Source organism: Mycobacterium sp. NPDC051804 (genome assembly GCF_044452905.1).
Classification (GTDB): domain Bacteria; phylum Actinomycetota; class Actinomycetes; order Mycobacteriales; family Mycobacteriaceae; genus Mycobacterium.
On sequence record NZ_JBITCD010000005.1, the window covers coordinates 7,661 to 119,877 of the forward strand.

117 protein-coding genes, 2 tRNA genes, 1 other RNA gene and 1 pseudogene (1 of these 121 cut by a window edge) are annotated in these 112,217 nt (G+C 66.0%); 64 read left to right on the forward strand and 57 right to left on the reverse strand.

Annotated features, from left to right (window positions below; translation table 11 throughout):
• Positions 1-296: 296 nt before the first annotated feature.
• The 3 genes from ACIA48_RS19630 to ACIA48_RS19640 all read left to right on the forward strand — a co-directional run bounded on the left by ACIA48_RS19630 (position 297) and on the right by ACIA48_RS19640 (position 3,136).
• Complete coding sequence (locus ACIA48_RS19630; protein WP_396735131.1) at positions 297-1,286, forward strand: hypothetical protein; 990 nt, start codon at positions 297-299, stop codon at positions 1,284-1,286.
• Positions 1,287-1,347: 61 nt separating this feature from the next.
• A complete protein-coding gene (locus ACIA48_RS19635; RefSeq protein ID WP_396735134.1) occupies positions 1,348-1,803 on the forward strand; it encodes a hypothetical protein in 456 nt (151 codons plus the stop codon).
• Between the two features lie 52 nt (positions 1,804-1,855).
• Complete coding sequence (locus ACIA48_RS19640) at positions 1,856-3,136, forward strand: serine hydrolase domain-containing protein (protein ID WP_396735136.1); 1,281 nt, start codon at positions 1,856-1,858, stop codon at positions 3,134-3,136.
• On the opposite strand, the gene ACIA48_RS19645 is transcribed toward ACIA48_RS19640, so the two are convergent.
• Positions 3,133-4,200, reverse strand: a complete 1,068-nt coding sequence (locus ACIA48_RS19645) for a dihydrodipicolinate reductase (RefSeq protein ID WP_396735139.1) — start codon at positions 4,198-4,200, stop codon at positions 3,133-3,135. The genes ACIA48_RS19640 and ACIA48_RS19645 overlap by 4 nt on opposite strands.
• Positions 4,201-4,278: 78 nt before the next feature.
• Between ACIA48_RS19645 and ACIA48_RS19650 the strand changes: the two genes are divergently transcribed.
• Positions 4,279-4,956: a TetR/AcrR family transcriptional regulator C-terminal domain-containing protein gene (locus ACIA48_RS19650; RefSeq protein WP_396735142.1), complete on the forward strand. Its 678-nt coding sequence runs from the start codon at positions 4,279-4,281 to the stop codon at positions 4,954-4,956.
• A gap of 9 nt (positions 4,957-4,965) precedes the next feature.
• Here ACIA48_RS19650 and ACIA48_RS19655 read toward each other — a convergent pair whose 3' ends face one another.
• The 3 genes from ACIA48_RS19655 to ACIA48_RS19665 all read right to left on the reverse strand — a co-directional run bounded on the left by ACIA48_RS19655 (position 4,966) and on the right by ACIA48_RS19665 (position 6,981).
• Positions 4,966-5,991 carry a S1C family serine protease gene (locus ACIA48_RS19655; protein ID WP_396735145.1) on the reverse strand — a complete coding sequence of 342 codons (1,026 nt, stop codon included), beginning with the start codon at positions 5,989-5,991 and terminating at the stop codon, positions 4,966-4,968.
• 29 nt (positions 5,992-6,020) lie between these two features.
• Entirely contained in the window at positions 6,021-6,824 is an 804-nt protein-coding gene (locus tag ACIA48_RS19660; RefSeq protein WP_396735148.1) for a hypothetical protein, read from the reverse strand.
• A gap of 71 nt (positions 6,825-6,895) precedes the next feature.
• Positions 6,896-6,981 (reverse strand) — tRNA-Ser (locus tag ACIA48_RS19665).
• Between the two features lie 70 nt (positions 6,982-7,051).
• On the opposite strand from ACIA48_RS19665, the gene ffs reads away from it, so the two are divergent.
• An RNA gene (gene ffs, locus ACIA48_RS19670) (signal recognition particle sRNA small type) lies at positions 7,052-7,146 on the forward strand.
• A 28-nt stretch (positions 7,147-7,174) separates the two neighbouring features.
• Positions 7,175-8,452: an aminotransferase class I/II-fold pyridoxal phosphate-dependent enzyme gene (locus tag ACIA48_RS19675; RefSeq protein ID WP_396735151.1), complete on the forward strand. Its 1,278-nt coding sequence runs from the start codon at positions 7,175-7,177 to the stop codon at positions 8,450-8,452.
• Between the two features lie 6 nt (positions 8,453-8,458).
• On the opposite strand, the gene ACIA48_RS19680 is transcribed toward ACIA48_RS19675, so the two are convergent.
• Positions 8,459-9,211, reverse strand: coding sequence for an RNA polymerase sigma factor (locus ACIA48_RS19680; RefSeq protein WP_396735153.1), 753 nt, complete (start codon positions 9,209-9,211; stop codon positions 8,459-8,461).
• A gap of 167 nt (positions 9,212-9,378) precedes the next feature.
• On the opposite strand from ACIA48_RS19680, the gene ACIA48_RS19685 reads away from it, so the two are divergent.
• Complete coding sequence (locus tag ACIA48_RS19685) at positions 9,379-11,316, forward strand: DNA polymerase III subunits gamma/tau (RefSeq protein WP_396735156.1); 1,938 nt, start codon at positions 9,379-9,381, stop codon at positions 11,314-11,316.
• A 2-nt stretch (positions 11,317-11,318) separates the two neighbouring features.
• Here the strand turns inward: ACIA48_RS19685 and ACIA48_RS19690 are convergent, their stop codons facing one another.
• Together ACIA48_RS19690 and ACIA48_RS19695 are read right to left on the reverse strand one after the other, a co-directional pair.
• Positions 11,319-12,638, reverse strand: a complete 1,320-nt coding sequence (locus ACIA48_RS19690; RefSeq protein WP_396735159.1) for a class I SAM-dependent methyltransferase — start codon at positions 12,636-12,638, stop codon at positions 11,319-11,321.
• On the reverse strand, positions 12,635-14,014 hold the full coding sequence (locus ACIA48_RS19695) for an FAD-binding oxidoreductase (protein WP_396735162.1): 1,380 nt from the start codon (positions 14,012-14,014) through the stop codon (positions 12,635-12,637). Before ACIA48_RS19695 ends, ACIA48_RS19690 begins: the two co-directional genes overlap by 4 nt.
• A gap of 77 nt (positions 14,015-14,091) precedes the next feature.
• Between ACIA48_RS19695 and ACIA48_RS19700 the strand changes: the two genes are divergently transcribed.
• Positions 14,092-14,532, forward strand: coding sequence for an SRPBCC family protein (locus ACIA48_RS19700; protein WP_396735165.1), 441 nt, complete (start codon positions 14,092-14,094; stop codon positions 14,530-14,532).
• A 24-nt stretch (positions 14,533-14,556) separates the two neighbouring features.
• On the opposite strand, the gene ACIA48_RS19705 is transcribed toward ACIA48_RS19700, so the two are convergent.
• Entirely contained in the window at positions 14,557-15,300 is a 744-nt protein-coding gene (locus ACIA48_RS19705; protein ID WP_396735168.1) for an Rv3717 family N-acetylmuramoyl-L-alanine amidase, read from the reverse strand.
• 88 nt (positions 15,301-15,388) lie between these two features.
• Here ACIA48_RS19705 and ACIA48_RS19710 point away from each other — a divergent pair, with 88 nt between their 5' ends.
• From ACIA48_RS19710 to ACIA48_RS19720, 3 genes are all read left to right on the forward strand, one after another.
• A complete protein-coding gene (locus tag ACIA48_RS19710) occupies positions 15,389-15,727 on the forward strand; it encodes a YbaB/EbfC family nucleoid-associated protein (protein WP_396735171.1) in 339 nt (112 codons plus the stop codon).
• Position 15,728: 1 nt separating this feature from the next.
• The gene (recR, locus tag ACIA48_RS19715; RefSeq protein ID WP_396735174.1) at positions 15,729-16,340 is read left to right on the forward strand and encodes a recombination mediator RecR; all 612 of its coding nucleotides are present in this window, start codon (positions 15,729-15,731) and stop codon (positions 16,338-16,340) included.
• A gap of 126 nt (positions 16,341-16,466) precedes the next feature.
• Positions 16,467-17,354 (forward strand): DUF559 domain-containing protein, encoded by an 888-nt coding sequence (locus ACIA48_RS19720; RefSeq protein ID WP_396735177.1) that lies wholly within the window; start codon positions 16,467-16,469, stop codon positions 17,352-17,354.
• On the opposite strand, the gene ACIA48_RS19725 is transcribed toward ACIA48_RS19720, so the two are convergent.
• Both ACIA48_RS19725 and ACIA48_RS19730 read right to left on the reverse strand, forming a co-directional pair.
• Entirely contained in the window at positions 17,351-18,067 is a 717-nt protein-coding gene (locus tag ACIA48_RS19725; RefSeq protein ID WP_396735180.1) for a type 1 glutamine amidotransferase, read from the reverse strand. The two genes, ACIA48_RS19720 and ACIA48_RS19725, sit on opposite strands and share 4 nt — an antisense overlap.
• The gene (locus ACIA48_RS19730) at positions 18,060-19,295 is read right to left on the reverse strand and encodes a MurT ligase domain-containing protein (RefSeq protein ID WP_396735182.1); all 1,236 of its coding nucleotides are present in this window, start codon (positions 19,293-19,295) and stop codon (positions 18,060-18,062) included. Before ACIA48_RS19730 ends, ACIA48_RS19725 begins: the two co-directional genes overlap by 8 nt.
• A gap of 43 nt (positions 19,296-19,338) precedes the next feature.
• Here ACIA48_RS19730 and ACIA48_RS19735 point away from each other — a divergent pair, with 43 nt between their 5' ends.
• From ACIA48_RS19735 to ACIA48_RS19745, 3 genes are read left to right on the forward strand one after another with little or no spacing between them, the layout of a single operon-like run.
• Positions 19,339-20,358, forward strand: coding sequence for a DEDDh family exonuclease (locus tag ACIA48_RS19735; RefSeq protein ID WP_396736765.1), 1,020 nt, complete (start codon positions 19,339-19,341; stop codon positions 20,356-20,358).
• Positions 20,359-20,403: 45 nt separating this feature from the next.
• A complete protein-coding gene (locus ACIA48_RS19740; RefSeq protein WP_396735185.1) occupies positions 20,404-20,862 on the forward strand; it encodes a hypothetical protein in 459 nt (152 codons plus the stop codon).
• Positions 20,862-21,428, forward strand: coding sequence for a TetR/AcrR family transcriptional regulator (locus ACIA48_RS19745; protein ID WP_396735187.1), 567 nt, complete (start codon positions 20,862-20,864; stop codon positions 21,426-21,428). Before ACIA48_RS19740 ends, ACIA48_RS19745 begins: the two co-directional genes overlap by 1 nt.
• Positions 21,429-21,432: 4 nt before the next feature.
• Here the strand turns inward: ACIA48_RS19745 and leuA are convergent, their stop codons facing one another.
• The 9 genes from leuA to ACIA48_RS19790 all read right to left on the reverse strand — a co-directional run bounded on the left by leuA (position 21,433) and on the right by ACIA48_RS19790 (position 32,230).
• On the reverse strand, positions 21,433-23,250 hold the full coding sequence (gene leuA, locus ACIA48_RS19750; protein ID WP_396735189.1) for a 2-isopropylmalate synthase: 1,818 nt from the start codon (positions 23,248-23,250) through the stop codon (positions 21,433-21,435).
• 159 nt (positions 23,251-23,409) lie between these two features.
• On the reverse strand, positions 23,410-24,789 hold the full coding sequence (gene mgtE / locus ACIA48_RS19755) for a magnesium transporter (protein WP_396735192.1): 1,380 nt from the start codon (positions 24,787-24,789) through the stop codon (positions 23,410-23,412).
• Positions 24,790-24,824: 35 nt separating this feature from the next.
• A complete protein-coding gene (locus ACIA48_RS19760; protein ID WP_396735195.1) occupies positions 24,825-25,472 on the reverse strand; it encodes a helix-turn-helix domain-containing protein in 648 nt (215 codons plus the stop codon).
• Between the two features lie 8 nt (positions 25,473-25,480).
• Positions 25,481-26,665: an NAD(P)/FAD-dependent oxidoreductase gene (locus ACIA48_RS19765; RefSeq protein WP_396735198.1), complete on the reverse strand. Its 1,185-nt coding sequence runs from the start codon at positions 26,663-26,665 to the stop codon at positions 25,481-25,483.
• A 28-nt stretch (positions 26,666-26,693) separates the two neighbouring features.
• Complete coding sequence (locus ACIA48_RS19770) at positions 26,694-28,001, reverse strand: FMN-binding glutamate synthase family protein (protein WP_396735201.1); 1,308 nt, start codon at positions 27,999-28,001, stop codon at positions 26,694-26,696.
• Complete coding sequence (locus ACIA48_RS19775; protein ID WP_396735204.1) at positions 28,001-28,684, reverse strand: protein glxC; 684 nt, start codon at positions 28,682-28,684, stop codon at positions 28,001-28,003. The genes ACIA48_RS19770 and ACIA48_RS19775 overlap by 1 nt, the downstream gene beginning before the upstream one ends.
• Positions 28,672-29,550: a glutamine amidotransferase gene (locus tag ACIA48_RS19780; protein ID WP_396735207.1), complete on the reverse strand. Its 879-nt coding sequence runs from the start codon at positions 29,548-29,550 to the stop codon at positions 28,672-28,674. Before ACIA48_RS19780 ends, ACIA48_RS19775 begins: the two co-directional genes overlap by 13 nt.
• A gap of 17 nt (positions 29,551-29,567) precedes the next feature.
• Positions 29,568-30,881, reverse strand: a complete 1,314-nt coding sequence (gene glnT / locus ACIA48_RS19785; protein WP_396735210.1) for a type III glutamate--ammonia ligase — start codon at positions 30,879-30,881, stop codon at positions 29,568-29,570.
• Between the two features lie 89 nt (positions 30,882-30,970).
• Positions 30,971-32,230, reverse strand: coding sequence for an ammonium transporter (locus ACIA48_RS19790; RefSeq protein ID WP_396735212.1), 1,260 nt, complete (start codon positions 32,228-32,230; stop codon positions 30,971-30,973).
• Positions 32,231-32,359: 129 nt separating this feature from the next.
• Here ACIA48_RS19790 and ACIA48_RS19795 point away from each other — a divergent pair, with 129 nt between their 5' ends.
• From ACIA48_RS19795 to ACIA48_RS19815, 5 genes are all read left to right on the forward strand, one after another.
• A complete protein-coding gene (locus ACIA48_RS19795; protein ID WP_396735215.1) occupies positions 32,360-32,815 on the forward strand; it encodes a hypothetical protein in 456 nt (151 codons plus the stop codon).
• A 125-nt stretch (positions 32,816-32,940) separates the two neighbouring features.
• Complete coding sequence (locus ACIA48_RS19800) at positions 32,941-34,206, forward strand: aspartate kinase (RefSeq protein ID WP_396735218.1); 1,266 nt, start codon at positions 32,941-32,943, stop codon at positions 34,204-34,206.
• Positions 34,207-35,241 carry an aspartate-semialdehyde dehydrogenase gene (locus ACIA48_RS19805; protein ID WP_396735221.1) on the forward strand — a complete coding sequence of 345 codons (1,035 nt, stop codon included), beginning with the start codon at positions 34,207-34,209 and terminating at the stop codon, positions 35,239-35,241.
• 34 nt (positions 35,242-35,275) lie between these two features.
• Positions 35,276-36,394, forward strand: a complete 1,119-nt coding sequence (locus ACIA48_RS19810; RefSeq protein ID WP_396735223.1) for a DUF4185 domain-containing protein — start codon at positions 35,276-35,278, stop codon at positions 36,392-36,394.
• 690 nt (positions 36,395-37,084) lie between these two features.
• Positions 37,085-37,786, forward strand: coding sequence for a GAF and ANTAR domain-containing protein (locus tag ACIA48_RS19815; protein ID WP_396735226.1), 702 nt, complete (start codon positions 37,085-37,087; stop codon positions 37,784-37,786).
• Positions 37,787-37,818: 32 nt separating this feature from the next.
• On the opposite strand, the gene ACIA48_RS19820 is transcribed toward ACIA48_RS19815, so the two are convergent.
• From ACIA48_RS19820 to ACIA48_RS19835, 4 genes and pseudogenes are all read right to left on the reverse strand, one after another.
• The gene (locus ACIA48_RS19820; protein WP_396735229.1) at positions 37,819-38,019 is read right to left on the reverse strand and encodes a three-helix bundle dimerization domain-containing protein; all 201 of its coding nucleotides are present in this window, start codon (positions 38,017-38,019) and stop codon (positions 37,819-37,821) included.
• Between the two features lie 115 nt (positions 38,020-38,134).
• On the reverse strand, positions 38,135-38,836 hold the full coding sequence (locus tag ACIA48_RS19825) for a GAF and ANTAR domain-containing protein (RefSeq protein ID WP_396735231.1): 702 nt from the start codon (positions 38,834-38,836) through the stop codon (positions 38,135-38,137).
• Positions 38,837-38,869: 33 nt separating this feature from the next.
• Positions 38,870-39,966 (reverse strand): annotated as a pseudogene (locus tag ACIA48_RS19830) (M42 family metallopeptidase).
• Between the two features lie 9 nt (positions 39,967-39,975).
• Positions 39,976-40,143, reverse strand: coding sequence for a hypothetical protein (locus ACIA48_RS19835; protein WP_396735233.1), 168 nt, complete (start codon positions 40,141-40,143; stop codon positions 39,976-39,978).
• 90 nt (positions 40,144-40,233) lie between these two features.
• Between ACIA48_RS19835 and ACIA48_RS19840 the strand changes: the two genes are divergently transcribed.
• Positions 40,234-40,716 (forward strand): SRPBCC family protein, encoded by a 483-nt coding sequence (locus ACIA48_RS19840; RefSeq protein ID WP_396735236.1) that lies wholly within the window; start codon positions 40,234-40,236, stop codon positions 40,714-40,716.
• 72 nt (positions 40,717-40,788) lie between these two features.
• Entirely contained in the window at positions 40,789-42,900 is a 2,112-nt protein-coding gene (locus ACIA48_RS19845; RefSeq protein WP_396735238.1) for a catalase, read from the forward strand.
• A gap of 7 nt (positions 42,901-42,907) precedes the next feature.
• On the opposite strand, the gene ACIA48_RS19850 is transcribed toward ACIA48_RS19845, so the two are convergent.
• Positions 42,908-44,425, reverse strand: a complete 1,518-nt coding sequence (locus tag ACIA48_RS19850; protein ID WP_396735241.1) for an FAD-dependent oxidoreductase — start codon at positions 44,423-44,425, stop codon at positions 42,908-42,910.
• A gap of 314 nt (positions 44,426-44,739) precedes the next feature.
• Between ACIA48_RS19850 and ACIA48_RS19855 the strand changes: the two genes are divergently transcribed.
• The 9 genes from ACIA48_RS19855 to egtE all read left to right on the forward strand — a co-directional run bounded on the left by ACIA48_RS19855 (position 44,740) and on the right by egtE (position 53,363).
• Positions 44,740-45,156, forward strand: a complete 417-nt coding sequence (locus ACIA48_RS19855) for a hypothetical protein (protein WP_396735244.1) — start codon at positions 44,740-44,742, stop codon at positions 45,154-45,156.
• 154 nt (positions 45,157-45,310) lie between these two features.
• Complete coding sequence (locus tag ACIA48_RS19860; RefSeq protein ID WP_396735247.1) at positions 45,311-46,762, forward strand: catalase; 1,452 nt, start codon at positions 45,311-45,313, stop codon at positions 46,760-46,762.
• Positions 46,763-46,805: 43 nt separating this feature from the next.
• On the forward strand, positions 46,806-47,234 hold the full coding sequence (locus tag ACIA48_RS19865; protein ID WP_396735250.1) for an organic hydroperoxide resistance protein: 429 nt from the start codon (positions 46,806-46,808) through the stop codon (positions 47,232-47,234).
• A gap of 3 nt (positions 47,235-47,237) precedes the next feature.
• On the forward strand, positions 47,238-47,897 hold the full coding sequence (locus ACIA48_RS19870; protein WP_396735253.1) for a sensor domain-containing protein: 660 nt from the start codon (positions 47,238-47,240) through the stop codon (positions 47,895-47,897).
• A gap of 124 nt (positions 47,898-48,021) precedes the next feature.
• Positions 48,022-49,308 carry an ergothioneine biosynthesis glutamate--cysteine ligase EgtA gene (gene egtA, locus ACIA48_RS19875; protein WP_396735256.1) on the forward strand — a complete coding sequence of 429 codons (1,287 nt, stop codon included), beginning with the start codon at positions 48,022-48,024 and terminating at the stop codon, positions 49,306-49,308.
• Entirely contained in the window at positions 49,305-50,597 is a 1,293-nt protein-coding gene (egtB, locus tag ACIA48_RS19880; protein WP_396735259.1) for an ergothioneine biosynthesis protein EgtB, read from the forward strand. Before egtA ends, egtB begins: the two co-directional genes overlap by 4 nt.
• Positions 50,597-51,286, forward strand: a complete 690-nt coding sequence (gene egtC / locus ACIA48_RS19885) for an ergothioneine biosynthesis protein EgtC (protein ID WP_396736768.1) — start codon at positions 50,597-50,599, stop codon at positions 51,284-51,286. The genes egtB and egtC overlap by 1 nt, the downstream gene beginning before the upstream one ends.
• Complete coding sequence (gene egtD, locus ACIA48_RS19890) at positions 51,286-52,251, forward strand: L-histidine N(alpha)-methyltransferase (RefSeq protein ID WP_396735262.1); 966 nt, start codon at positions 51,286-51,288, stop codon at positions 52,249-52,251. The genes egtC and egtD overlap by 1 nt, the downstream gene beginning before the upstream one ends.
• Positions 52,248-53,363 carry an ergothioneine biosynthesis PLP-dependent enzyme EgtE gene (egtE, locus tag ACIA48_RS19895; protein WP_396735265.1) on the forward strand — a complete coding sequence of 372 codons (1,116 nt, stop codon included), beginning with the start codon at positions 52,248-52,250 and terminating at the stop codon, positions 53,361-53,363. Before egtD ends, egtE begins: the two co-directional genes overlap by 4 nt.
• Here the strand turns inward: egtE and ACIA48_RS19900 are convergent.
• The 4 genes from ACIA48_RS19900 to ACIA48_RS19915 all read right to left on the reverse strand — a co-directional run bounded on the left by ACIA48_RS19900 (position 53,360) and on the right by ACIA48_RS19915 (position 56,811).
• A complete protein-coding gene (locus tag ACIA48_RS19900; protein WP_396735267.1) occupies positions 53,360-54,043 on the reverse strand; it encodes a class I SAM-dependent methyltransferase in 684 nt (227 codons plus the stop codon). The genes egtE and ACIA48_RS19900 overlap by 4 nt on opposite strands.
• A 69-nt stretch (positions 54,044-54,112) precedes the next feature.
• Positions 54,113-54,574: a hypothetical protein gene (locus ACIA48_RS19905; RefSeq protein ID WP_396735270.1), complete on the reverse strand. Its 462-nt coding sequence runs from the start codon at positions 54,572-54,574 to the stop codon at positions 54,113-54,115.
• Entirely contained in the window at positions 54,571-56,046 is a 1,476-nt protein-coding gene (locus ACIA48_RS19910; protein WP_396735273.1) for a glutamate--cysteine ligase, read from the reverse strand. Before ACIA48_RS19910 ends, ACIA48_RS19905 begins: the two co-directional genes overlap by 4 nt.
• Before the next feature lie 9 nt (positions 56,047-56,055).
• Positions 56,056-56,811, reverse strand: a complete 756-nt coding sequence (locus ACIA48_RS19915) for a class I SAM-dependent methyltransferase (RefSeq protein WP_396735276.1) — start codon at positions 56,809-56,811, stop codon at positions 56,056-56,058.
• Positions 56,812-56,820: 9 nt separating this feature from the next.
• Here ACIA48_RS19915 and glpK point away from each other — a divergent pair, with 9 nt between their 5' ends.
• On the forward strand, positions 56,821-58,368 hold the full coding sequence (gene glpK / locus ACIA48_RS19920; RefSeq protein ID WP_396735279.1) for a glycerol kinase GlpK: 1,548 nt from the start codon (positions 56,821-56,823) through the stop codon (positions 58,366-58,368).
• Here the strand turns inward: glpK and ACIA48_RS19925 are convergent.
• The 5 genes from ACIA48_RS19925 to ACIA48_RS19945 form a co-directional block, all read right to left on the reverse strand.
• A complete protein-coding gene (locus ACIA48_RS19925) occupies positions 58,365-59,243 on the reverse strand; it encodes an oxidoreductase (RefSeq protein ID WP_396735282.1) in 879 nt (292 codons plus the stop codon). The two genes, glpK and ACIA48_RS19925, sit on opposite strands and share 4 nt — an antisense overlap.
• Before the next feature lie 46 nt (positions 59,244-59,289).
• Positions 59,290-60,024, reverse strand: a complete 735-nt coding sequence (locus ACIA48_RS19930) for a PadR family transcriptional regulator (RefSeq protein ID WP_396735284.1) — start codon at positions 60,022-60,024, stop codon at positions 59,290-59,292.
• Between the two features lie 89 nt (positions 60,025-60,113).
• Complete coding sequence (locus ACIA48_RS19935) at positions 60,114-60,332, reverse strand: hypothetical protein (protein ID WP_396735287.1); 219 nt, start codon at positions 60,330-60,332, stop codon at positions 60,114-60,116.
• A 36-nt stretch (positions 60,333-60,368) separates the two neighbouring features.
• Positions 60,369-61,334, reverse strand: a complete 966-nt coding sequence (locus ACIA48_RS19940; protein ID WP_396735290.1) for an AraC family transcriptional regulator — start codon at positions 61,332-61,334, stop codon at positions 60,369-60,371.
• Between the two features lie 9 nt (positions 61,335-61,343).
• Positions 61,344-61,982 carry a TetR/AcrR family transcriptional regulator gene (locus ACIA48_RS19945; protein WP_396735292.1) on the reverse strand — a complete coding sequence of 213 codons (639 nt, stop codon included), beginning with the start codon at positions 61,980-61,982 and terminating at the stop codon, positions 61,344-61,346.
• 81 nt (positions 61,983-62,063) lie between these two features.
• On the opposite strand from ACIA48_RS19945, the gene ACIA48_RS19950 reads away from it, so the two are divergent.
• Together ACIA48_RS19950 and ACIA48_RS19955 are read left to right on the forward strand one after the other, a co-directional pair.
• Positions 62,064-62,723 (forward strand): DUF998 domain-containing protein, encoded by a 660-nt coding sequence (locus ACIA48_RS19950; RefSeq protein ID WP_396735295.1) that lies wholly within the window; start codon positions 62,064-62,066, stop codon positions 62,721-62,723.
• A 73-nt stretch (positions 62,724-62,796) separates the two neighbouring features.
• Entirely contained in the window at positions 62,797-63,291 is a 495-nt protein-coding gene (locus ACIA48_RS19955) for a DUF1772 domain-containing protein (RefSeq protein WP_396735298.1), read from the forward strand.
• A gap of 216 nt (positions 63,292-63,507) precedes the next feature.
• On the opposite strand, the gene ACIA48_RS19960 is transcribed toward ACIA48_RS19955, so the two are convergent.
• The gene (locus tag ACIA48_RS19960; protein ID WP_396735301.1) at positions 63,508-64,401 is read right to left on the reverse strand and encodes an RDD family protein; all 894 of its coding nucleotides are present in this window, start codon (positions 64,399-64,401) and stop codon (positions 63,508-63,510) included.
• Positions 64,402-64,428: 27 nt separating this feature from the next.
• On the opposite strand from ACIA48_RS19960, the gene ACIA48_RS19965 reads away from it, so the two are divergent.
• Positions 64,429-65,421, forward strand: coding sequence for a stage II sporulation protein M (locus ACIA48_RS19965; protein WP_396735303.1), 993 nt, complete (start codon positions 64,429-64,431; stop codon positions 65,419-65,421).
• Here the strand turns inward: ACIA48_RS19965 and ACIA48_RS19970 are convergent.
• Genes ACIA48_RS19970 through ACIA48_RS19990 form a run of 5 tightly spaced genes read right to left on the reverse strand, consistent with a single transcriptional unit; the run spans position 65,418 to position 70,743 of the window.
• Positions 65,418-66,740 (reverse strand): DUF58 domain-containing protein, encoded by a 1,323-nt coding sequence (locus ACIA48_RS19970; protein WP_396735306.1) that lies wholly within the window; start codon positions 66,738-66,740, stop codon positions 65,418-65,420. The genes ACIA48_RS19965 and ACIA48_RS19970 overlap by 4 nt on opposite strands.
• Positions 66,740-67,714, reverse strand: coding sequence for an AAA family ATPase (locus tag ACIA48_RS19975; RefSeq protein ID WP_396735309.1), 975 nt, complete (start codon positions 67,712-67,714; stop codon positions 66,740-66,742). Before ACIA48_RS19975 ends, ACIA48_RS19970 begins: the two co-directional genes overlap by 1 nt.
• Positions 67,711-68,850: a DUF4350 domain-containing protein gene (locus ACIA48_RS19980; protein WP_396735312.1), complete on the reverse strand. Its 1,140-nt coding sequence runs from the start codon at positions 68,848-68,850 to the stop codon at positions 67,711-67,713. The genes ACIA48_RS19975 and ACIA48_RS19980 overlap by 4 nt, the downstream gene beginning before the upstream one ends.
• Positions 68,847-69,500: a DUF4129 domain-containing protein gene (locus tag ACIA48_RS19985; RefSeq protein ID WP_396735314.1), complete on the reverse strand. Its 654-nt coding sequence runs from the start codon at positions 69,498-69,500 to the stop codon at positions 68,847-68,849. The genes ACIA48_RS19980 and ACIA48_RS19985 overlap by 4 nt, the downstream gene beginning before the upstream one ends.
• Before the next feature lies 1 nt (position 69,501).
• Positions 69,502-70,743 carry a glycerophosphoryl diester phosphodiesterase membrane domain-containing protein gene (locus ACIA48_RS19990; RefSeq protein ID WP_396735316.1) on the reverse strand — a complete coding sequence of 414 codons (1,242 nt, stop codon included), beginning with the start codon at positions 70,741-70,743 and terminating at the stop codon, positions 69,502-69,504.
• Between the two features lie 85 nt (positions 70,744-70,828).
• Here ACIA48_RS19990 and ACIA48_RS19995 point away from each other — a divergent pair, with 85 nt between their 5' ends.
• Genes ACIA48_RS19995 through ACIA48_RS20010 form a run of 4 tightly spaced genes read left to right on the forward strand, consistent with a single transcriptional unit; the run spans position 70,829 to position 73,178 of the window.
• A complete protein-coding gene (locus ACIA48_RS19995) occupies positions 70,829-71,503 on the forward strand; it encodes an SIMPL domain-containing protein (RefSeq protein WP_396735319.1) in 675 nt (224 codons plus the stop codon).
• Positions 71,504-71,512: 9 nt separating this feature from the next.
• Positions 71,513-71,986 (forward strand): GatB/YqeY domain-containing protein, encoded by a 474-nt coding sequence (locus ACIA48_RS20000; RefSeq protein ID WP_396735322.1) that lies wholly within the window; start codon positions 71,513-71,515, stop codon positions 71,984-71,986.
• Between the two features lie 36 nt (positions 71,987-72,022).
• The gene (locus ACIA48_RS20005; RefSeq protein WP_396735324.1) at positions 72,023-73,009 is read left to right on the forward strand and encodes an LLM class F420-dependent oxidoreductase; all 987 of its coding nucleotides are present in this window, start codon (positions 72,023-72,025) and stop codon (positions 73,007-73,009) included.
• Positions 73,010-73,019: 10 nt separating this feature from the next.
• A complete protein-coding gene (locus ACIA48_RS20010; protein ID WP_170311130.1) occupies positions 73,020-73,178 on the forward strand; it encodes a hypothetical protein in 159 nt (52 codons plus the stop codon).
• A gap of 4 nt (positions 73,179-73,182) precedes the next feature.
• Here the strand turns inward: ACIA48_RS20010 and ACIA48_RS20015 are convergent, their stop codons facing one another.
• Positions 73,183-73,854, reverse strand: coding sequence for a phosphodiesterase (locus ACIA48_RS20015; RefSeq protein ID WP_396735327.1), 672 nt, complete (start codon positions 73,852-73,854; stop codon positions 73,183-73,185).
• 125 nt (positions 73,855-73,979) lie between these two features.
• On the opposite strand from ACIA48_RS20015, the gene ACIA48_RS20020 reads away from it, so the two are divergent.
• Both ACIA48_RS20020 and ACIA48_RS20025 read left to right on the forward strand, forming a co-directional pair.
• Positions 73,980-74,675: a class I SAM-dependent methyltransferase gene (locus ACIA48_RS20020; protein WP_396735330.1), complete on the forward strand. Its 696-nt coding sequence runs from the start codon at positions 73,980-73,982 to the stop codon at positions 74,673-74,675.
• The gene (locus tag ACIA48_RS20025) at positions 74,672-74,887 is read left to right on the forward strand and encodes a CDGSH iron-sulfur domain-containing protein (RefSeq protein ID WP_396735332.1); all 216 of its coding nucleotides are present in this window, start codon (positions 74,672-74,674) and stop codon (positions 74,885-74,887) included. Before ACIA48_RS20020 ends, ACIA48_RS20025 begins: the two co-directional genes overlap by 4 nt.
• Here ACIA48_RS20025 and ACIA48_RS20030 read toward each other — a convergent pair.
• Positions 74,867-75,886 carry an iron-containing redox enzyme family protein gene (locus tag ACIA48_RS20030; protein ID WP_396735335.1) on the reverse strand — a complete coding sequence of 340 codons (1,020 nt, stop codon included), beginning with the start codon at positions 75,884-75,886 and terminating at the stop codon, positions 74,867-74,869. The genes ACIA48_RS20025 and ACIA48_RS20030 overlap by 21 nt on opposite strands.
• 116 nt (positions 75,887-76,002) lie before the next feature.
• On the opposite strand from ACIA48_RS20030, the gene ACIA48_RS20035 reads away from it, so the two are divergent.
• On the forward strand, positions 76,003-76,389 hold the full coding sequence (locus tag ACIA48_RS20035) for a nitroreductase family deazaflavin-dependent oxidoreductase (RefSeq protein ID WP_396735337.1): 387 nt from the start codon (positions 76,003-76,005) through the stop codon (positions 76,387-76,389).
• A gap of 14 nt (positions 76,390-76,403) precedes the next feature.
• Entirely contained in the window at positions 76,404-77,630 is a 1,227-nt protein-coding gene (locus ACIA48_RS20040) for a cytochrome P450 (protein ID WP_396735340.1), read from the forward strand.
• A gap of 28 nt (positions 77,631-77,658) precedes the next feature.
• On the opposite strand, the gene ACIA48_RS20045 is transcribed toward ACIA48_RS20040, so the two are convergent.
• The gene (locus ACIA48_RS20045) at positions 77,659-77,928 is read right to left on the reverse strand and encodes a metal-sensitive transcriptional regulator (protein WP_396735343.1); all 270 of its coding nucleotides are present in this window, start codon (positions 77,926-77,928) and stop codon (positions 77,659-77,661) included.
• A gap of 116 nt (positions 77,929-78,044) precedes the next feature.
• On the reverse strand, positions 78,045-78,632 hold the full coding sequence (locus ACIA48_RS20050; protein WP_396736771.1) for a rhodanese-like domain-containing protein: 588 nt from the start codon (positions 78,630-78,632) through the stop codon (positions 78,045-78,047).
• 174 nt (positions 78,633-78,806) lie between these two features.
• Between ACIA48_RS20050 and ACIA48_RS20055 the strand changes: the two genes are divergently transcribed.
• Positions 78,807-80,186, forward strand: coding sequence for a rhodanese-like domain-containing protein (locus ACIA48_RS20055; RefSeq protein WP_396735346.1), 1,380 nt, complete (start codon positions 78,807-78,809; stop codon positions 80,184-80,186).
• A 1-nt stretch (position 80,187) separates the two neighbouring features.
• A complete protein-coding gene (locus ACIA48_RS20060; protein WP_396735348.1) occupies positions 80,188-80,961 on the forward strand; it encodes a sulfite exporter TauE/SafE family protein in 774 nt (257 codons plus the stop codon).
• Between the two features lie 105 nt (positions 80,962-81,066).
• On the opposite strand, the gene ACIA48_RS20065 is transcribed toward ACIA48_RS20060, so the two are convergent.
• The 4 genes from ACIA48_RS20065 to ponA2 all read right to left on the reverse strand — a co-directional run bounded on the left by ACIA48_RS20065 (position 81,067) and on the right by ponA2 (position 86,041).
• Positions 81,067-81,143: transfer RNA gene (locus ACIA48_RS20065), tRNA-Pro, on the reverse strand.
• A gap of 255 nt (positions 81,144-81,398) precedes the next feature.
• A complete protein-coding gene (locus tag ACIA48_RS20070) occupies positions 81,399-82,514 on the reverse strand; it encodes a PLP-dependent cysteine synthase family protein (protein WP_396735351.1) in 1,116 nt (371 codons plus the stop codon).
• Between the two features lie 5 nt (positions 82,515-82,519).
• Complete coding sequence (locus ACIA48_RS20075; protein WP_396736774.1) at positions 82,520-83,476, reverse strand: metallophosphoesterase; 957 nt, start codon at positions 83,474-83,476, stop codon at positions 82,520-82,522.
• A 90-nt stretch (positions 83,477-83,566) separates the two neighbouring features.
• Positions 83,567-86,041, reverse strand: coding sequence for a transglycosylase/D,D-transpeptidase PonA2 (ponA2, locus tag ACIA48_RS20080; protein ID WP_396735354.1), 2,475 nt, complete (start codon positions 86,039-86,041; stop codon positions 83,567-83,569).
• Between the two features lie 309 nt (positions 86,042-86,350).
• Between ponA2 and ACIA48_RS20085 the strand changes: the two genes are divergently transcribed.
• Entirely contained in the window at positions 86,351-86,707 is a 357-nt protein-coding gene (locus ACIA48_RS20085) for a WhiB family transcriptional regulator (protein ID WP_396735357.1), read from the forward strand.
• A 4-nt stretch (positions 86,708-86,711) separates the two neighbouring features.
• On the opposite strand, the gene ACIA48_RS20090 is transcribed toward ACIA48_RS20085, so the two are convergent.
• Together ACIA48_RS20090 and ACIA48_RS20095 are read right to left on the reverse strand one after the other, a co-directional pair.
• Complete coding sequence (locus ACIA48_RS20090; protein WP_396735360.1) at positions 86,712-87,842, reverse strand: ArsA family ATPase; 1,131 nt, start codon at positions 87,840-87,842, stop codon at positions 86,712-86,714.
• Entirely contained in the window at positions 87,839-88,858 is a 1,020-nt protein-coding gene (locus tag ACIA48_RS20095; protein ID WP_396735363.1) for an ArsA family ATPase, read from the reverse strand. Before ACIA48_RS20095 ends, ACIA48_RS20090 begins: the two co-directional genes overlap by 4 nt.
• A gap of 48 nt (positions 88,859-88,906) precedes the next feature.
• On the opposite strand from ACIA48_RS20095, the gene ACIA48_RS20100 reads away from it, so the two are divergent.
• The 3 genes from ACIA48_RS20100 to ACIA48_RS20110 are packed head-to-tail and all read left to right on the forward strand — an operon-like array spanning position 88,907 to position 90,319.
• The gene (locus ACIA48_RS20100) at positions 88,907-89,068 is read left to right on the forward strand and encodes a DUF4177 domain-containing protein (protein WP_014817956.1); all 162 of its coding nucleotides are present in this window, start codon (positions 88,907-88,909) and stop codon (positions 89,066-89,068) included.
• Positions 89,065-89,520 (forward strand): RidA family protein, encoded by a 456-nt coding sequence (locus ACIA48_RS20105; protein WP_396735367.1) that lies wholly within the window; start codon positions 89,065-89,067, stop codon positions 89,518-89,520. Before ACIA48_RS20100 ends, ACIA48_RS20105 begins: the two co-directional genes overlap by 4 nt.
• Before the next feature lie 22 nt (positions 89,521-89,542).
• Entirely contained in the window at positions 89,543-90,319 is a 777-nt protein-coding gene (locus ACIA48_RS20110) for an MBL fold metallo-hydrolase (protein WP_396735370.1), read from the forward strand.
• On the opposite strand, the gene crp is transcribed toward ACIA48_RS20110, so the two are convergent.
• Together crp and ACIA48_RS20120 are read right to left on the reverse strand one after the other, a co-directional pair.
• A complete protein-coding gene (gene crp, locus ACIA48_RS20115; protein WP_014210546.1) occupies positions 90,316-90,990 on the reverse strand; it encodes a cAMP-activated global transcriptional regulator CRP in 675 nt (224 codons plus the stop codon). The genes ACIA48_RS20110 and crp overlap by 4 nt on opposite strands.
• A 92-nt stretch (positions 90,991-91,082) precedes the next feature.
• A complete protein-coding gene (locus ACIA48_RS20120; protein WP_396735375.1) occupies positions 91,083-91,376 on the reverse strand; it encodes a hypothetical protein in 294 nt (97 codons plus the stop codon).
• A gap of 205 nt (positions 91,377-91,581) precedes the next feature.
• On the opposite strand from ACIA48_RS20120, the gene nth reads away from it, so the two are divergent.
• Genes nth through marP form a run of 4 tightly spaced genes read left to right on the forward strand, consistent with a single transcriptional unit; the run spans position 91,582 to position 94,928 of the window.
• A complete protein-coding gene (gene nth, locus ACIA48_RS20125; RefSeq protein WP_396736776.1) occupies positions 91,582-92,262 on the forward strand; it encodes an endonuclease III in 681 nt (226 codons plus the stop codon).
• Between the two features lie 19 nt (positions 92,263-92,281).
• Positions 92,282-92,929, forward strand: a complete 648-nt coding sequence (locus tag ACIA48_RS20130) for a TlpA family protein disulfide reductase (RefSeq protein ID WP_396735378.1) — start codon at positions 92,282-92,284, stop codon at positions 92,927-92,929.
• Complete coding sequence (locus tag ACIA48_RS20135; protein ID WP_396735380.1) at positions 92,926-93,744, forward strand: NUDIX hydrolase; 819 nt, start codon at positions 92,926-92,928, stop codon at positions 93,742-93,744. Before ACIA48_RS20130 ends, ACIA48_RS20135 begins: the two co-directional genes overlap by 4 nt.
• Positions 93,741-94,928 carry an acid resistance serine protease MarP gene (gene marP, locus ACIA48_RS20140; protein ID WP_396735383.1) on the forward strand — a complete coding sequence of 396 codons (1,188 nt, stop codon included), beginning with the start codon at positions 93,741-93,743 and terminating at the stop codon, positions 94,926-94,928. The genes ACIA48_RS20135 and marP overlap by 4 nt, the downstream gene beginning before the upstream one ends.
• Here marP and ACIA48_RS20145 read toward each other — a convergent pair whose 3' ends face one another.
• Together ACIA48_RS20145 and ACIA48_RS20150 are read right to left on the reverse strand one after the other, a co-directional pair.
• On the reverse strand, positions 94,929-95,879 hold the full coding sequence (locus ACIA48_RS20145; RefSeq protein WP_396735386.1) for an alpha/beta fold hydrolase: 951 nt from the start codon (positions 95,877-95,879) through the stop codon (positions 94,929-94,931).
• Entirely contained in the window at positions 95,879-96,418 is a 540-nt protein-coding gene (locus ACIA48_RS20150) for a phage holin family protein (protein ID WP_396735389.1), read from the reverse strand. Before ACIA48_RS20150 ends, ACIA48_RS20145 begins: the two co-directional genes overlap by 1 nt.
• 180 nt (positions 96,419-96,598) lie before the next feature.
• Here ACIA48_RS20150 and ACIA48_RS20155 point away from each other — a divergent pair, with 180 nt between their 5' ends.
• Complete coding sequence (locus ACIA48_RS20155) at positions 96,599-97,249, forward strand: S1 family peptidase (protein ID WP_396736779.1); 651 nt, start codon at positions 96,599-96,601, stop codon at positions 97,247-97,249.
• On the opposite strand, the gene acs is transcribed toward ACIA48_RS20155, so the two are convergent.
• A complete protein-coding gene (acs, locus tag ACIA48_RS20160) occupies positions 97,250-99,211 on the reverse strand; it encodes an acetate--CoA ligase (protein WP_396735392.1) in 1,962 nt (653 codons plus the stop codon). It lies immediately after the preceding gene.
• Between the two features lie 126 nt (positions 99,212-99,337).
• On the opposite strand from acs, the gene ACIA48_RS20165 reads away from it, so the two are divergent.
• A complete protein-coding gene (locus tag ACIA48_RS20165; RefSeq protein ID WP_396735395.1) occupies positions 99,338-100,120 on the forward strand; it encodes an oxidoreductase in 783 nt (260 codons plus the stop codon).
• Between the two features lie 384 nt (positions 100,121-100,504).
• Here ACIA48_RS20165 and ACIA48_RS20170 read toward each other — a convergent pair whose 3' ends face one another.
• Entirely contained in the window at positions 100,505-101,317 is an 813-nt protein-coding gene (locus ACIA48_RS20170; protein WP_396736781.1) for an HAD-IB family hydrolase, read from the reverse strand.
• Positions 101,318-101,835: 518 nt separating this feature from the next.
• Between ACIA48_RS20170 and ssd the strand changes: the two genes are divergently transcribed.
• The 7 genes from ssd to ACIA48_RS20205 all read left to right on the forward strand — a co-directional run bounded on the left by ssd (position 101,836) and on the right by ACIA48_RS20205 (position 106,337).
• Positions 101,836-102,909: a septum site-determining protein Ssd gene (gene ssd, locus ACIA48_RS20175; protein WP_396735398.1), complete on the forward strand. Its 1,074-nt coding sequence runs from the start codon at positions 101,836-101,838 to the stop codon at positions 102,907-102,909.
• Positions 102,906-104,072: a TadA family conjugal transfer-associated ATPase gene (locus ACIA48_RS20180; protein ID WP_396735401.1), complete on the forward strand. Its 1,167-nt coding sequence runs from the start codon at positions 102,906-102,908 to the stop codon at positions 104,070-104,072. Before ssd ends, ACIA48_RS20180 begins: the two co-directional genes overlap by 4 nt.
• The gene (locus tag ACIA48_RS20185; RefSeq protein ID WP_396735404.1) at positions 104,069-104,860 is read left to right on the forward strand and encodes a type II secretion system F family protein; all 792 of its coding nucleotides are present in this window, start codon (positions 104,069-104,071) and stop codon (positions 104,858-104,860) included. The genes ACIA48_RS20180 and ACIA48_RS20185 overlap by 4 nt, the downstream gene beginning before the upstream one ends.
• On the forward strand, positions 104,857-105,435 hold the full coding sequence (locus ACIA48_RS20190) for a type II secretion system F family protein (protein WP_396735406.1): 579 nt from the start codon (positions 104,857-104,859) through the stop codon (positions 105,433-105,435). Before ACIA48_RS20185 ends, ACIA48_RS20190 begins: the two co-directional genes overlap by 4 nt.
• A gap of 71 nt (positions 105,436-105,506) precedes the next feature.
• Entirely contained in the window at positions 105,507-105,668 is a 162-nt protein-coding gene (locus ACIA48_RS20195) for a DUF4244 domain-containing protein (protein WP_396736784.1), read from the forward strand.
• Positions 105,669-105,676: 8 nt separating this feature from the next.
• Positions 105,677-105,991 carry a TadE family type IV pilus minor pilin gene (locus ACIA48_RS20200; RefSeq protein ID WP_396736786.1) on the forward strand — a complete coding sequence of 105 codons (315 nt, stop codon included), beginning with the start codon at positions 105,677-105,679 and terminating at the stop codon, positions 105,989-105,991.
• Positions 105,957-106,337 carry an Rv3654c family TadE-like protein gene (locus ACIA48_RS20205; RefSeq protein WP_396735408.1) on the forward strand — a complete coding sequence of 127 codons (381 nt, stop codon included), beginning with the start codon at positions 105,957-105,959 and terminating at the stop codon, positions 106,335-106,337. Before ACIA48_RS20200 ends, ACIA48_RS20205 begins: the two co-directional genes overlap by 35 nt.
• On the opposite strand, the gene ACIA48_RS20210 is transcribed toward ACIA48_RS20205, so the two are convergent.
• Together ACIA48_RS20210 and ACIA48_RS20215 are read right to left on the reverse strand one after the other, a co-directional pair.
• On the reverse strand, positions 106,323-107,306 hold the full coding sequence (locus ACIA48_RS20210) for a PAS domain-containing protein (protein ID WP_396735411.1): 984 nt from the start codon (positions 107,304-107,306) through the stop codon (positions 106,323-106,325). The two genes, ACIA48_RS20205 and ACIA48_RS20210, sit on opposite strands and share 15 nt — an antisense overlap.
• A 307-nt stretch (positions 107,307-107,613) precedes the next feature.
• Entirely contained in the window at positions 107,614-109,956 is a 2,343-nt protein-coding gene (locus ACIA48_RS20215) for a DEAD/DEAH box helicase (RefSeq protein WP_396736789.1), read from the reverse strand.
• A gap of 274 nt (positions 109,957-110,230) precedes the next feature.
• Here ACIA48_RS20215 and ACIA48_RS20220 point away from each other — a divergent pair, with 274 nt between their 5' ends.
• From ACIA48_RS20220 to topA, 3 genes are all read left to right on the forward strand, one after another.
• Positions 110,231-110,434 carry a cold-shock protein gene (locus ACIA48_RS20220; RefSeq protein ID WP_006243848.1) on the forward strand — a complete coding sequence of 68 codons (204 nt, stop codon included), beginning with the start codon at positions 110,231-110,233 and terminating at the stop codon, positions 110,432-110,434.
• A 124-nt stretch (positions 110,435-110,558) separates the two neighbouring features.
• A complete protein-coding gene (locus tag ACIA48_RS20225; protein ID WP_396735420.1) occupies positions 110,559-111,149 on the forward strand; it encodes a hypothetical protein in 591 nt (196 codons plus the stop codon).
• A 135-nt stretch (positions 111,150-111,284) separates the two neighbouring features.
• Positions 111,285-112,217, forward strand: the 5' end (the start) of a protein-coding gene (gene topA, locus ACIA48_RS20230; RefSeq protein WP_396735423.1) for a type I DNA topoisomerase. 1,875 nt of this gene lie beyond the right edge of the window; 933 of the gene's 2,808 nt are visible here — the first part of the coding sequence; its start codon is at positions 111,285-111,287; its stop codon lies off the right edge, out of view.

Sequence of the window (112,217 nt, forward strand, 5' to 3'; positions counted from 1 at the left end):
AGCCGGCTGATAGTGACACTCCGGCTGAGAAGCCGGCTGATAGTGACACTCCGGCTGAGAAGCCGGCTGATAGTGACACTCCGGCTGAGAAGCCGGCTGATAGTGACACTCCGGCTGAGAAGCCGGCTGATAGTGACACTCCGGCTGAGAAGCCGGCCGATAGTGACACTCCGGCTGAGAAGCCGGCGGATAGTGACACTCCGGCTGAGAAGCCCGCCGACAGTGACACTCCGGCTGATAAGCCGGCCGAAAGTCCGAATGAGGGGTCGGGCAAGACGGACCCTGAGAGCGGACCCGTGGGGCCCGAAGGAGGACCGACCGAAGACGACCCGGCCTCTAACCCCGCCAATGGGAAGGTCGTACCGGCCGCCGAAGCGGAGGCGGAAGCGAACACGCCTGCCGAGCCGGTTCAGACGCAAGCCTCCCCGCAGGACATCGAAGCCGCGAAGACCGCGCCGCCGGTCGACGTGGACCCCAAGCCTGCTCCGAAGGCCGAGGTCGAAGAGTTGCACGACCTTGTGCTGACCAGCGAAGTGAAGACTGATGGCCCGCTTGGTCCAGAGGCGACCGTCAAGGTCGAGGCCAAGGTTGCGCAGTGGCAGCCCGACTGGGTGCAGTACGACAAGTACTACCGGCCGTTGATCTTCAATCCCTATCCCGACCCGATGAAGGTGGTTTACGACGTCGGCGGCCAGCCGCGGATCGTGATCATCGAACCGTTCGGCCGGGTGGTCACCGAGGTGGCGCAAGCGGGTTCGTACAACTTCTCGGCAATCCGCCTCAACGCGTTCGGAATCCCCATCGATCTCGCCGTCGGCAACTTCTTCGGCGGCGGTTACGTCCCCGGACCGGGGCAGCCGCCCCCGCCACCGCCGCCGCCGGTGCGGACCCTGAACAACGTCCCGGTTCAGGTCCAGTACACCAACGCGACCTATGCACCGATGGTGGTCAAGAGGGTCGTCGACGTGGGTCCCGATCCGACCAACAACAACATGCACAAGGTGCTTCTCGACGGCGTCACGCCGGCCTGGGGCGAGTGGAAGCAGAACGAGCAGGGCGTGCCGCAGTTCCAGGTGCAGGAGACGCAGAGCTTCCCCGGTATGGAGGCTCCTGGCGAAGGACCGCTCCCCGGAAACTACGACCTGAAACTGGTGAGCGACTCGAAGCCCACCGGATTGGGCAGCACTGATTTCATGCTCATCGCGGGGGCTGCCCTGGTAGCGGTCGTGGCGGTCGGCGCGATTCTCATGTCGGTCCTCGGCAAGCGCCGGCGGGCTGGGCTCTGACGCGACGCCGGGGCGCGGCCGAAATGCCGCGCTCCGGCACGCATCAGATTTGAATAGGTACATGCAAGTTTCGTCGACCGTGCGCAAGTGGTCCGCGGGTCTGGCGCTGCTCGCCATAATCGCCAGCGGCGTCGGCATCGCGGCCGTGATGATCTTTGGCAGCATCACGGCGCCGAAACCCTCCGACCGGGTGGCGACGCCGAGGACAACGCTCGCTCCGCCCCAGCCGAAGGTGCCGACTCCCGTCGAGTTCGCCATCAATGTGATCGTCACGGACCAGACCTGTGTGCCAGGCGCCGCGTGCAGCTACAAGTACACGATCGAGCCGAAATACCTTGGGCTGCACCCGCTGCCGGAGACACCGTTCACGGTGTTCTACGAAGTTCTCGGCGGGAGCGCGCCGCAGAAGGGTGAGTTCACGGTTCACAAGGATCAGGCACAGATCCTCAAGGACGTCGTTCTCGAGGGCCCGCCAGGGGCGCAGCTGAAGGCCCACGTCATGAGCGTGACCGGCTGAATTATTGCGGTTCTGCGCCCACGGCGATGGCGACGGTCGCATTGTTAGCGGTATGACAAAGGCGTCATTGTTGCGAGCCGGGGAGGGGTTGCCGCGCGACGTCCAGGGCGCCGCGGATCCGCGCTTCGGAAACGTCGTGCGAATCTTCGCCGGACTGTTCCCCGGCCAACGCTTCGGCGGCGGCGCGTTGGCGGTTTACATCGACGGCAAACCTGTCGTCGACGTGTGGAGGGGATGGTCGGACAGATCCGGCCAGACGGCGTGGACCGCCGATACCGCGGCGATGGTGTTCTCCGCGACCAAAGGCGTCGCGGCGATGGTCATCCACCGGCTCGTCGATCGCGGCCTCCTGTCCTACGACGAGCCCGTGGCGCAGTATTGGCCCGAATTCGGCGCCAGCGGCAAGGAAGACATCACCGTGCGTGATGTGCTGCGGCATCGGTCGGGGTTAGCGCACCTCAAGGGTGTGACCAAGGAGGAGCTGCTCGATCACGTGCTGATGGAAGAGCGGTTGGCCGCCGCGCCGTCGGATCGTCAGCGGGGCTGGCCGGCGTACCACGCGCTGACCTACGGCTGGATTCTGTCTGGTCTGGCCAGGGCCGTCACGGGTATGGGTATGCGAGAGCTCATCCGTGTCGAGGTTGCGCAACCACTCAACACCGACGGCATCCACCTCGGCCGTCCACCGGCCGGCTCGCCAACCAAGGTTGCGCAGATTCTGGCGCCGCAGGGCACGCGTGCCAATCCGGTGTTCAACTTCGTCGCACCGAAGGTGGCCGGACTGCCGCTGTCGGGTGCGCTAGGCGCGATGTACTTTCCTGGAATCAAATCGCTTGTGCAGGGCGATATTCCATTCCTCGACGGAGAGGTGCCCGCGGCCAACGGCGTGGTGACGGCCCGTGGGCTGGCCCGGATGTACGCGGCGGTCGCCAACGGGGGCAGTCTCGATGGCGTCCAACTCCTTTCGCCGGAACTCACGCAGGGGCTCATCGGCAATCCCAAGCCATGGCCTGATCTGAACGTCGGTGTGCCGATGCCGTTTCATCTCGGCTACCACGAATCGCCGATTCCCGGACTGCTCAAGGGTTTCGGCCATATCGGCCTCGGCGGCACCCTTGGTTGGGCCGATCCGGAGACCGGCAGCGCATTCGCGTTCGTCCACGATCGGCTGCTCACACCAATGGTGCTCGACATGGGATCGTTCGCGGGCCTGGCCCGGCCGCTGCGCAACGCCATCACAGCGGCGCGGCATAGCGGTCCCCTTGTGGTGCCGAAATACGGTGCCCGATACCGTGAATCGGCCGCGCCAAAGAAGCTGGCGGGCCGGCGCTAGGCCGTAGGAACTACGCCGCGCGCCTGTGGCAGCGGCAGATCGTTGTAGGTGGCGATGCCCGGCGCCGCCGCAACGACCGCAGGGATGGCGTGAATCGGCGGCATCGCCGTCATGATGTGGCCGAGCACGAAGAAGTCCTCGAGCGTCTTCGCATTCTCAATCATGTCGGGCGGTGGGAGGAAACCGACCTGCATGTTGACTGTCGGCCGTCCGTCGATCGTGATCTTCCACCCGTCGCCGTCGAGCTGCCAGTCCGGGTCGAGCGTCTGCCCCTTCTTCCATCGCACGTTGATGTCGATCACGGTCTTACCGTTGGCAATTCCCTGCCAGCTGGCGTACACACCGGCGACATGGCCTGCCTTGATGGTCCACGACGCCATCGGGAGATCCTCTGTGGTCTGAGCATATTCGGAGACACACTTGACCTCGTCGAGTTCGATGCCGACGGCGTCGGCAACCAGCTGCACGGCCTCGGCGAATACCGCCGTGCCCTTCTCGGCCATCGGCTGCAGTTCGGGATCGTCGATCTTCTTGTCGAATCCGACGGGCCGCTCGGTGTCAGGCGAATCGTAGAGAGTGGTGTCGGCGGATTCGGCGATGGTGATCTTGTCGACACGGTCGCACGCCGTGGTGGCGACAATCGCGAGCAATTCGGCGAAGCCCGGGCTGACGCCCGAACCGAACAGCGTGGATCCGCCGCGTTGGCAAGCGTCTTCGAGTTTGGCTCGGCCGTCACCGAGGTTGTGTCCGGTGATGAAGGACGCGGAAGCAACGACATTCACGCCTGCCTCGAGGATGCGGACGAGCTCGGCGACGTCGATCCACATCGGGTTGTACACCACGACATCGGGCTTCAGCGCCAGCAGCGCGTCCACATCATTGGTGGCCTTGACCCCCAGTGGATCTATGCCGGCCAAATCGCCGGCGTCGCGGCCCACCTTGTCGTTGGACCACGCGTAGAGGCCGACGAGTTCATAGTTCGGGTTCTTGGCAATCGCCTCGACTGAACTTTTTCCGACATTTCCCGTCGTCCATTGGACGACCCGATATGGGGTGTTTGGCACGCGCTCAGCATAGGGGCGCTCGACGCGGCAGGGAAGACTTTTTTACCGACCGGCGAAAAATCGCCTAGGGTGACGGTGATGAGCGGGCGAACAAGGGGGCGTCCACCGCGGATCAGCCGGGACCAGATCGTCGTCGCGGCCCAGAGCGTCGCGGCCGGGGACCTGACCATGCAGGCAGTCGCCGATGCGCTCGGGGTGAGCCGCAAAGCGCTGCACTATTACGTCGGAGATCGTGCGGGCCTGCTGACCTTGATGGTGCTCGACCAGTTCGAGCAGGAACTCGCCCCCGTCGAGCTGCCTACCGACGACGACTGGCGGGTCACGCTGCGGACGTACGCCGTCGCCTTCCGCGACGGACTGATCCGGGTGGGCACGCAGGATTCTGCGACGGACTTCGCGCAGCTGCGCGGTCTCAGCACGGCCGCGGCGTTAGCCTTGGCCGATCGAGTTCTCGATGCGCTGCTGTCGGCCGGCCTGGATCCCGACAGCGCGCGGCACGGCCTCACCGCCGTTTCCAACATCGCGCAATCCGCGGCGCAGACCGTCATCGCACAGACCGGCACCGGCGCCCACCGGCACCGCGCGGAAACGACGGAGGCGCTACTGCGGGAACCGCAGGACACCTACCCGGCGTTACGCCGAGTGCTCGAATCGGCACCGGCCACCGAACACGACGCGCAAACGCAGTTCGACTTCGAACTCGATGTCGTGATCGCCGGGCTGGAACGAATCCTCGACCGCGCTGACACGTTGTGAAGCAACGCTTTACAGCGGTGTGAGTGCGACCTTCCCGGTGCGCTGCTGACCGCTGGCGTCGATCCAAGTGAGATCGATGACGTCGCCGGGGTAATGGCGGTCGAGTACGTACGTCAGGGTGGTGGCCGAATCCAGCGGCGTGCCGTCCAGGGTCGTGAGGACGTCGCCACCCACGAGGCCTGCCTGGTCGGCAGGGCCGCCACGCAGGACATCAGCGACGAGCACACCCGGCGCGTCGGTCGGAGCGGTGCGCACCCCGACACCGAGCAGCACCGGCGGACCGATGTGCACCGAGTCGGAGGCCGCTCCCGAGCGGATCTGGTTGGCGATCGCCATCGCGTCGTTGATCGGGATGGCGAAGCCCTTGCCACCCGGGCCCATCCGGAAGTTCACCGTCGCCGCAGTCGTGATTCCGACGACCTGGCCCGCGCCGTTCACGACAGGACCGCCGGAGTCTCCGGCGATCACCGGCGCCGCGAATTCGATGAGCCCGGTCAGCTCGTCCTTGCTGCCGGTGAGGCTGTCCTCGGCATTGACGACACGGCCGAAGCCGGTGACGGTGCCGACCTCGTGGGTAAGCGGCGCGTTGCTGCCCTGCGCGTTGCCGATGGCGACGACGGGCTCGCCCTCTACCAGGGTGTTGGAGTCCCCTATCGGCGCGACGGGCAGCCCGCCGGCACCGAGCAGCTGCAGCACCGCGACGTCGCGCCGGCGGTCGTACCCAACCAGTTGAGCAGGGTAGGTACGCCCGGCCACCCCGACGTTGACGACGTCGGCGCCGGACACCACGTGAAAATTCGTCAGCACCTGACCACCCGGATCGAGCACGATTCCGGCGCCGTTGCCTATGGCGCTTTGGTAGTGAATCTCGGTGTCGATACGGGCCACGCTGGGCTCAACCTGGCCCGCTGCGGCCATTGGGTCCCCGGGGGCCGCCATGGACGTCGCCGGGTTCACTGGCGCGACCAGCGCCAGGACCGCGACAAAGGCGGTCAACAGCGTCGCGATGGAGCGACGCACAGGGAATATGCGCATCAGCTCATCTTGCCCGAAAGAATGAGTTTTTAATCCTCGACTGCGACGCCGCCACGCATGCGCCTGCGGCGACGACGTGTCGGAGCAGCCTTCTCGGAGGTGCCGTTAGCAGGTGATTTGCCGTTGGTCTTGCCGGTGTCCGGCTCCTCGCCGTCGGCCTCCTCGGCCGTCGACTCCGGTTCCACCCCGGCCGACTCGGGCTCCTCGGCCTCCGCCGTGACCTCGGCCGGTTTGTCCTCGGACTTGTCGTCCTCGGAGTCGGCGGCTTCGGTCTCTTCGCTCTCGTCGGTCTCGTCGGTGTCGGTCTCTTCGGCGTCGGTGACGTCCTCGGAGGCGGTCTCGTCGTCCTTCTTGCGTCGGCCGCGGCGCTGCTTCGGTGTCTTGGGCTTGAGCGGTTTCGGTGGCGGCGGCGGCAATTCGGCGACATCAGCCAGGTAGAACGCGAAGATTCCCAGCAGGGCGATCGCGGCAGCGGCGCCGTAGATCCCGAACAGCCATTGACCCGCGTCGTCGAGCGAGAGCCAGATTTCGCTGATCGCCGCACCGACGATCAGCACGCCGGCCACCACATGCAGCACGATCGACCCCGTGCGCAGCCGCAGGGCCAGCAGCGGCGTGCGGAACTCGGCCCGGCGCGTACGCAGCAGCGTGAACACGACCGGCAGCGCGGCCAGCCCGATCAGCACACCGGTGACGATGCGCATCACGGTGCCGAGGGTGTGCGACGTCGTGCCCATCAGTTCCCACCACCGCGGCAGGACGAAGACGAAATAGAGGGCCGCAGCAACGCACGAGAACGAGGCGTGCCACAAGACCGCGACCCAGCGCCGCATACTCCTCCTTGAGTTGGTTGGCCCGAGGTGCGACCAGGTTATTCGTATGTAGTCGCACCCCGGCCAAAGCGCGGAGGATAGGGGATTTGAACCCCTGAGGGCTATTAACCCAACCCGCGTTCCAGGCGAGCGCCATAGGCCACTAGGCGAATCCTCCGCCGGTCATGGTAGCGGACCACGCTGATGTGCCCGTCCAGTCGCACTGTGCACCGGGTACTAGACTGCCTTTCGGACCCCGCGCGGCGTCTATCCTGTGAACTCCCCCAGGGCCGGAAGGCAGCAAGGGTCAATGGGCTCTGGCGGGTGCGCGGGGTCCCCTTCATTTCCCGGCCTCTGGTGAAAGGCGCCTCGTGTCGTTTCAGTCGCTCGGCCCTGCGGAGATTCGCGCCCAGCACGAGCTGCAGACGCGCAATTACGCCGACCTCAAGGCCAAGGGCCTCAAGCTCGACCTGACCAGGGGTAAGCCCTCGGCGGCGCAGCTCGATCTGTCCAACGGTCTGCTGGACCTGCCCGGCAAGGCCGACTTCAAGGACGGCGACGGCACGGACACGCGCAACTACGGCGGTCTGCACGGGCTGCCCGAACTACGGGCGATCTTCGGCGAGATCCTCGGCATCGCGGTGCCGAACCTGATCGCGGGCAACAACGCCAGCCTGGAGTTCATGCATGACGTCGTGACGTTCACGCTGCTGCACGGCGGCGTCGATTCGCCGCGGCCCTGGAAGGACGAGCCGCAGGTCAAATTCCTCTGCCCGGCTCCCGGCTACGACCGGCACTTCGCGATCACCGAGACCCTCGGCATCGAGATGATCACTGTGCCCATGCACGAGGACGGCCCGGACCTCGACCTGATCGAGGAGCTGGTCGCGGTCGATCCGGCCATCAAGGGCATGTGGTGTGTTCCCGTGTACTCGAACCCGACCGGCGTGACCTTTTCGTGGGAGAAGGTGCGGCGGCTCGTTCAAATGCAGACCGCCGCCAACGATTTCCGGCTCATGTGGGACAACGCCTACGCAGTGCACACACTGACGCACGATTTCGCGCAGAACATCGACGTCCTCGGTCTGGCTGAAGCCGCGGGCAATCCGAACCGGCCGCTTGTGTTCGCCTCGACGTCGAAGATCACCTACGCCGGCGCCGGAGTGAGCTTTTTCGGCGGCTCGCTGGGCAACATTGCCTGGTATCTGCAGTACGCGGGCAAGAAGTCGATCGGGCCGGACAAGGTGAACCAGCTTCGGCATCTGCGGTTCTTCCGGGACGCCGACGGCGTGCGGCTGCAGATGCAGCGCCATCAGGAGTTGTTGGCACCCAAGTTCGCCACCGTGCTGGAGATCCTCGCCGACCGGCTCGGCGAGTCGAAGATCGCGTCGTGGACCGAGCCCAAAGGCGGCTATTTCGTGAGCCTGGACGTGCTGCCGGGTACTGCGCGCCGCACCATCGCGCTGGCCAAGGACGCCGGCATCGCGGTCACCGAGGCCGGGGCCACCTTCCCGTATCGAAAAGACCCGGAGGACAAGAACATCCGGATCGCTCCGTCGTTCCCGCCGCTGCCTGAGTTGCGTGAGGCGATGGACGGCCTGGCGACCTGTGCGCTGTTGTCGGCCACCGAAGCGCTGCTGAAGGACTAGCCGCGTTCAGGTCTTGATGACCCCCGAGCCGAGTGTGGCCACCGAGCTGACGAGGCTGCGACGATAGTCGTCGCACGTCGAGCATGACTCGATATGGCGCGCAACGCGTTTGCGCGTCAACACGGTGAACTGATCGTCCCAGCCGGACAGCGCTTCGGCGAGCTGTGAGCATCCGTGCTGGGCGGCGTGCCGGGCCACCATCAGGGCACCCAGCGAACGCTCGAACGTCTGGCGCAGCCGTTGGAGAAGTTTCTTGGCGCAGTCGTGGCTGACGCCGAGGGCCCGCGCGAGCTCGGGTCCGGCCAGCCCTTGACGGTAAGCCAGTTCCAAGACGGCGCGATCGCGTTCTGACAAACCACGGGCGGCAGCAACGACCAACTGCGCGAGCTCGTTTCGTGCAGTCAGGGTGAACGGGCCGGGGCCGAGCGCCACGGTGTCGGGTACCTCGTCGAAGGCGGGTTCGCGACGTTGTTCGTGCAGGGTGCGCAGCGCGGCGTGACGGGCGATCGAATAGAGCCAGGGCCGCAGCTTCTCGGGCTCGCGCAGCTTGTGGATATCGGAAGCCGCGATGCAGAAGACGTCTTGTACGCAGTCGGCGGCCGTGTGGTGGTCGCGCACCAGGCCCACGCAATAGTTGTGCAGCCGGCCCGCGTACCGGTGGTAAATGGCCTCCAATGCCTCCCGGTCACCGGTCGCTGCCGCCGTGGCGAGCTCTGCGTCGCTGAGGCCTTTCACCGGTGGAGTGGTCGTGGATGCCATGGTCGAAATGGTCGTCTTACTGCGCGTCTGCCGTAATCGCCGAGAGGCCAGGTTCCACTTCTGCCGGGAAAGAGTTTCCTACCCGCGAGGTAAGTCGCCGCCGAGAAATGCGGCTTTGGTTACATGCCGCGCCGCGGCGTCACCGGTCCTCGGTAGCGTGTGCGAGCGTGGCGCTCTACCGCAAGTACAGACCCGCGACATTCGCCGACGTGGTTGGCCAGGAGCACGTCACCGAGCCGCTGTCCACCGCGCTGACGGCGGGCCGCATAAACCACGCCTACCTGTTCTCCGGGCCGCGCGGATGCGGCAAGACGTCGTCGGCGCGGATCCTGGCCCGGTCGCTGAATTGTGAGCAGGGGCCGACTGCCACACCGTGCGGGGTCTGCGCATCCTGCGTGGCGCTTGCGCCGAACGGCGGCGGCAGCGTCGACGTGACCGAACTGGACGCCGCCAGCCACGGCGGTGTGGACGACACCCGCGAACTCCGCGACCGCGCCTTCTACGCGCCTGCGCAGTCGCGGTACCGCATCTTCATCATCGACGAAGCGCACATGGTCACCACGGCGGGCTTCAACGCGCTGCTGAAGATCGTTGAGGAGCCCCCGGAACATCTGATCTTCGTGTTCGCCACCACCGAACCCGAGAAGGTGCTGCCGACCATCCGCTCGCGCACCCACCACTACCCGTTCAGGTTGTTGGCGCCGCGGACCATGCGCTCGCTTCTGGAGCGCATCTGCGCGCAGGAGACCGTGACGGTCGACGACGCGGTGTACCCGCTCGTCATCCGGGCCGGCGCCGGATCGCCCCGTGACACGTTGTCGGTGCTCGACCAGTTGTTGGCCGGCGCGGACGGCAATCAGGTCAGCTATCCGCGAGCCCTCGCGCTGCTCGGTGCCACCGACGTGGCGCTGATCGACGATGCGATCGACGCGCTCGCCGCGGGGGATGCCGCGGCGTTGTTCGGCGCTGTCGAGGGCGTGATCGACGCTGGCCACGACCCACGCCGGTTCGCCACAGATCTGCTAGAGCGGTTCCGCGATCTCATTGTGCTGCAGTCGGTTCCGGACGCAGTGGCCCGCGGCGTGGTCGACGGCCCCGAGGACGTGCTGGAGCGGATGCGGGATCAGGCGACTCGGGTCGGCACCGCCACGCTGACCCGCTACGCCGAGGTCGTGCACGCCGGGCTTGGTGAGATGCGCGGTGCCACCGCGCCTCGGCTGCTGCTCGAGGTGGTGTGCGCGCGGCTGCTGTTGCCGTCGGCCAGCGATACCGAGGCAGCGTTGTTGCAGCGCGTCGAGCGCATCGAGACCCGGCTGGACATGTCGATTCCCGCGGGGGAACTGCCCGGAGGCGCGCCGAAGTACAGCCGCAAGAGCCAGACTGCCGAAGCGCCGGCCGCAGCCGACCCTCCGCCCGAGTCGAAGCCTGCACCGGAGCTGAAGCCGGCGCTCGAACCGACGGTGGTCGTCGAGCCCAAGCCCATGCCGGAGCCCGCTTTGGAGCCCAAGCCCACTCCCGGGCCGCCCGAGCCGCTCGAGCCGCCGGCCGCATCCGAGCCTGCATCCGAACCGAAGCCGGCGTCGCCTCCGCCGGTGCGGCAGCCTGCCGATCCCGTCGTGACGGCGCCGCCACCCGCGGCCGTCACCGGCGAGCCGAACGCGGCGGCGGTGCGCAGCATGTGGACGACGGTGCGCGAGAAGGTCCGTCAGCGCAGCCGCACCACCGAGGTGATGCTGGCAGGCGCGATTGTCCGTGCCGTCGAGGGCGACACTCTGGTCCTCAGCCACGAGTCCGCGCCACTGGCCAAACGATTGACCGAACAGCGCAACTCCGACGTCATCCGCGAGGCGCTCAAGGACGCGTTGGGCGTTGACTGGAAGATCCGGTGCGACGTAGGCGCATCCGGCCCCGCGCCCGCCGCCGAGCCGGAGCGCAAGCCTGCCGCCGTACCGGAACCACCGCCGAGCGACGTCGACGACGACGAGGAGAGCATGCTCGCAGAAGCGGGTAACGACACCTCTGACTCACCTCGGCGCGACCCCGAAGAGGTGGCGCTGGAGCTACTTCAGAACGAACTCGGCGCCCGTCGCATCGACGGCAGCTAGGTCTAGGGCGTCCACCACGGGCGTAACGGCAGGCCGCCGTCGTACCCGCGCTCATCGAGCTTGACGGCCAGAACCTGGTGCAGCTGAACGACATTCGTCTCGAAGCCGACTCGTGAGCCGGCCATGTACAGCCCCCACACCTTCGCGGTGGGAAGCCCGACCTCTTCGACTGCCTCGTCCCAGTGCTCGACGAGGTTGCGGCACCAGTCGCGCAGCGTCAGCGCGTAGTGGTGGCGTAGGTTCTCCTCGTGCACCACTTCGAGGCCGACGTTCTGAGCCTCGGTGATGATGCGACCCGAACCCGTGAGCTCACCGTCGGGGAAGACGTAGCGGTCGATGAAACTGTCTGCCTTAGCGCCCGTTCGGTTGTCGTGACGAGTGATGCAGTGGTTGAGCAGCAACGCGCCCACGCGCATCTTCGAATGCAGGAACTTGAAGTACGCCGGATAGTTGTGCACGCCGATGTGTTCGGTGAGCCCGATCGAGGACACCGCGTCGAAACCGGATTCCCGGACGTCGCGGTAGTCGCTGTGGCGCACCTCGGCCAGGTCGGAGAGCCCTTGTTCGGCGATCGCGTTCTGCGCCCACTCCGCCTGCTCTTTGGACAGCGTGACGCCGATCGTCTTCACGCCGTGGCGCGCGGCGTAGCGGACCATGCCGCCCCAGCCGCAGCCGACGTCGAGTAGGCGGTCGCCGGGCTGTAACCGCAGCTTGTCGAAGACCAGCCGGTACTTGTTCTCCTGTGCCTCTTCCAAACTTGCGTCGACATCCGGGTAGGTCGCGCAGGTATAGGTCATCGACGGGCCGAGTACCCACTCGTAGAACTTGTTCGACACGTCGTAGTGGTGGTGAATGGCCTCGGCATCGCGAATCTTGCTGTGCCGCAAACCTTCCATCATGCGGCGCCAACGTGGCAGCGCCTCCTGGGGAGGCGGGGCGATCGGTTTGAAATGCTCGAGGCCGATGGAGCGGACGACGTTGGCCAGCACTCGGGCGGGTGGACGCTTGAAGTCCATGTTGTCGCGTGAAGCAAGTGCGTTGATCAAGTCATAAGGATCGCCGGGATGTACGCCGAGCGGTTCGAGGTCGCCGGATACGTAGGCGCGGGCCAGTCCTAGCTCGCCGAGAGCAGTGGCCAAGTATGTGGTGCCACGCGGTGTGAGCAGGTTGAGTCCGACAGTCGCGTCCTTGGGGCCGGCCGAACTGCCGTCGTAGGCCGTGATCTTCAGCGGCACCTCGCCGACGGCGAAGATCTCCAGAATCTCAGCCAGCGTGAGTCTTCCGGCCGCTGCTTGTGTCGACTGTTCCTTGAACGTGGTCATCGCCTTTGCACCGCCTTTGCGTACAGGTCGAGGAGTCGTGAGTCGGGGTCGTAGGTCTTCTTGACGGTTTTGTAGGTTTCTCCACCATAGAGTTCGTCAAACTCTTCCGGGCTGTAGTACGCATCGGAATACAGCGATTTGTGACCATCCAGCGCGCTGACCTTGCGTTCGATCAACTTGTTCGTATGTCCCTCGGTCGGGCCGACCGGCACCGACGACCAGAACCCGACGTTGACGTAGGTGCTGTGGGCGCGGATCGGGTACAGCGGCCAGGTGGTCTCGTCGCGGAGCCGCAACGGGCACAACCAGATCGGCTCGATCGGCACGTTGGTCAGGAACCAGTCGACGAACTCCGCCGCACGCCCGATCGGCACCTCGATGTCCTGTACAACCCGTTCCAATGGAGGCCGGCCGTTGCGCTTTTCGATCCGGTCGGCGATGTTGAACCGCTGGTCGTAGCCGATGAGCTTCCAGTAGAAGCTGCTGCGCCGGTAGCGCCGCGGCCAGAAGCGGCGGATATTCGGGTCCTGTGCGCCGAATGCCCTTGAGCACCAGAACCAGTCGGTGTCCCAGCGCCACAGGTAGTCGTGGATCGTCAACCGGTCGTGCTTTTCCCCGTCGGGGTGCTGAATGGAGCGGTAATAGACCTGCTGGCCGGTGTAGTCGCTGACGGGACCCGGTGTGCCGGTCTGGAATCCGAGTACGAGGTAGCTCTCGTCGGCGGAGAACACGACCCCGTCGAGATAGTCGACGGCAGTGCCGTCATATCCGCCGGTTTCGACGATGCGGTCCATCGCGGTGAAGAGGTCCGTCAGCGCGTGGAACCGCAGATGACGGAGCTCTACGAACGGCTTGACCGGCTCCAGCTCAATCTTGATGCGGACCGAATATCCAAGCGTGCCATAGGAATTCGGGAAAGATCGGAACAGGTCGGCATTCTCGGTGGGTGAGGCGGTCACGACGTCGCCGGTGCCGGTGAGGATGTCCATCTCCAGCACCGACTCGTGCGGCAAACCACTGCGAAAAGACGTCGACTCGATGCCGAGGCCGGTGACCGCGCCGCCAAGCGTGATCGTCTTGAGTTGCGGCACCACCAGCGGCGCAAGGCCGTAGGGGAGTGTGGCCGCGACCAGGTCTTCGTAGGTGCACATACCGGCGACGTCGGCGGTGCGGTTCTCGGGGTCGACGGCGATGACCCCGCCCAGACCCGATACGTCCAGACCCTTGGTCGACGTCTTGGCGCGGGCCCGGAACAGGTTCGATGTCGGTTTGGCCAGCCGTACCGTGGCGTTCGGGGGAATCGCCCGGTAGCTGGCGAGAAGCCGCTCTACCCCGGCGGAGTGAGCGGTACGTGCGTCGGTATCCACCACAGACACGGATATACGCTAGTCCGCGGTCGCAGGTGATGCGACCGCACCGATTGTGATCACCGCCTAGCTAGGAGTTTGCACCGATGGGACAGGTCAGCGCGTCCAGCACCGTCGAGATCGCCGCCGCGCCGGAGACCGTGCTGGCAGCCGTCGCCGACTATGCGACTGTGCGCCCGAAGATTCTTTCGCCGCATTACAGCGAGTACCGCGTGCTCGAGGGCGGACAGGGAGCGGGCACGGTCGCGTCGTGGAAGCTTCAGGCCACCAAATCGCGGTCGCGTGACGTGAAGGCCAGCGTCGACGTGGCAGGTCACACGGTGATCGAGAAGGACGCCAACTCGACGATGATCACGAACTGGACCGTCTCGCCCGCAGGCGAGGGCTCGTCGGTGACCGTCAAGACCTCGTGGAAGGGTGCCGGTGGCATCGGCGGCTTCTTCGAGAAGACCTTCGCGCCGCTGGGACTGCGCAAGATCCAGGCCGAGGTGCTGGACAACCTCAAGAAGCAGGTGGAGGGCCGCTAGGCCCGACATTCAAGCTGCGGGCGCCTAGCTCGAGCCCAGGAAGCCTGCGATACCGCGCACCACGGCGTCGGCGTATTTCTGCCTGCCTTCGGGTGTCTTCATCAGCGCGGAGTCCGCGGGGTTCTTCATGTTGCCCAGCTCGACCAGGATCGACGGGAACTGCGCGAGGTTGAGCCCGGCGATGTCGGACCGAGGGTTCAGGCCACCGGTGCCGATGTAGGTGGACGGCACGAGGCCCGAGGCCTGCAGCTGGTCCTTCATGATCGTCGCCAGTCGCACCGACGGCCCGGCCTGGACGTCGTTGAGCGGCGGATTCGAATACAGGACGTGGAAGCCGCGGCCGCTGGCCGGCCCGCCGTCGGCGTGGATGCTGATGACCGCGTCCGGGCGTAGCGAGTTGGCCAGTGCCGCGCGCTCGTCCACACAGGGGCCCGCGCTGGCGTCGTCGCCCCGGGACATCGCCGTCCGCACGCCGAGCGCGCTCAGCGCCTGGCGAATGCGCAGCGTGGTCTCCCAAGTGAAGGCGTGCTCGGCGTAGCCGTCGTCGGTGGAGGTACCGCTGGCCTGGCAGTCCTTGGTGCCACCACGGCCGGTCGGCACCTGGCGGCTGATGGATGAGTCGTTGACGGCGTTGTGGCCGGGGTCGAGGAAGACGATCTTGCCGGCGATGTTGGCCGGCGCTGCTGAAGCCGGGCTGACAAGCGTGGACGCGGCGATGAGGAGACCGGTCGCCACCGCGGTGGCACCGACACGCAGGCGGGGATGCACGGGCGCCACCGTAGCCCCGACCCCGACTACGCTGAAACCCCAACGCGACGACGCAATCAACTCGAGACCAATACGCAAGGGGATCGACATGCAACCCGGTGGTGGTGGCCAGCCCGATATGTCCGCTCTTCTCGCCCAGGCGCAGCAGGTGCAGCAGCAGTTGATGGAGGCGCAGGCCGCGCTGGCCGCGGCGGAAGTCAACGGTCAGGCGGGCGGTGGCCTGGTGCAGGTCACGATGAAGGGCAGCGGCGAGGTGATCGCGGTGCGGATCGACCCCAAGGTCGTCGACCCGCAGGATGTCGAGACTCTGCAGGATCTCATCGTTGGCGCGATCGCGGACGCGTCCAAGCAGGTGACGATCCTCGCTCACGATCGTTTGGGCCCACTCGCCGGCGGGATGGGCGACATGGATCTGCCAGGACTCTGACTTGTTCGAAGGGCCGGTCCAGGATCTGATCGACGAGCTCGGCAAGCTGCCGGGCATCGGGCCGAAGAGCGCGCAGCGGATCGCATTTCACCTGCTGTCCGTCGAGCCGCCGCAGATCGACCGGATGACCGCGGTCTTGAACCGAATTCGCGACGGGGTCACGTTCTGCGCGGTGTGCGGCAACGTGTCCGACGACGAACGGTGTCGAATATGTTCTGATGCCCGCCGCGACGGTTCGGTGGTGTGCGTCGTCGAGGAACCCAAGGATGTGCAGGCCGTCGAGCGCACGCGTGAATTCCGCGGTCGCTATCACGTGCTGGGTGGTGCGCTGGATCCGTTGTCCGGAGTCGGGCCCGACCAACTGCGAATTCGTGAGCTGCTGAACAGGATTGGCGAACGGGTCGATGGCGTGGACATCACCGAGGTGATCATCGCGACCGATCCGAACACCGAAGGCGAGGCCACGGCGACGTATCTCGTGCGGATGCTGCGCGACATCCCGGGTCTCACGGTGACGCGTATCGCGTCCGGGCTCCCGATGGGCGGTGACCTGGAGTTCGCCGATGAGCTGACGTTGGGCCGCGCGCTCGCGGGCCGCCGCGCGATGGCCTAGGCCCTTCCCCCTTTACCTCTCGCACCGGCAGTCACACCAATCCACGTTTCGCAGGCGCTATCTCGCACTTCCTCTGCAAAACGTGGATCGCTGAGACTTGTCGGTAGCGAGGTGCACGATGCCCGCATGGCTGACATCTTCATTGGTAGTGAGGCGATAGCGACGGGCCGGGTAACGCGTTACGAGCTGAACCGCTGGCACACACCGGTATTCCGTGGCGTTTACGCGCCCAAGGGTCTCGAGTTGACCTTGCGTCAACGTGCGGCGGCCGCATGGCTGGCATCAGGCCGGAAAGGTGTGGTTGCAGGGGTTTCCGCGGCCGCATTACTCGGCGCGCCGTACGTCGATCCGGACCAGCCCATCGAACTCGTGGGTGTGAAGATGCGCCCGCAATCGGGGTTGGTACCGCGGGCCGACCGTATTGGTGACAACGAGATCACCAGGGCCGCTGGTCTACCCGTGACGACGCGGGTCCGCACCGCGTTCGATGTGGGACGTCATCTTGAACGCACGGAGGCACTTACTCGTCTCGACGCGCTGATGTGGAATCAGCGGTATTCGATCGACGAGGTGAGCGCGCTCGCGAAACATTACCCACGGGCAACAGGACTTCGACGGCTCGAGGAGTTGCTCCCGCTGGTCGACGGCGGCGCTGCCTCCCCGACGGAATCTCGAATCAGGTTGTGGCTGCACGACGCCGGCTTCGCACGACCCGAGACGCAGATACCGGTCCTCGTCGGCTTTCGGCCGGTCGCGTGGCTCGACCTGGGCTGGCCCGAATACCAGGTCGCGGTCGAATATGACGGCGACCACCATCGCAAGAACCGCCGTCAGTATGTGAAGGACATTGCGCGGCTGCGCATGCTCGAGGAACTCGGCTGGATCGTCATACGCGTGATCGCCGAGGACAAAGCGCAAGATGTGATCGAACGCGTCGAGGCCGCACTGGTCAGCCGCGGCTGCCTTGTCGAGATCAGCGATCTGCAGCGCTTCACGCGCAGCCTCGCCGCCTAGACGCGGCGGGGTGCGGCCAGGCGTTCCTTGCGCAGCTGCGCGACCTCGCCGATTTCCAAGGGGGGCAGTTCGCCGACCACACGCGAGAGTAGATGGTCCGCCAGCTGCGGATTGCGCGCCAGACACGGCCCGTGCAGATACGTCGCAACGACGCTGCCCTGCACCGCACCGTCGATGCCGTCGCCCGCACGGTTGCCCGCCCCGCTGATGACCTTCGCCAACGGCTGCGCCGCGGGACCCAGAACCGTTCCGCCGCGGTGATTCTCGAAACCCGTCAATCGCTCCGTCAGCTCCGGCAGCAACGGCTGCGACACCACCTCACCGATCGTGCGGGTGTCCTGTGGCGACGTCGTGACGTCGAGCATCCCCACCCCGTCGACCCGCTCGCCCGACGACGTCTCATACCAATGGCCGAGCACCTGGATCGCCGCGCAGATCGCCAGCACCGGCGCACCGCGCTCCGCGGCCTGCTGAAGACCCGGGTACCGCTGCAGATGCCGGGTGGCTAACCGCTGCGCGTAATCCTCCGCTCCGCCAAGGGTGTACAGGTCCAGCTCGGCGGGCACCGGGTCTGCGAGAGTGATCTCGACGATCTCCGCGTCGAAGCCGCGCAAGCGCAGGCGTTGACGCAACACCACCGAATTGCCGCCGTCGCCATACGTTCCCATCACATCGGGCAGCACCAATCCGATCCGCACCGTCGACTCACGCACGGCCGGCCCTCCCGAACGTCCGGTTCAGCGCCAGGAACGCGGTGTAGTTCGCGACCACCTCGACGTGCCCCGGTGGGCACGACGTGATCGCCTCAACGGCGTTGTGCACCAACGTGTGTTCGACGCCCGCATAACCCAGTCGCACCGCCAGATCGGTCCCGCGCTCACCCGCGGCCACCACCGGATGATCGACGAAATGCTCGAAATTGACGTCCCACAGCCACGACAGGTCCTCCCCGTCGGGCACCTGACCGTTGACGGAGATCACCACCGAACCGGCGTCGGTGTCGACCATCGACAGCGCCTCCTGCCAGCCCGCCGGGTTCTTCGCCAGCAGCATGCGCACCGAATGCTGACCCAGCTGCACCGTGCTGTACCGGCCGGCGACCTCGTCGACACCCGACACCGCCGCGACGGCGGCCGCGGGATCCGCGCCCAGCGTCACCGCGGCGGCGACGGCCTGAGTGGCGTTGCCGCGGTTGATGTTTCCCGGCAGCGCCAGCTGCATCGGCAGCGACATCCCGTCGGGCCCGTAGATGTGCGTGTCGTCGTAGGACCACTGCGGCGACGGACGCTTGAAATCGGTTCCCGTCGAATACCAGTGGGCGCCATCGCGCACGATGATCTCACCCGAGCGCGGGCAGCTCACCGAATCGTTCGCCCACCCGCCGCCGGCGGCCACCCACACCACATTGGGGCTGTCGTAGGCGGCCGACGTCATCAACACGTCGTCGCAATTCGCGACGACCACCGTCGACGGATGGCGCGCCAGCCCGGCCCGCAGCGTGCGTTCGATGTGATTGATCTCACCGACGCGATCGAGCTGATCGCGCGACAGATTCAGCAGCACGATGACGGCGGGATCCAGCGCGTCGGCCACATGCGGCACGTGCATCTCGTCGACCTCGAGAGCGGCCAGGGACGCCTCCCGCGTTCCCGCGAGCGCGGCGACCAACCCGGCGTCCATGTTCGCGCCCTCGGCGTTGGTCGCGACGGGCCCCAGGGTTCCCAGCGCCGCCGCGGTCATTCGTGTGGTCGTGGACTTACCGTTGGTGCCGGTCACGATCGCTGTGCGACGGCCTTCGCCGAGCTGGCCCAGGATCGACTTGTCCAGCGTCATCGCGACCAGGCCGCCGATCATCGCGCCCGCACCGCGTCCAGTGACACGCGACGCCCAGCGCGCGCCGGCTCCCGCCGTGAGCGCTGCCCGTCCGCGAATCGTGACCATCCCCGGCAGTCTAAGAGCCGACACGCTGGTGAGTGATCCGGTGATGTCGGCCGTCCGTGCCATCCTCGAATTTGTGAGTCAATGCTGGGGCCGCCCCGCGGTCGACGATGGCGCAGGCTGGGCCGTCGTCGACGTAGAGACCTCGGGTTTCCACCCCGGGCATGCGCGGGTCATCAGCATTGCGGCGCTGGCGCTCGGCGACGACGGCAACGTCGAGCAGAGCCTCTACACACTGCTCAATCCGGGAGTCGATCCCGGGCCGACGCACGTTCACGGATTGACCGCCGAAATGCTCGAAGGTCAGCCGCGCTTCGGCGACATCGTCGGCGATCTGATCGACCTGCTGCGCGGCCGCACCCTGGTGGCGCACAACGTGGGCTTCGACTACTCGTTCCTGGCCGCCGAAGCCGAGCTGGTCGACGCGCAACTGCCCATCGACACCGCGATGTGCACGGTTGAATTGACCCGCAGGCTCGAGCTCGGGACCGAAAACCTGCGGCTGGAAACCCTTGCGGCACATTGGGGTATCACGCAGTTGAAGCCCCACGACGCTCTCGACGACGCGATGGTGTTGGCGCAGATTCTGAAACCGGTGCTGGTGCGCGCCCGGGAACGCAAGGTGTGGTTGCCCGTCCGTCCGCTGTCGCGGCGCGAGTGGCCCAACGGCCAGGTGACGCATGAAGAGTTGCGGCCGCTGAAGATGTTGGCCGCACGACTGCCATGCCCGTACGTCAACCCCGGTCGATTCGTGCAGGGCAGGCCGCTGGTGCAGGGCATGCGGGTCGCGTTGGCGGCCGAAGTCGAGCGCACGCACGAAGAACTCGTCGAGCGGATCGTGCACGTCGGGCTGTCGTACACCGACACCGTCGACTCCGAGACGTCGCTCATCATCTGCAATGAGGCGCAACCCGAACAGGGCAAGGGCTATCAGGCTCGTGAGCTGGGTGTTCCGTTCATGGCGGACGCCGATTTCATGAGTGAGCTCGACGCCGTGGTCGGCGGCAGCACCATCGAGGAATTCACCGACACCACGCTGGCCGGCGACCAGTTCGCGCTCTTCTAAAGCACACTCTTGCTACCACTATGTCTGTAGTGATACCGTCGAACCATGACAACCACTACAGACGTAGTACTTCGCGAACGGTCCTTCATGGACATCTACCGTCGGCACGGCTATTTCTTCCGCGAGGCCGCGATGCTGACAATTTCGCTGGGCGTGATCCTGCACGTACTGCGGGTGATCCTCGGCGACGATCTGACGATGCAGTACGTCATGACCCCGACGACAGACAAGATCCTGTTGATCCCGATGACCTACGCGGGCATCACGGGCATCCTGCTGCTCGCCAAGCGTCGCGTCGTGTTCGCGAACAAGAGGCACCGCGCACTGTTCACCGGCTCGGTGGTCTACATCGCGGGCAGCGTGCCACTGCACATCTATTGCAGCTACATCATCTGGGACACGACGCTGATGACGTGGTTCCCCATGTGGTTCAGCTGGTTCCTGCTGATCGTCGTCTACCCGGCGTTCCTCACGCTGTTCGCCAAACTGCAATATAGGAACTGATGCCGCCGAATCCCGAACGCCGAAACCAAATCCTCGACGCCGCCATCGACATCCTTTGTGATGACGGCGTCGGGGGTCTCACGCATCGTGCGGTCGACGGCCGTGCCGCGGTTCCGGCCGGCACCACCTCGAACTACTTCCGGACGCGGCAGGCGCTGCTGGAAGCGACCGCTGCCAGAACGGTCGACCTGCATTGGCAACGGGTCGAGCTACTGCAGTCGGGCGTCGGCGCGCTGACTCGGGATGCCTTGAAGCAGCTGATGATTCGGATGCTCGAACCCGACGATCAGTCCAGGCGATGGACACTGGCCCGCTTCGAGCTCTTCATGGAGAGCACCCGGCGCGAGGAACTACGGCCGCTCATGAATGAACTCCAGGCAGCCGCGGTGAAGTCGGCGACGCTCATTTTCGAGGCCGCCGGCTTCACCCCGGCGCCGGAGAGGATGGACGAAATCAGCAGGTTGCTCAACGGCTTTGTGTTCAGCAACCTCACCGTGGTGCCCGCACCGGGCACGCAAGATGCCGCCGGTCTTGTGGACCGACTGCTGAGCGCCTTCCTCGACTAGGGGTTCAGCGAGCCGCGCGGTTGACCGCTGACACCACGGCCCGCAGCGACGCGGTGGTGATCGACGTCGCGATGCCGACACCCCACACCGTCCTACCGCCGATCGACGTCTCGACGTACGCCGCGGCCTGGGCTTCCTCGCCCGCCGACAGGGCGTGTTCGGAGTAATCCAGCACCGATACGTCGATGCCGATGGCGCCGAGCGCGTCGACGAATGCCGCGAGCGGACCGTTGCCGGCACCGACGATCTCGCGTTCAACGCCGTCGACCTTGACGACCGCCTCGATGGTGTCGGTACCACCGTCGACCTCGGACGCGGTCACCTTCTGCCGGATGCGCTCCAACGGCCGCACTGGCGCCAGGTACTCCTCGGCGAAGACGTCCCACATCTCCTTGGGCGACACCTCGCCGCCCTCGCCGTCGGTGATCTTCTGGATCGCTTGGGAGAACTCGATCTGCAGCCGCCGGGGGAGGGCCAGACCGTGGTCGGCCTTCATGATGTAGGCGACACCGCCCTTGCCGGATTGCGAATTCACCCGGATGACAGCCTCATACGTGCGGCCGACGTCACGCGGATCGATCGGCAGATAGGGCACCTGCCACAGGAGGTCGTCGACATCGGCGTCCTGCTCGTCGGCGGACACCTTCATGGCGTCCAGACCCTTGTTGATCGCATCCTGATGGCTGCCGGAGAACGCGGTGTATACGAGATCGCCGCCGTACGGGTGGCGTTCGGGCACCGGTAGCTGGTTGCAGTACTCGACCGTGCGCCGAATTTCGTCGATGTTGGAGAAATCGATCTGCGGGTCGACGCCGCGGCTGAACAGGTTCAACCCCAGCGTGACGAGGCAGACGTTGCCGGTGCGCTCACCGTTGCCGAACAGGCAGCCCTCGATCCTGTCGGCACCGGCCTGGTAGCCCAATTCGGCTGCCGCGACAGCGGTTCCGCGATCGTTGTGCGGGTGCAGGCTCAGGATGATGGAGTCGCGCGGAGACAGGTGCCGGTGCATCCACTCGATCGAGTCGGCGTAGACGTTCGGGGTGGCCATCTCGACGGTCGCGGGCAGGTTCACGATCAGCGGCACGTCTGGGGTGGGCTTGATGATGTCGGCGACGGAGTTGCAGACGTCGACGGCGTACTCCAATTCGGTGCCGGTGTAGGACTCCGGGCTGTACTCGTAGCGCCACAGGGTGTCCGGATACTTCTTGGCCTCCTCGACGCACAGCCGTGCGCCATCGGTCGCGATGGCCTTGACCGCTTCCCGGTCGGCGCGGAACACCACGCGCCGCTGCAGGATCGATGTCGAGTTGTAGAAGTGCACGATCGCCCGAGGCGCGCCCGCACACGCCTCGAAGGTCCGCGTGATCAGCTCGGGCCGGCACTGCGTGAGCACCTGGATGGTGACGTCGTCCGGGATGGCGCCCTGGGTGATGATCTCGCGGACGAAGTCGAAGTCGGTCTGGCTGGCCGACGGGAAGCCGACCTCGATCTCCTTGTAGCCCATCCGCACGAGCAGGTCGAACATGCGGCGCTTGCGCTGGGGGCTCATCGGGTCGATCAGGGCCTGGTTGCCGTCGCGCAGGTCGACGGCACACCACATCGGTGCCCGGTCGACGATCTTGTCCGGCCAGGTGCGGTCGGCGAGCGCGACAGACTCGACCTCTTCGGCGAAGGGGCGGTAGCGGCCGACCGGCATGGACGAGCCGCGCTGGGTGTTCCAGGCGGGCTGGCCGGGGTTCGGTGCGCCTGCCGGCGTGGTCAGGGTACGTACCGACGCAAAAGCGTCAGGGGAATCTGGTGCGGGTTTTGAGAAAGTGGTCACGATAGTTGCTCCGGGTTGTCAATGGACTCACGACCGGCGCATCGCGAACACCCGCGACGGGAAGCCGGTCTGATCAGACCCCGTCGCGGCTGCCGAGAAGGAGCACCCGCTGCACGCTGGTCACCTTACTCCACCATTCACCTGCGCCAAAACTCCCAATCACAGACCGGCCAGCTGCGGAAGCGTCGCGTGGGCGATCAGGAAGTAGATCATCAGGCCGGTGCCGTCGACGATCGTCGCGATCATCGGCGCTGACACCACCGCGGGATCGATCCGCAGCTTCTTCAGCACGAGCGGAAGGATCGATGCGACGAACGCCGACCACAGCACGATGGCGGCAACGGTCAGGGCCACGGTCAGGGTGATCTGCGGCCCGACGCCCAATGTCCAGGCCCTGATCATCGCGGCGATCGCCATCGCGAGCGCGATCATCATGCCCGTCGACATCTCCTTCGCGACGACGGCGGGCAGGTCGCGGAACCGGACCTGCCCGGTGCCCATCGCGCGCACCAGGGTGGTGGTGATCTGGGTGCCGGTGTTACCGCCGGTGCCGATCAACAGCGGGATGAAGAACGCGAGGGCGACGACCGCCTCCATCTCGTCTTCGAAGGCGCGCAACACCGTACCCGTGTACGCCTCGGCGACGAACAGCACGAGCAGCCACACGATCCGCTTGCGCCACAGCAGCCACGGCGACGCGCGCAGGTAGGGCACCTCCAATGGTGTTGAGCCGCCCTGCTTTTCGGCGTCCTCGGTGGTCTCCTCCTTGATGATGTCCAACGCCTGGTCCTCGGTGAGGATGCCGAGCAGCCGGTTGTCACCGTCGACGACGGGAAGCTCCTCCAGGCGCCGGTTCACGCATAACTGCGCGGCCTGCTCGGCCTCGGTCAGTGGTTCGACGCTGACGACGTCCCCGTCGATCAGGTCGGCGATCGCGCGATCGGCCTGCGCCATCACCAGGCTGCGGAACGGGACGGCGCCAAGCAGTTGCTCGTCGGCATCCGTGACGTAGACACAGTTCCCGGTGTGCGCGTCCTTTTGCTGTGCGGAGATCCGGTGGCGGATGTGTGCGATCGCTTCCTCGGTCGTCACCGTCGGGCCCAATGACAGGGTGTCCGTCGACATGTTCGCGGCGACCGAATCCGGGGGCCACACGAGCATCTCGCGCAGGTGCCTGGCCTCGTCGAGAGGCATCGCCGACAGCAGTGAGTCCCTCGCGTCGTGCTGGAAGCGGCGCAGAATGCGCACCGCCTCGTTGGCGTCCAGAGCGGTCAGCAGTTCGGCGGCTCGCGGCACCGGCAGGGACTTGACGACTTTCGCGGCCAGCTGGGTATCCACTGACTCGAGTAGTTCGGGGCCGACTTCCGCGTCGAGGCCCTCACCGAGACGGCGGCGGTCCGCGGACGACAGCCGGGATAGCTCGTAGGTGCGTTCCGCGGGATCGTCGACAAGCTCCAGCCACAACGCGAGTGCCTTCGGTGTCTGCATGTCGATGGCCTGGCTCAGGCTGATCGCAGCTTGACTCGTATCGCCGGTCATGGCGGGGAAGCTACACGCCGAAACCGACCGGAACGCTACAACTGGGAGTCAGGGAACGCGATGACGGACAGGAAGCGGATCGGCAGTTCGACCAAGTCCACCGGCCCGTGCGCGCCTTCGCCGTCGAACTGCAGTGAGTCCCCGGGATTCAGCCGGTACACCGAGCGGCTGTGGCTGTAGTCCATGACCCCCTCGAGAACGAAGATGAACTCCGTGCCCGGGTGCTGAAACAGGGGATAGGTCTGACTCTTGGCCGACAGTGTGACGTGCAGGCACTCGAGGCGTTTGTGTTCGCCGCGCAGCGAGCCGAGCAGCCGGTACTCGTGGCCTTCTTTGGTGCCGTTGCGGACGATGCGTGCTCCGGTGCCCGCGGTGACGAATGACGCCGGACGCTCGACGTCCGCACCGCGGAACAGGCTGGTGACCGGTACGTCGAAACCATGGGCCAGCAGCGCCAGGGTGCTCAGGCTGCACGATGTCTGAGCATTCTCGATCTTCGACATCATCGCCTTCGAAATGCCTATCCGAGTGGCCATTTCGGCAACTGTGAGACCGTGCTGCAGCCGGAGCTGACGGACGTTGCGCCCGATGGCAGCCTCCAGTTCGAGCTCTTCGACCGGCGCATGCGGGTCGCGGTCACGCGCGGTGCCGGATCTGTTGCGCAGTAGCGGGACGTCAGACATGGCTCGTGTCAACGCATCTGGCCGGCACCGGAATACGGATATGGGCTATTGAGGAGATCGCCTTCGGCGAACCGGGACAGCCGAAAGTCGCTTTCGGGGATGCGGCGGTCGCAGCTGCGGCCTTCGACGACGAGGTCGGCGATCAACCTCCCGACCGCAGGAGCGATCTTGAACCCGTGGCCGCTGAATCCGGCTGCGACGATGAGCCCTTCCACACCGGTCCTGCTGATGACCGGGTTCCAGTCCGGGGTGACGTCGTAGCAGCCGGCGTAGCTGCCGGTGATCGCCGCGTCGGTGAAGCCCGGGAATCTGGCGCCAACCCGTTCGACGGTGTCCTGGACGAAGCCCTCGGTGGCGCGGTTGAGGTAATCGTCGGGGTTGGCATCTTCGACGTCGGACAGATCGCTGTTGCCGAAGAGCAACTCCCCGCCGAGCTCCGGCCGGATGTATTGCAATGAAACCAGATCGGAGAACACTGGCACGTTGCCGATGTCGATGCCCGGCGCGATCGTCACGAGCTGTTCGCGGACCACGCGGATGGGTACGTCGATGCCGTACGGCGCCAAGAACGGTGACGTCCAGACTCCGGTCGACACCACGACGGTCTCGGCGGCGATCACCGATCCGTCGGCCAATCTGACACCTGCGGCCTTATCGCCGTCGATTAGGAGCCCGATCACGTTGGCGCCTTGACAAATCCGCACACCTGCGGCTCGCGCGGACACCGCGAAGGCCTGGGCTGTCTGGTAGGCGTCGCCGTAGCCGCCGCGGGCCTCCCACGCGAATGCCCCAAAAGGCGTCAGGTCCGCATGCGGCCACAGCCGGGCGACCTCGGAGGCGTCGATCTCTTCGGTCTGCACGCCCACCGCACGCTGTGCGGCAAGGCTGTTGCGCAGCGAGCCGGTATCTCCCTCGCCGACGCCGACGACGTAGCCGGTCTGCCGGAACCCGATGTCGGTGCCGAAGAAGTCCTGAGATTTCTCGAACACCTCCAAGCCGACCGTGGCCATCGCCGCCAGTGAGCTGACCCCGTAGTGGCAGCGCACGATGCCGCTGGACTTGCCGGTCATGCCGGAGCCGACGGTATTGCGCTCGGCTACCACGACATTCGTCACACCGCGCTGCGACAGTGCCCAGGCTGCAGCGGCACCTTCGATGCCGCCGCCGACGATCACCACATCCGCTGTCGTCATCTGTGCTGTCTCTTCTTCGCGCAAGCGCTCATCGGTGTCCCGGAATCCAGTCGGTCCCCGCGAGCGGTACCCGCGCCATTGCCGCGGCCTCGATCGTGACCGCCACCAGATCCTCGGGTTCGAGATGGCACACGTGGGACTTACCGCAGGCCCGTGCGATCGTCTGCGCCTCCATCGTCAACACTCGGAGGTAGTTGGCCAGCCGTCGGCCGCCTTCGACCGGGTCGAAACGCGATGCCAGCTCGGGATCCTGCGTACTGATGCCCGCCGGGTCGGTGCCGTCCTGGAAGTCGTCGAAGAAACCCGCGGCGCTGCCGAGCTTCTCGTAGTCGGCGGAGTAGCGAGGATGGTTGTCGCCCAGCGCGATCAACGCGGCGGTACCGATCGCCACCGCATCGGCCCCCAGCGCCAAAGCCTTGGCCACGTCGGCTCCGGTGCGGATGCCACCGGACACGATCAGCTGCACCCCCTTGCGATGCACCCGCAGCTCCTGCAGCGCCTGCACCGCCTGCGGCACGGCCGCCAGCGTCGGCATCCCGACGTGCTCGATGAACACTTCTTGAGTCGCCGCCGTACCGCCCTGCATACCGTCGACGACCACGACGTCGGCTCCCGCGTGCGCCGCCAGTTTGACGTCGTAATAGGTGCGGGTGGCGCCGACCTTGACGTAGATGGGCTTCTCCCAGTCGGTGATCTCCCGCAGCTCGTTGATTTTGATCGTCAGGTCGTCGGGTCCCGTCCAGTCGGGATGCCGGCATGCCGAGCGCTGATCGATGCCCTCGGGCAGGGTGCGCATCGCCGCCACGCGTGGCGAGATCTTCTGTCCGAGCAGCATTCCGCCACCGCCCGGCTTGGCGCCTTGACCGAGGACGACCTCGATCGCATCGGCCTTCCGTAGGTCGTCGGGGTTCATGCCGTACCGCGACGGAAGATATTGGTAGACGAGGTGTTTGCTCTGGGTTCGCTCCTCGGGCGTCATGCCGCCGTCGCCGGTCGTCGTGGACGTACCGACCGCGCTGGCGCCGCGACCGAGCGCCTCCTTGGCCGGACCGGACAGCGCACCGAAGGACATGCCCGCGATGGTGATGGGGATATCGAGGTGCAACGGATGCTTGGCCGAGCGGTCGCCGAGCACAACGTCGGTGTCGCACCGTTCTCGGTAGCCCTCCAGCGGGTAGCGGGACATCGACGCTCCGAGGAACAGCAAGTCGTCGAAATGGGGCAGCCGGCGTTTGGCGCCCCAGCCGCGGATGTCGTAAATACCGGTCTCTGCGGCGCGGTGGATCTCGGCGATGACCGATCGGTCGAACGTCGCGGACTCGCGTAGGTAGCTCATCAGTAGGCCGTCGCGTTGTCGACGTGGAAGTGGTAGAGCGAGCGCGCCGAACCGTAGCGGGTATAGGCGGTGGTGTCATCGTCGAAACCTGCTGCTGACAATAGCGATTCAAGCTCAGTGTGGTGTTCGGGCCGCATCTCCTTGGCGACGCAGTCGGCACCCAGCGATGCGACATCGCCGCGGACGTAGATGCGCGCCTCGTAGATCGAGTCACCGAGCGCCTCGCCGGCGTCGCCGCGCACCACGAGCCTGCCCGCTTGCGCCATGAAGGCGCTCATGTGTCCGACGTCGCCACCGACCACGATGTCCACGCCCTTCATCGAGATGCCGCACCTAGCAGCCGCTTTACCTTCGATCACGAGCAGTCCGCCGTGGGCGGTGGCGCCTGCCGACTGGGATGCACTGCCCTTGACCCAGACGGTGCCGCTCATCATGTTCTCTGCGACACCGGTGCCCGCATTGCCGTTGATCGTGACGTGGGCGAGCTGGTTCATACCGGCGGCGTAATAACCGACATGGCCGTCGATCGTCACCCGGACATCGGCATTCAGACCGACCGCCACGTTGTGTGCGCCGCCGGGATGTGCGATGACGAACTCGCCCGTCAGGTCCGGTGCGTGCAGTGCGGCATTCACCTCGCGCAGGCCGATGGTGGCCAGGTCGTACGCGACTAGCGTCTCCACGCGTAGATCACCTCCGGTTCGGGTTCCCAGATCTTGGCCTGCTCCACACCGGGAAGTCCTGCCAAAGCGCGGTATTCGCTGCCCATCGCGACCCAGTCGTCGGTCTCGGCGATGACGGCGGGCTTGCATGCGATGGCGTCGCGGACGACGGCGAACGAATCTCTGTTGGACACCAGCAACGTATAGAAGCCGTCGAACACCGCGCACAGCTCCTTCAAAGCTGCCTCCACGTCACGGCCATTGGCCAGCTGCTCGGCGATGAAACGGGCGCCCACCTCCGTATCGTTCTCACTGTCGAACGTCACACCCGCCGCGCGTAATTCACGGCGGATGGTTGCGTGGTTGGCGAATGACCCGTTGTGCACCATGCACTGCTCGGGGCCCACCGCGTACGGGTGGCAGCCCGCGGGCGTCACCGCCGACTCGGTGGCCATACGGGTGTGTCCCACACCCTGCCAGCCTTGCGCTTTCGACAGTCCCCAGCGTTCGGTCAGCACCCGAGGGTGGCCGACTCCCTTGAGCACCGCGAGGTCGGCCCCGAAGCCGGCGACGAGCGCGTCGGGATAGGCCGACTCCGCGGCGGCCAGGATATCGTCCGACGAGGCCTGTGCCGTAAGGAGATACGTTTCGTCCAGCTGTGTCACCGTCACGTCGAGTGTGGCCGCCACCTCTTCCGGCGAGGCGTCGACCTCGAGTAGCGATACGCACCCGTGCCCTGGTGGAGACCAGGTCGGATCTCCGTACACTGCCACGCCCGCGGAGTCGCTTCCGCGATCGCCCATCTCGCACAACATGCCGGTCACCAGTTCGCCGAGTTGGGGATGCAGGTCGGGATTGCGTAGGTGCAGGCCCACAATGCCGCACATTCAGATGTCCCCTTTCCCTAGAAGGCGGTCAGGTAATGGTCGATCTCCCACGGCGTCACAGCGCTGTGGTAGGCGAAGAACTCGTCGCGCTTGAGGCTCGCGAAGTAGGAGGACACGCCTTCGCCCGCAGCGTCGAGCACCCCGGCGATCACCGGGTCGCCCTCGAGTTCGTCGACGGCGTGCAGCAGCGTCGGCGGCAGCGCCGAACGACCTTGGGAGCCAACGTCACCGGGGTCCGCACTGCGTTTGATGCCGTCGATGCCCGCACCGAGGGCCGCGGCGATCGCCAGGTACGGGTTCGCCGATCCGTCGCCTCCGCGCAGCTCGACGCGCTGGTCGTCGGGCACCCGGATGTAGTGCGTGCGATCGTTACCGCCGTAGCTCGGCGTGTTGGGTGACCACGAGGCACCGGAGGCGGTGGAGGTCGCCCGGGTCCGCTTGTAGGAGTTGACCGTTGGCGCGACCACGGCCTGCAGGGCGCAGGCGTGTTCGAGGATGCCGCCGATGAACGCGTAGGCGGTCTCCGACAACCCCAGCCCCCGCTCGTCGGGCACACCCGCACCGGCGGGGAACACCGGGGTCCCGGCCGTGGTGAGCGAAAGATGCAGGTGCAGGCCACTTCCCGTGCGATCGGCGAAGGGTTTGGGCATGAAGGTGGCCACCATGTCGCGCTCGGCCGCGATCATCGACAACAGGTAGCGCAGTGTGACGACGCGGTCGGCGGTGGTCAGCGCGTCGGCGAACTGGAAGTTCTGCTCGAATTGGCCGTTGCCGTCCTCGTGGTCGTTGGCGTAGTTGGACCAGCCGAGTCCGTTCATCGCCGTCGAGATCGCGGTGAGGTGGTCGTACATCCGGGTGACGCCGCGCGCGTCGTAGCAGGGCTGGGCGGCGACGTCGGCGGCATCCGCGGTCGACAATGTGCCGTCAGCGCCGCGACGCAACAGGAAGTATTCGACCTCCGCGCCGACCCACGGCTCGAAGCCGGCGTCGGACGCCTGCTGAATCAGGGCCTTGAGAATGACGCGCGGCGCATAGGGCCATGGTTCGCCGTTGACGTGCGGGTCGCAGTGCACGATCGCCAGTCCGTCCTTGAGGAACGGGATCGGCGTGAACGAGGCAGGGTCTGGAATGGCCATCAGGTCAGGGTCTTTGGGCTCCTGGCCGATGGCGCCGACCGCATATCCCGCGAATCCGACACCCTCGGTCGCGAGCAGGTCGACGGCCTCGACCGGCACCAGCTTGGCGCATGGCTTGCCGCGCAGGTCGATGAACAGCGCGAGGATGAACTTCGTCCCGGATGCCTCTGCCAGAGAGGCCAGATCGTTGGACATTGTGCGGAAACCTTGTCTCTTGTAAGGAAACACGACACCTATGAGTCGACCGGCGCGGCCGGAAACCGCCCGCGCCGGTCGGCTTTGGGTCAGGCGGGTTGCAGTTCGTACGACGATTCGCGATGGAACGTCGCGTCGATGCCCTTTTCCTCTTCGTCGGGCGAGATGCGGATGCCCATCGTCATCTTGATGGCCATCGCGATGATGCCGGCGACGACGAACGAGTAGATCATCACCGCGCCGGCCGCGACGGCCTGTCGCCACAACTGGTCGAATCCGCCTCCGTAGAACAGACCGTTGACGCCGTTGGGCATCGACTCGCTGGCCAGGAAGCCGATCAGCAGGGTGCCGACGACGCCACCGACGAGGTGGACACCCACAACGTCGAGGGAGTCGTCATAGCCGAAGCGCTCCTTGAGGCCCACCGCGTACACGCAGACCGCCCCCGCGATGGCGCCCAGGATGATCGCGCCGACAGGGGTGACCGCACCGCACGCCGGGGTGATCGCGACAAGGCCGGTGATCGCGCCCGAGGCGGCACCGACGCCCGTGACATGGCCGTCCTTGATCTTCTCGACGGCGATCCAGGCGAGGGTCGCGGCGCAAGTGGCCACGAAGGTGGTCACCATGACGATCGAGGCCGAGTTGCCCGCGGCCAGCGCCGAGCCGCCGTTGAACGCGTACCACCCCGCCCACAGCAGGCCGGCACCGAGCAGCGTCAGCGGCACATTGTGCGGCTTGCGCAGCTGTCCCCAGCCCGCGGACTTGCCGAGCACGATGGCGACGGCCAGCGCGGCGGCGCCGGCGTTGATGTGCACCGCGGTGCCGCCCGCGAAGTCGACGGCGGCGAGCTTGTTGGCGATCCAGCCGCCGACGGAGTTCTCGGTCACCACACCGTCGAACGCGAACACCCAGTGCGCGACCGGGAAGTACACCAGCACCGCCCACACGGCGGCGAAGACCATCCATGCGCCGAACTTCATCCGGTCGGCCACGGCGCCGGAGATCAAGGCGACGGTGATCGCCGCGAACAGCGCCTGGAACAAAGCGAACAGGGTTATCGGAAGCCCGGCGATCGTCGTGTTCGACTCGAGCAGGTCCTTCATGCCGGCGAATTCGGTGATGCTGCCGAGGAATCCGCCATAGGAGGTGCCGAAAGTCAGAGAGAAGCCGAACAGCACCCACAGCACGCCGACGATCGCGCACGCGCCGAACGTCATCATCATCATGTTGGTCGAGCTCTTGACGGACACCATGCCGCCGTAGAAGAGAGCGAGCCCGGGGATCATCAGCGTGAGGCCGATGATGCAACACAGCATGAACGCCGTGGTCCCTGTATCTACATCCATTTATGTCTCCTGAAGTGATGCGGCCCACCCCGGGGCCGTTCACTGCCAGTAACCGGTGTTTCTGTTACGTGGATCCGCTCGCGATGTTGCCTGCGCGTTAATACTCGGCGGGTCGCTAGAGTTCCAGTGATGAAACTCGATCGACGGTGGTGGCTCGCCATCGCGGTAGTGGTCGCCGTCGCCGTCGTGGTGCTGCTGTCCAACACCTTCTTCAAGGGGCCCTCCGAGGAATGCAAGCCGGTGCAGGAGATGCTCGACTTCAACAACGCGCAGGGTGAGTTGATCGCGTCAAAGGCCAGCGACACCGATCCGGCGGTGCCCACCGTGGCTGAAGATGCCGCGTACCAGCAGTGGGCAGACGGGATGACTCAGCGTGCCCAGCAGGTGACCGAACCCAACCTGGGGGGCACGGCCATCCAGGTCGCGGACGCGGCCAACCAGTTCGTCGCCAAGCTGCCCCGGATGCGAGCCGAGTCCGAAAACCGCGCTCCCGGGGCGCCCCCGCCGCCGGTCTATCTCGAGATGACCCTGCTGAATCAGCGCATCATCGAGGGGCTCGATCAGCTGGCGGACGCCTGCAGCTAGCCGCTTCATGCCGCCTGCACCGGGTGCGGCGACCGGCGGAGTAAATGAGATGCGTCAAACCTTTATCCTTGGTGGGACTGTGCTGCCTGAAAAGCGCGGTCCCAACCACCTGAAAGGCATGCCCAGTGGCGCTCGTCGTACAGAAGTACGGCGGATCCTCGGTGTCCGACGCCGAGCGGATCCGCCGCGTCGCCGAGCGCATCGTCGAAACCAAGAAAGCAGGCCACGACGTCGTCGTCGTGGTTTCGGCGATGGGTGACACCACCGACGACTTGCTTGACCTGGCCCGTCAGGTGTCGCCGGCACCGCCGGCCCGTGAGATGGACATGCTGCTGACCTCCGGTGAGCGGATATCCAATGCACTGGTCGCGATGGCCATCGACTCGCTCGGGGCGCAGGCGCGATCGTTCACCGGATCGCAGGCCGGCGTCATCACCACCGGCACCCACGGCAACGCCAAGATCATTGACGTCACCCCAGGCCGTCTCCAGGAAGCCCTCGACCAGGGCCTGATCGTTCTGGTTGCCGGGTTCCAGGGCGTCAGCCAGGACAGCAAGGACGTCACCACGCTCGGCCGCGGCGGATCCGACACCACCGCCGTCGCGCTGGCCGCGGCGCTGAACGCCGACGTGTGCGAGATCTACACCGACGTCGACGGCATCTTCACCGCCGACCCGCGCATCGTGCCCAACGCCCGCCACCTCGACACCGTGACTTTCGAGGAAATGCTCGAGATGGCCGCGGCCGGGGCCAAGGTGCTGATGCTGCGATGCGTGGAATACGCGCGTCGCTACGACGTTCCGATTCACGTCCGCTCGTCGTACACGGACAAACCAGGCACTCTCGTCAAAGGATCGATGGAGGACATCCCGATGGAAGACGCCATCCTGACCGGAGTCGCGCATGACCGCAGCGAGGCCAAGGTCACCGTCGTGGCCCTGCCCGACGTACCCGGCTACGCCGCCAAGGTGTTCCGCGCGGTTGCCGACGCCGACGTGAACATCGACATGGTGCTGCAGAACATCTCCAAGGTCGAGGACGGTAAGACCGACATCACGTTCACGTGCTCGCGCGAGAGCGGGCCCGGCGCTGTGGAGAAGCTCACCGCCCTCCAGGACGAGATCGGATTCGCGAGAGTCCTCTATGACGACCACATCGGCAAGGTGTCGCTCGTCGGAGCTGGTATGCGCAGCCATCCCGGTGTCACCGCGACGTTCTGTGAGACGCTCGCCGAGGTCGGGGTGAACATCGACCTCATCTCCACCTCCGAGATCCGAATCTCGGTGCTGGTCAAGGACACTGACCTGGATAAGGCCGTCGTTGCCTTGCACGAGGCATTCGGCCTCGGCGGCGACGAGGAAGCCGTGGTGTACGCGGGAACGGGACGCTAAATGGTCAACGTAGGAGTAGTCGGCGCGACCGGGCAGGTCGGTCAGGTCATGCGCACGCTGCTGGAAGAGCGCGACTTTCCCGCCACCAGCGTGCGGTTCTTCGCATCGTCGCGTTCCCAGGGTAAGAAGCTGCCGTTCCGCGGCCAGGAGATCGAGGTCGAGGACGCCGAGACCGCCGATCCCGCCGGACTGGACATCGCGTTGTTCTCGGCGGGCGCGACGATGTCGCGAGTGCAGGCTCCGCGGTTCGCCGAGGCGGGCGCCGTCGTCATAGACAACTCTTCGGCCTGGCGCAAGGACCCGGACGTCCCGCTGGTGGTCAGTGAGGTCAACTTCGCCAGGGACGCGGGTCAGCGACCCAAAGGCATCATCGCCAATCCGAACTGCACGACGATGGCCGCGATGCCGGTGCTGAAGGTGCTGCATGACGAGGCTGGTCTGGTGCGCATGATCGCGTCGACCTATCAGGCGGTCTCGGGGAGCGGAATCGCCGGCGTGGACGAATTGCACGCGCAGGCAAGCGCCGTCGTCGCGAGCAGCCGGGAGTTGGTGGCCGACGGTGGTGCACTCGAATTCCCGGCGCCTGCGAAGTACGTCGCGCCGATCGCGTTCAACGTGGTGCCGCTCGCCGGCTCCTACGTCGAGGACGGCTCCGGTGAGACCGACGAGGATCAGAAGCTGCGCAACGAGAGTCGCAAGATCCTCGGCATTCCAGACCTGCTGGTGAGCGGTACGTGTGTGCGGGTGCCGGTGTACACGGGCCATTCGCTGTCGATCAACGCCGAGTTCTCCAAGCCGCTTTCGGTGGCGCGGGCGACCGAGCTGCTGGGCAATGCGCCCGGTGTGAGGCTGGTGGACGTGCCGACGCCGCTGGCCGCCGCGGGCGTCGACGAGACGCTGGTTGGCCGTATCCGCCAGGATCCCGGCGTGCCGGAGGGTCGTGGTCTTGCGCTGTTCCTGTCGGGTGACAACCTGCGAAAAGGTGCGGCGCTGAACACTATTCAGATCGCCGAGTTGCTGGCCGCCGAGCTCTAGTTTCTTGCGCCGAAACGGACGTTTGGGCGAGAAAATGCGAGTGAATTGCGCCTTTTCGTTGATCTCGGCGCTGGCCATCATGCTGTTGGCGCCTCCGGCCCACGCTGATCCGCCGTCACCCATCCCCGATCCGATCTTGCATCCGCTCGCTCCCGGCCAGGTACTCCGTATCGGGCCGACAGCCGGGACAGGCACGCCGACAAGGGATTACGGTGTTGGCGCTACTGACCTCTGCGAGTTCATGGAGTTTCCCAGTGGCATCCTGCAGGTCTGCGGCGACAGCTTCGCGGGCCAGGCCGTCGGCTTCGGCGGGTGGTACTCACCGATCGCGCTGCATGTCGATTCCGATTCGATCGATGACCCCGACGGCGTGCGCTACGACGGGGTGACCGGCATCGACAAGCCGCTGTTGGCCGATCCCACCGAGCCGGGAACCTCGCAACTGCCTGCCGGGGTGGTGCAGGTCAATCGCGAGAACTACATGATGGTAACCACGGTCCGCAACCTCGACCCCTTGACGTCGCGTCTGGTGAAAGCCGAGGCCGCACAAGGCAACTGGCCGACGGTGCCGGATTCGGTACGTGACGCCACCTTTGCGGACTCGCGACAGTCGCAGATCAGCGGCTATTACGACCCGATCCCGCGGCCGGACTCCGAGAGCGGCTGGGTGTACATCGTGGCCAACAACTTCGATCGCACCGGGCCGCTGGTGTTGTATCGCGCCCTGCCCGAGACCTTCACCGATCGCTCCAGCTGGCAGGGTTGGTCGCAGGAGTTGGGGTGGGGGAATACGCCGACTCCGTTGTGGCCGGACATGATTGGGGAGATGAGCGTCCGGCAGATCGACGGCAAGACGGTGCTGTCGTATTTCAACGCGACTACCGGCAACATGGAAGTGCGGGTCGCGCACGACCCGACGGGTTTAGGGACGGCGCCGGTGACGACGGTCGTCGTCGCCACGGAGTGGCCGGATCCCGTGGAACACCTCGGGCCGCCGGAGAACAATCGGCTGGCGCAGCCGTACGGCGGCTACATCTCGCCGGGGTCCACGCTGGACGAACTGCGGGTCTTCATCAGCCAGTGGAACACCATGGCCCGCGGCGGAACGCCGTATCGCGTCATCCAGTTCGCGGTGAACCCCTTCAAGCCCTGATCAGCAGGCGTTTTTGGCCGGCTTCTGCGCACTGGCTGCGCTGTTCTTCGTTGGGCATCCTGCGTTAGAGATCTGCTGTCGCGGGTTGCAATCCAATAAATGAAGGATTGGCGCGGCAGTGTTGCGTTTTGAGCTCGGAGCGAGGGGTCAACCGTGCAGTGGAGTCAGCGGGGCCAAGCAATCGGGCGTCGTATAGCGGAATTGCGGCGACGGCGCAGCGAGCTTGCGGCTCATCAAACACCCTCTCCGGAATCAGTGGAGACTGCTCGTCGCCGCGCAGATGAAGCCTCTGTTTGGGCGCAAAGGCGCATGACGCGGCGGCTGAGCAACACGAAAAGACAGCCAAAGCGCACGAGCATGCCGCGAACATGCACCAGAAGGCGGCCATCGAGGAGTGGGGGATTCGGCGCAGCATCAGGACCTGGCTGATGCGCATCGGGAAGCGGCGAGCCGGGACCACCTGCGGGCGATAGACGATGAAGAGCAAGCCGGCAGTCAGGGGCGATCATTCTTCGAATGACCGGGCGCGAAATGAGTTCGTTGAACTCTTCACGATCCCGCGAACTTGGTTCCACGCGAGTAATGTCACCTGCGGGACGGCAAATGGCCGTGCGTCGCGAACTCGTATCGAGGTCCCAAACAGGGGCCGCCCCCGCCCGCCTCGCTACTCAAGAGTGATAGGTGCGGACCGTGGTCGATACTCGATTTGCAGATCTGCTTCAGAAGACGATGATGGATCTCGCTGAAAGATTTGCTCACCCAAAAGATTTGGATGCCACGCTCAGCGGCGTCACCGGTGCGGCGGTGCGCCATATTCATGGTGTGGACAGCGCAGACATTCTGATCTTCGCTCCACCCGAGAGGTACGAGTCGATTGCCGCGACTTCTGCTCTGCCGGCACGGCTCGACGCCTTTCAGGTGAAATTTCAGGAGGGTCCCTGTCTAGATGCCGCTATCGGAGAACCTTTGGTGCGTTGCGATGACCTCAGCAGTGATCCCCGGTGGCCCCGATTCGGCGAGTCCGCCGTCGCGGCGGGAGTTCATAGCGTCCTCTCATTTCAGCTGTACACCTATGGGACGCGGCGTGCCTCCTTGAACCTCTTAGGTTCCGATCGCAACGCGTTCACTATGGAAGCTGAGGCTTTCGCCGGAATGATTGCCACCCACGCAGCCACCGCATTGATAGCCCACAACAAAGAGCTCCAATTCCAGTCCGCACTGGCCAGTCGAGACATCATCGGACAGGCCAAAGGCATGATCATGGAACGTTTCGGGATAGATGCCATCCAGGCTTTTGAGCTCCTGGTGCGACTGTCTCAGAACTCCAACACGCGCGTGGCGGACCTCGCAGCAGAGATCGTGACGCACGGCCCCGATCACCGCTCCCACTGAGCCCGCCCTCCGGAGAGGTAAACGGGCCAGGCTCAGACGCCGAGCTTCGTGAGTTCGCGCGTCGCGCTGCGCTCAACGAACAGCGGAACGAAGTCCCGGATCGGGCGCCCGTCGAACCTGGCGTACTGCTCGTGCACGACCTTGGTGACGCGCTCGGGCTCGACTTGCGCGTGGGCGTGGACCAAGCGCTGGGCCAGTTGGTCGATGATCTGCTGTTCGCTCAATTCGATCACCCCCATAGGGTGACTTATGTATGAACATACGGTCAACCGAGCGTTAACCCTGAAGCCCGTCTGAGCTGGCCCGATCACACGGCAGTGTGGTCAAGCTCAAAGATCACGGTGCGCCCTAGTCAGGCTTGGGCAGGCCCTGCTCATGCTCGTCGACCAGCCACCGCGCCACGTCCGCGAGCTTCATGTTGGTTTCCTGGGAGGCGCGGGTGAGCATGGCGAACGCCTGGACTCCGGTGAGGTTGTCGCGGCCCATGAGTAAGCCCTTGGCCTGGCCGATGACGTCGCGGCTGGCCAGACCAGTCCGGAATTGGGTTTCGGCCGCCGTGCCGGCCATCGCAACGGCGGCGTGTTGCGCCAGGATGAGACCGGTATCAATCGAGTCGTCACTGAAAGCGCCGCGCTCAGTGCCGTAGAGGTTGAGCGCGCCGAAGTTGTCGTGCTCCACGAACAACTGGAACGACAGTAGACTTCGAACGCCCAATGCTGTTGCTTGACGACAGAATTCGGGCCAACGAGTCTCGGCCTCCATGTCGTCGACGCGGACCGTGTAGTGGTCTCGCAGGACGGTGATGCAGGGCCCGTCGCCCAACTCCGACTGCAGATCGTCGAGCTTGCCGACGACGGGATCGGTCGGCACTTTGGCGACCACGCGCTTGCCCTCGATGTGTGAGATGCCCGCCGATCGGGCGCCAGGGACTATCGCCGCCGCTGCGTTGACGATGATCTTCAGGGTGTCTTTGCTGCCCGTCTGGGCTTGCATCTCGACGGCGAGATCTCCCAGCGTCTGCGCCAAGACGTGGCTGGTTTCTCGGTGCATAAGTCAGGTGTACCCGCGCCTGCGGCTAGCCATTCAGCGAACCTGATCCCAACTCGCGTTACCCCTCGGGTGCGTGACGAACTCGACGAGGACGTCAATCATCGCCGGGATGGCGTTCCGCGCGATGACTTCGTACCCGTGGGTGCTCAACGTGGGCAAACACAGCAACGCGGCCTGCGGTGAGATCCCGGTTGCTTTCGCATGCGAAGCGTCGGACTCGAAGGCCCCGAGCACTGCCGGCTGCGGCGAGAGTCCAAGCCCGGCAGCGATATTAACCAGCTCGTCGGCGATGCCCTTGTCGTAAACGCACTCGGCGTCGCTGTATCCGATGATCGGCCCACCGCTGACGGTCGTGCCATATTCCGCCTCGGTCGGGCCGACTTCGAGTGCCAGAGTGATCGTGCTGGGCAGCGAGTTGCTTGCGTAGGATCCGCCCACGCCACCGATCTCCTCGCTGGACGTGAGAACGAGATAGGTGTCGCCGGCTGGCCGGCGGCCGCTGGTCCGAAGCACCCGTGCGGTCTGCAACAGCGCGGTCGCCGGGGCGCGGTCGTCCATGAAATACGAGCCGAGATAGTCGCCGGCATCCACCGCGTTCGCCTGCTGCTCTCGATGCACACGCGAGTACCGGGCTTGACGCCTGCAGCTGACAGCTCCTCCGAGGTTCGGCCGGTGAAGACGTACACATGGGACCAGTCCAGCGCTTTATCGCCCTGGTCAGGTTTGGTCTCCCAGATTCGCTGGCTTTCCTTCGTGGTGTGTTCTGAGCCCAATACCAGTACACCACAGAGGGTTTCGTGGTCTCCGAGGATCGCGACGGGACCGAGGCCGAAGTTCGCCGGGTACATCGTGCCCAGCGGGGTCATGTGTAAGGTGCCGTCTGACTCGATACGTTTGACGAGCATCGACAGCTCGTCCATGTGAGCCATGACCCGTAGTCCAGCGGCACCATCGCTTCCGCGAATGAGGCCGACCACATTGCCGGCGTCGTCGATCCACGATTCGTCGACGCTGGGAGCCAACTCGCGGAGGCAGACGTCGCGCACGGCGTCCTCCTGGCCGGACGGCCCGTATGCCCACAGCAATTCCTGCAGCAGGTCGCGATCAAGCACAACGGTGTGTTCGGCCACGACCCGCCCCTAGCTGGACTTCTTCTTGCCGCCCTTGCCGCCCGAGTTCTTGCCGCCCTTCTTCGACGCTCCCGGTGTGTTCGAGATCGCCGCGGCGCGTGACTTGCTCATGCCCTTCTTACGCAGGCCTTCGTACTGCTTGTCGTTCTTGACGCTCGACCCGTGGTCCTTCGTCATCGGCGTACTCCTTTCCAAGCGAGCAGACGGGTACCCGAATTCGACGGCTAAACACCGTTTGGCCGCAGGACAGCCGGGTAGCACCGTTGCGTGGCCAAACACCCCGACGGAATCGACAGCAGGTTGACGGTAAGGCGCGACACCACCGCCAGCGTGGAGGACGTGTGGGCCGTCATCGCCGACGGCTGGACGTACTCCCAATGGGTGGTGGGCAACAGCAGGATGCGGGCCGTCGATCCGGACTGGCCCAAGGCGGGCAGCACCATCCAGCACTCCATCGGTATCTGGCCGCTCGTGCGCGACGACGAGACGGTGGTCGAGGAGTGCCGGCCGTACGAACAACTAGTGCTGCTGGCCAAGGTCAGACCGATAGGCAAGGCCAGAATCACGTTGCGGCTCTTCGACATCGAAAGTGGTGGCTGCCGTATCGAGATGGCCGAAGTGCCCGTCGGCGCGCCGATGGGTTGGGTGCCCGACCGGCTGGCGCTGGCTGCGGCCATCCCCCGTAACCGGGAATGCACGTGGCGGCTTGCGGCCCTGGCCGAACGCAGACAACCCGAGGACGTCGATTAGGCGTAGCGCGGCGGGATCCGGGTAAGCGTGCGCAGCAGCCCGATGTGAAGACGAAACCGCCAGGAGTACCTCATGCCCCCTCGCCGCAACCGCGATCAGACCGCACCGAAACCGACCAGCCCGACCGGCAACACCAACGGAGAAGCGGCGGACTTCGATGCTCGCGCCCAGTCCGGGAAGTACCTGACTACAGCGCAGGGTCTGCGACTGCCCGACACCGACCACTCGCTCAAGGCTGGCGACCGGGGCCCGTCACTTTTGGAGGACTTTCACCTTCGCGAGAAGATCACGCACTTCGACCATGAGCGAATTCCTGAGCGGGTGGTGCACGCGCGGGGCGCGGCGGCGCACGGCGTGTTTGAGGCGTATGGCAACGCTGCGAAGCTCACGAAAGCGAACTTCCTTGGCCGAAAAGGCAAGAAAACCGAAGTGTTCTGCCGGTTTTCGACAGTCCTTGGCTCACGCGGCTCCGCCGACACGGTCCGCGACACCCGAGGCTTCGCAGTCAAGTTCTACACCGATGAAGGCAATTTCGACCTTGTCGGCAACAACATCCCGGTGTTCTTCATCCAGGACGGCATCAAGTTTCCCGACATCATTCACGCCGGGAAGCCCCATCCCGACAGGGAGATTCCACAGGCGCAGTCGGCACACGACACGTTCTGGGACTTCGTCTCACTGCACACCGAGGCGACCCACCATGTGTTCTGGAACATGAGCGATCGCGGCATCCCCAGGTCCTACCGGACCATGGAAGGCTTTGGCGTGCATACGTTCCGGTTGGCCAACCGCAAGGGCGAGACCAGCCTTGTCAAGTTCCACTGGAAGCCGATCGCCGGGGTTCACTCGCTGGTGTGGGAAGAAGCGCAGATCGCCGCAGGGTGTGATCCCGACTTCCACAGGCGTGACATGGCCGACGGCATCGAAGCCGGCGCCTACCTCGAATACGAACTCGGCGTCCAGGTCATGCCCGACGACGGCACGGACACCTTCGAGGGCATCGACCTGCTCGACCCGACCAAGATCGTGCCCGAGGAATTGGTGCCGGTGCAGCTCATCGGAAAGTTGACCCTGAACCGCAATCCGACGAACTACTTCGCTGAGACCGAACAGGTCGCGTTCCACACCGGCAACCTGGTTCCCGGTATCGAACCAACCAACGATCCGCTCATGCAGTCACGGCTGTTCTCCTATCTGGATACGCAACTGACCCGTCTCGGCGGTCCGAACTTCACGCAGTTGCCGATCAACCGACCGCACTGTCCGGTGAACGACATGCTGCGTGACGGCATGCACCAGACGGCGATTCACACCGGCCAGGCCCCGTACCGACCGAACAGTATCGACGACGGAGAGCCATTGGTCGCCGATGCCGATGAGGGCGGTTACGTCCAGACCCCGCGGCAGGTCGCGGGTCCGACGGTACGGGCCCAGCCGGCGTCGTTCGACGATCACTTCACGCAGGCCGCGATGTTCTACCGCAGCCTGTCCTACGTGGAACAGGTCCACATCATCGAGGCTTTCACCTTCGAACTCGGGAAGTGCTACGAGCAGGCGATCAAGGAACGACAACTCGAGGTGTTGGCCAACGTCGACGCCGACCTGTGCAAGCAGGTTGCGATCGGCCTCGGCCTGCCTGCGCCGAAGGGCAAGCCGCCGGCGGATGTCGCGGAATCGGCTGCGCTGTCACAGGTTATCGACACCCCGGGTCCGATCGACGGCCGCAAGATCGGCATCATCGCCGGTGCAGATTCCGACCTGGCCGGCGTCAACAAACTCGTGCAGTCGATCCTGGGCCTCGGGGCGACTCCGTTGGTGACGGCGCCGATCGGTGGGGTGCTGAAGTCCGGGCGCCGCAGCGTCATCGTCGAGCGGACGCTGCTGACCGCGCGGTCCATCGAATATGACGCGTTGGTTGTTGCGGACGGGACCACGCCGACTCGCGACATCAAATTGATCGTATTGCTGCAAGAGGCTTTTCGTCATTGCAAGCCCATAGCGGCGTGGGGCGACGGCGCAGCGGCTTTGACCGCCGCGGGAATCGACCTCGATGCTGCTGGTGTTTTGATTGCCGATGGTGTCGACAAGTCGTTCACCACCGCGCTCGCCAACGCCGTTGGACTGCACCGTGTTTGGGATCGCGCGATCGATGTGATGGCGTCTGAGGTAGCGCCGGCGCGCTAACCGCAGCTTACGGAGTGAGCGACTTCGTGGCGGGACCCTCCAGCAGGGTCCCGTCTGGGGCGAACCGGGAACCGTGCAGCGGGCACTCCCAGGTGCAGTCCGCGTCGTTCCAACTCACGATGCCGCCGAGGTGCGGACACACCGGGGAGACGACGTGCGACTCGCCGTCCACCACACTCTGGGCACGCAGATGCCAGGGCGGACCGGTCACCACGCCCTCGCCCTCGCTCGGCGTGGCTCCCGAAGCGACGATCGGCGTCACCCATCCCTTGGCGAGGTTGAAACCCACTTCGAGGTTCGACATCAGGGCGGTAGCGATCCCGGCCGCTTCGTGCGGACTCCAACTCGCGAACGCGCGACGCCAGTCCATGCGGCCGCCAAGTATCTGGGACGACAGCGCCAACGCCGCCGCGACGCCGTTGGACATACCCCATTTGTCGAAACCTGTAGCGACGAAAACCTTGTCGAACTTGGGCAACAGCGGACCGACGTAGGGGAGTTCGTCGATCGGGTGGTAGTCCTGAGCCGACCAGAAGTGTGTACGGACGGCACCGGGATAGTGCAGCGCCGCCCATTTCGTGAGTTCTTCGATACCGGCGGTGGCGGAATCGGAGCGGCCGACCGTGTGCCCGGCGCCGCCGACGATGAGCTTCTCGCCCCCGCCGACGGGCGCGTAGCGCACCGACCGGGTGGGGGAGTCCACAGAAATGAACATGGGCCGGGTGATGTCACCAGGCACATCGAACGCCAGACAATAGGACCGTTGCGGCTTCACCCGCGCGAAGAATCCGCCGCGGTCGAGGATCGGGATGCCGGTTGCCAGCACACAGTGCTGCGCCTTGATCGATACCTGTTGTTGTTGCGAATGTTCGGCGGATGCCGGTAACCGCAGCGTGATTGTCAGTGGGCCGGTGCCGGATATCGACGAGACTCGGGCGCCCTCCAGTAGGTGGCCGCCGTGGGCTTTGAGTTCGGACACCAGGGTTTTCAGGAACGGCATGGGATCGATCTGCGCCTGATCCCGCAGGCGAACGCCGCCGACGAAAGGGAAGGGCACGTCAGCCTGATCGACCCATTCGGCGCCATCGAGTTCGGCTTCCCGGGTCGCTGCGAAAACGGATTTGGCGTCCTTTACACCGTCGGCTTTCTGGGCGAAGGCATAGTCATCCTCACGTTGGACATCGAGTCCATGTTCTTCGCAGTACCGCAGCAACCAGTCGCGTCCCTCGGTGTTTCCGGTGACGTAGTCACGCAGCACTTCCCGGCCATGCTTCGAGGCGATTCTGGACAGCTTGCTGCCCTGCAGCAGGCTGACCTTTCCGGTGGTGTTCCCCGTCGCCCCAGCCCCCACGTATTGCGCTTCGACGACGATGACCCGTTTACCTGCCCTGGCCAGCAGCACAGCTGTCGTCAAGCCGGTGATTCCGGCGCCGACGACCACTACGTCCGACGAGTCCGCGATGCTCTCGACATCGCGCAGCGCGCCGGCGGTTTCGGGCTGTTCGGCAAGCCATAGCGAGGTCATGAGGCCAGATCTACCCGGCGCAGGGTCCACCAAACGTCGGGGGCTCTCGCCCGATTGATGTCCTGGCGCAAATAAAGCAGTGGCTCAGTCCGCCACCCAACCGCCCCCCAGGGTCGGGGCCCTCTCCCCCAAGGACCGGTGTGACGGACTGAGCCACTGATGATCGTGGTCTATCACGTCGAGCAAACCCAGTGTGTCACCGCTGCGGGAGGAATCGGGTGTTTTCTCGCATTTCGTCCCTGCCATCTCGATGCACAGCTGATTCATAGGCGATACAAAACGGGCACATCATTACGGCCTGCAAGATCGTTGCCATGAGCGAAACACCGACGTCCTCTGAACCCGCAACCGACCCCGTCGCCAGCCCGTCACCCGCACCGCCCGTTGTGCGCGAGGAGCCGCGCCGCCCCAGGGCGACCCTCGCCGCCGCCTGGGTCGGCATCGTCGCGGGGGTGGTGTTCATCGTCGCGGTGATCTTCTTCTCTGGCTTCATTCTGGGAGCGCACAGCGGAGGCCACCGCGGCCATGGCGGTCCCCGAGGTGACCAGGGCGCCGCGGTCTTCCACCGCGGACCGCCCCCGATGTTCCCGATGGGACCCCGCGGGGAATTCGGCCCCGGCCCAGCATTCGGTCCCGGTCCAGGATTCGGTCCCGGTGGGCCACGTTTCGAGTCGCCCCAGCCCGGCGAGCCCAGCCAGCCAGGCTCAACGACCACGCCGTCGCGCCCCTAGTCCCAGCGACCCACGTTTTGCAGGGAAAGTGCGAGAGCCGGCCTGCAAAACGTGGGTCGCTGAGAATGCTCAGCATGTTTTGAGTCGATCCATTCTGGGTCACTCTCTCCGCAGTGAGGCACAGCCCACAGCCTCGACTAGGAGATGACATCTGATGACCGACAAGTACACGACCACGGACTCCGGCGCCCCAGCCCCAAGCGTCGAACACTCACTGACCGTCGGCCCAGACGGTCCGATCCTGCTGCAGGACCACTACCTGATCGAGCAGATGGCGAACTTCAACCGGGAGCGCATCCCGGAGCGTCAACCGCACGCCAAGGGCGGCGGTGCGTTCGGCCAGTTCGAGGTCACCCAAGACGTCAGCCAGTGGACCAAGGCGGCGTTCCTGCAACCCGGCACCAAGACCGAGATAGTGGCCAGGTTCTCCACCGTCGCCGGTGAGCGGGGCAGCCCGGACACCTGGCGTGACCCGCGCGGTTTCGCGCTGAAGTTCTACACGTCCGACGGCAACTTCGACATGGTCGGTAACAACACCCCGGTGTTCTTCGTCCGCGACCCGATGAAGTTCCAGAACTTCATTCGCTCCCAGAAGCGGATGGCCGCCAACAACCTCCGTGACCACCACATGCAGTGGGACTTCTGGACACTCTCACCGGAGTCCGCGCACCAGGTCACCTGGTTGATGGGCGACCGCGGCATTCCCAAGACGTGGCGGAACATGAACGGCTACTCGAGTCACACCTACAGCTGGGTGAACGCCAACGACGAGCTGTTCTGGGTGAAATACCACTTCAAGACCGACCAGGGTATCGACTTCCTCACCCAGGAGGATGCCGACAAGATGGCCGGCGAGGACGGCGACTACCACCAGCGCGACCTGTTCAATTCCATTGAGGACGGCAACTTCCCGAGTTGGACTTTGTTCGTTCAGGTCATGCCGTTCGAGGAGGCCAAGACGTACCGGTTCAACCCGTTCGACCTCACGAAGGTGTGGCCGCACGGCGACTACCCACTGCACGAAGTCGGGAAGATGACCCTGAACCGTAATGTCGAGGACTACCACGCGCAGATCGAGCAGGCCGCCTTCGAGCCGAACAACGTCGTGCCGGGCACCGGCCTGAGCCCGGACAAGATGCTGCTCGCCCGCGGGTTCTCCTACTCCGATGCGCACCGCGCGCGACTCGGCGTGAACTACAAGCAGATCCCGGTCAACGAGCCCCACACCGAGGTGCGCGCGTATTCCAAGGACGGTGCGATGCGCATCCGCAACGCGACCGATCCGGTGTACACACCGAACTCGATGGGCGGTCCCGAGGTCGACCCGAAGCGCGCGGCCGAGGTGCACTGGGCGTCCGACGGGGACATGGTGCGCACGGCGTACGCGCTGCGCGCCGAGGACGACGACTGGGGGCAGGCGGGCACGATGGTCCGCGAGGTCCTCGACGACGCGCAGCGGGATCGATTGGCGCACAACATCATCGGGCATGTTCTCGACGGTGTGCGCGAGCCGGTGCTGTCGCGGGTGTTCCAGTACTGGACGAACGTCGACCCCGACCTAGGCAAGAAGATCGAGGAAGGTGTGCGCGCCAAACAGGACGGCTAGCGCAGCTGTTGCTCTCTGAACCCGGGCTGGCATGATCAGAACCATGAGCATCGAAGTTCTTTTCACGTCAGAATCCACCGCAACCGGAGGCGGCCGCGAGGGCCATGTGAAGTCCTCGACCGGCCGCATCGACCTGAACACCAACCATCCCAAGGAGATGGGTGGCAGCGGCGAGGGCACCAACCCCGAGGAGCTGTTCTCGGCCGGGTATGCCGCCTGCTTCCTCGGTGCGCTTCGTGCGGTCGCCGGCAAGGAGAAGATTCAGGTCGACGACGCCAGCGCGATCACCGCGCAGGTCGGTTTCGGTAAGGACCCCGACGGCGGGTTCGCAATCAACGCCCACCTGATCGGCTACCTGCCCGGCTTCGAGCAGGCCGCCGCGGAGGAGCTGATGGAGAAGGCGCACCAGTTCTGCCCGTACTCCAAGGCCACTCGCGGCAACATCGACGTCAAGCTGTCGGCGAAGGTCTAGTTCATGATGCCCCGGCGGCTCGCCGTCCTCGCCGGTGTCGGTGTCGCAGCCGGCCTGTCGTTGACGGCGCCGCCCGGGGATGCTTCGGCACGACCGTCCGATCCGGGCGTCGTGAATTACGCGGTGATGCCCAAGGGTTCGGTGGGCAACATCATCGGCGCACCGATGCGGTTCGAGTGGACGTTCACCGCGCCGTTCCAGTCGTTCTACGTCGACAACGCCGCGTGCAACAACTGGGCTGACGTCGGCCTACCCGACGTCTACGCCGATCCGGACCTGGCGTCGTTCAACGGTGCGGTGGCGCAGACCGGCCCCGACGACCAGACGCATTTCGTCAAACAGGCGATCGGCGTCTTCGCCACCAATGACGCCGCCGACCGGGCATTCCGCCGTCTCGTCGACCGCACCCTGGGATGTAACGGCCAGACCACCGCAATGCATCTGGACAACATGTCCACCCAGGTGTGGACCTATACCGGCGGGCCGGCCACCGCCACCGACGCGGACTGGGTCAAGCAGGAGGCGGGCACCGACCGCCGCTGCTTCAACACGACCCGCAAGCGCGAGAACGTTCTGCTACAGGCGAAAGTCTGTCAGTCCGGTAACGGTGGGCCGGCAGTGAATGTGCTGGCCGGTGCCATGCAGAACACGTTGGGACAGTAACCGGGCGACAATCCGGGTACACCCAGCATCGAAGTCACACGAAAAATAGCGGGACTTTGTCGGTGGGGTCTGGAAGATGTAGTGAAGGACGCGATCGTTCCCTACCCGGAAGGGGCCGGAAGATATGACCTTCGCCTTGACGTCTGGCGTGGACGACGCGCATCCGATCGAACCCCAGAATGAAGAGCTGACCAGCGCAAACGATGCGCACCGCTATATCGGCGACCATTGCCTGGACGACGGCCCCGTCGGCCAGGTCGGTTTGGAGGTCGAGGCGCACTGCTTCGACCTGACCGACCCGATGCGCCGGCCGCGCTGGGATGAACTCACCGAAATCATCAGCGGTATCCCCGTGCTGCCCGGCGGTAGCGCGGTGACGGTCGAACCCGGTGGTGCCGTCGAGTTGTCGGGACCGCCGATGGACGGGCCGCTGCCCGCCATCACCGCGATGCAAGCCGACCGCGCCGCGCTGCGGGCGACGTTCGCGCAGGCGGGTCTGGGGTTGGTGCTGCTCGGCGCCGATCCGCTGCGCCCGGCCAAGCGTGTCAATCCCGGCGCCCGCTACCAGGCGATGGAGACATTCTTCAAGGCCAGCGACACCGGTGCGGCCGGTGCGGCCATGATGACGTCGACGGCGTCCATTCAGGTGAACCTCGATGCGGGGCCACACGAAGGCTGGGCCGACCGCGTGCGGCTCGCGCATGCACTCGGGCCGACCATGGTCGCGATCGCCGCCAATTCACCATTGCTGGGCGGCAAGTTCGCGGGCTGGCGATCGGCACGCCAACACGTCTGGAGCCAATTGGACTCGGCGCGGTGCGGGCCCGTCCTCGGCGCCAGCGGTGACGACCCGGCCAGTGATTGGGCCCGGTACGCGCTGAAGGCGCCGGTGATGCTGGTGAACACCGCTGAGGTGATTCCGCTGACAACCTGGGTGCCGTTCGCGGACTGGGCCGACGGCAGGGTGTTGCTCGGCGACCGCAGACCCACTCATGCCGACTTGGATTACCACCTGACCACCTTGTTTCCGCCGGTGCGGCCGCGACGGTGGCTGGAGATCCGCTACCTCGACAGCGTTCCCGACGACGTGTGGCCCGCCGTGGCGTTCACGCTCGTGACGTTGCTCGACGACCCGGCGGCCGCCGACATCGCCGCGGAGGCCACCGAGTCTGTCGCGACGGCGTGGGACCGCGCCGCGCAGATCGGCCTGGGTGACCGCAGGCTGGCCGAGGCTGCGCTGAAATGCGTGCAGACGGCCGCCGAACGTGCACCGGTCGAACTCGAGGAATCGATGCAGCGGCTGGTGCGTTCGGTGGAACAGGGACGGTCCCCGGCCGACGATTTCTCCGACCGGGTCGTCGAGCACGGGATCGCACCGGCGGTCACCCAACTGGCGCAAGGGGAGTCGTGACGGTACGGGAGGAACTCGCCCGCGAACTCGCCACGGCTCGCGACCGGACACTTCGGCTGGTCGACTTCGACGACGCCGAACTTCACCGGCAGTACAACCCGCTGATGAGCCCGCTGGTGTGGGACCTCGCCCACATCGGTTGGCAAGAAGAGCTGTGGCTGCTGCGCGGAAACAACACCGACCGCCCCGGACTGCTCGATCCGCAGGTGGAGCGATGCTATGACGCGTTCCTCAACTCTCGCGCCAGTCGTGTCGACCTCCCGCTGTTGTCGCCCGCCGAGGCCAGGTCCTACTGCTCGACCGTGCGCAACAAGGCGCTGGACAGCCTCGACGCACTGCCCGAGGATTCTCCGGCCGAGTTCAGCTTCGGCCTGGTGATCAGCCACGAGAACCAGCACGACGAGACGATGCTGCAGGCGCTGAACCTGCGTACCGGGGCTGCCCTGCTGGACCGCGGAACGCCATTGCCGTCGGGGCGCGCCGGAGTCGCGGGAACGTCGGTGCTCGTGCCAGCCGGCGAGTTCGTCCTCGGTGTCGACGCGGTCACCGAACCGCACTCACTGGACAACGAGCGTGGTGCGCATGTGGTCGACCTGCCCGCCTTCCGCATCGGGAGAGTGCCCGTCACCAATGGTGAGTGGCGGGGCTTCATCGACGACGGTGGCTACGACCAGCAGCGGTGGTGGTCCGAACGCGGCTGGGCGCACCGACAGGAGGCCGAACTACGGGCCCCGCAGTTCTGGAACCCGGACGGCACCCGCACCCGCTTCGGTCATGTCGAGGACGTCCCGGCCGACGAACCCGTCCAGCATGTGACGTTCTTCGAAGCTGAGGCGTACGCGGCATGGGCAGGGGCGCGACTGCCCACCGAGCAGGAGTGGGAGAAGGCCTGCGCGTGGGATCCCGACGCGAACGCGCGCCGACGCTATCCGTGGGGATCGTCAGCGCCGACTAAACATCTGGCCAACCTCGGCGGCGACGCACTGCGGCCCGCACCGGTGGGCGCCTATCCGGCAGGGGCATCGGCGTACGGCGTCGAACAGATGCTCGGCGACGTATGGGAATGGACCTCGTCACCGCTGCGGCCGTGGCCCGGCTTCACGCCGATGCTCTACGAGCAGTACTCCGCCCCCTTCTTCGAGGGTTCTGGGGCTGGCGACTACAAGGTGCTGCGTGGCGGCGCGTGGGCGGTCGCGCCGAGCATCGTGCGTCCGAGCTTCCGCAACTGGGACCATCCAATCCGCAGACAGATCTTCTCCGGGGTGCGCCTGGCATGGGATGTCGGCTGATGTGCCGACACGTCGGCTGGCTCGGCGCACCGGTGTACGTCGCGTCACTGGTGGTGGAACCTGCGAACGGCTTACTGGTGCAGTCGTATTCGCCGCGTAGGCAGAAGCACGGTCTTATGAATGCCGACGGGTGGGGTGTCGGATTCTTCGACGAGGACACACCGCGACGCTGGCGCAGTGCGGCACCGCTGTGGGGCGACGCTTCGTTCGCATCGGTGGCGCCGGCGCTGCGCAGCGGGTGCATCGTCGCGGCTGTGCGATCGGCGAGTGTCGGAATGCCGATCGAGCCGTCGGCGTCCGCACCGTTCACCGACGGTGACTGGCTGCTGTCGCACAACGGGCTCGTCGACCGGGCAGTCCTGCCGTTGTCCGCGAAAGCCGAATCGACATGCGACAGCGCGCTACTGGCTGCCCTGATCTTCGAGCGGGGGCTGGACGCGTTGGGCGAGACCATCGTGGAGGTCGCTGCCAAAGACCCCAATGCGCGGCTGAACATACTGGCGGGCAACGGTTCCCGGCTGATCGCCACCACGTGGGGTGACACCCTGTCGGCGCTGCGACGCGACGATGGCATTGTGCTGGCCAGCGAACCCTATGACGACAACCCCGACTGGCAGGAGATTCCCGACCGTCACCTGGTCTCAGTCGCCGACTCGGGCATCGAGCTGATCCCCCTGAAAGGATCGTGATGACGTTCGCACTCTCGAACTACCTGTCCGCCGACTCGGCGGGCGAAGCTCTGCGCCGTGACGTGCGCGACGGGCTGACACAAATCCCGAAATCGTTGCCGCCCAAGTGGTTCTACGATTCGGTCGGCAGCAATCTGTTCGACCAGATCACCCGGCTGCCCGAGTACTATCCGACCCGCACCGAGGCGCAGATCCTGCGCGAGCGATCGGCGGAGATCGCGGCGGCGTCAGGCGCGGACACGCTCGTCGAGCTCGGCAGCGGTACGTCGGAGAAGACCCGCATGCTATTGGACGCGCTGCGCGACAACGGATCGCTGCGTCGGTTCATCCCGTTCGACGTCGATGCCTCAGTGCTCAACGCCGCCGGATCCGCCATCGAGAAGGAATATCCGGGCATCGAGATCGACGCCGTATGCGGTGACTTCGAGGAACACCTTGGCAAGATCCCGCACGTTGGCCGTCGGCTGTTCGTCTTTCTGGGCTCCACCATTGGAAACCTGACGCCCGGGCCGCGGGCCGGCTTCCTCGCCGCGTTGGCGGAGACGCTGCAGCCCGGCGACAGCCTGCTGCTGGGCACCGACCTGGTCAAGGACGCCGATCGGCTGGTGCGGGCGTACGACGACAGCGCAGGCGTCACCGCACAGTTCAATCGCAACGTGCTCGCCGTGGTGAACCGTGAACTGGACGCCGATTTCGATCTCGACGCGTTCGAACATGTGGCGAAATGGAACACCGACGAGGAGCGCATCGAGATGTGGTTGCGCGCCAACGATGCGCAGCGGGTGCAGGTGAAGGCGCTCGACCTCGCAATCGATTTCGCCGACGGCGAGGAGATGCTCACCGAGGTGTCGTGCAAGTTCCGCCCCGACGGCGTCGCCGCCGAACTGGCTGCTTCCGGTCTGCGCCGCACGCATTGGTGGACCGACGCCGCCGGGGACTTCGGGCTGTCACTGGCAACCCGATGAGTCTCGCGGAGAAGTTTCGCACGGCCAGGCCGCCCGTTGCGGGCGTGCATCTGGACAGTGCGGCGTGCTCGCGCCAGAGCGTCGCCGTCATCGACGCCGCGGCACAGCATGCCCGCCACGAGGCCGAGGTCGGCGGATACGTCGCCGCCGCGGCCGCCGCCCCGGTGCTCGACGCGGGCCGCGCCGCCCTTGGCGCACTGACCGGTCTGGACGGCGCGGACATCGCCTACACCACCGGCGCCAACAACGCGCTCGACATCCTGCTGTCGAGCTGGACGGGGGACCGCACTCTTGCGTGCCTACCCGGTGAGTACGGACCGAACCTCGCGATCATGGCCGCCAACGGTTTTGACGTTTGCCCGCTGCCCGCGGACGGTGACGGCCGGCTCGACGTCGACGCCGCAGCGCGCAAGCTGAAGACCGACCGGCCCGCGCTGGTGCACCTGACCGCACTGGCCAGCCACCGCGGCACCGCTCAGCCGATGGCCGCGCTGGCGGACGTCTGCCGGGACCTGGACCTTCCGTTGGTGATCGACGCAGCGCAGGCGCTGGGCCATCTCGACTGTGCGGTAACGCCTTCTGCGATCTACAGCTCGTCGCGCAAGTGGGTGGCGGGCCCACGCGGCGTCGGGTTCTTGGGGGTGCACCCCGACCTGGCGCAGCGACTTCAGCCCCGGCTACCCCCGCCGGAGTGGGGGATGTCGCTCAGCGTGCTGCAGCGCATCGAACATGGCGAAGCGAATGTGGCTGCGCGAGTTGGCTATTCGGTGGCTCTGGGAGAGTATCTATCGGCCGGTCCGCAGCAGGTCGGTGCGCGGTTGGCCGAGGTGGGCGCGATGACCCGCGAGGCGCTCGCAGACGTCAAGGGCTGGCGGGTGGTCGAGGCGGTCGACGAACCGACGGCGATCACGACGCTGGAGCCCCTCGACGGCGCCGACCCCCAGCAGGTGCGGGCGCAGCTGATCGCCGAGCATGGAATCGTCACCACCTACGCCGAAACGCTTCGGGCCCCTTTCGAAATGGCGTCGGCCGTGCTGCGGGCGTCACCGCATGTCGACGTGTCCGCCGATGAACTCGAGCAGTTCGTGAAGGCGCTGGACGCCGCGAGTTAGTCCTTGTGCGCGGTCAGCAGGAACGCGGGCATCTTGTCCCTGCCCTTCTCGTCCTTCTCGAATTCGGGCAGGGTGAACGGCGCCTCTGCGGGCATGGCCGACGTCATGTTCGCGTGAATGAACGCTGGGCGGATCTCGTCGACGGTCCAGTACCGGGAGACGGCCTCGCGTAGCTCGTCCTCGCTGACGGTGTTCGGTCCGAATTCCACTCCAGGCGGGAACGCGCCGTTGGCGAACACCAGGATGTAGAACACCGCTCCCTGTGCTGCGGCCCGGTGTGCCGATTGGAGGTACCCAGCTCGGCCCTCGACCGGCAGCGAATGAAACAGCGTGCTGTCGACGATGGTGTTGAACCGTCCGTCGTAGCCAGTGAACGACGTGATGTCGTCCTGGACGAACGACGCCGTGCTCAGACCGCGCTCCTCGGCGGCCTTGGTGGCGGCCGCGACCGCTGTCGGGGTGAGGTCGATCCCGACGACCGTCTGCCCCTCCGCGGCCAGCGCGAGCGACAACTCGGCCACTCCGCAGCCGGCGTCGAGTACCTCGCTGCGGATCTTGCCGGCCTTGATCAACTCGGCGAGCTCGGGCTGCGGTTCGCCGATGTTCCACGGCGGCGGCCCCTGGAACGGCCCGCTGTCCTGGTAGGCGTCGTCCCATTCCATTACCTCTTCTGATGCCATGGCATCCAAAGTAACAGCGCGATGCTGTGCATCCGCTGACAGCGCCGCCGCGCATCGAAATCGCTTGTTTCAAAAAGATTTTCGCACCGAAAGCGTCGCACTGTAGTCCGTCAGCTCGGGTGAATCGTCGGGCGTCGTGGGATACGGTTCCAGCGTCTTCAGCTCGACCATGTAACCGCCGACGTCATTGGTCAGCTTGCCCTGGCCTGGCGCGGGGTTGGTGTTGAACTCCAGCGACGTCGGTACGCCCTGGCCCAGCTCAGCGTCGACAGCTATACGCGCCTGGCCGGTCCAGAAGCACTCGACCTCGGTCGGGCAGCGGGAATCCTCCAGCACGTCGGCGAACCGCAGGCGCAGATCAGCGCCACGGATTGCGACCTGCTGCCCGCCGTGCAGCACGAACTCTTGATCGAGGACCGCCTCGATCGGATCCGCCTGTGCGGCGTGGCTTTGGCAGCCCGCAAGGAGGAGCACCAGCGTCGCGATCCAGGTTTTGGAGCCGCTCCGGCGGCGACATGGTGCCGAGGTCATGGTCCATCCCAGGTATGCACGGGCTCGTTGTTGTGCATCCGTTCGCAGTAGAGGCGCAGCATCTCGGCCAGCGCGTTCGGCCGTGACATCCCGCCCTCCTGCAGCGCGTGCACCGTCGCGACCTGCCAGACGGATCCGTTGACGCCGGTCTTCGCGCGGCCCTCGATCACGCCGAGGTAGCGGTCGCGGACGTCGCTGGACACCTCCCAGCGTTGCAGTCCCTCGTCGGCCATCGGCAGCAGCTGCCGCAGTACCAGCTCGTCGGGCGTCACCTCACCGAGGCCGGGCCAGTACAATCGCGCGTTCATGCCGTTCTGCGCGGATTCGGTGAAATTATGTTGTGCCGCAGCGAAACTCATCTTCGTCCAGATCGGCCTGTCATCCTCGGCCATGGTTCGCAGCACGCCGTAGTAGAACGCCGCGTTGGCCATCATGTCGACCACCGTCGGCCCCGCGGGCAACACCCGGTTCTCCACCCGAAGGTGAGGTCGTCCGTCGACCACGTCGTACACCGGGCGGTTCCACCGGTAGATCGTGCCGTTGTGCAGCCGCAGTTCGGCAAGCTTGGGCGTGCGGCCCTCGGCCAGCTCGCGAGTGGGGTCTTCGTCGGACAGCTCGGGCAGCAGCGACGGGAAGTAGCGGACGTTCTCCTCGAACAGGTCGAAGATCGAGGTGATCCATCGTTCGCCGAACCACACCCGCGGCCGAACCCCCTGCGTCTTGAGCTCGTCGGGTCGGGTGTCGGTCGCCTGGGCGAAGAGTTCGATGCGCGTCTCGGCCCACAGCTGGTGTCCGTAGAAGAACGGCGAGTTGGCGCCCAGCGCCAGCTGCGGACCGGCCAGCACCTGCGCCGCATTCCAGTTGTGTGCGAAGTCGGCGGGGGAGACCTGCAGATGCAGTTGCATGCTGGTGCAGGCGGACTCCGGCGCGATCGATTCGGTTTGCAGACTGAGCCGTTCGGGCCCGTTGATGTCGATCAGGATGTCCTCGCCGCGGGCGGTGAAGATCGAATCGTTGAGCGCCTGGTAGCGGACCGACTCACTCATCCACCGCCCGGTGAGGTGTTCGGGCATCAGGGTCGGCAGGACGCCGACCATCACGATGTGCGCGTCATGCTCGTTGGCCTTGGCTTCAGCGGCGTTGAGGCTGGCCCGCACCTCGGCCTCGAGTTCGAGCGCCGCGCGGCCCGGTAGCCGGCGCGGCGGAACGTTGAACTCGATGTTGTAGGCGCCCAGTTCGGTCTGGTACGCGGGATCGGCGATCGCCTGCAGCACTTCGTGATTCGTCATGGCGGGCTGGTAGGCGGAGTCGACGAGGTTGCACTCGATCTCCATACCCGTCAGCGGCCGCTCGAATTCGAAACTGGACTCCTTCAGCATGGTTTCGAAGACGTCGAGGCACTGCTGCACCTTGCGCCGGTACTCGCGGCGGTGCGCGAGTGAGTACTCGGTGTCCTGCACTTCTTCGCCCACGATTCGAGCCTATCGGCGGGTGGCCACCACAACCTGCGGATTCATCAGGCCGCCGCGCAGTTCCACGTCGATCGCGGCGTATTCGGCCAGCGCCCGCAGCGCCGACGGACTGTAGGTGCGCAGCGAGCTGATGACACCGTCGTGCACGAACGGGACGAACGGTGCCAGCGGCAGCATCGTCGCGAGCCGCAGGAGATGCAGCGGTGCCGGAGGTCGCGGTAGATCGATGATCACCAGCTTGTCGGCCACGCGGGTGCCCTCAGCGAACACCCGCGCGGCCGCCGACGGCGGCAGGTGATGGAACGACAACGCGAACACCGCGAGATCGAAATATCCGTCGGGCGCGTCGATGGCGGCGGCATCCATCTCGCGGACCGTCGCGCGCGGGTCATCGCCGAGGTCACCGGCTGCCATCTTCGCCACCGAGGCGGGCTCGACGTCGCTGACGGTGAGCTCGGCGGTGGGATGCCAGTCCAACAGTTTCCGAGACAGTCCGCCGTGGCCTGCACCGAGTTCGAGGATCTTGGGATCCGCGACGTCCGCGACCTCCTCGAGCGCGATACGCGCGAAGTTCTCGGTGTTGCCGAAGCGTTCGCCGGTCCATTCCAGCGCGCGGATCACGCTGCGCTTGACGCCCTCGTCCACGTCGTCGCGGTCGAGGTACTCCAGCCGGTCGGTCTCCAGCAGTCGGTCCAGGCACGACGCGTTCGGCCCGCCGCGGGGCATGCGCTCAATGTCGACGATCGGGCTGGCCACGTAGACCATGATGGTCGATTGGAGCCGCCGTTACGAGGGGAGCAGGAGTTGGCTGAATTCGTCGCCGCCATCGACCAGGGCACCACCAGCACTCGGTGCATGATCTTCGATCACGACGGCGCCGAGGTGGGGCGTCACCAACTTGAGCACGAACAGATCCTGCCCAAGGCCGGCTGGGTCGAACACAATCCCGTGGAGATCACCGAACGCACCGCGGCGGTCATCCAGTCGGCGCTGAACAAGACCAACCTGTCGGCCGCCGATCTTGTGGCGCTGGGCATCACCAACCAGCGTGAGACGTCGCTGGTGTGGAACCGCAAGACTGGACGGCCGTACTACAACGCGATCGTGTGGCAGGACACCCGCACCGACCGCATCGCCTCGGCGCTGGACCGCGACGGTCGCGGCGACGTGATCCGGCGCAAGGCCGGGCTGCCGCCCGCCACGTACTTCTCCGGCGGCAAGCTGCAATGGATCCTGGAGAACGTCGACGGAGTTCGCCGCGACGCCGAGAACGGCGATGCGATCTTCGGAACCGCCGACTCGTGGGTGCTGTGGAACCTCACCGGCGGGACTCGCGGCGGGGTGCACGCCATCGACGTCACCAACGCCAGCCGCACGATGCTGATGAACCTCGAGACGCTCGACTGGGACGACGAACTGTTGTCCTTCTTCGACATTCCGCGCCAGATGCTGCCCGAGATCAAGCCGTCGTCGTACCCGGATGCCTACGGGGTGACGCTGGACAGTGGGCCGGTCGGCGGTGAGGTGCCGATCACCGGCATCCTAGGCGACCAGCAGGCCGCCATGGTCGGACAGGTCTGCCTCGATGCGGGTGAAGCCAAAAACACCTACGGCACAGGCAATTTCCTGTTGCTCAACACTGGCGAGAAGATCGTCCGCTCCGAGAACGGGCTACTCACCACGGTGTGCTATCAGTTTGGTGACTCGAAACCCGTTTACGCACTCGAGGGTTCGATCGCCGTCACCGGTTCCGCGGTGCAATGGCTGCGCGACCAGCTGGGCATCATCAGCGGCGCGTCGGAGAGCGAGTCGCTGGCCCGTCAGGTGGAGGACAACGGCGGTGTCTACTTCGTGCCCGCCTTCTCGGGGCTCTTTGCGCCGTACTGGCGTTCGGATGCCCGCGGCGCGATCGTCGGGCTGTCGCGGTACAACACCAACGCGCATCTGGCGCGCGCGACGCTCGAGGCGATCTGCTACCAGAGCCGCGACGTTGTCGACGCGATGGAGGCCGACTCCGGCGTGCACATGGAGGTGCTCAAGGTCGACGGTGGCATCACCGCCAACGACTTGTGCATGCAGATCCAGGCCGACGTTCTCGGCGTCGAGGTGGTCAAGCCCGTCATCGCCGAGACGACCGCGCTGGGCGCCGCCTACGCGGCCGGTCTCGCCGTCGGATTTTGGGAGAACCCCGACGACCTGCGGGCCAACTGGCAGGAAGGCAGCCGCTGGTCCCCCGTGTGGAGCGACGAACAGCGCGCCGACGGATACGCCGGCTGGCGAAAAGCCGTGCAGCGCACGCTCGATTGGGTCGAGATCGACTAGGCGGCGGCGTCGAGTTGCTTCTTGGTCTCGTCGTCGAGCGTGATGTCGCGGACCGCGGTGTTTTCCTCGAGATGCGCCACCGACGAGGTGCCCGGAATCAGCAGCACGTTCGGAGCGACCGAAAGAGTCCACGCGAGCGCGATCTGCGCGGGTGTGCGGCCGAGTTTCGCGGCCTCACTCTTGACGGCACGATGACCGAGCACCGGGTTGTCTGCGGTGAACGCAGAACCGAGCGGGAAGAACGGCACGAACGAAATGCCGTGCTCGACACATGCTTCGAGCACGGGCTGCGAGGTGCGGTCGACGAGGTTGTAGGCATTCTGGACGGTCACGATCTCGGTGCGGTCCAACGCGATTCGCAGATGCTCGGGCACGATGCTGCTCAAGCCGATACCGCCGATGAGCCCCTCGTCGCGGGCTTTGATCATCGTGGTGAGCTGTCGATCGAACAGTTCTCTGTTGACCTGCGCCGGCGAGTTGGGGTCCGTCGCCTCGTCGTGAACGCGCAGGTTGACCGCGGCAAGCCGGTCGGTACCCAGCGTCTTTAGGTTCTCCTCGATGGCGGCGCGCAGTTCGTCGGGTTCCTGCGCGGGCAGCCACGCCCCGGTGTCATCGCGCTTGGCGCCGACCTTGCTCACCAAGGCCAGATCGGCGGGGTAGGGGTGCAGCGCCTCGCGGATCAGCTGATTGGAAACATCGGGCCCGTAGAACTGCGACGTGTCGATGTGGTTGATGCCCAACTCAATGACGCGCCGCAGGACGGCGATCGCCTCGTCGTGGTCGCGCGGCGGGCCGAAGACTCCTGGCCCGGGTAGCTGCATGGCGCCGTAGCCGACGCGCCCGACATTGAAAGAGCCCAGCGGGAAGGTTTGCATATTTAATGCGTACACGCTTCCCGCCGGGCTTATTCCGGCTGGGCGACTATTCGGCTTCGCCCAAGATGCCGTAGATCTCCCGGCGCGCGTTGTTGACGATGTCGACGATGCGCTGCTGCTGCTCCGCCGATGCGGCGTGCGCGGACTGCGCGACGGCGCCCATCAGCTGGCCGACAGCGGCACGCAGGTTGACGGCACCAGGGTCGGCACCTTGGGTGATCTCGTCCCACGGAGCCGTCTCGATCTTCTCGGCGGCAGCTCGGCCTTCGTCGGTGAGCTCGAACAGCTTCTTGCTGCCCTCGGTCTCCGATGCGACAAGGAGGCCCTCGTCGACCAGCAGTTGCAGCGTCGGGTACACCGAGCCGGGGCTGGGCTTCCACAGCTGCTGACTGCGTTCGTTGATCTCCTGGATCATCTCGTAGCCGTGCATCGGACGATCGGTGAGCAGCTTGAGGATCGCGGCACGCACGTCACCGCGCCTGCCGCGTCCACCGCCACGCGGTCCGCCACGCCGACCGCCACGACCGGGGCCGAAGCCGAAGCCCGGACCGAAACCGCCGGGGCCGAAGCCGCCGAAGCCCGGACCGAAACCCGCGTCACCGCGGTGTTCACGGACGTGTTCGCGGAATTCGCGACGGGCCTGCCGACGCTGTTCGTGCAGCGTACGGCGATTTTCGGGGGTCAATCCGGGCCCGAATCCAGGGCCGAAGCCGAAGCCGAATCCAGGTCGGAAACTCGGGCCCTCGGAGGGGCCTTGGGGAGGTGTAAATGGGGTGTTCATGTTCATGTCCTTAGTTCGAGAGGAAGCACGGTGCGCGCTTCCGATACGTTGACGATATATCGAAAACTATCGCGATGCAACGTCTGACGTCAGAAGGCCACGCTCAACTCGACGGACAGGTAATCGGCGATCACGCGCGCCCTGGGCCAGTTGCCCGTGCGCACCGCCCTCTCTAGCTCGTTGACCAGTGGACTGTCGGCACCGAGTTCGGCGAGCCAGCCTGAGACCGTCGTCGCGATCGCATGGGCGGGCACTTCGACCGTCTGCCCGCCGCGCAGGCGTTGGGTGACGCGATAGAGGCGCTGCATACCCGTGATTCGGAGGCAACGGGTCGACGGATGGTCTTATAGCGCTGAGGAGTCCAGTGCGTCTGCGGGCGACGATGCGTTGGCGCGGTGGGTGTTCGGGCTGACGCCGTAAGCCCTCTTGAACGCGCTGCTCAACGCGAACGGCGTGCTGTATCCAACCTGGCGGGCGACCGCCCCGATCGTCACCTGACTCGACCGCAACAGATCGGCCGCCAGCGCCAGCCGCCAGCTCGTCAGGAATGCGATCGGCGGCTCACCCACCTGATCGGTGAACCTGCGTGCGAACACTGCCCGCGAACAACCAACGGCCGCAGCCAAATTCGCCACGGTCCACGGGTGTGCCGGATTGTTGTAGATCAGCTTCAGCGCCGGGCCCACCATCGGATCCTGCTCGGCGCTCCACCATGTTGGCGCGTTGCCGTCGCGGCCGAACCAGACCCGCAGCACCGCGATAAGGAGGACGTCGAGCATCCGGTCCAGATAGGCCGCCTGGCCGGCGCCGTCTCGGCCCGCCTCGCGAGACAGCAGTTCCACCAGGGGGGAATCCCATTCGTCGGCGCGCACGACCAGCACCGTGGGCAGCACGTCGAGCAGCCGGGCGCCCACCTCACTGCGTCCCTCATAGGCGCAGATGACCGACCGCGCTGCGCCCGAGCGACTGTTACCCCACGTGCGCACGCCGAGCGACATCTCGAACTTGAGCGTCTCGCCCGATAGCGTCGTACAGCGGTTGCCCGGATGGATCACCGCCATCGGTTCGGTGGCCGGATCGTCGGCGAAGACGTAGTGCTCGGTGCCGCGGACCAGCGCGACGTCCCCGGAATGCAGCCAGGTCGTTCCGCTGCTCGGGCCGACGATGACCGCGCGTCCGTGCGTTTGGCAGATCAACGTGAGCGGCGCATCGTCACGAATGCTCAGCGACCACGGCGGATCCATCATCATCCGCAGCACGAACGCGCCGCGCGCCCGCACACCGTCGAGCAGGCCGACCACCGCGTCCACGGTGCGAGCCTAGCGCCCTGGAATGGCTTGGTAGCCGGCGAGAAACAGCGCAACCCCGGCGCGGACGTGACAGTCGACGTCCAACGCCGCGAGCACCTGCGGCCCCCCGCAGAACAGCGCCTGATCAATACACCGTCCAACGACAAGGAAGGCGAAATGCTCTGCGGCAACGGCAGGTTCGGGCACCGACAGGAGACCCCGGCCATCTAGGCGTCGCATGCAATCGGCGAACGCCCCCAGTGCCCGGGTCGGGGCCCGCTCGTAGTAGAGCTGCGCCAGGGCGGGTACCCGATTGGCTTCACCGACGACGAGCCTGCGCAGTTGCACCACCGGTTCCGCCAGCACCGCCCGCAGGTACTCGCCCCCCAGCGCGGTGAGATCGGCTTCGAGATCGTCGGTGTCGGCCAGTTTCGCGATCCTGTCGAGAAACGGCGTCACCGTGCTGTCCAGCGCCTCGTTGACGATCGCCAGGAGCAGTTCCTGCTTGTCGCCGAAGTGCTTGTAGACGGTCTGCTTCGACACCTCGGCCGACGCGGCGATCTGGTCGACGCTGGTGCCCTGATAGCCATGGCTCAGGAATAGGTCGCGACCCGCCGACAGGATGGTCGCGCGCTTGAGCGCCGAACGCCCCAGCACCGCTTCGGTCATATCGTCTCCTTTCAGTACTGGACAGTCTAGTTCCACAGTGGTAGTACTGGACAGTCTAGTTTGATCTACCTAAGAGGGGTCATGAACACCACCGATTGCCCGCCCCTGTCGGTGCGGATCACGAAATCGCTCCTCGGTTACGGCGTCATCGCGGGTCCGATCTATGTCCTCCTCGCCACGGCGCAGATCTTCACCAGAGACGGATACGACCCCACCAGGCATGCGGTGAGCCAGCTGTCCAACGGCGACCTGGGCTGGATTCAGGTCGCCAACTTCCTGATTACCGGTGCCATGACGATCGCCGGCGCCGTCGGCGTTCGACGCGCACTCGGACCGGGCAAGTCGTCGGCGTGGGCGGCTGCACTGCTCGGGGCGTACGGGGTCGGTGTGTTCTGCGCGGGCATCTTTCGGGCCGATCCGTCGGACGGCTTTCCTCCCGGCACCCCACCGGGGATGGGCGAGGTCAGCTGGCACGGCCTGACTCACTTCGCGGTCGCCGCCCTCGGGTTCTTGTGCCTGGTGGCGGCCTGCATGGTGATGGGCGCATGGTTCGCACGGACGAATGAAGCTGGCTGGGCGTGGTACTCCCGGATCACCGGAATCGTGTTCGCGCTCAGCTTCATCGCGCTGTCGTCCGGATCTGGCGGAGCGACCACCGTTTTTTCGTTCACCGCCGCAGTCGTCGCGGTGTGGGCATGGGTGTCCGCCGTGTCTGCGAAGCTCTACGGGTCCGTCGAATAAGCGCAGACGCGCGCGTATGCAGCCGGGACGCCTGACGATGGTCCACCGGGTTGCGTCCTTGTTGACTGCAGACATGACCATGAGCCCCTTCGTCGTTCTGACCTCACTGGCCGCATTGGCCGCCGCCGCTGCCTGCGGAATGATGTACGTATTCTCGACGTTCGTGATGCGCGGCCTCGACCGCACCGGACCGGTCGAGGCGATCACCGCGATGCGCGGAATCAACGTTGTCGCGAACTCGAGTCCGGCGTTCCTGCTCGCGTATTTCGGCGCGACGATCCTGGCGCTGAGCGCCGGAGTCATGGCCGCGATGCGCATCGGCGAAGCGGGCAGCGGGTGGATTCTCGCGGGAGCGGTGCTCGGAATCCTCGCGGCGATCATCACGATGGTTTTCAACGTGCCGCTCAACAACCACCTCGAAACTCTGGACCCGGCCGGACTTTCCGTCGCGGATGCGGCACGGGAGTGGCAGGCGTACCTGTCGACGTGGACCGCGTGGAACCACGTCCGCGCGGCCACCAGCATCGTCGCGGCGGCACTGATGCTCGTCGGTTTGCAATACCGCTGACGCGGACTACCGTTCGATCACCGAGACCGAATTGTCCGTGAAGTTGACGACCCAGGCGGTGTGGGTCGACGGGTCGGCCGCGACGGTTTGCGGCTCGTTGCCCACAGCGACCGTGTGCGTCAGTTTCCTTGTCGAGATCGATCACCGACACGGAATCGTCATCGGCGTTGGGGACAATCCGATTGACAGAACTCTTGGCACGGATCTCCCTGGACGCTAGCTCGGTGGCGCGAACCCGCCGGGGCCGCCGGAGGACGGAGGTTGAATCTGCTGCGGCGGTGGAACGTGTTGTGGTGGAGCAGGATACTCGACGATGGGGGCCTGGCCCGACGGCTGTTGCGGTGGCTGTTGGCCAGGCGTGGGCCGCAGCCGGATCAGTTCCCGGCGGTGCCGTTCGGCCAGCACGGCGGCGAGCACGTACTGCGGTGGTGCGCCGGGCGGCGGTGGCGGCGATATCTGGGCGACGACATCGCCGACGATCCGGTAGGCCATCTGATCACGCATCGGCAAATTCAATTGCGATGCGCGGGAAAGGAACTGGCGCGCCAACTCGGCCTGCTCGGGACGCAGCCCGGACAACTGAAGCGTGGACGCCCACCATGCGAGCTGGGGCGGCATCGGCGGCGGGGGTGACAGTTTCGGCGCGCGTTCACTGATCACCACGGTGCCGGCGAAGATGTCACCGATCCGCTTGCCCTTCGAGGACGCCAGGCTGCAGATCACGGCGGGCCCGCCGGTGAGCATCCAGATTTCGATCACGCCGGCCAGCGCACGAAACGACGCCTGCCGAAACCGTTCCGGGCTGCCGTCGTCGGACACCACCCGAAGTCCCATCGCGAGCTTGCCCAGCGAGCGGCCGCGGGTGGTCGTCTCGAAGATGGCCGGATAGCCCACGATCGTCAGGACCGTGAAGAGGATCAGCACCGCAGCGGAGAGGGCCGGATCGAATTGGGTGAGCGTGGTGGCCCACAACACGACGCCGGTGATGTAGAGGATGAACACCACGGTGACGTCGATGATCGCCGACAGTGCGCGGACCGGTAGCTGGGCGATCTGAACATCCAGGACCACCGCGTCACCGGTCACCACGGGTTCGTGCTGGCTGACCATTTCAGCAAAGCTACTACGATTCCTGGGGTGGATGTCGACGCGTTCGTGGTGGCGCATCGTCCGACGTGGGAGCGGCTGGAGCAGCTGCTGAAGCGACGGCGCAAGCTGACAGGCGCTGAAGTCGACGAACTGGTCGATCTTTACCAGCGGGTGTCCACCCACCTGTCGATCGTGCGCAGCTCGTCCACCGACTCGGTGCTCATCGGGCGGTTGTCGGGACTGATCGCCCGCGCACGTTCGGTGGTGACGGGAGCGCACGCACCGCTGTGGAGCGAATTCGCCAGGTTCTGGACCGTGTCATTCCCTGTGGTCGCATACCGCGCATGGCGGTGGTGGCTCGCAACGGCCATCGCATTCTTCTTCGTCACCGCGCTGATCGCGCTGTGGGTCTCGGGCAACCAAGAGGTGCAGAGCGCCCTCAAGACCCCAAGCGAGATCGACCAATTGGTGAACAACGATTTCGCCGCCTATTACAGCGAGCACCCCGCCGCATCGTTCGGGTTTCAAGTGTGGTTGAACAACTCGTGGGTTGCGGCTCAGTGCATCGGGTTCGCCATCCTGCTCGGCATCCCGATCCCGTACGTCCTCTTTCAGAACGCCCTCAACGTCGGTGTCATCGCCGGGTTCATGTTCGATGCGGACAAGGGTGACGTCTTCCTCGGCCTGCTGACCCCGCACGGGCTCATCGAACTGACCGCGGTGTTCCTCGCCGCGGCGGTGGGCATGCGACTCGGGTGGTCAGTCGTGTCGCCGGGCCATCGGCCGCGGACGCAGGTGCTGGCGGAGCAGGGCCGGGCGGTGGTTGCGGTCGCCGGAGGGTTGATCGTCGTATTGCTGGTGGCCGGGCTGATTGAGTCGGTGGTGACGCCGTCGCCGCTGCCGACGTTTGTGCGGATCGCCATCGGCGTGGCAGCCGAGGTCATATTCCTCGGTTACGTGATCTATTTCGGCCGCAAGGCTGCCGCCGCGGGGGAGAGCGGCGATATCTCCGACGCACCCGATGTGGTGCCGACCCGCTAGAGCCTGCCGCTGGCCTTCATCGCCAGATAGTGGTCTGCGAGTGCGGGCGCCAGTTCATCGGGCGGTGCGTCCACAACATCGACGCCGGCCGCCCGCAGTCGCGACGCCATCGACCGCCGGTCATTGCGCGCACGTTCGGCGGCCGCAGCGTCGTAAACCTCGGCGGCGTCCGAGCGGCCGGCCGCCATCGCGTCGACCCGCGGATCGGAGACAGCGGCCAGCAGTACCTGATGTTTGGCAGACAACTGGGGCAGGACCGCCATCAGACCCTCGTCGAGCGCGGAGGCGTTCAGGTCGGTGAGTAGGACCACCAACGCACGACGCCGAACGCGTCGCTGAATCGCAGCCACCATCGCCCTGGCATCGGACTCGATCAATGCGGGTTCCAGCGGCGCCATCGCGCCGACCAGTTGCGCGAGTAGTTCAGTTCGCGAAGCGTTGAATACGCCAGCCCGGGTGACCCGGTCGTGAGCGAGGAAGTCGACGTGATCGCCCGCGCGGGCGGCGAGCGCGGCCAGCAGCAACGCGGCGTCCATAGACCAGTCCAGCCGTGGCCAGCCGCTGGGGTCGTTGGCGGTGGGATCGACGCCGACACGGCCAGCCGACGTGCGTCCGGTATCCAGCACGATGACCACCCGTCGATCTCGCTCGGGTCGCCACGTCCGCACCACGACGTCGGCTCGCCGGGCGGTCGCACGCCAGTCGATCGACCGAACGTCGTCGCCGATGACGTACTCACGCAACGAATCGAACTCGGTGCCCTGGCCGCGGATGAGGACCGCTGTGTTTCCTTCCAATTCGCGAAGCCTGGCGAGCCGCGAGGGTAGGTGCTTGCGCGACAAGAACGGCGGAAGGATTCGGATCTGCCAGGGCACCTGATGTGAGTTCTGCCTGCCGGCAAGGCCCAGCGGTCCGATCGACCGGGCCGTCACCAACGCCGACCGTTGGTCGCCCCTGCGGACGGGTCGCAACGTCGTGACGAGTCGAACCCGTTGTCCTGGTGCGATATCCACCGCGTGCATACGGGGTTCGGCCCGCGCGCTCGGCGACCACGCATCGCGAACCTGGCCGCGCAGGCGTCGCCGGCACGGGTTCTCCACCTCCAGCACCGCGTCGACGGGCTGCCCCAGCCTCGCTGCGGTGTCACCGGACCGCGTGAACACCAGCCCACGGGTGCTGGCGGCCAGCACGACGTCGACTGCGATGACCGCCGCGAGCACGCCGGCAAGACCCGCGAACGCCGTTGCAGGCCAGGGTGATAGCGCTACCGGCAGCACACATACGAGTGCCACCAAGCCGGCTCGGCCGGTCAGGACCACTAGCGTGGCACCGGCACGGCCGCGAGGATTCCGTCCAGCACACCGTCGGGATTGGCGCCTTCGAGCTCGGCCTCCGGGCGCAGCTGGATACGGTGCCGCAGCGTCGGCCGCGCCATCGCCTTGACGTCGTCGGGGGTGACGTAGTTGCGACCGGACAACCATGCCCAGGACCGGGCCGTGCCCAGAAGTGCGGTTGCGCCACGCGGCGAAACCCCAAGCTGCAGAGACGGAGAATGCCTTGTGGCACCGGCGATATCGACGATGTAGCCGAGCACCTCGTCGGCCACAAGCACCTGCTGCAAAGCGGCGCGCCCGGCGGCCAGTTCGGCGGGACCCGCGACGGGCCGCACGAGCGACAGGTCGCGCGGGTCGAAGCCGCGCGCATGCCGGTCGAGGACGGTGATCTCCTGGTCCCGGGGCGGCAGGGGAACGTTGAGTTTCAACAGGAAACGGTCGAGCTGTGCTTCCGGCAACTGGTAGGTGCCCTCGTACTCGATCGGGTTCTGCGTCGCGGCGACGATGAACGGGTCGGGCAGCGGACGCGGTTCACCGTCGACGCTGACCTGTCGCTCCTCCATGGCCTCCAGTAGCGCGGCCTGAGTCTTCGGCGGCGTCCGGTTGATCTCGTCGGCCAACAAGAGATTGGTGAATACCGGGCCGGACCGGAACTCGAATTCCGCTGTGCGGGCATCGTATACGAGCGAACCCGTGACATCGCCGGGCATGAGATCGGGGGTGAACTGCACCCGCTTGAACTCGAGTTGTAGTGCGGCCGCCAGCGTGCGGACCAGCAGGGTCTTGGCGACGCCGGGCACTCCCTCCAGCAGTACGTGTCCGCGGCACAGCAGCGCGATCACGAGCCCGCTGACCACTGCCTCCTGTCCTACGACCGCTTTCGCGATCTCATTGCGCAAAGCCAGCAGCGCATTTCGCGCCGCATCGCCGGGGTTCTGACCTGTAGGTGGCTGCGTCACGATTGTGCGACCTGCCTTTCGATGTTGTCGAGTTCACGGGCGAGGTGGACCAAGTCGTCGTCGGATTGCGGTGGTGGACCGAACAGTGTGTGCGCCAACGTCTGTGCGTGCTGTCCGGACCGTTGTGCCACCGCCTGCACGACCGCGGGCGGCTCGGCGCTGGTGGACAGGCCGAGGCGCGGCAGCATCCGTTGCAACGTGGCGGTGCGCAGGGCCGTCGCGGCACGGTCGCGAGCGCGCCGCGAGCGGTACAACCTGCCGCGACCCTCGACCGTCTCCGATGCGCGCACGACGACGGGAATCCGCTCTGCGACAAGCGGACCGAGGCGCCTGCCCTGCCACACCGCCACGAGCGCGATCGCGAGGCACAGCTGGATGACGATCCATCGCACCGCGGGCGGAATGAGGTCCGAGATTTCCGCGCCCGCATCGGATTCACCTTGGCGCTCCTGCGGTGCGTACCAGATCACCCGCGGTGCCGTGCCGGCAAGGTTCATCGCGAGCGCGGCGTTCCCGTCGGTCAGCAGTCCACCGTTCATCATGAAGTCGCCGCTGCCGACGACCGTGACCTCGCGTCCGTCGTCGGTGTAGCGGACCAGGGCGCCGTCGTAGCAACGGGTGATCGGAAAGTCCTCCGCCGCCGCGTATTCGTCGCTCACACCCAGGAAAACCGCACCGGCTCGGGTCGCCTCCCGTAGGTCGCAACCAGGGTCGGAACCGCCGAACGGAAGCGACCCGGCAAGGGTTATGTGGGGAGCCAACGCCTCGCGGGTGCGTGACGACGGCGCCACCAGGAGCCGGTCACCGGGCAGGGTGCTCAGCCGTCGCAGCACGTCGTCGTCGAGGTGCTGCAGTGTCTGCAGCACGACGATGAGTGTGTCGGGCCGCGCGGCACTTTCGACGGCGGCGACATCCGGCGCCTCGACAACGTCGACGCCGTGCTCGCGTAACAGGGTGACCAGGGCATGGGTGCCGTCCGGAGACGTGGAGCCCGGATCCATCGGGCCGCCGGGCCGCGGTGCGGTCAGGTAGGTGCTCAGCGCGGCGACGGCAATGACGACGACGAGCGACAGCAGCACCCACCGGGAGGCGCTGAACCGCTGTTTCAGCGTCTGACCGACAGCGGTGTCCGTCATCGCACCTCTGCCCAGCCCGTGGACGTCGCTGCGGCGGGTACGGTACCCGAACTCGCCCTGGTGTTGAAACGCACGTGATCGTCGAGGTCGGCGATCACCCGGTATGCGGTTTCCGTACCCGGTCGCTCACCGTAGGTGACGTCGTTGAAAGAGTTTGCAGCCACGCTCAATTCAGCGGCCAACGCCGGCAGGGCCTTAGCCGCGTCGCGTGCGAGTTCGGTGGCGGTCCGGCCGGGGATGGCATCCAGCACATTGGCGTCCTCGAGCTCACGAGCCACCGCTCGCAGACGGTGACGGATCGCCGCAGCCCAATCTCGGACAGCGGCATACTGTTCGGCGGTGGCTCGGTGCTCGGCAGCGCTGAGTTCCTGTTCGCCGAACAGCGCGTAGCGACCGCCCCGGTCGGTCCGCATGGTGCGCCGCGCGATCCGTATCGCGACGATGATCCCGACGACAAGCAGGATCAGCAGAACGGAGAGCGTGAACCAGCCTCCGGGAAACCGAGATCCGGCCTCGGCCAGGCGGTAGATCAGTTCGTTGATCCAGTCGAGGAGACGTTCGGTCAGGCCTGGCTTGGGGTAGATCGGTTTTTGCAGTTCGCGTTGCGCGGCATCGTGGGCGGCATCGCTGTCGATGTCTATCGTCGGCACGTCAGGCTTGGCGGGTCAGCCACAGAAGGTCAGTGGAGTCGGACGGTGATGACGGGCCGTAGACCGCGCCGGTTCTCAGCACGAGGTCGAACGCCTCGGCGCGGATTCGGCGGTCGGTGTAGAGCAGCACGATCACGCCTGCGGTGAAGGGGGCGGTGATGATCTGGGCGATGACGCCGCCCACCGACAACAGGAGGAATGCCAACAGCGTCATCGATGTTGATTCCGCCGCCATCAGTAGGAACTGACCGCCGAAACTGAACGGCACCGTCACCGCGCCTGCGATGAACTGAACGGCGATCGTGGCGAGCAGCAGGATTCCGAACACCCGCCAGAAGTCTTTCTTCACCAGGCGGAACGAGCGCGCGATCGCGGCGAACACGCCGAGTCGTTCGAGCACGATCAGCGGCGGAGCAAAGGCCAGGCTCACCCACAGATAAATCAGCGCGGCGATCAACGTCAGGCCCAGCGGGATGCCGACGATCACCGCAGCGGCGCCGTTGGCTGCGACTCCGATCGCGATGATGAGGCCGACAACGACCGCGACGAGTAGTCCGATGCCCACGCCCTCGAGGAGCGCCAAGCCGATTAGCGCCCAGACCCGACCCTTGAGCTGTCGCCATGCTTCGCCAATGGTGATGCCTGCGCCGAAGACGGCGCGTCCGACGACGACGGTGAGCATGCCGCTCAGCAAAATCGCTGTGAACCAGGTCGCGGCGGCGCCGGCAAGGCTCGACAGCGACGTGCCGAGCAGGGCGCCGGTGGATACCTCGTCTCCGGTGAACGACCCCGCGAGTTGCCCGGTGGCGGCGAGCGGACCCACCGAGAGGAGGAGCGCCAGTAGCTGAGTGGCGACGACGACGATGGTGGTGAATCCCAGCGTCGCCTTGGGGTTGGCGCGGATGTAGGCGACCGCGCCGTTGAAGATGTCGGACAGGCTCAGTGGCCGCAGCGGGATGACACCCGGCTTGAGTGCGGGCAGCATCGGCGGCCCGTAACCGGGCGGTGGTCCGTAACCGGGCGGTGGCCCGTAGCCGGTCGGTGGTCCGTAACCCGGTGGTGGTCCGTATCCCGGCGGAGGGGCATAGCCCGGAGGGGGGCTGAAGCCCGGAGGAGGTCCGTATCCCGGTGGGGGCCCGTAGGCCGGCGGCGCTGCGTAGCCAGGAGGAGGTCCGTAGCCCGGCGGTGGATTGCCCAGTGGCGGCTGCCCGGCCATCCCCGAACTGCCGGCCTCGGTGCTCATGGCAACCATCCTGTCGATCATGATGCGAATTGACAAACGTCTCCGACCGCCGTGTCAGCCGCCTTACCGCCGCTACGGTGGCCATATGTCGACCGAGATCACGGTTCGTGGCGCCTTCTCCGCGTTTCGTCCAGCCGAGCGGGGGACCGTTCACACGACCGTCGCGTACGAGGGACCGGACATGGAGCCGGTATACGCCAGGGTTGCCACCGATTTGGCTGCGCTGAAATCGTCGGTCATCACGCTCGAGGAACAGGGCGCCGTGACCTGGTGGTCGGCCGATTACTTGCGCACGTGGTCCAACCGGCCATGGAACAGCGAAGGTAAACAACTCCCGCTCGTCCATCACGCGAGCGTCGGGGTCGAGGTCAAGTTCCGCGATTTCACCGCCCTGTCGCGCTGGGTCGGTCAGCACGTCGCCGAGATCGAGGGTTTCCGGGTGTCGCAGGTCGATTGGGCGTTGACCGAGAAGCAGCGCGAGACGCTGTTGACCGATGTCCGCACTCGCGCGGTACGCGATGCGGTCACCCGCGCGCAGCAGTACGCCGACGCGCTCGGCCTCGGTGCGGTCGAACCGGTCGCCATCGCCGATGCCGGAATGCTGAACACCACTCCCGAGACCGGACCCCAGGCCGCGTTCCTGCGAGCCGCGGCGGCGGGCCCGGGCCAGGTCGCCGAGCTCGTGCCCGAGCACATCGAGGTGTCCGCGACGGTCGACGCGCGGTTCGTGGCCGAACCCAGAGACGGCGGTGCGGCGTAGGTTTGCGGCATGCCAGAAACGCGAGAACTCAAAGAGCGACTGCGTGCAGATCTCACCGCGGCGATGAAGTCGCAGGACAAGCTGCGGACCGCGACGCTGCGAATGCTCCTCGCTGCGGTCCAGACCGAGGAAGTGGCGGGCAAAGACGCACGCGAGCTGTCCGATGCCGACGTCTTGAAGGTGCTGGCCAAGGAATCCAAGAAGCGCGCCGAGGCGGCGGAGATCTACACCCAGAATGGCCGTGGCGAGCTGGCCGCCAACGAGCACGCCGAGGCGCGCGTCATCGATGAATACCTGCCGACTCCGCTGACCGATGCCGAGGTGGCCGACGTGGTCGACACCGCCATCGCCCAGGTCGCCGAGGAGATCGGTGAGCGACCCGGCATGAAGCAGATGGGCCAGGTGATGAAGGCCGCCACCGCGATCGCCGCAGGTAAGGCCGACGGCTCACGACTCTCGACTGCGGTCAAGGCCAGGCTGTAGCCGTTTCGGCGTCATTCGCCCGGGTACCCGAATGCCATGACGCGTTTCGGCTACACCCTGATGACCGAACAGAGCGGGCCTAAAGAGCTTGTCCGTTATGCCGTTTCGGCAGAACGCGTGGGCTTCGACTTCGAGGTCTCCTCGGATCACTACTTCCCATGGCTGTCGTCACAGGGGCACGCACCCTATGCGTGGTCGGTGCTCGGCGCCGTCGCCCATGCGACCGAGCAGGTCGAGCTGTTCACCTACGTCACGTGTCCGACGATGCGCTACCACCCCGCCGTCGTCGCGCAGAAAGCCGCGACGCTGCAGATCCTCGCCGACGGTCGGTTCACTCTCGGGCTGGGCAGCGGCGAGAATCTCAACGAACACGTCGTCGGCAAGAGTTGGCCGACGGTTACCCGCCGCCAGGAGATGCTGCGCGAGGCCATTCAGATCATCCGCGAGTTGTTCACCGGTGAGCTCGTCGATTGGAAGGGCGAACATTTCGAGGTGAATTCCGCGCGTCTTTGGGACATTCCAGAGATGCCGGTCGCAATCGCCACGGCCGTTTCCGGTGAGCGGTCGGTCGAAACCTTCGCGCCGCTGTCGGATCATCTGATCGCGGTCGAACCGAACAAAGACTTCGTCGACGCATGGCATGACGCCAGACGTGCCACCGGGTTACCCGGCGATGTACGAGTCATCGGCCAGATCCCGATCTGCTGGGATCCAGACCGCGACAAGGCAATCCGCCGGGCGCACGACCAGTTCCGCTGGTTTGGTGGGGGATGGGCGGTCAACGCCGACCTCCCCACGACGGCCGGCTTCGACGGTGCCACCCAGTACGTGCGCCCCGAAGACGTCGCCGAATCCATCCCATGCGGACCCGATCTCGATCCGATCGTCGAAGCAGTGAGCAAGTACTGGGAGGCGGGATTCACCGATATCGCCCTGGTACAGATCGGGGACGAGGGCCAGGATCTGTTCCTCAAGGAAGCGGCCGGATCACTGCTGGAAAAACTCAGAAGCGAATCGGACTGAAAGGCCAAACATGCCCAAAGGCAAGGGAATCTACGAAGATCACACCGTCGACGAGTCCGAGAAGAAGGGCGGACGTCCGGGGCCGACCGACGAGGGTGGTGAAGGAGGCATGGCGACGCGGGAGGAAGCGCCGGATGTCGCCGACACGCGTGGCGAGCCCACGGCCTGACGCGCTAGTGCGCGTCGCGGCCTTGGCGGCTGCGGCGGTAGGCCGCGCGCCGGAAGTTGGTCAGCCAGCGGGGCAATAGCTCGACATCGCAGTCGCTGTGCAGCGCGGGATCGAAAGCGATGTCGTCGCAGCTCGGGTCAACGTGGCGCAAGGTCAGCCGCGCGAGCGGTGTGAACTCGCCCTTGGCCTGCGCCTGTTCGATGTCGAATTGGATTTCGCCGGAATTGATCTGGGACTTGATCGTGTCGAGGGCCAACCCTTTGGTGCGAAGCTCCGTGGTAATCCGTGCCCGTATCCACCACACGCGGTCGCGGTATCGCAACGGCATGAGGCTGGAGAAGCTGGCACCGGACCAGGAAGCTACCGGAGCGAGAACGAAGCGGCTGCCTGCCGCGGTCGACGCCAGAAGTACATCCCAGGGACCGCAGGACCGCAGATCCTGTGGGGGCGGAATGCGGAACGCCAGACCTGCGATGTCGGGCGTTGCACCCGGCAGCCCAACACCTTTGGACACGCGACCAATGACGTCGCAGGAGCGCATCGGCAAGCCCTCACTGCCCGGGGCTGTCCGCTCCAGAACGCCCTCGGCGAGCACCCCGACGGGATGAAAGAGCCGGCGTCCACGAGCGGCCGAACCGAGCTTCACGGGCAACGCGGTGAGATCGGAAACCTGCACGCAGGAGGTGTGCCCAAATGCACACGTCGCGAAACAGTGAGCAGCGGTTTAACGCCCCCGATACCGGGCATTAATGCACGGCACAGCTGCGACGACGCAGCGAACAGCTCTCGAAAGGCCCATGTGTGACAACCGCTTACCTTGACGAGCAGGATGGTGTGATCGCGCCTGCGGGCGTGTACAGCCCACAGGAAGACTCCCGATTTCTCATCGATGTGATGGAGAAGGCCGACCTTGCGCGTGCCCGTCGGGTAGCGGATTTGTGCACCGGAAGCGGAGTGGTGGCCATTGCCGCGGGCCAGCAGAAAGCATCCCAGGTGGCGGCATTCGACGTGTGTTCCCGATCTGTGCGGTCTGCCCGTATCAATGCCCTGGCCACCGGGGTTGATGTCGATGTGCACCTGGGATCGTGGGCGCGCGCGGCAGAGTTCGGCCCATTCGACCTAGTCGTCTGCAACCCGCCGTACGTCCCACACGATCCAGACGTCGACTACGCGCCGATACCGTCGGATGTCGGACCGGCACGCGCATGGGATGCCGGCTACGACGGCCGTTTGGTTCTCGATCCGCTGTGCGAAGCGGTGCCTGACCTGCTTGCGCCCGGGGGTACTTTCCTGTTGGTGCAGTCCGAGTTCGCGGTCCCGCGCCGGACGCTCGCGGCGCTGGCCTCAGTCGGTTTGGACGCGGAAGTCGTTGCCTACCAGTGGATTCCATTCGGGCCGGTGCTGACGTCACGGGCCGCCTGGCTGGAGGACACCGGCAGGCTCGAACCCGGCCGTCGCGAGGAAGAGCTCGTCGTCATCAGGGCCGAAAAACCGTGACCGATCAGCGCACGGTGCGCATCGTTCCGTCCGGGCCAGTCATGGTGGAGGGGCCGGTGCGTATCGAGCTGGGCGACGGCAGCGTCGTGGAGTCCGATCGCTTCATGGTCGCGATCTGCACGTGCCGCCGGAGCAAGGACTATCCGATGTGTGACACCAGTCATCGGTGCCGGCCGCGAGCCGGTAAGCGGTCAGTTCAGCGGACGTCGTAGCGACGAGCGGCCCGCGCTCCAGCATTCCATCAAATGGGCGGCGAGGCGGTCTTCGACAACGTCGCGCGCCCGGATCCCGAACACCACGTCAGTCTCCAGGTGAGGCTCGCGCGCAGTCAGATCACCGACGACGTCGGTGCGCACCACCTGTTCGTGCACGGCATCGGCCACCACATGTTCGGAGTAGAACGCCACACACGCTTCGGGTGCGCCCATCCGCCGGAGCGCCTCAACGAGTCGCCGTGATCCGGGCGAGGACGTGATCTCGGTGGACGCGAAATGCCCGACCGCCGCGCCGCGCAATTCACGGTGTAGCCCGAACGCCGACATCAGATTGACCGAGGCCAACGCCTGAGCCGGGACATGGTCGAGGTAAGCCAGATAGATGGCGTCAAGACCGGCGGCATCCATCAGTTCGGCGTACAGATGCTGGTGCACCTGGTCGCCTCGCCCGCCCCCGTACTCGTCGAACTCGACGGCGACAAAGGCGGCCTTCGCCGGCCCCGTGAGGCGGGGTATCGCGAATGCATGAGGGTCGCCCTCTTTGAGGTGATACACCGAGCGATGCACGAAGTACTCCTGCATCTGCTCCCAGGTGCCTTTGTCGCGCAGGTAATAGGAAGGGCCGTCGCCGTCGACGGGCTCGAGGGAAATCGCGTCCATCTCCGCTGCGGCAGTGTCGTCCGGCGTGATGTCGCCGACGTCGCGCCGAACTGCGTCGAGGAAGGCGTCCTCGAGGCGTCCGCGCAGATGAAGCAATGCCGGATTCCATTCCCACCGCGGATTGACCGAGCGGAAGCCGCGATAGTGCAACTCGTAGCAGATGCACAGCGCGAGCTGCAGGTCGAGCCCGTACGGGTCGGCTTCGTAGAGGGGGACGTCGAGCGGGCGCACGGACAGGGCCGGGCGTTGGCGCGACAGGGTGTCCACCACCGTCGCTGACACGGGGCCGGCGGGGTGGGGCAGGGCTGGTTCGACAAGTGTCGATGGCAACGTCACGGCCGTGTAATTCCCGGCTGACCGCGCATCAAACGTCGGCAGCCTGGCCTTCTCAGAGCTACCTCGCTAGTATCTGACAGTCGGGTGCCACTTCCGTGTACCGATCAGGGGGTCTTATGCGAGTGCCTCGCGCGGTCGCGAACTTCAATCGGCGGGTCACCAATCCGGCGGCGCGCTCGATCTCGCCGTGGCTTCCCGGCCAGGGCACGCTCGAGCACGTGGGGCGCACGTCGGGTAAGCGCTACCGGACGCCTCTGCTGGTTTTTCCCACCAAAGAGGGCTTCGTCGTTCTCATCGGCTATGGGCCAGAAACGGATTGGGTGAAGAACGTATTGGCACGCGGATCGGCGGTGCTGCGAAAACGCGGCCAGGACATCGTGCTGACGGATCCCCGGCTGACGAGCAAGGCTGACGCGGCACCCCTGGTCATTGGACCGGGCCGTGCGTTCTACCACCTGTTCCCCTACGACGAAGCGGCGCTGGTTCTGACCAAGAGCACGTGACGATAGGAGAACGAATGCCCGTCAACACCGCCGTCCCTAGCGTGTTCGACGCGGACCTGCCGACCATCGATTACGACGTGACGTCGACACCCGCGCAGGTCTACCCCGAGCTGCTGGCGGCACAGCGGCAGGCCCCAATCGCACTGGGTCCCTTTGGCCCCGAAGTACTTTCATACGATCTGGTTCGAACTATATTGAGACACAATCGTTTTCAGGTTCCGCCCGGCTACATTCTCGCCGTGCAGGGCGTCAGCTCGGGACCGCTGTGGGACAAGGTCGGCGAGTCGATGTTGGGGATGGAGGGCGACCGGCATCAGCGCGTGCGCAGCGTCGTGGCCAAGGCGTTCACTCCGCGCGCGGTCGAGCGTCTGCATGCCACTATCTCCGGCGTCATCGACGAGATCGTCGAACCGATCAGCCGCCGCGGTCACTGCGAGGTCGTCACCGACATCGCGCGGCCGTACCCGGTGCCCGTCATCTGTGCACTCCTCGGTGCGCCACGCGAGGACTGGGAACAGTTCGCGCTCTGGACGGACGTGGTGTTCAAGGCCTTCACTTTTCCCTTTTCGGCTGATGAAGTGCCCGACGTTCTCCGCGCCTGGGGTGAGCTCGACGACTACGTCGACGACATGGTCGCCCGGCGTCGCCACACGCTCACCGACGACCTGCTCTCCGACCTGATCCGCGCCGAGCACGACGGTGATCGGCTCAGCGGTAAAGAGCTGCGCATGCTCGCCGCCGCACTACTGCTGGCGGGCACCGACACCACGCGCAACCAGGTGGCCGCCTCCATCGAGATCCTCTGCGACCATCCGCGGCAATGGGAGCTCCTGCGGGACAACCCCGGTCTGGCGGTGCCGGCCGTCTACGAGACGATGCGCCACTCAGGGATCTCGAACGCCCTGCTGCGCGTCGTCACCGAGGACGTCGAACTCGCCGGTGTGTTTTTTCCGGAGGGCACGATGGTTTTCGCGAACACCGCTGCGGCCAACCGTGATCCCACGATCTACGACGATCCCGACCGGTTCGACATCACCCGCGAGGGACTGCCGCCGATCATGAGCTTCGGTGCGGGTGTGCACTACTGCGTCGGTGCAAACCTGGCGCGGCTGGAGATCGCCGAGGCGTTGACGACGGTTACCCGGCGAATAGTGAACGCACGCAAGGATGGACCGGCGCCCTGGAAACCGATCTTCGGGTTGAGCGGACCGACGAGCCTGCCCATCGTGTTCGATACGTAGGGCGTTTTTAAGGACGGTCTTTGGTGGTCTAGGCAAGCGCGAGGAAGAGTTTCTCCAGCTCTGCTTCGGTCATGGGCTTGTCGTCGCCAGCTTGTTCACCAGTGACGCACTCCCGCAGTCCGGTGGCGACAATTTTGAATCCCGCTCGGTCGAGCGCACGAGAAACAGCCGCCAGCTGTGTGACGACGTCCTTGCACTCGCGCCCGTTCTCGATCATCGAGATGACGCCTGCGAGTTGACCTTGCGCTCGGCGCAGCCGGTTGAGGACTGCGTCGATGGCTTCTTGGTCGCCGACCATGACCTTTCCTTTCGTTGCCGCTACGCCGAGATTACCCGAGGGGGTATACGGCGTTCAGGGTCAACGATCCTGTCTGTCTCGGCATTCCCACTGGGGCGACAGGTGGTCTCGGCACGTCACCTCGGTGTGTTCGCAGCTCTGAGCAGCTGGCTGGTGATCGTCGCTGCGTCGCATTTGGCACCAGCACCGTTGAAGGGGAGGCGGGCCAGCAGCATCCCCATCGCGCACGTGTTCGTCAACGCGGCGACGGCCAGGCCGACGCCCATCGTGAAAGCGATCCATTCGACGCCGGAAACGAACACGCTGAGTAGCGCGCTGACGGCGATGATGAGCCCGGCGACCAGGCGTACCTGTCGCTCCAGATCCCATCGTGGCGTGCCGCGGTTGAGGGCGAACCCGCGGGCCTCCCAGCCGGTGATTCCTCCGGCCAGGATGCTTACGTTCGTCAGCCCTGCTTGGCGCAGCGTCTGGTCGGCGTGGGCGGCGCGTTGCCCTGAGCGACAGATCAGGACGACCTGCCGATCGAGGTGGTCGATGATTTCGTCGCGATGCTCCCGCAGGAGGTCGAGCGGCACGTTGTAAGCGCCGGCGATGTGCTGGCTTTCGAACTCCGCGGGCGTTCGGACGTCGAGTAGTCGGGGCGGGTCGGCCGCGGCTAGCAGTGTCTGCAGCGTTGCGGCGTCCACGGTTGCGGTGGACATCAGGCGGGGCTCCTTCGGATTGTTTTCTCTTATACCGAGGGGGGTATATTTCAGCTAAATCGCAGCATACCCACGGGGGTATATGGTATGACGGAATAAATACCCGCGGGGGTATGGCTGATGTACTCAACGGGTGAGCGATAAACGGCGCCCGACACGGATCGAAAGGGGATCGTCATGATCTTGGAGCAGTACTACATCGAGTGTCTGTCGCACGCGTCGTACCTGGTCGGTGATGAAGCCAGTGGCCGCGCGGTGGTGATCGACCCGCGTCGCGATATCAGCGACTACCTGGCCGATGCCGAAAGATTCGGTCTTGCCATCGAAGGAGTGATCAACACTCACTTCCACGCCGACTTCGTCTCTGGGCACTTGGAATTGGTCGATGCGACCGGTGCGTGGATCGGGTTCGGCGAGTCCGCCGTCACCGATTACCCGATCCGCAGGCTGGCCGACGGCGAGCACCTGTCGCTCGGCGAGGTGGACCTGGAGATTCTCTCGACCCCAGGTCACACATGGGAGTCGATCAGTGTGCTCGTCCGCGAGCGAGCCGGTGCCGAGCCGGTGGCCGTGCTCACGGGTGACTCGCTGTTCATCGGCGACGTCGGGCGCCCGGATCTGATCAACATCGGTGACAGCTCGACCAGCGACCTGGCTCGCGCGATGTACCGCACACTCCACGACAAACTCATGCGGCTACCCGACAGCGTGGTGGTGATGCCCGCCCACGGAGCAGGTTCGTCGTGCGGAAAGAACTTGTCGACCGAACTCACCTCGACCATCGGTGAACAGCGGGTGAGCAATCCGTCGGTGCAGCCGATGCCTGAGGACGCCTTCGTCGCGATGCTCACCGCGGGTCAGCCCGCCGCGCCGGCGTACTTCTCCTCCGACGCGGCGATGAACAAACGTGTGCACCCCCTGCTGCAGGCTGACCGCACGGTGCCCGAGATGATGCCTGAGCAGATTCGAGCCGCTCTGAACGCCGGCGTCCGCGTGATCGATGCCCGCAGCCCCGAGGACTTCGCCGCCGGGCATCTGCGGGGAACGGTGAACGTGGGTTTCGATGGCCGGTTCGCCGAAACTGGCGGCATGGTCGCCGAAGTCGGTGAGCAGATTGCGTTGATCACGTATCCGGGTGAGGAGCAGCAGGCGGCGTTGCGGCTGGCGCGCATCGGGTCCGACGACGCCATCGGCTACCTGAATGTGGGCCCGGACGGGCAGTTCGCAGCCGAACTCACCGATCTGGTTCAGGCAGCGCCGCGAACCACGGTCGCCGCGCTGGACGACCTGCTGGATGACGGTGCGGTGACACTGATCGACATCCGCAACATCGGCGAGCGCGAGGGTGGCGCCATTCCCGGTTCGATGCACATCGCGCTGGCTCAATTGCGTCTGCGTCTCGGCGAGGTGCCGACCGACAAGCCGATCGTGGTGCACTGCGCCGGTGGCTGGCGATCGAGTGTGGCCGCGTCGTTGTTGCGCGCCAAGGGCATTGAGCAGGTTTCCGACTTGCTCGGTGGGTACAACGCGTGGGCCGAGGCTCACGCCGCGGTCTGACATGGCGATCGCGATAAGCCTGGCTCTGGGCGCGCTGATCGGCGTGCTGCTGGGCCTGCTCGGCGGCGGCGGGTCCATCCTGGCCGTGCCTGCCCTGGTCTACGGGATGGGGTTCACCATTGAACAGGCGATCCCCATTTCGCTGATTGTCGTCGCCGCCGCATCAGCGGTCGGGGTGCTGCCGAAAATCCTTGCCCGCCAGGTGCGGTGGCGGATGGCAGCGATCTTCGCCGCCGCCGGGATCCCCGCCACTGTCGCAGGCAGCGCGCTGGGCCGCCACCTTCCTCAGTCGGTGCTGATGGTCGGATTCGCGGTCGTGATGGTGGTCGCCGGTGTCCGTATGTTGAGTGACCAGAGGTCCACCGGCACGGCCTGCGAGATCCGGGCCGGCCAGGTCAACTGGCGGCGTTGCGCACCGCGATCGATTGGGGCGGGACTGCTGGTGGGGTTGCTCACCGGGCTGTTCGGTGTCGGCGGCGGATTCCTCATCATTCCAGTCTTGGTGGTCGTGCTTGGAGTCGAGATGACCACCGCCATCGGGACGTCGCTTCTGATCATCATCGCGAACTCCGCGACCGGCGTCGTCTCGCACCTGCAGTCGGTCAGCGTCGATTGGAAAATCACCGCGGTTTTCATCGTTGCGGCGATGGCCACCTCACTGGTTGCCGGGTATCTCGGCACCAAGACCGACACCAGCCGGCTGCAGCGCTCGTTCGCCTATCTGGTGTTTGTCGTGGCCGCCTACGTGCTCGTCGACACCCTCGTCCTCAGCTGAGGCGAGAAGGCCCCGACCAGAATGACCGGTCGGAGCCTCTCACTTGAAGTCTCACGCCCCCCGCCCAAGAGAAAACCCGCTCGGCTGCGCCGGCGGGTTTCTCCTTGGTCGGGGTGGCGGGATTTGAACCCACGACCTCTTCGTCCCGAACGAAGCACGCTACCAAGCTGCGCCACACCCCGAGTGAAGCCACGACAGCGTATCGCACACCCGCGGTACGACACCAAACGCGTCGAAGTGCATTGAGGTGCACGTCACGACACGCCGAGGGATGGATATGGGTTGTCGGTGGCGTTATGCACACTGACGGTAGAAAACGACTAAGTGAGGCGAGAAATGACCGGGCTCGGAGCTTCCATATATCTGGGATTCTTCGCCCTAGCCGCGTTGTGGCTGTTCCTGACCTCCGACGGCCCCCTCATGGGCCGGTCCGACGATCAGGGCCAGCGGCCAGAGCGTTCGAACTCGACCAGCACCTCGGCCCACGCCGAGGGATCCAGCCCCTGGCTGGTAAGCCACTCGTCACAGAAGTAGGTGTCCGCGTAGCGGTCGCCGCTGTCGGCGAGCAGGGTCACCACTGACCCGCTGCGCCCGTTCGCGACCATTTCCGCGAGCAACCCGAAAGCCCCCCACAGATTCGTCCCCGTCGATGGGCCGACCCGTCGCCCCAACACAGCACTCGTATGCTGCGCGGCGGCGACCGACGCCGAATCGGGCACAACCACCATGCGGTCCACGACGTCAGGGAGAAACGACGGCTCCACCCGAGGGCGGCCGATGCCCTCGATCCGTGACGACATGCCCGTCACGACGTCGCTGCGGCCCTGCGCATACGAGGGAAAGAACGCCGAATTCTCCGGATCGACCACGCACAGCTTCGTCTCGTAGCGGCGGTAGCGGATAAAGCGGCCGATCGTCGCGCTGGTGCCACCGGTGCCCGCTCCGACCACGATCCAGTCGGGCACAGGGTGAGCCTCCGCACGCATCTGATCGAAGATCGACTCGGCGATGTTGTTGTTGCCGCGCCAGTCGGTGGCACGCTCGGCGTTGGTGAACTGATCGAGGTAGTGGCCGCCCGTCTCTGCGGCCAGCCGTTCGGCCTCCGAATAAACCTGTGATGACTCGGCCACGAAATGGCAACGGCCGCCTTGTGATTCGATCAAAGCAATCTTGCTCGCGCTTGTTGAACTCGGCATCACCGCGATGAACGGCAGCCCAAGCAGCGCCGCGAAATACGCCTCCGATACCGCCGTCGATCCCGATGACGCCTCGATCACGGTGGTGTTCTCGTCGATCCACCCGTTGCACAACGCGTAGAGGAACAACGACCGCGCCAATCGGTGCTTGAGGCTGCCGGTGATGTGGGTGGTCTCGTCCTTGAGGTAGAGCTCGACGTCGACAGCCGGATCGAGAACGTCGCACCATGCAGTCGGCAGCGGATAGCGCAGTAGATGCGTGTCGGCGCTACGGCGCGCGTCGGCCTCGATCAGCCGGACCGCGTTGTCCACCCACGCGCGTGGCCGGCCCCTACTGGCACTGGCTGGTGCGCTCAAGGTGCTCAGCGCACCGAGACGCTCGGGTGCGACTGACCTTCTTGGATCCCGGTGTAGTGCCCACCGATCGGGGCGGCGACCAGCGTCAACAACGTGGCCTCGGGACGGCAGCAGAACCGCAGGGGCGCATAAGGCGACGTACCGATGCCCGCGGAGACATGCAGCTGGGTGTGGGCACCCCACTGCGAAGCACCCTTGGCCCGCGACCGGTCCAGGTCGCAGTTGGTGACGATCGCGCCGTAGAACGGCAGGCACAGCTGGCCGCCGTGCGTGTGGCCCGCCATGACCAGCTGGTAGCCGTCGGCGGCGAAGCGGTCGAGCACGCGCGGCTCCGGCGAATGCGTCAGGCCCAGCCGTAGGTTCACCGCGGGGTTGGCGGCTCCGGCGATCGTTTCGTAGCGGTCGCGCTTGAGGTGCGGATCGTCGACGCCCGCGGCCGCGACCAGCAGGCCGCCCACCTCGAACTCGCGCCGGGTATGCGTCATGTCCAACCAGCCGCGCTCGGTGAACGCCGCGCGCAGATCCTGCCAGGGCAGCGGCTCGCCATGCAGGCGGTGCTCCGGGTTGGTCAGATAGTTCAGCGGATTCTTCGGCTTCGGGCCGAAGTAGTCATTGCTGCCGAACACGAAAACACCTGGCACCGCAAGTAAGTCGCCGAGCGCCTGCACGACGGCAGGCACGGCCTTGGGGTGGGCCAGGTTGTCGCCGGTGTTGACGATGAAGTCCGGTTCCAGCCGCGCAAGCTCTCGCAGCCACTCCTGCTTGCGGCGCTGTTGCGGACGCATGTGGATGTCGCTGATGTGCAGAACCTTCAGCGGAGACGATCCCGGCGAGAGCACCGGCATCGTCACTTCGCGCACGGCGAATGCATTGCGCTCGATGAGCGATGCATAGCCGACCCCCGCGACCAGCGAACCGGCAGCGACGACTGCTGTGCCTTTGAGGACCGAGGCGGCCTTCATGACCGAAGACGCGGACATGCAGCAGAGCTTACTGCCAGCCCGCCGTTCACAGCGATTTCACCCGGCCAGCGTGGGCCAGACCACACACCGTTATGGAGGTGGCGGCGGAGGCGGCAACCCCGGGGGTGGTGCCGGTGGTGGTGGACCCAGCACCGGGACCGTGATCGGCGGCAATCCAGGAATCTGGACGACCGTCTGCCCGACCGGCGGCGGCAGGCCCGGAATCGCACCGGGCGGTGGTGGTGGCGGTGCGGGCGGGATGCCGTTGGAGATCTGGATCGTGATGATCGACCCGGGCACCGTCTGCCCGGCCGGCGACGTGCCCACCACTGACCCATACGACGCGCCGCTGTTCACCGGCGTCGATTCGTTGGCGACCTGGAATCCGGCGTCGCGCAGGCGCTGCCGGGCGGTGCTCTCATTCAACCCCGCGACGCTCGGCACCCGTCCGCCCGGCGCACCGTCGACGTAACGGGGGTCGGTCGGCGGGAGCGCAACCGGACCGAAGTTGTTGGCGATCGGCTTCATCGCCGTGAACCACGTCCGGGCGGGTTCATTACCGCCGAATAGGTTGCCGTCGCCGCCGCACTGGCGAAGCGGGTAGGAGCACAGCGCGCCCGGCGCGGTCGAGTCGTCGTAGATGTAGTTGGCGGCGGCGTACTGGTTGGTGAAACCGACGAAGCCTGCCGAGCGGCTGGCCTCGGTAGTACCGGTCTTGCCCGACATCGGCAGATCCCAGCCCACCGAACCCGCGGCGCCCGCGGCGGTGCCCGCGCCCGTGTCGTCCTTGCTCATCGCGTTGGCGAGGGTGTTGGCCAACCCCTCCGGCACCACCTGTTCGCAGGTTTCGGTTGTCACCGACACCTGCTTGCCGTCACGGTCGATCACCTCGGCAATCGGATTGGGCGGACACCACATGCCGCCGGACGCCAGGGTCGCCGCGACGTTCGACAACTCAAGTGCGTTGACCTCGATCGGGCCGAGCGTGAACGAGCCGAGGTTCTGGCGCTTGACGAAGTCGGCCAGGCTCTCGTTGCTCTCCGGGTCGTAGTCGCGGGCGGTACCCGGCAACGCATAGGATCGCAGGCCGAGCTTGACCGCCATGTCGACGGTGCGCTGCACACCCACCTGTGAAATCAGCTTGGCGAAAGCCGTGTTCGGCGACGTGGCCAATGCGTCGGTGATGTTCATGGTGCCGCGGTAGTTGCCCGCGTTCTGCACACACCACGTCGCGGGCGGGCAGCCCCTGGCCCCGCCTGAGCCGAGACCCTTGGCCTGGAACCGGGCCGGCGAGTCCAGCTGGGCGTTGATGCCCATCCCCATGTCCATAGCGGCGGCGGTCGTGAAGATTTTGAAGACCGACCCTGCGCCGTCGCCGACCAGAGAGAAGGGTTGAGGTTGCATGGTTTCGCCGGCCTCGAGGTTCAGGCCGTAGGTGCGGTTACTGGCCATTGCGAGGACCGGATGAGACTCCTTACCCGGCCTGATCACGCTCATCACGCTGGCGACACCGTCGAGGTCGGGACTGGCGATCTCGTTGACCGCGGTCTTCACCGGGATCTGCACATCGGGGTCGAGGGTGGTCTTGATCAGGTAGCCGCCCCTGGCGACCTGATCTTTGCTGATCCCGGCGCGCGCGAGATATTCGAGGGCGTAATCGCAAAAGAATGCCCGGTCACCGGCGGCGATGCAGCCCCGCGGCAGCTCCTTGGGCACCGGCAGCACGCCCAGCGGTTTCTCCTTCGCCGCCCGCAGCGCCGCGGCCTCTTCAGGAATGTTCTCGATCATGGTGTCCAGCACCACGTTGCGACGGGCGAGCGCACCCTCGGGATTCGTATAGGGGTTCAAGGTGCTCGTCGACTGCACCATGCCGGCCAGCAGGGCGGCCTGCTCCCAGTTCAGGTCGGTGGCGTTGATGCCGAAGTATGTCTGCGCGGCGTCCTGCACGCCGAACGCCCCGTTACCGAACGAGACGAGATTCAAATAGCGGGTGAGGATCTCCGGCTTGGTGAAGGTCTTGTCCAGCGTGAGCGCCATCCGGATTTCGCGCAGCTTGCGGGCCGGTGTGGTCTCGATGGCCGCGCGCTTCTCCGCGTCGGTCTGCGCGATCACCAACAATTGATAGTTCTTGACGTACTGCTGCTCGATTGTCGAGCCACCGCGGGTGTCGAGGTTTCCGGACAGATAGCCCGACAGGCCGGTCAGGGTGCCCTGCACGTCCACACCGTTGTGCTCGGCGAACCGCTTGTCCTCGATGGATACGATCGCCAACTTCATGGTGTTGGCGATCTGGTCGCTCTGCACCTCGAACCGTCGCTGGTTGTACAACCACGCGATCACATTGCCCTTGGCGTCGACCATCGTCGAAACCTGCGGGACCTCGCCCTCCACCAGCTGTGCCGAACCATTGGCAACCACATCGGATGCCCGGTTGGACACCAGCCCGAAGCCTCCCACCACCGGGAACATCAGTGCCGCGAGGACGACGCTGGCCAATACACAGCACCACGCGAGCTTGATCACCGTCACCGCTGTTGGCGGTGGGGACGGCGGGGTCTCCGGCATGCGTACAGAGTAGCCAGCGGATTCTGACGACGAAATTCGCAGATTCACCGTGCCGGTTGCTGGCCCTCGTCAGGGCTCCGACCAGCAGCCGCGTCAAATTCGCTTAGAGATCGCTTAGGGACTGCACGGTCGTCCCAAAAAAAGGGCCCCGTATGTATTGCGCAGAAGCGCCCTGACCACTTAAGTTGTGCAAACGGTGCGATGCAGGTCACACTAGACCCTCGCATAGTGACGTAGAACGCACTATCGCGTTCTACACCAGGAGAGTAAGCCGTCATCGGGGGGCGGCCGGAACGAAGGGGATCGCTGGTGTCCGGTATGAGGCCTGCAGCGCGGAGAACAAGCATGACCATTACTGCTCCCAGTGTCGTCCAAGGCGCCGAGGCCGAGGCCCGCATCGCCTGGGTTTCCCAGGCACGCTGTCGTCAGGCTGACCCCGACGAACTTTTCGTTCGCGGAGCCGCGCAGCGTAAAGCCGCGGTCATCTGCAGGCACTGCCCGGTGATCCTGGAATGCGGCGCTGACGCGCTCGACAACCGGGTGGAGTTCGGTGTGTGGGGAGGCATGACCGAACGTCAGCGCCGCGCCCTGCTCAAGCAGCACCCCGAGGTGGTTTCCTGGGCCGAGTTCTTCGCCGCCCAGCGCAAGCACCGCAGCGCGGTTTAAACCGCTAAGCCGCAGCCGTCTCGCCGGTGATCTGATCGGCGATCGCCCTCAGCGCCTCCAGGTCGGAGACGTCGAACGGCAACGACGGCACACCCACGATCGCCACGTGTGGATTAGCGCCCGTGAACCGTGACAGCAGCCTGATTTCCCGCTTGGACCGTCCTGCGCGGTCGGAGTGAATCCGTAGCACCGCAGCGGTGAGCGAGTCCGGATCGGCGGCCTCCAAGGCGTCCGCGGCCTCATCCGCCTTGTCGGCGTGCAGCGACGACAGCATCGGATGGGTGCGGTTGAGGATCAGCCCTGACAGCGGCATGTGCTCCTGTGAGAGCCGGTCGATGAAGAACGACGCCTCACGCAGCGCGTCGGGCTCGGCGGCCGACACCACGACGAACTGTGTTCCCCGCCGCTTCAACAACTCGTAGGTGCGGTCGGCCTTCTCCCGGAAGCCGCCGAACGTGGCGTCCAGGGACTGCACGAAAGCTGCTGCGTCGCCGAGCATCTGAGAACCGAGCACTGTCGAGAGTGCCTTCATTGCCAGCCCCATCGCCCCGGTCACCAGCTTGCCGATACCGCGGCCAGGGCCCAGCAGCAACTTCCACAACCGGCTGTCCATGAAGCCGCCCAACCGTTTTGGCGCATCAAGGAAGTCCAACGCATTGCGTGACGGGGGAGTGTCGACGACCACGAGGTCCCAGCGGTCCTCGCCGAGCAGTTGGCCCAACTTCTCCATGGCCATGTATTCCTGCGTGCCCGCCAGTGACGTCGCGACGGTTTGATAGAACTGATTGTCCAGAATCTCTTGTGCGCGTTCGGGTCCGGAGTACTGGATAACCATTTCGTCAAACGTGCGACGCATGTCGAGCATCATCGCGTGTAGCTCGCCCGGGACCTCAGGTGCAAGCGGCACCCGCTGCGGGGTATTGCCCAGATCTTTGATGCCGAGGGCCTGAGCCAGTCGCTTGGCCGGGTCGATGGTCAGCACCACGACAGTGCGGCCGTACTCGGCGGCTCGCAATGCCATCGCCGCGGCAGTGGTGGTCTTGCCGACACCGCCTGCGCCGCAACACACCACGACCCGATTCGAGGTGTCGGACAGGATCGAAGCCATGTCCAGTGCGGGTGGTGTGGTACTCATCGGACCCCCTGGTGAGCGAGTGCTTCGGCGAGCTCGTAAAGGCTGCCCAGATCGACGCCGTCGGAGATCTGCGGCAACTCCAGACGGGCCAGCTCGAGCTCGTCGAGCTGCTCGGCGCTCTCGGCGCGCGCCTGGATTCGGGTGGCATGCTGAATCGTCTCGGTCAATAGCCCGGCGAAGTCGTTGCCGGACAACGTGATTCCCGCATCACTGAGACTCGTGCGGACGGCGTCGGCATCGATCACACCCTCGGCGGCCTTGGCCAGGGCCTCGGGTGGCAGGTACGAGGGAATGTTGCGATTGACGATGACACTGCCAATAGGCAGGCCCAGCTCCTTGAGCTCGTCGACGGCCTCCAGCGTCTCCTGGATCGGCAGCGCCTCGAGCAAGGTCACCAGATGGATCGCGGTGAGGTCGGAGTGCAGCACCTTGACGACGCTCTCAGCCTGCGAATGCACCGGGCCGCCCTTGGCCAGTTGTGAGACCGCCTTGGTGACGTCGAGGAACCGGGAGATGCGTCCGGTCGGCGGCGAGTCGACGACGATCGCGTCGTAGACCGGGTGTTTTCCCTTCTCTGCGCGGGTGACGATCTCACGGATCTTTCCCGTTAGCAGCACGTCACGCAGGCCGGGAGCGATGGTCGTGGCGAACTCGACGGCCCCGATCCGTCGCATCGCGCGGCCGGCGATACCCAGGTTGTAGAACATGTCCAGGTACTCGAGGAACGCCGCCTCGGTGTCGATCGCCAGCGCGTTGACGGTGCCGCCACCGTCCGCCGTGGCGATTTTGACTTCCTCGTATGGCAGCGGCGGAACGTCGAACAGCTGCGCAATGCCTTGCCGTCCTTCGACTTCCACTAACAGCACCTTGCGTCCGCCAGCGGCGAGCGCCAGCGCTAGTGCAGCGGCGATTGTCGATTTACCGGTTCCGCCCTTGCCGGTGACGAAGTGCAGCCGCGCCTTGGTCAGGCGCGACGGCCAACCGACCGCGCTGCGGTCATCAGAGGTGGTGCTCACCCGTGCATGCTAACCAAGTGCACTTCGCTGCCCGATAAGCTCAGCCACATGAGCGAACCAACCCGCTGGGAGTACGCCACCGTTCCGCTGCTTACGCACGCGACCAAACAGATCCTCGATCAGTGGGGAGAAGACGGCTGGGAGCTGGTTTCGGTACTCCCCGGACCGACCGGTGAGCAGCACGTCGCGTATCTCAAGCGACCGAAGTGAATGTCTCGGCCAGGCTCGCCGAGCTGGGCATAACGCTGCCCGACGTGGTGCCGCCGCTGGCGGCCTATGTGCCCGCGGTGCGCACCGGGAACCTGGTCTACACCGCCGGTCAGCTGCCCATGGAGGCCGGCAGCCTGGTGCGGGCGGGCAAGGTGGGCGCCGAGGTCACCCCGGAGGACGGCAAGACGCTGGCGCGGGTGTGCGCGCTCAATGCGCTGGCCGCCGCGCACTCGCTCGTCGGCATCGATTCGGTCGCCCGCGTGGTGAAGGTGGTGGGCTTCGTCGCGTCCGCGCCCGGCTTCAACGGCCAGCCCGGCGTCATCAATGGGGCGTCACAGCTGTTCGGTGACGTGTTCGGCGCGGCCGGGGCACATGCGCGGTCGGCTGTCGGCGTCTCGGAGCTGCCGCTGGATGCGCCGGTCGAGGTCGAAGTGATCTTCGAGGTCGCGTGAGCGACAGTTAGGCAGAGGTCGCGTGACCCTCGAGCACCCCGCGTACAAGAAACTCCGTCCGGTCACGGAGACCGCGTCGGTGCTGCTGTGCGACAACCCCGGCATCATGACGCTGGAGGGCACCAACACATGGGTGCTGCAGGGGCCGGGCAGCGACGAGATGGTCATCGTCGACCCCGGGCCTGAGGACGACGAGCACATCGAGCTGATCGCAGGCCTGGGCAAGATCCCGCTGGTGCTCATCAGCCACAAGCACGAGGACCACACCGGCGCCATTGACAAGATCGTCGACCGCACCGGCGCGGTGGTCCGGTCCGTCGGCAGCGGCTTCCTGCGAGGGCTCGGCGGGCCCCTGACCGACGGTGAGGTCATCGACGCGGCCGGCCTGCGCATCACGGTGATGGCCACTCCCGGGCACACCGCCGATTCAGTGTCCTTCCTGCTGGACGACGCCGTGCTGACCGCCGATACGGTGCTTGGCCGCGGCACGACCGTCATCGACAAGGAGGACGGCAGCCTGCGGGAGTACCTGGACTCGCTGCAGCGCCTGCGGGGCGTCGGCCACCGAATGGTCCTGCCGGGCCACGGCCCGGATCTCGCCGACCTGGAAGCAGTCAGCGATATGTACCTGGCGCACCGTGAGGAGCGCCTCGACCAGGTGCGGGCGGCGCTACGGGAAATCGGCGACGACGCCACAGCGCGCCAGATCGTCGAGCACGTCTACACCGACGTCGACGAAAAACTCTGGGACGCAGCGGAATGGAGCGTCCAAGCCCAGGTGGACTACCTGCGCGACTAGCGCGCCCTTCGAGCCAGGCGCTCGCTGTCGGAGATCAGAACGCTCTTGCCCTCCAGCCGGATCCAGCCGCGGTGAGCGAAATCGGCGAGCGCCTTATTGACGGTCTCGCGCGAGGCGCCGACGAGCTGAGCGATCTCCTCCTGCGTCAGGTCGTGGGTGACGCGCAGTGCGCCGCCCTCCTGAGTGCCGAAGCGCTGGGCCAGCTGCAGCAGCTGCTTGGCCACGCGGCCCGGGACGTCGGTGAAGATCAGATCGGCGAGGTTGTTGTTGGTGCGGCGCAGCCGGCGGGCCAGCACGCGCAACAACTGCTCGGCGATCTCGGGGCGGTCGGCGATCCAGGCGCGTAGCGCGTCGCGGTCCATGGATACGGCGCGCACGTCGGTGATCGTCGTGGCGCTGGACGTCCGCGGGCCGGGGTCGAAGATCGACAGCTCGCCGAACATGTCCGACGGACCCATGATCGTGAGCAGATTCTCACGGCCATCGGGTGAGCGGCGGCCGATCTTGACCTTGCCGGAAACGATGATGTAGAGCCGGTCGCCGGGCTCCCCCTCGGCGAACACGGTGTGCCCACGCGGGAAGTCGACGGGCTGCAGTTGTTTGGTCAGCGCTGAAACTGCGCTGGGTTCGACTCCCTGGAAGATTCCGGCCCTCGCCAGGATCTCGTCCACGTTGCCCCTCTTAAGCTGTTGGGTGATATGACATGCGCAGGCTGACCTCTATTTTGGATCAGTCTAGAGGTAGGCCATTTGACCAGCCCACGCTACACACGATTGGGTTGCCGAGTCCGCTGAAACTCAGGATTGGCCGCGCTGTGGATCAACACTCGCGTCGGCAAACGCTCGGTATCGGCGGTCGGTATTTGCCCGTTTTGATTCGGTGCCTGCCCCTGCAATCGCCGATGCTGGCTGTCCATCGCGCAGCTCATTCCGTCGCGCGCAAGTGTGTTGACGTCGTCGGCCTCAGCTTGATCGAGAAACGCCGCCACGTCGCTCGCCGAGACCGTGTCGCGAGACAGGCTCGATTCGAGTCGTTCCAGCGCGAAAGTTGCCATCATCAGTAACCCCGGAATCAGGGCCACGAGCAACCAGGACACAAGGGAGAAGTAAACACGCCGTAGGTCTCAACGGGATTACGAATTGTCACCGGTCCGCACCGGTTCTGTCGGGCCCGCTAAGTACGCTGTTTTTGTGACTGTGCCCAAGCGCGCCCGCAAAAGAGACGGCGAGACACGCCTCGGTCTCGTCCGTCGGGCCCGGCGAATGAATCGTGAGCTGGCACAGGCATTTCCGCATGTGTACTGCGAGTTGGACTTCACCAACCCGCTCGAGTTGGCCGTCGCGACGATTCTGTCCGCACAGAGCACCGACAAAGGGGTCAACCTCGCCACCCCCGCGTTGTTCAAGAAGTACCGCACAGCACTGGACTACGCGAAGGCCGACCGCACGGAACTCGAGGAGTTGATCCGGCGCACGGGGTTCTACCGCAACAAGGCCAACTCCCTGATGCGGCTGGGGCAAGAACTTGTCGAGCGGTTCGACGGGCAGGTGCCCGCGACGCTCGAAGAACTCGTCACGCTGCCCGGCATCGGACGCAAGACCGCCAACGTCATCCTCGGCAACGCCTTCGGAATTCCCGGCATCACCGTCGACACCCATTTCGGCAGGCTCGTCCGGCGCTGGCACTGGACCACAGAGGAGGATCCGGTCAAGGTCGAGCATGCGATCGGCGAGCTGATCGAGCGTGCCGAATGGACCGACCTGAGCCACCGGGTGATCTTCCACGGCCGCCGCGTCTGCCACGCCCGCAAACCCGCCTGCGGCATTTGCGTGCTCGCCAAAGACTGTCCCTCCTTCGGCACCGGCCCCACCGACCCGCTGATCGCCGCTCCTCTGGTCAAGGGACCCGAAACCGAGCACCTACTGGCACTGGCCGGTCTCTAGCGCTCGCCCCACCGCACCGATGAACAACTCGACTCGATGGACCGTGGCCGTGATGGTCGTGGTGGTCGCGCTCGGTGCCGCGTTGTGGATTCAACTCGGAGGCGACGAATCCCAGCACGGCTCGACCGGCCCGGGCACCTCCCGCGATCGGCGGGACGCCGACACCACGGAGGCTTTGGCCGGGCCCCGGGCCCGCGCTGACCTGGCACGGTGTCCAACGCCGGGCACGGGGGAAGGCCCAGAGGCCTTGCGGGGCATCGTCCTGGAATGCGCCGGTGACGGGTCCAGCGTCGACGTCGCCAGGGCCGTCGCGGGCCGCACGGTCGTGCTCAACCTGTGGGCCTACTGGTGCGCGCCGTGCGCCCACGAACTGCCCGCGATGGCCGAGTACCAGCGGCGGCTCGGACCAGAGGTAACCGTGCTGACGGTGCACCAGGACGAGAACGAGACCGCGGCCCTGTTGCGACTGGCTGAGCTGGGCGTACATCTGCCGACGGTGCAGGACGGCCGCAGACGCATCGCGGCCGCGCTGAAGGTTCCCAACGTCATGCCAGCGACTGTTGTGCTGCGCGCGGACGGTAGCGTTGCCGCAATCCTGCCGCGGTCTTTCGCAAACGCCGACGAGATTGCGGCCGCTATCGACCCACAGTTAGGGGAGCCGGGGTGAGTTGGGCTACCGACGGGAGCGAACTAGCTCCTGATGCGGCCCCGGCATGGCTCAAACCGCTGGTCGACAACGCCAAGGACATCAAGCACGCCTACCGCAGGCGGGTGCCGCCCGAGGTGCTGGCAATGGTCACCGCGGCCAACACCAAGGCTGCGGTCACCGGAGCACGCCGCGACGCCGCGGTTCTGGTGCTGTTCTCCGGCCCGCTCGATTCCCCGTCCGGCGGAGTTCCCGACGAGGCTGACCTGCTGGTAACGGTGCGCGCATCCACGCTGCGCCACCACGCCGGACAGGCCGCGTTCCCAGGTGGGGCGGCCGATCCAGGCGATACCGGCCCGGTGTACACCGCCCTCCGCGAGGCCACCGAGGAGACCGGGATCGACCCGACCCGACTGCAGCCGCTGGCCACCCTCGAGCGGATGTTCATTCCACCGTCGGGCTTCCACGTCGTGCCCGTGCTGGCGTATTCGCCCGATCCAGGTCCGGTGGCGGTGGTCGACGAGTCCGAAACGGCGGTCGTCGCGCGGGTGCCGGTCCGGGCGTTCGTCAATCCGGAGAACCGAATCATGGTCTACCGCAAGGAGAACACCCGCCGCGCCGCCGGTCCGGCGTTCCTGCTCAACGAGATGCTGGTGTGGGGGTTCACCGGGCAGGTGGTCTCCGCGATGCTCGATGTCGCCGGCTGGGCGCGGTCGTGGAACACCGACGACATCCGGGAGCTAGAGGACGCAATGGCGCTAGTGGGAGACGACGCCGGCGGGCAGTCGCGCAGCGACTTGGGGATCAACACCCGCTACGGTAAGTCGCAACCATGACATCGTCGCAGTGGCTCGACCTCGCCGTCCTCGCGGTTGCGTTCATCGCCGCCGTCTCGGGATGGCGCTCGGGCGCGCTGGGATCGCTGCTGTCCTTCGTGGGTGTGGTGCTCGGCGCCGTGGCCGGTGTGCTGCTGGCCCCGCACGTCGTCTCCAGCATCGAAGGTCCGCGTACCAAGCTCTTCGTGACCTTGTTCCTGATCCTGGCCCTGGTGGTGGTCGGTGAGATCGCCGGCGTGGTGCTGGGCCGGGCGGTGCGCGGTGCGATTCGCAATCCCGGGGTGCGGACGCTGGACTCGACCATCGGCGTGGCGCTGCAGATCGTCGCCGTGCTGGTCGCCGCGTGGATGCTGACCTACCCATTGCAGACCTCCGACCAGCCCAACCTGGCCGCGGCCGTGCGCGGATCGGTGGTGCTCAAGGAGGTCGACAGCGTCGCGCCGGGTTGGCTGCGGTCCGTGCCGACGCGGCTCTCGGCGCTGCTGGACACCTCCGGCCTGCCCGACGTCCTCCAGCCGTTCGGCCGTACCCCGATCGTCGCCGTCGACGCCCCGGACGCGGCGCTGGCCGCCGACCCCGTCGTCGCTGCGACCCGGCCCAGCGTGGTGAAGATCCGCGGCGTCGCGCCCGGTTGTCAGAAGGTGCTGGAAGGCACCGGGTTCGTCGTCGCACCCAACCGCGTGATGTCCAACGCGCACGTCGTCGCCGGTGCCGAAAGCGCCACCGTCGAGGTGGACGGGCGGACCTACGACGCGTACGTCGTCTCCTACGATCCGCAGGCCGACATCTCGATCCTGGACGTGCCCGAGCTGTCCGCCACGCCACTGGAGTTCGCGCAGGGCGAGGCGGCAACTGGCACTGACGCCGTCGTGATGGGGTATCCCGGTGGCGGCGACTTCGCCGCGACGCCCGCCCGCATTCGCGAGACCATCGAACTCAACGGTCCCGACATCTATCGCAGCACCACCGTCACACGCCAGGTGTACACCATCAGAGGCAGTGTGCGACAAGGTAATTCGGGTGGACCAATGATCGACCGCAGCGGCAAGGTACTCGGCGTGGTGTTCGGTGCGGCAGTCGATGACGCCGACACCGGCTTCGTGCTGACCGCCGAAGAGGTCAAGCGTCAGTTCGAGAAGATCAACAACACCCAGCGCGTCGCGACCGGCGCGTGCGTCACCTAGTCAGGCGCCGTACACCTGCGCCACGAAGCGCGACAGCTGATCGTTGACTGCGTCCGGTGCTTCCTCGTGGGCGAAATGCCCTGCGTCGGCGATGGATACGTAGCGTCCGTGCGGAGCGTAGTGCTGGGTGCGATACACGGGGTCGGCAAGGACGTACGGGTCGCCCTCGCCGCGCAGGTGCAGCACCGGCACATTGATTGGCCGCTTCATCGAGCGCATGAACCGCCGGCCTTCACTGCGGAACTGGCTGCGCACCGCCCAGCGCTGATACTCCAGCGCCGAATGCGCGGCCGAGGGAATCTGAATCGCTCGCCGCATGTGCGAGATCGTCTCGGAGAAGTCCTCGGAGGCAAGCCATTTCCCGCTCGCCCGGCTGCGGACCAGCCGCTCCAGTTCCTCGCCGTTGTGGCGGGTCAGCGAGCGCTCGGGCCATGCGGGCACCTGGTAGCGCAGCATCCACGGCAGTAGCGCGCGACCCTGATCACGTCGCCTCAACGCGGACGCCCGCAGCGCGACCGGATGCGGTGAGCTGACGACCGCGATCGACCGGACCATGCGCGGATGCAACACGGAGGTCGCCCAGCAGACCAGTCCACCGTCGGCATGGCCGACCAGCGTCGCTGACTTGTGGCCGAGTGCCCGCACCAGCCCAGCGGTGTCGCCGGCCAGGGTCCAACCGTCGTAGCCGCGTGGCGGTTTGTCGCTGCCGCCGTAGCCGCGCAGGTCGACGGCCACGACTCGCGCGCCCGTCAAGCCCCGCAGTTGATGCCGCCATGACCACCAGAACGAGCCGAACCCGTGCAGCAGGATGACCAGCGGCCGCTGCGTGACGGGTATCGATGACGAATCCTGGGATTGCGCCTCCACCACATGGAAGCGAATTCCGTTGGCGTGCACCTCGAGATGGTGCCAGGGACCGTCGATCCGAACGACCGACGGATCGGGCGGCACTACCAGCCTGACGGGTCAGAAGTCGCAGCCGGCTTACCGGGCTTTCCGTCACCGGCCGACTCGATCGCCACGGCCTTGTCATGGCCGGGTGTCAGCGCCTCGGGAAGTTCCTTGACCGATTCGATGGTCTTCTGCGGCCCCCTGATCCGGCGGACCTTGAGATAGCCGAGCAATGCGAAGATCGCGGTCACCACGACCATCACACCGAACACGATCAGGAACGCCGCCCACCGCCACAGCCACGTGTCGAGCAGCTCGGCGGCGAAGAAGAAGAAAAAGAACGTGGAGTAGAACAGCACCACCAGGGCGAGGATGAAGAAGACGCTGCCGGTGAGCCCCTTCTTGACGTCGCGGGTGATCTCGGCCTTGGCCAGCTCGACTTCGGCCCGCACCAGCGTGGAGACCTGGGCGGTGGCGTCCTTGACGAGATCGCCGATGGATGGGTCGGGCTTGGGAGCATGCGGGTCGACCAGTGGTATCGAGGTCACGGTGGTCGGCACGCCATTCCTGCAATCGCTCACGGACAATTCCTCCCGCATTTCCAGTCGGTCTGCGGTTCATGTTGCCATGTGGCGCGCGGTCAAACGATTCCGGCCGACGTTAGACTGACGAGGTCCAAGGGAACGCAGGTCGGGCGAGTCGAGGGGGTTTTTCACTTGAGGAGCAGCGGCCGCTGCCTGCGGATTCCACTGTTGATCGCCGCGCTCGTGGCGCTGTTCATGCCGACCGCCGCGATCGCCCACGCCCAGGATCCCGTCACGCTGGGCGGCGGATCAGGTCTGGTGGTCAACGGTGAGACGCTCTGCACGCTCACCGCGATCGGCAACGACAACAAGGGCAACTTGATCGGCTTCACCTCCGCGCACTGCGGCGGTCCCGGCGCGAAGGTCGGCGCGGAGGGCCATGAGAACGCCGGCGACCTCGGCACGATGGTGGCGGGCAACGATCTGCTCGACTACGCGGTCATCCAGTTCGACCCGCAGAAGGTCCATCCGGTCAACAACATCGACGGCTTCCAGATCGACGGCCTCGGCCCCGACCCGGTCGTCGGCGACATTGCCTGCAAGCTGGGACGCACCACCGGGTATTCGTGCGGCATCACGTGGGGGCCGGGCAAGGAGCCGGGCACCTTCATCAACCAAGCGTGCGGTCAGCCGGGCGACTCCGGCGCACCGGTGACCGTCAACAACCGGCTGGTGGGCATGATCCACGGGGCGTTCTCGGAGGAACTTCCGACGTGCGTCGTCAAATACATCCCACTGCACACGCCCGCCGTGAACATGTCGTTCAACACGCAACTGGCCGACATCGTGGCCAAGAACCGGCCCGGGTCCGGCTTCGTCCCGGTCGGCGCCGCGCCTGTGGCCTGACTACTTACCGGCGCGGATCGCCTCAAACACGCTGGGGTCCACCAGAGTTGAGGTATCGCCGAGCTCACGACCCTCAGCGACATCGCGCAACAGCCGCCGCATGATCTTGCCGCTGCGTGTCTTCGGCAGTTCGGGGACGACGTGGATCTCCCGCGGCCTGGCGATCTTGCCGATCTCCTTGGCGACCTGCTCGCGCAACTCGCTGACCATCTCGTCGCCGCTGTCCTTGGCGTGCGATTCCAGGATGACGAACGCGCAGATGCCTTGACCCGTGGTCTCGTCGGAGGCGCCGACGACGGCCGCCTCGGCCACGCCGGAGTGGCCGACGAGCGCCGATTCCACCTCGGTCGTCGAAATCCGGTGTCCCGAAACGTTCATCACGTCATCGATGCGGCCGAGCAGCCAGATCGAACCGTCGCTGTCGACCCGCGCACCGTCGCCGGCGAAGTACCAGCCCTGCGTTCCGTAGCGCGACCAGTACGTCTCCTTGTATCGCTCCGGGTCGCCCCAGATGCCACGCAACATCGACGGCCACGGCTGGTCGAGGACCAGATACCCCGTGACGTGCTCGGCTTCGTCGGCGCCGGGCACCAACTCCTGGCCCTCCTCGTCGACGATCATCGCCGAGATACCGGGCAGCGGCTTCATCGCGGAGCCGGGTTTGGTGTCGGTGATGCCGGGCAGCGGCGAGATCATGATGGAACCGGTCTCGGTCTGCCACCAGGTGTCGACGATAGGAGTCTTGTTGCCGCCGAACGCATCCCGGTACCATCGCCAGGCCTCAGGGTTGATCGGCTCGCCGACCGAACCCAGCAGACGCAGGCTGGTCAGGTCGTGCGCGTCGGGGTACTCGCGGCCCCACTTCATGAACATGCGGATCAGCGTTGGCGCCGTGTAATAGATGGTGACGCCGTACTTTTCGATGATCTCGAAGTGCCGGTGCTCGTTCGGCGAGTTCGGGGTGCCCTCGTAGACCACCTGCGTCGCGCCGTTGGACAGCGGTCCATAGACGATGTACGTGTGGCCGGTGACCCAGCCGATATCGGCGGTGCACCAGTACACGTCGGTCTCGGGCTTGATGTCGAAGACGTTGTGGTGCGTGAACGATGTCTGCGTCAGGTAGCCGCCGGAGGTGTGCATTATGCCCTTGGGCTTGCCGGTGGTTCCCGACGTGTAGAGCAGGAACAGCGGGTGTTCGGAATCGAACGCCTCGGGGGTGTGCTCGTCTGATGCCGGCTCGACGGTGTCGTGCCACCACACGTCGCGTCCCTCGGTCCACGGTGTGTCGATCCCGGTGCGGCGCACCACGAGCACGTGCTCCACAGACTCCTGTCCTTCGCAGGCCTCGTCGACGGACTCCTTCAGCGATACCGCCTGGCCGCGCCGGAACTGCCCGTCGCTGGTGATGACGAGTTTGGCTTCGGCGTCCTCGATGCGGGCCGCGAGCGCGGTCGCCGAGAATCCGGCGAAGACGACGGAGTGCATGACGCCAAGGCGCGCGCACGCCAGCATCGAGACGATGGCCTCCGGCAGCATCGGCATGTAGATGGCGACGCGGTCGCCCGCGACGAGCCCCATCTCGGTGAGCGCGTTGGCGGCCTTGCACACGTCGGTCTGCAGCTGCGCGTAGGTGATCGTGCGGGTGTCGTCGGCCGGCTCGCCCTGCCAGTGGATCGCCACCCGGTCGCCGTTGCCCGCCTCGACGTGGCGGTCCACGCAGTTATAGGCGACGTTGAGCTTGCCGCCGACGAACCACTTCGCGAACGGCGCTTCTGACCAGTCCAGCACCTCCCCGAACGGGGTGTCCCACGACAGCCGCTCGGCCTGCTTCGCCCAGAACGCGAGCCGGTCCGTTTCGGCCTCGCGGTACATCTCCTCCGTCGCGTTGGCCTGCGCGGCGAATTCGTCGGAAGGGGCGTAGGAGGACGGAACGTCGGTGTGCTTGGTCGAGGTGCCTGTCATGTCTGTGAGCGTAGTCACCCACGCTGATGATCAGGTCTGCAAGTCACAGCCTGCTCCGCAGGCGGCGCCTCAGGCGCGCCGAACGTCGTGACAGACGAGCCCAGCGGTCGGCTAGCGTGTGCTGCCGTGACCGCCGCCGATCCATTGGCCCCGCTGGCCCAGCTGCCCGGAGTGGCCGAAGCGTGCGCCGAAGCCAGTGAGGCCCTGGGGCGCGCGCACCGACACCGCGCGAACCTGCGCGGGTGGCCGGCGAACGCGGCCGAGGCAGGACTGCGGGCCGCGAGGGCGTCGTCTGTGCTTGACGGCGGCTCACTGCAGTTGTCCGATGCGGGCCCGGATCCGGTCCTCGCCGGTGCCCTGCGGGTGTCGGAAGCTCTCGAGGGTGGCGCGACCTCGTTGGTCGGGGTGTGGCAACGCGCACCCATGCAGGCCATCGCGCGGCTGCATGCGCTTGCGGCCGCCGACATCGCCGACGACGACGGACTGGGCCGCCCGCGTCCGGACACCGACGTCGGCCGACGACTGGAGCTGTTGACCGCCATCGTGACCGGCGGTACCCGCGTGCCCGCGCCGGTGCTCGCCGCCGTCGTGCACGGTGAACTCCTGACGCTGGCGCCGTTCGGGACCGCCGACGGCGTGGTGGCTCGGGCAGTTTCGCGGTTGGTGACCATCTCGAGCGGGTTGGACCCGCACGGCCTTGGCGTGCCCGAGGTGTACTGGATGCGGCAGTCCGGTGACTATCGCGCGGCCGCGCGTGGCTTCGCGTCCGGAACCCCCGACGGCCTCACCGCCTGGGTGCTGATGAGCTGTCGTGCGCTACACGCCGGTGCGCGGGAGGCGTTGTCGATCGCGCAGGGGAGCGTCGGTGAGGGCTCTCAGCAAAGTAAAGCGGGCGACGTTCCGAAGTGATTCGGCTCGCCGCCCGCTAGCACGGACACCGGTTACCATGCGTGCTCTGGTGGGTTGCGTGGGTGGCCTCGGCGTCTTGTCGGTGCGCTTCGGCTGCAACCCCACCCAAGGGGCCGTCGAAACCGTCCGCTATCGCAATTACGCAGGCCCGCAACACTTTTGCCTATTCCGCGGCATGTGCTCCGCGTGGGTGCCGGGTTCCGTGCTAGGGAGCCTGATTCGGGAGATCCGAGCCTTCTCTTCCGGCTCGGCCTTGGCCTCACCAAGCTTCCGTGTCTCCTTTGTACTCCGTGACCGCGGTCACATCAAGGGGCAAATCGCCGTGACTCCAGATCGTTACGCCCATGCCCGCCGACCACGCCCGGACCAGCTGTCGGGTTCGGATCAGAAGGCGAAACGGCGCAACAGCGAGTAGGTGAGCGCTCCGGCGGCCAGCGCGCTGACGCCGACCGCGGCGGTGGTTGCCATGGCGGCTCCCGACGGTGCTGGGATGCGGTCCCGCAACGAGACCGGCTTCGAGAACGTCAGCACTGGCCAACCCCTCGCCGATGCTTCTTTGCGCAACGTGCGATCCGGGTTTACCACGCTGGGGTGTCCGACCACCTCCAGCATGGGCACATCGGTGATCGAGTCGGAGTAGGCGTAGCAATGTTCGAGCGCGTATCCCTCTCGGTTGGCGAGCTCGCGAATCGCCTCCACCTTGCCGTCCCCGTAACAGTAGAAAGCGATGTCTCCCGTGTACTTGCCGTCCTCGACGACCATGCGGGTGGCCATAGCATGTGTGGCGCCGAGCGCGCGGGCAATCGGAGCAACAATCTCCTCGCCAGAGGCCGAAACCACCACTACATCCCGGCCGCAAAGCTTGTGGTCGGCAATCAGTTCAGCGGCCTCGGCGAACACCAAAGGGTTGACGATCTCGTGCAGCGTCTCCCCGACAATCGACTTCACCTGCTCGACGTCCCAGCCGGTGCACATGTTCGTCAGATAGGAGCGCATCCGGTCCATCTGATCGTGGTCGGCACCCGACATCAGGAAGAGGAACTGAGCGTAGGCAGACTTCAAAACCGTCCGCCGATTGATTAGCCCCTGATCGAAGAAAGGTTTGCTGAAGGCCAGGGTGCTCGATTTGGCGATGACCGTCTTATCAAGATCGAAGAAGGCGGCGGTGCGGACCGGACGGTTAGCCGGGCGCGCAATTTTCGGCCCGTTGGACCCCTCTGTCGCGGGGTGCGATGCGGCCACAACACCAGCATAGGGGGGCGCGTCGGACCGGAGGAGAGCGAGTCTATGAAATGGCAGTCTCCGACAGGTGTCGGTGACTGCATTTTTCCTGCTACACCCATGGTTTTAAACAGACGCGACACTTGCGCCCATCTACGTCGCCGTGTGTATAGTGAGTATTACTCGGCTTATGCCGGGTGTGCATCAGCCCGACCCCCCGGGGCTGATACACGACGACCTCCGCCTCCTCCCCCCCTGGCGGGGGTCGTCCCTTTTTCTGGGAAGTCTTGTCGGCATCGCCGAAACCGCCTCCGTGTCAGGGCTGTACACCCCTTGTCGCAGGATTCGTCTTTAGGACAGATGAGCCGTCGCGCCGTAGTTGCGGAATATTGTTTTCGCCGTCGATTTTTGCGGTTCATCCCCATTTCGCCGTTCTTCCACAGACTCAGCATCGACGCTGGCGCGGCGTTAGCGACAGCCCGCATGGTGGGCTCATGGGAAGCACCGCCGGAATCCTCGCGTTGTTAGGCGACGCCGAGCTGCGCGACGACGTGGATCGCATCGCCGCAGCGGCCGGTGTCCAGGTCGTGCACGCCAGCGAACCATCCGGCCGCAAGGTGTGGACGGGCGCGGTGGCCGTGCTGCTCGATCGCGCCGCGGCCCACCGCTGCGCGCAGCGGCTACTACCCCGGCGCGGCCGCGTCATCCTGGTCACCCGGTCAGAGCCCTGCCCCGCCGACTTCCAGGCCGCCATCGCGGTCGGCGCCCAACAGGTCGTCACCTTGCCCGCCCAAGACGGCGAATTGATGGCCGAACTGTCCGAGGCTGTCGAAGCCGCGGTGGCCGACGGAGCACGCGGCGCAGTGGTCGCGGTCATCGCAGGGAGGGGCGGAGCAGGTGCGTCGGTGTTCGCGGCAGCACTGGCACAGGTCGCAGCGGAGGTGTCTGATGCGCTGCTCATCGACGCCGATCCGTGGAGCGGCGGCATCGACCTTCTCCTCGGCCTCGAGGCGGACTCCGGGCTGCGCTGGCCGGACCTCACGCTGCAAGGCGGACGACTGAACTACGCTGCGCTCCGCGACACGCTCCCCCGGCAACGCGGCGTGTGTGTGCTCTCATGCGGCCGTGGCGGCGGAGACATCGATGCCACACCCCTCGGTGCTGTCGTGGACGCGGGCAGTCGTGGCGGCGCGACGGTGGTCTGCGATGTGCCGAGGCGATCGACTGCGGCTGCCGAGACCGTGCTCGAATCGGCGGATCTCGTCATCGTCGTCGCGCCCGCCGATGTGCGATCCAGCGCAGCCGCCGAAGGCGTCGCGCGTTGGGTCTCGACGGTGAACCCCAACGCGGGCCTGGTGGTGCGAGGGCCCGCACCGGGCGGGCTGCGATCCGCCGATGTCGCCGAGATCGTCGGTCTTCCGCTCCTCGCCGCGATGCGACCGCAGGCCCGCATTGCCGAGACCTTGGAACTTGGCGGTCTGCGGTTGCGCCGCCGCTCCCCGCTCACCGCCGCCGCACGCCGGGTGATGGCGGTACTGCATCAGCATCCGGTGGTGAGCGCGGCGTGAGCGCCTCGCTGATCGAACGCGTCCGCGAGCGGCTGGCTGCGGAGTCCGGGCCGCTGCGGCCGACCGCCGTTGCCGCCGCGATCCGGGCGGAGTCCGGCGGCGTGCTCGGCGACGCCGAGGTTCTCAGCGGGCTGCGCGTATTGCAAACCGAACTCACCGGGGCAGGCTTACTGGACCCGTTGTTGCGCGCGGACGGAACCACTGACGTTCTGGTCACCGCGCCCGACGCGGTCTGGGTCGACGACGGCGACGGCCTGCGCCGCACGTCGATCCGATTCGCAGACGACGACGCCGTGCGACGGCTGGCGCAGCGGCTGGCGCTGTCGGCCGGACGCCGCCTCGACGAGGCGCAGCCCTGGGTCGACGGCCAATTGACCGGACTGGGAAGCGGGCAGTGCACCGTTCGTCTGCACGCGGTGTTGTCGCCGATCGCCCCCAGCGGAACGTGCCTGTCACTGCGAGTGCTGAGGCCCGCCACCCAAGACCTCGCTGCGCTCGTGCAGACCGGAACCATCGAGCCGGCGGCCGCGGCGCTGCTGAACGACGTCATCGCCGCACGCCTGGCGCTGCTGGTCTCTGGGGGCACCGGCAACGGCAAGACCACGCTGTTGGCCGCGATTCTCGGCGCGGTCCCCGCCCACGAGCGCATCGTCTGCGTCGAGGACGCCGCGGAATTGGAGCCGGCGCATCCGCATCTGGTGAAACTCGTCGCACGACCCGCCAACGTCGAAGGCGTCGGAGAAGTGACTGTGCGCGACCTCGTCAGGCAGGCCTTGAGGATGAGGCCGGACCGGATCGTCGTCGGCGAGGTTCGCGGCGCCGAGGTGGTCGATCTTCTTGCCGCGCTCAACACGGGTCACGACGGCGGAGCGGGGACCGTGCACGCCAACAGTCCGGCCGAGGTACCCGCGCGGCTCGAAGCGCTCGCCGCGGTTGGCGGACTCGACCGCGGTGCGTTGCACAGCCAACTCGCGGCCGCCGTGCAGGTGCTCGTCCATGTCGGTCGCGATCACCGGGGCCGACGCCGGCTCAGCGAGATCGCGGTGCTCAGCCCCGCCGCCGACGGCCGGGTGCGCGCGGTGACCGCCTGGCGTGCCGGCACCGGTTTTGACTGCGGCGCCGAGCAGCTGCGCACGCTCGTCCGTGAGCGGAGGCAGGCATGAGAGACGCAACACTGGCGCTGGCTCTCGCGCTGCTGATGACGCCGCGTCCATCCCGACGCCGACTCCGTGCACGCGGCCCAGTCGACTCGACAGCACCGAAAGTCTCAGTGTGGCTTCTGGTTCCGGTCGTCGCGCTCGCTCTCCTGTTGGTTGCGGCCACATCGATCGGCGTTGTGGTCGCCGCGGCCATCGTGTGTGCGACCGTCGGGATGCGACGGAGGAATCGGCACCGGCGACGAACCCGCGCTGCCGAAGCCGCCGCGTTGCGGGGTGCGCTGGACGTCCTCGTCGGCGAACTGCGCGTCGGTGCGCACCCTGTCGTCGCCTTCGGCGTCGCCGCCGATGACACCGACGGTGTCGTCGCCACGGCGCTGCGGACGATCGCGGCGCGTGCGCGGTTGGGCGCCGATGTCGCAGCGGGCATGCTCAGCGTGGCGCACCGTTCGTCGTTGCCCGGGCAGTGGGAGCGGCTCGCGGTGTGCTGGCAGCTGGCACAGACGCACGGCCTGGCCATCGGCGCGCTGATGCAGACCGCGCAGCGGGACCTGGTTGAGCGGCAGCGATTCTCCTCCCGGGTCGACGCCGGCATGGCCGGAGCACGCACCACCGCCGCGGTGCTGGCGGGCCTGCCCGTCGTTGGCATCGGGCTCGGCCAGCTGATCGGTGCCGATCCGCTGGGCTTTCTGCTCGCCGACGGATTCGGTGGGTGGCTATTGATCATCGGAGTGTTGCTGGCTTGTGGCGGCCTACTGTGGTGCGACCGGATCACCGGTGCGGTAGTGAAATGACCTACGCCGCAATGCTGTTGGCAGCCGCCTTGTTGCTGGTGAGTCCGCGCTCCCGGGCTCGCATCCATGTGCGAGGTCCCGCGGTAGATGCCTCGGTGGCTCAGAGTGCGGTTCCCGATTCCGATCCGCTGGCCGCGGCGTCGACGCTGGAGGTGTTGGCGGCATGCCTGCGGTCGGGGATGGCGGTGTCGGCAGCTGCGGCGGCGACGGCGCCGTCAGCACCGCGGCATCTGGCCCTGATCCTGAATCGCGCCGCAGACCTGCTTGCACTCGGCGCTGATCCGGCATCGGCGTGGTCAGATCCAGCAGACCAGCGCGACGACCAGGCCGAAGCGCTGGTGCGCATGGCGCGTCGGTCAGCCGCCTCGGGCGCCGCACTGGCGCAAGGCGTTTCCGAGCTGGCCGTGCAATGCCGCGACGAGGCCGCCGACGCAGCCCGCGCCGCAGCGGAACGGGCGTCGGTCCTGATCGCGGGGCCGCTGGGGTTGTGCTACCTACCGGCGTTCCTGTGCCTGGGCATCGTGCCCGTCGTGGTTGGGTTGGCAGACGATGTGCTGCGTTCCGGTGTGCTGTAACAGTTTTCGAGAGTTGGGGAGGAAATCCATTGATACACAAGTGGGCCCGTTCAGTCGAGTCGAAATTCACCATGCTGATCGTCGACGAGAGTGGTATGTCCACGGTCGAATACGCGATCGGCACCATCGCCGCGGCGGCGTTCGGCGCGATTCTGTACACCGTGGTGACGGGCGACTCGATCGTCAGCGCATTGACCAACATCATCAACCGCGCACTGAACACCAACGTCTAGGCGGCGAGATCGGCGGTGCGACGGTCGAGGCGGCATTCGGTGTCGCGGCCCTGGTCGCCGTGCTGGTGTTGTGCGCGTCCGGCCTCAGCGCGGTGTCGATGCACATCCGATGCGTCGACGCCGCCAGGGAGGCGGCACGCCTGGCAGCGCGTGGCGACGACGGCTCTGAGGCTGCACGTGCCATCGCGCCGCACGGTGCGTCGGTGCAGCTGCACCGCGACGGCGCACACGTGGTCGCGACCGTCTCGGCGCGCTCGGTGCTCCTGCCGGGGGTCACCGTCGCCGGACGTGCTGTCGCCGCGGTCGAACCTGGCCAGCGCTGAATCGGGCTCTGCCACGTTGGTGGCGGTCGCGATGATGGCGGTGCTCCTGACCATCACCGTCGCCGGCGTGTACCTCGGGACGGCCGCGGTCGCGAGACACCGTGCACAGGCGGCAGCCGATCTCGCCGCCCTCGCGGCGGCCGGTGGACTCGCAGACGGTGCCCAGGCGGCGTGTGTGCGTGCCGTTGCGGTGGCCGATGCGATGCGCACCACGGTCGCGGAATGTTCGGTGACCGGACTCGACGTCGTTGTCGCCGTCGAGGTCAGCGTGGCGCTGGGACGGCTGGGTGTTGGTACCGCTCGTGCGGTCGCCCGCGCGGGTCCCCTCGAATCAGGCCTGGCGTAGCGTCGCCAGCCCGGCGAACACGTTGTCCTCCAGTTCCACGCGGTTGATCGTCACGTGCACAGGGGTCCATCCGCCGTCGTTGGCCGCCAACCGGAGGGTTCCCGTCGTGCTGCCGGTGTCGAAATCCTCTGTCATTCTTGCGATCAGAGCTCGGTCGTCGGGATGTACGCGGTGATCACCGGCGAGGCTGGACCGCCAGTTGAAGAACGGCGCGGGATCGTCGAGCCACTTCAGTAGCGTCCAGTTCGTCAGATCGACGAGCGCGCGGTGAGCGCCGGGCTGCGCCAGCCCTTCGAGGATGCGCTGCGCCAGGTAGTCGCGGGACTCCGTTTCGCTGTCGCGTTCGCCACGCCAGTTCATCGCCCGAAGCATCAGCCGGGTGCTCCCGTCGTCCTGCTCCTCGGCAAGCACCCTGGCCACGAAGCCGATCGTGATCGGCTCGTCGCGATAGTCCGTGACGTCCCATGAATTGCAGATCGTCTGGCCGGGCTCACGCGTGATCGTCATCGACAGGACTTTGGCTTCGCTCGGGTTGAGCTCACGTTTGGGCAGATCTTCGGCAAACGCCCTGCCGTGCAGCACCTGGCTGTCCGGCGCCCATCCGCTGTTGTGCAAAGACTCGGTGGTGTCGGTCGCGGTGCCGGTGGTGAGGTCCCAGACCAGAGGGCCGGGCACCGGACGATCCGGGGGTTCCATATCGGGCGGACCGATCCACACGTGCACGCCGTGGATTCGTCCGTCGGTCATCTGGACGACCTCGGTGCGGATTACGCGGTCGTTTTTCGGCGTGATGCTGCTCAATCCCTGGCCGGCGCGCACCGTCTCTCCGATAGCCGTCTGGATCGCCATCAAATTTGGATTTCGTCTGAGAAACGCGCTGACCGGGACCATGTTCTTGGTTTTGCGACCCTGGGCAACCACGGCGGGTTCGCTGCCCAGAGTTTCCACGAGCAGCCAGTCGTGGTTCATGAGGGCAGTTTAGGGCCGTGCTCTTGATTCCCCGCAGTCAACACTCACCTTCGAAATCCGTGGCAACGCGTCGGTTGTGCATCGCAATCCGTCATTTTCAGGGGTGTCAATACCGAGCGGCAGAGTTGCGGCACCCGCTCCGACTTGGTAATTTGCGACTGCACCCGGTCTATCCGGACTAGGGAACGGATCGCGTTGTCCGGCCGTTCCCCGCAAATGAATTACCAGGCGTTTCCACTTTTAGGTGGCTTCGTCCGCAGTAAACCGCGGGGGCGACTGTTCGAGGGGTCGGTCGCCCCTGTGGGGGTCACGGGGCTGGTTCGTCGAGTTCGTTCAACACCAGCCGCAGCACCGTGATCGCCCCCTGTTTGTCGAGCGGATCGTTTCCATTGCCGCATTTGGGTGACTGCACGCATGACGGGCACCCGGTCGCGCACTCGCACGCCTCGATCGCCGCCGCTGTCGCGGCCCACCAGGTGCCGATCTTCTCGAAGCCCCGGTCGGCGAAGCCGGCACCGCCGGGATAGCCGTCGTAGACGAATATGACCGGCAGGCCCTCCACCGGACCGATCGCCGTCGACACCCCGCCGATATCGCCGCGATCGCAGCTGGCGACCAACGGCAGCAATCCGATCGCCGCATGCTCGGCGGCGTGTAGCGATCCCGGCACTCGCAGTGGCTCAATCCCGTTGTCCTGCAACGTCTCGGGGGTGATGGTGCACATTACGGCGGTGGTTTCCAGGGTACGCGTCGGCATGTCCAGTTCGACGAAGTCGATGACCTCACCATCCAACCGGCGACGCAGATATCCGATCACCGTGTTCGACACCGATACCGGCACGAGCCCAACTGTCACCGGCCCGTACGTCTTTCGCTCACCCTCGCCGGTGACGGCGATGTCGGTCAGTTCGCGCGCGAACGTCGTGTACCCGGGATCCTCGGCGTGGACGAACGCGACGCCATCCTCGAAATCGAGTGAGTCGACGACATAGCTCTCACCCTGATGCAGATAGACGGCCCCCGGGTGGACCGACGCCGGTGCCTGCCCGGCGCCCGCGCTGCCCAGCATCCGGCCGGTGCCCGCCTCCAGGATGGCGATCTGACCGCCCGACGAACCCCGGATGTCGACAGCGGGATGCGGATCCACACCTGGAGTGGCGAAGTAACCCGCGGGCCGCTTGCGCAGCAAGCCGTCGTCGACGAGCGAGGACGCGACCGCCTCGGCGCTCCACATCCGCACCTCCGCCTCGGTCAAGGGAAGCTCCGTTGCGGCGCAGAGCAGTTGCGGCCCAAGGACATACGGATTGGACGGGTCGATGACCACCCGCTCGATCGGCTTATCGAGCAGCGCCGCAGGATGATGGACGAGGTACGTGTCGAGTGGGTCGTCGCGCGCGATCAACACGATCAGCGCGCTCTGGCCCCGCCGGCCCGCGCGGCCGGCCTGCTGCCAGAAGGAGGTGACCGTGCCGGGGAAACCGGCCAGCACGACGGCGTCGAGTCCGGCGATGTCGACGCCGAGTTCCAGCGCGTTGGTGGTCGCCAAACCGCGCAATTCGCCGTCGGCCAGTGCGCGTTCCAGTGCGCGGCGGTCCTCGGCGAGATAACCCGCCCGGTAGGAGGCCACCCGGTCGGCCAGGTCCGGTGCGCGTTCCTCCAGCCGTGCGCGCGCACCGAGTGCGGTGAGTTCGGCACCGCGACGCGAACGCACGAACGTCAGTGTGCGGGCTCCCTCAGCGATCAGATTCCCCATCACCTGAGCCGCGTCCGCGCCCGCCGAACGTCGCACCGGAGCACCGTTTTCGCCGACAACATCGTCGAGTAGCGCCGGTTCCCACAACGCGACGGTGCGCGCGCCTTGCGGAGAGCCGTCATGCGTGACCTCGGCGACCGTTTCCCCGATCAACTCCGAAGCGGTGATGGCGGGGGCGGCAGTGGTCGCGCTGGCGAAGATCACCGTTGGCCCGGATCCGGTTGCCGAGTAGCGCGTGCACAACCGCAGTAGTCGACGTAGCACCATGGCCACGTTGGAACCGAAAACACCGCGATAGTAATGACATTCGTCTACGACGACATACCGCAGGTTCCGCAGGAACACCGCCCAGCGGGCATGGTTGCGCAACAGCGAAAGGTGAATCATGTCGGGATTGGAGAAGATCCACCGGGACCGCTCGCGTGCGAAGCGCCGGACATCGGTATTGCTGTCGCCGTCGTACGAGCTCGGGGCGACGTCGCGCAGCGCAGGCACCGCCTCGGTCAGCGCGATCGCGGCACGCAATTGATCGTGGCCGAGCGCCTTTGTCGGCGACAGATAGAGAACCCGGGAGCGCGAATCAGCTTTCAGCATCGTCAATATCGGTAGTTGGTAGGCCACCGACTTGCCCGAGGCCGTTCCCGTGCTCAAAACGACGTGGCGCCCGGAGTGCGCGAGGTCGGCCGCGGCAAGCTGATGCGACCACGGTGCCTTGATGCCGCGATCAACAAACGCCTGCACCACATCTGGGTCGGCCCACAGTGGCCATTCGTGTTCTTGTCCCTGTCGCGGCGGCAGATCGGCGACATGACGCAACGGGCTGTGGCTGCCCGCAGTAGCTCCAGTGACGGCGCCGTCGACCGCGCAAGCGAGCAGCTCGCGGCCGAAATCTGCCATCACATGCCCTCCCGAGACGTTTCGTACGTGAATTGTTCCCCAATCGATCGCTTCTCCACTGTCGCCGCAGACTAGAACGTGATTGACTGATCGCGGTCGCAGCTTCTGTGTTCGTGTATTTCGCTCGCAGGATCGACGTTGCGATCGCGGTTCCTGCGAGGGTTGTAGGTCGGGTCGAGTTCCGAGCACTCCACGAAGGTATGGCGGTCGGAACGGGCCCGGTCTGCCGAAATGGTGGACCGCACCCGGTAAGAAGAGAAGGAAAGTACGAGAGATGCCACAGGGAACTGTGAAGTGGTTCAACGCGGAAAAGGGCTTCGGGTTCATTGCTCCCGAGGACGGTTCCGCCGATGTGTTCGTCCACTACACGGAAATTCAAGGAAGCGGCTTCCGCACCCTTGAGGAGAACCAGAAGGTCGAGTTCGAGGTTGGCCAGAGCCCCAAGGGCCCGCAGGCCACAGGCGTTCGCGCCGTCTAACCGACGCACTTAAGGAAACCCCCCGCACGGCTCCGACAACGAGCACCGCGGGGGTGTTTTCGTTTTGAGGGGTGCCCGGCCCGGCGACCCGCCGGTGAGGCAGTCCCTGGCTTAGTGTCGAACCGTGAGCCAGCTGTCCTTCTTTTCGGCCGAGTCGGTGCCGCCCGCCGTGGCCGACTTGACCGGGTTGCTCGCCGCACCGGGACAGGTGGTGTTGGTGGGTTCGGGCTCACAGGCGGGGGCGCGGCTTTCGGTCGTGGTGGATCAGGTGTGGCGCGCCCAGGCGCTGGCCGAGATGATCGTCGAGGCCGGCCTGCAGCCCGAGGTCGCCCGCACCGACGAGAACAACCCGCTGGTTCGCACCGCCGTGGACCCGCGACTGGTCGGTATTGCGCGTGAATGGACGCGAGGGGCCGTCAAGACAGTGCCGCCGCAGTGGTTGCCTGGGCCGAGGGAATTAAGGGCCTGGACGCTCGCAGCAGGCACCACGGAAGCCGACCGCTATCTCCTCGGCCTGGACCCACATGCTCCCGACACCCATTCGCCGCTGGCGTCGGCGATGATGCGCGTCGGGATAGCCCCCACCCTGATCGGAACCAGAGGGACCCGTCCGGCGCTGCGGATCAGCGGTCGTCGCCGGCTATCGCGCCTGGTAGAAAACGTGGGGGAACCCCCGGGCAATGTGGACGCGTTTGCCCAGTGGCCCCGGATCTGACCCCTCGGAACCGGAGGGTCAGTTTGCGTCGGCCCGCGCAGAATGCGAAATTGTCAGTTGCCGACGAGGCCCTAACGCAGATTGAGCGCGTAATCGGGCGTTGTAGGCAATGGAAAGAGTGGAGCGAAGGCACTGGTGGCAGACGGGGACGGCAGTAGCGGCCGCAACGGTAATGTGCGGCGACTCGTCATAGTCGAGTCGCCTACTAAGGCTCGCAAAATAGCTGGCTACCTAGGCTCCAACTACATCGTCGAGTCGTCGCGTGGACACATCCGCGACCTGCCGAGGGCGGCCGCCGATGTGCCCGCGAAGTACAAATCGGAGTCCTGGGCCCGCCTCGGAGTCAACGTCGACGCCGACTTCGAGCCGCTCTACATCATCAGCCCGGAGAAAAAGAGCACCGTCGCCGAGCTGAAAGACCTGCTCAAGAATGTCGACGAGCTCTATCTGGCCACAGACGGCGACCGCGAGGGCGAGGCCATCGCGTGGCATCTCCTGGAGACGCTGAAGCCGCGCATCCCGGTCAAGCGGATGGTGTTCCACGAGATCACTGAGCCGGCCATCCGGGCCGCCGCCGACGATCCGCGGGATCTCGACATCGACCTGGTCGACGCGCAGGAGACCAGGCGCATCCTGGACCGGCTGTACGGCTACGAGGTCAGCCCGGTGCTGTGGAAGAAGGTCGCGCCGAAGCTGTCGGCGGGCCGCGTGCAGTCCGTCGCGACCCGCATCATCGTGTCGCGCGAGCGCGAGCGCATGGCGTTCCGCAGCGCGGGCTACTGGGACGTGACCGCCGAGCTCGACGCCAGCGTGTCCAACTCGCAGGCCTCGCCGCCCACGTTCACGGCCAAGCTGAACTCCGTCGACGGCCGCCGGATTGCCACCGGTCGCGACTTCGATTCGCTGGGCGGGCTCAAGAAGCCCGACGAGGTGCTCGTCCTGAACGAGTCCGCCGCCGGCGCGCTGGCCACCGGACTGCGTGGCGCGCAACTCGAGGTCTCGTCCGTCGAGCAGAAGCCTTATACCCGTAAGCCCTACGCGCCGTTCATGACGTCGACGCTGCAGCAG

Bases quoted from the DNA above. Each gene is read 5' to 3' on its own strand.
- acs (WP_396735392.1), bottom strand. From the start codon at position 99,211: ATGACAGGCACCTCGACCAAGCACACCGACGTTCCGTCCTCCTACGCC.
- ACIA48_RS19720 (WP_396735177.1), top strand. From the start codon at position 16,467: ATGGCTGACATCTTCATTGGTAGTGAGGCGATAGCGACGGGCCGGGTA.
- ACIA48_RS19735 (WP_396736765.1), top strand. From the start codon at position 19,339: ATGTCGGCCGTCCGTGCCATCCTCGAATTTGTGAGTCAATGCTGGGGC.
- ACIA48_RS19845 (WP_396735238.1), top strand. From the start codon at position 40,789: ATGCCCCCTCGCCGCAACCGCGATCAGACCGCACCGAAACCGACCAGC.
- ACIA48_RS20040 (WP_396735340.1), top strand. From the start codon at position 76,404: ATGCCCGTCAACACCGCCGTCCCTAGCGTGTTCGACGCGGACCTGCCG.
- ACIA48_RS19995 (WP_396735319.1), top strand. From the start codon at position 70,829: ATGTCGACCGAGATCACGGTTCGTGGCGCCTTCTCCGCGTTTCGTCCA.
- ACIA48_RS20100 (WP_014817956.1), top strand. From the start codon at position 88,907: ATGAGCGAACCAACCCGCTGGGAGTACGCCACCGTTCCGCTGCTTACG.
- ponA2 (WP_396735354.1), bottom strand. From the start codon at position 86,041: ATGCCGGAGACCCCGCCGTCCCCACCGCCAACAGCGGTGACGGTGATC.
- ACIA48_RS20150 (WP_396735389.1), bottom strand. From the start codon at position 96,418: ATGCGGGAGGAATTGTCCGTGAGCGATTGCAGGAATGGCGTGCCGACC.
- ACIA48_RS20060 (WP_396735348.1), top strand. From the start codon at position 80,188: ATGGCGATCGCGATAAGCCTGGCTCTGGGCGCGCTGATCGGCGTGCTG.
- ssd (WP_396735398.1), top strand. From the start codon at position 101,836: ATGGGAAGCACCGCCGGAATCCTCGCGTTGTTAGGCGACGCCGAGCTG.
- egtD (WP_396735262.1), top strand. From the start codon at position 51,286: ATGACGTTCGCACTCTCGAACTACCTGTCCGCCGACTCGGCGGGCGAA.
- ACIA48_RS20090 (WP_396735360.1), bottom strand. From the start codon at position 87,842: ATGAGTACCACACCACCCGCACTGGACATGGCTTCGATCCTGTCCGAC.
- nth (WP_396736776.1), top strand. From the start codon at position 91,582: ATGAATCGTGAGCTGGCACAGGCATTTCCGCATGTGTACTGCGAGTTG.
- ACIA48_RS19660 (WP_396735148.1), bottom strand. From the start codon at position 6,824: ATGCGGCGCTGGGTCGCGGTCTTGTGGCACGCCTCGTTCTCGTGCGTT.
- ACIA48_RS19915 (WP_396735276.1), bottom strand. From the start codon at position 56,811: ATGGTCTACGTGGCCAGCCCGATCGTCGACATTGAGCGCATGCCCCGC.
- ACIA48_RS19770 (WP_396735201.1), bottom strand. From the start codon at position 28,001: ATGAGCTACCTACGCGAGTCCGCGACGTTCGACCGATCGGTCATCGCC.
- ACIA48_RS19855 (WP_396735244.1), top strand. From the start codon at position 44,740: ATGAGCGAAACACCGACGTCCTCTGAACCCGCAACCGACCCCGTCGCC.
- ACIA48_RS19990 (WP_396735316.1), bottom strand. From the start codon at position 70,743: ATGAGCACCGAGGCCGGCAGTTCGGGGATGGCCGGGCAGCCGCCACTG.
- ACIA48_RS20220 (WP_006243848.1), top strand. From the start codon at position 110,231: ATGCCACAGGGAACTGTGAAGTGGTTCAACGCGGAAAAGGGCTTCGGG.
- egtA (WP_396735256.1), top strand. From the start codon at position 48,022: ATGACCTTCGCCTTGACGTCTGGCGTGGACGACGCGCATCCGATCGAA.
- ACIA48_RS19795 (WP_396735215.1), top strand. From the start codon at position 32,360: ATGAAACTCGATCGACGGTGGTGGCTCGCCATCGCGGTAGTGGTCGCC.
- ACIA48_RS19655 (WP_396735145.1), bottom strand. From the start codon at position 5,991: ATGCGCATATTCCCTGTGCGTCGCTCCATCGCGACGCTGTTGACCGCC.
- ACIA48_RS20215 (WP_396736789.1), bottom strand. From the start codon at position 109,956: ATGGCAGATTTCGGCCGCGAGCTGCTCGCTTGCGCGGTCGACGGCGCC.
- ACIA48_RS19740 (WP_396735185.1), top strand. From the start codon at position 20,404: ATGACAACCACTACAGACGTAGTACTTCGCGAACGGTCCTTCATGGAC.
- ACIA48_RS20045 (WP_396735343.1), bottom strand. From the start codon at position 77,928: ATGGTCGGCGACCAAGAAGCCATCGACGCAGTCCTCAACCGGCTGCGC.
- ACIA48_RS20075 (WP_396736774.1), bottom strand. From the start codon at position 83,476: ATGAAGGCCGCCTCGGTCCTCAAAGGCACAGCAGTCGTCGCTGCCGGT.
- ACIA48_RS19810 (WP_396735223.1), top strand. From the start codon at position 35,276: ATGCGAGTGAATTGCGCCTTTTCGTTGATCTCGGCGCTGGCCATCATG.
- ACIA48_RS19640 (WP_396735136.1), top strand. From the start codon at position 1,856: ATGACAAAGGCGTCATTGTTGCGAGCCGGGGAGGGGTTGCCGCGCGAC.
- ACIA48_RS19635 (WP_396735134.1), top strand. From the start codon at position 1,348: ATGCAAGTTTCGTCGACCGTGCGCAAGTGGTCCGCGGGTCTGGCGCTG.
- ACIA48_RS20155 (WP_396736779.1), top strand. From the start codon at position 96,599: ATGCCGACCGCCGCGATCGCCCACGCCCAGGATCCCGTCACGCTGGGC.
- ACIA48_RS19850 (WP_396735241.1), bottom strand. From the start codon at position 44,425: ATGACCTCGCTATGGCTTGCCGAACAGCCCGAAACCGCCGGCGCGCTG.
- ACIA48_RS20185 (WP_396735404.1), top strand. From the start codon at position 104,069: ATGAGAGACGCAACACTGGCGCTGGCTCTCGCGCTGCTGATGACGCCG.
- ACIA48_RS19925 (WP_396735282.1), bottom strand. From the start codon at position 59,243: ATGCAAACCTTCCCGCTGGGCTCTTTCAATGTCGGGCGCGTCGGCTAC.
- egtE (WP_396735265.1), top strand. From the start codon at position 52,248: ATGAGTCTCGCGGAGAAGTTTCGCACGGCCAGGCCGCCCGTTGCGGGC.
- ACIA48_RS19935 (WP_396735287.1), bottom strand. From the start codon at position 60,332: ATGCAGCGCCTCTATCGCGTCACCCAACGCCTGCGCGGCGGGCAGACG.
- ACIA48_RS19790 (WP_396735212.1), bottom strand. From the start codon at position 32,230: ATGGATGTAGATACAGGGACCACGGCGTTCATGCTGTGTTGCATCATC.
- ACIA48_RS19835 (WP_396735233.1), bottom strand. From the start codon at position 40,143: ATGACGAAGGACCACGGGTCGAGCGTCAAGAACGACAAGCAGTACGAA.
- ACIA48_RS20130 (WP_396735378.1), top strand. From the start codon at position 92,282: ATGAACAACTCGACTCGATGGACCGTGGCCGTGATGGTCGTGGTGGTC.
- glnT (WP_396735210.1), bottom strand. From the start codon at position 30,881: ATGTCCAACGATCTGGCCTCTCTGGCAGAGGCATCCGGGACGAAGTTC.
- ACIA48_RS19700 (WP_396735165.1), top strand. From the start codon at position 14,092: ATGGGACAGGTCAGCGCGTCCAGCACCGTCGAGATCGCCGCCGCGCCG.
- ACIA48_RS19650 (WP_396735142.1), top strand. From the start codon at position 4,279: ATGAGCGGGCGAACAAGGGGGCGTCCACCGCGGATCAGCCGGGACCAG.
- ACIA48_RS20005 (WP_396735324.1), top strand. From the start codon at position 72,023: ATGACGCGTTTCGGCTACACCCTGATGACCGAACAGAGCGGGCCTAAA.
- ACIA48_RS20190 (WP_396735406.1), top strand. From the start codon at position 104,857: ATGACCTACGCCGCAATGCTGTTGGCAGCCGCCTTGTTGCTGGTGAGT.
- ACIA48_RS19680 (WP_396735153.1), bottom strand. From the start codon at position 9,211: ATGGCATCCACGACCACTCCACCGGTGAAAGGCCTCAGCGACGCAGAG.
- ACIA48_RS19745 (WP_396735187.1), top strand. From the start codon at position 20,862: ATGCCGCCGAATCCCGAACGCCGAAACCAAATCCTCGACGCCGCCATC.
- ACIA48_RS20055 (WP_396735346.1), top strand. From the start codon at position 78,807: ATGATCTTGGAGCAGTACTACATCGAGTGTCTGTCGCACGCGTCGTAC.
- ACIA48_RS19865 (WP_396735250.1), top strand. From the start codon at position 46,806: ATGAGCATCGAAGTTCTTTTCACGTCAGAATCCACCGCAACCGGAGGC.
- ACIA48_RS20120 (WP_396735375.1), bottom strand. From the start codon at position 91,376: ATGATGGCAACTTTCGCGCTGGAACGACTCGAATCGAGCCTGTCTCGC.
- ACIA48_RS19950 (WP_396735295.1), top strand. From the start codon at position 62,064: ATGAACACCACCGATTGCCCGCCCCTGTCGGTGCGGATCACGAAATCG.
- ACIA48_RS19945 (WP_396735292.1), bottom strand. From the start codon at position 61,982: ATGACCGAAGCGGTGCTGGGGCGTTCGGCGCTCAAGCGCGCGACCATC.
- ACIA48_RS19730 (WP_396735182.1), bottom strand. From the start codon at position 19,295: ATGGTCACGATTCGCGGACGGGCAGCGCTCACGGCGGGAGCCGGCGCG.
- ACIA48_RS19710 (WP_396735171.1), top strand. From the start codon at position 15,389: ATGCAACCCGGTGGTGGTGGCCAGCCCGATATGTCCGCTCTTCTCGCC.
- ACIA48_RS19980 (WP_396735312.1), bottom strand. From the start codon at position 68,850: ATGACGGACACCGCTGTCGGTCAGACGCTGAAACAGCGGTTCAGCGCC.
- ACIA48_RS20000 (WP_396735322.1), top strand. From the start codon at position 71,513: ATGCCAGAAACGCGAGAACTCAAAGAGCGACTGCGTGCAGATCTCACC.
- ACIA48_RS19760 (WP_396735195.1), bottom strand. From the start codon at position 25,472: ATGTCTGACGTCCCGCTACTGCGCAACAGATCCGGCACCGCGCGTGAC.
- ACIA48_RS19860 (WP_396735247.1), top strand. From the start codon at position 45,311: ATGACCGACAAGTACACGACCACGGACTCCGGCGCCCCAGCCCCAAGC.
- ACIA48_RS19690 (WP_396735159.1), bottom strand. From the start codon at position 12,638: ATGACCACGTTCAAGGAACAGTCGACACAAGCAGCGGCCGGAAGACTC.
- ACIA48_RS19930 (WP_396735284.1), bottom strand. From the start codon at position 60,024: ATGAACACCCCATTTACACCTCCCCAAGGCCCCTCCGAGGGCCCGAGT.
- ACIA48_RS20010 (WP_170311130.1), top strand. From the start codon at position 73,020: ATGCCCAAAGGCAAGGGAATCTACGAAGATCACACCGTCGACGAGTCC.
- marP (WP_396735383.1), top strand. From the start codon at position 93,741: ATGACATCGTCGCAGTGGCTCGACCTCGCCGTCCTCGCGGTTGCGTTC.
- ACIA48_RS19905 (WP_396735270.1), bottom strand. From the start codon at position 54,574: ATGACCTCGGCACCATGTCGCCGCCGGAGCGGCTCCAAAACCTGGATC.
- ACIA48_RS20195 (WP_396736784.1), top strand. From the start codon at position 105,507: ATGCTGATCGTCGACGAGAGTGGTATGTCCACGGTCGAATACGCGATC.
- ACIA48_RS19765 (WP_396735198.1), bottom strand. From the start codon at position 26,665: ATGACGACAGCGGATGTGGTGATCGTCGGCGGCGGCATCGAAGGTGCC.
- ACIA48_RS19780 (WP_396735207.1), bottom strand. From the start codon at position 29,550: ATGTGCGGCATTGTGGGCCTGCACCTACGCAATCCCGACCTGCATCCC.
- ACIA48_RS19960 (WP_396735301.1), bottom strand. From the start codon at position 64,401: ATGGTCAGCCAGCACGAACCCGTGGTGACCGGTGACGCGGTGGTCCTG.
- mgtE (WP_396735192.1), bottom strand. From the start codon at position 24,789: ATGACCGGCGATACGAGTCAAGCTGCGATCAGCCTGAGCCAGGCCATC.
- egtC (WP_396736768.1), top strand. From the start codon at position 50,597: ATGTGCCGACACGTCGGCTGGCTCGGCGCACCGGTGTACGTCGCGTCA.
- ACIA48_RS20210 (WP_396735411.1), bottom strand. From the start codon at position 107,306: ATGAACCACGACTGGCTGCTCGTGGAAACTCTGGGCAGCGAACCCGCC.
- ACIA48_RS20035 (WP_396735337.1), top strand. From the start codon at position 76,003: ATGCGAGTGCCTCGCGCGGTCGCGAACTTCAATCGGCGGGTCACCAAT.
- ACIA48_RS19900 (WP_396735267.1), bottom strand. From the start codon at position 54,043: ATGGCATCAGAAGAGGTAATGGAATGGGACGACGCCTACCAGGACAGC.
- ACIA48_RS19870 (WP_396735253.1), top strand. From the start codon at position 47,238: ATGATGCCCCGGCGGCTCGCCGTCCTCGCCGGTGTCGGTGTCGCAGCC.
- ACIA48_RS19825 (WP_396735231.1), bottom strand. From the start codon at position 38,836: ATGCACCGAGAAACCAGCCACGTCTTGGCGCAGACGCTGGGAGATCTC.
- ACIA48_RS19805 (WP_396735221.1), top strand. From the start codon at position 34,207: ATGGTCAACGTAGGAGTAGTCGGCGCGACCGGGCAGGTCGGTCAGGTC.
- ACIA48_RS19955 (WP_396735298.1), top strand. From the start codon at position 62,797: ATGACCATGAGCCCCTTCGTCGTTCTGACCTCACTGGCCGCATTGGCC.